Here is a 113,923-nt window from a genome sequence, read left to right on the forward strand (position 1 = left end):
CGGTGCCGGTGCTGCTCGAACTGCAGGCGAAGCTGCCGGCGCTGCGCTTCTACAACTGCTACGGCCAGAGCGAGATCGGCCCGCTCGCCACGGTGCTCGGTCCCGACGAGCATGCGGAGCGCCCGGCCTCTGCGGGACGGCCCGTGCTCAATGTGGAAACCCGCATCGTCGACGAGAAGATGAACGACGTCGCGCCCGGCACGCTTGGTGAAATCGTGCACCGCTCGCCTCAGTTGTTGACCGAATACTGGGACAAGCCGGAACAGACCGCCGAGGCATTCGCCGGTGGCTGGTTCCATTCCGGCGACCTCGGCTACATGGATGTCGCGGGCTACCTGTATGTGGTGGACCGCATCAAGGACGTGATCAACTCGGGCGGCGTGCTGGTGTCGAGCCGCGAAGTCGAGGAGTGCCTGTACACCCATCCCGCTGTGGCCGAGGTGGCGGTGTTCGCGCTGTCGCACCCGAAGTGGGTGGAAGCCGTGACCGCTTGCGTGGTGCTCAAGCGCGATACTGCAGCCACCGAAGAAACACTGGTCGCGCATGCACGCGATGCGCTGGCACCGTTCAAGGTGCCCAAGCGCGTGGTGTTCGTGGCCGACCTGCCGCGCAATACGGCAGGCAAGCTGCTCAAGCGGAAGCTGCGTGAAGACTATGCGGCGCTGTTCAGCGACGAGACAGGCGGAACGGGACGATAGCGGGACAGTCTGCGGGCAAGGTGTGTCTGGCGGGGCCACTCGCCAGATACGGCGCCCGCCGCATTGACGAGCGCCTGTCTCGGCCTCAATACGGCACGGCTACGCCATTCTCCACCCGCACCCGGTCGCCATTCCGCAGTTGGTACGGATTGGCCTGCGTCACGGTCAGATAGGCATTGTCATTGGTCCGAACGCGCACGCGATAGGCGGGCGGCACCGCGCTGCCGCGCTTCTCCACTTCGTTGCCGGCCAGCGCGCCAGCCACCGCGCCACCGATGGTCGCCACGGTGTTGCCGCGTCCGCCACCGACCTGGTGGCCGAGCAGGCCGCCAACGATGCCGCCGACCACGGCACCGGCACCACTGGTCGAAGCCGCTTGCCCCGACACGACTTCGATGGACTCGACCCATCCATAGCGGACACCATACTGATCGGCGCCGGTGCTGCCGTAGCCGCTGTCGGCGGGATACCCCTGCTGGTAGCCGCCCTGCTGGGGATAGCCTTGCTGCGGGTAGCCTTGTTGCGGGTAGCTTGCCTGCGGATATCCCTGCTGGGGATAGGCCGCCTGCGGATAAGACGACTGCGGATACCCCGTCTGCGTTACCGCACCGGAACCATAGGCTCCGGAGTACCCACCCGAATAACCGCCCGCGTATCCGCCATAAGGCGCAGTCACGCAACCGGCGAGCGCGCCGGCACCGAGCACCGCAAGCACAACGGAACGAAAGGGGATGGACATGGAAACGGCTCCTGCGGATTTTGCGAGTTGGGAATGCGCGCGAGTCTAGAGCCGGCGGAGCGCGGCGGGTGTCACTACAAATTGTGATTGGTAACCGCCTGTAACGGCCCGGCCCCAGCCGTGGCGTGGCGGCCTCAGCCGCGTTCGGCTTCGTCGTCGTTGAACGCCGTGATGCGCGCCACGCGGAAAGTACCGCGCAGCGACTCCAGTTCCGTCCGGTGCAGCATGGCCAGCCGGTTCAGGCAGCGCTCGCCCTTTGCAAGCAGGTGCACCTGGACCACGCGGCGGTCATCAGGGTTGAGCTTGCGCTTGACCAGGCCAGCAGCCTCGCAGCGGTTCACCAGCGCCACCACGCCGTGCTGCTGGGCCTGCAGCCGCTCGGCCAGTTCGCCGATCGATGCCCATTCCTTGCCCGGGCAGCCCCGGATATGGAGCATCAGCAAATACTGCTGCACGGTCACGCCTTCGTTGCGCGCGGCGTCTTCGGAAAAACGCAGGAAGCGGCGCAACTGGTAGCGGAAATCTGAAAGTGCCTCGAAGTCCGGCTTGCTGAGCGGCGACTGTTTCGCGGAGGCGGACTTGCTTGGCATAGGCAGGGAAGGCAGACGGTAAAAGCGCGATCGCGCAAGGCTTGGCGGGCGTCCGGATTCGGACCGTCGCAATTATAGGGGCAGACCTGCCGCATCGCGGAATGCGAAGCGGCGCCGTCATGGCATCCGGCTATGGCAGAATCTGTGCGGTTGCAGACACCTTTCCCACCGCCACGGAACCCTGACCGATGTTTACGGAAATCGCCCTATTCCTGCTCGATACAGTCTTTACCCTGTTCGGCATGGCCCTGTTGCTGCGCGTGTGGATGCAGATCACGCGCCTGCCCACGCGCAATCCGGTGTCCCAAGGTGTATTCCAGGTTACCGATTGGCTTGTACGGCCGTTGCGCCGGGTCATTCCTGGCTTCGGCGGCATCGACTGGGCCACGGTGGTCGGCGCCTGGCTGACCGCGGTGGCGTTCCTGCTGCTGGTGACAGCGCTCACCGGCGGTGCCTTGCTCGATTTCCTGCCCATGGTGCTGCTGGGCGGCGTGCTCTACGTGCTCAAGTGGGGCATCAGTCTCGTGATGTGGGTAACGCTGCTGATGGCGATCCTGTCGTGGGTGAATCCGCACTCGCCCGTCACGCCGGCCATCAACTACCTCACGGCGCCGCTGCTGCGCCCGATCCAGCGCGTGGTGCCGCGCCTGGGCGGCTTCGATATCTCGCCGCTCGTGCTGTTCGTGATCGCCCAGATCCTGCTGATGATCATCGCCCGCCTGAGCGTGGGCGTGTTCGGCATGCACTACTGAGCAAAGCGGGGCGAAACGGAGAGCGCATCGACATTGTCCAGCTTATTGGACAGTGTGTCGGAGATTGACGCTTTTTCCGGGGTCTTCGAAGTCCTACATTACAGGCATCGTGGTTGACGCCACAAACCCTGACAAGAAGGACATGATCATGAAGACCCTTGCACAACGCCGCAACCTTGCCACTTCCGTGCTCTGCGCACTCGGCCTGACGCTGGCCGCCGCTTCCGGCGCACACGCTGCCTCGCCCGTTTCGGACCTGGCCCGCCTCGACGGCAGCATCGGCCGCGTCGGCAATGTCGACCCCTACCTTGACGGTGCCAAGCTGGGCAAGGTGGACCCGTACACCGACGGCGCCAAGCTCGGCAAGGTGGATCCGTTCACCGACGGCGCCAACCTCGGCAAGCGCGACCCGTACACCGATGGCGCCCGCACCGTGCAGGAATCCCGCGACGCCTTCACCGACGGCGCCTGATCCTTTGCCGCAGCCCTGAACGCCCCCGCATCGCAGCCCGGTCAGAAAGCCGGGCTCGCTCCTTCCTCGGAGTCCTGTTCCAGTTCGGGCTCCAGCATCGACTCGATTGCCTCCATGAACGCGCGCACCTTGCGCGGCTGCAGCCGCCGGTCCGGCAGCAACGCGAACGCGCGCAGCGGCGGCAACGGATAGTCGGGCAACACGCGCACCAGCCGGCCCTGCGCAATTTCCGCCTCGCAATAGTTCACCGACAGCTTGGCAATGCCCAGTCCCGCGAGCGCGCCCTGCAACCGCAGTTCCGCGTTGTAGGTCTGCATGCGCGGCCGGATCGGCACCGTGATGCTTTCCCCGTCGCGCTGGAATTCCCATACCGTGTCGCCCGGCGTGGTGAGCGTGGGCATATTGACGAGGTCTTCGGGGCGCACCAGCGGCGGCAGGCTGGCGGCCAGCGCCGGCGCGACAAAGAGACCGCGCTCCACGTGGTAGATGCGGCGTGCCACTGTACCGGAGTCGGGCAGGTCGGCGTCGACGATCACGAAAGCAACGTCAAACCCGTCGCGGATCGGATCGACAAGGCCTTGCGTGATTTCCACCGACACATCGAGCGCCGGATGCGCGGCCAGCGTGCGGCAGATGATGCCGCCAAGCTGCTGCGCGCCGAATTCGTAGGGGGTGGCGATGCGCAGCACGCCCTGCACGCCTTCCTCGCGCGCGAGCGTTTCCTGGCGGATTTCGCGCAGGCGCGCGAACAATGGCGCGACATCGCGGTAGACGGCGCTGCCGGCATCGGTGAGCCGCATGCGGCGCGTGGTGCGCTCCAGCAGCTTCGCGCCGATCGCGGTTTCGAGCCGCGCCACGGCAGCCGACACGCGCGATTTCGGGCAGTCGAGCTGCTCCGCCGCTGCCGTAAATGTGCCCTGCTCGACCACGCAGCAGAACGCCTCCCAATCATTCCACTGGATTGTTTCGTTCACCGGACAATGTTTCCCTGACAAGCTGTAGTTCCAGACAGCAGGCGACATTATGCTGTAGCGATGCAACAAACGTCTGTCCCCGCTGTTTCCAGCGTCCCGGTCGCGCACAGCGCCACCACTTCCCCAAGCCAGGCCACCATGGCTACCGCAGCCCCCGCCCGCCCTCGCATGCAGATCGCTAGCCATCCGGAGATGGGCCACTGGCGGCTGTCGCTGTTCGGGCTGACGCTGGGCCTCGTGACCGGCATCGACTTCTCCTCCACGCTGATGATGGGCGTAGCCAGCCAGCACATCCAGGGCGGCGTGGGCGCCGCGCCCGAAGATTACCTGTATGCGGTCTCGGCCTACGCGGCCACCGCGGTGCTGATGAACATGGTGCTCGACCAGATCGCGCGCCGTACAACGTACAAGCGCTTCACCATCGCGTCGCTGCTGATCTTCATCGTCGGCTCGCTGCTGTGCGCCGAAGCCGCCAGCCCGGCCGGACTGATCGGCGGCAAGGCTGTACAGGGGTTGGGCGCCGGCGGATTGTTCGCGGCCTCGCGGATCCTGGTGCAGCTGGTATCGACGCCGGCCGAGCGCGCGCCGCTGATGCTGCGCTTTGGCGGCGGTGCGTTCGCCATGCTGGCCATCACGCCATGGCTCACCAGCATCTTCCTTGACGACATCGGCTGGCGCGCGGTGTTCCTGTTCCAGGCCGGGATCTCGCTGCCGGTGCTGCTGTCGGTGATCGCCACCTATCCCACGCGCGCGCCGCGCGATCCGCATCCGCCTGTCTCAACGCTGGACTGGCCGGCTGCGATCGCCGCGGCACTCGGTGCGCTGGTCTTCCTGCATACGCTGCAGGAAATGCGCTACACGCGTTTTTTCAGCTCGCCGCAGATGCCGCTGGCCGCGTTGCTCGGCGTGGGCCTGTTTGCGTTCAGCGGCTGGCGCCTGTACCGGCACCCGGACCCATGGATCGACTTCTCGCGGCTGGCCGGCCGCCAGTACCTGTACGGGCTGGGCTTCTATACGCTGTACTACCTGCTGTCGTCGGCGTGGGCATTCCTGTTGCCCACGCTCACGCAGAGCGGCCTGGGGCTGACCTTCCGTACCACGTGCATGCTGCTCACGACCAGCGGCACGGTTTCCGCCATCGGCGCGGTGCTGATCACGCTGGGTATGGCGCTGGTCTTCCGCAAGCGCCGCGTGATCGCGGTCGGCTTTCTCATCTATGCAGGCGCGGCCATGCTGTTGTCGTACCAGTTGATGCCCGGAGCGCCCGACTACGCACTCGTGCCGGTGGTGCTGCTGGAAGGCCTGACGCCGGTCCTGCTGATGGTGCAGGTCGCTTCGATGACCTACCTGGACCTGCCGGTCGAGGACTTCTCCCACGCGTACCAGTTCAAGAACGTCTGCAAGCAGATCGCCTCGGCCTCCGGTACCGGTCTGGCGAGCGTCTTCATGCAGGACGGCCTGGCGGCGCACCGCACGCACCTGGTCGAGCACGTCACGCGCTTCACGCCGTCGCTGCAGATGCCCGATGCACTGTCCGCGTCGAACCTGGCAAAGATCTCGCTGGAAATCGACCGACAGGCCACCCTGCTGGCCGGCATGGACATGCTGCACGGCTTTGCCGCGCTGTGCGTGGTCATGGCCATTTTCGTGCTGCTGCAGAAGAGCTTCCGTTGATCCGCGTAACCCGATAACGGTGCAGGAGACAGCATGGCGGCGGCGCCCCGAACGGCGGCGCCGCCAGCACGTGCGTCGCTGCGCACTGGCGAAACCGGCGTATTTCCTCTACGCTTTCGGCCTTTGCGAGCCAATCCGGCGACCCGCGCCGGTGCCCGACAGATGGCCAGTCCCGCCGATCCCTCACAAGCCGCGGAAACCGCCGCCACCTCCGCCGCCACGCCCGAAAAGCCCAGCGACAGCTATGTGCAGTCTTTTGCACGCGGCCTGGCCGTGATTCGCGCGTTCAACGCCGAGCACCCGGCCCAGACCCTGACGGAAATCGCCCAGGCCAGCGGCCTCACGCGCGCCGGCGCGCGCCGCATCCTGCTGACGCTGGTGGGCCTTGGCTATGTGCAGGCCGAAGGCAGGCTGTTCCGCCTGACCCCGAAGATCCTCGATCTTGGCTTTGCCTACCTGACCTCGATGCCGTTCTGGAACCTGGCCGAGCCGATCATGGAGGCGCTCTCGCAACAGGTCCACGAAAGCTGCTCGATCTCAGTGCTCGACGGCACCGAGATCGTCTACGTGCTGCGCGTGCCCGCCCGCAAGATCATGACCATCAACCTGTCGATCGGCAGCCGCTTGCCGGCCTATTGCTCCTCGATGGGGCGCGTGCTGCTGGCCGGCCTGCCCCCCGATGAACTGGACCGCGTGCTGCGCAACACCGAACTGCGCGCGCGCACCAGCCGCACCGTGACCGATATCGATGCGCTGAAGACCGTCATCGCCGATATCCGTACGCGCGGCTGGGCGCTGAATGACCAGGAACTGGAAGAAGGGTTGGTTTCGCTGGCCGCGCCGATCCGCAACCGCGCGGGCCATACGATTGCCGCCCTCAACATCAGCGGCCAGGCCAACCGCACCAGCGCCGCGGAAATGCGCGAGCGCTTTCTGCCTTCGCTGCTGGAAGCGGCCGACAAGATCTCCGGGCTGGTCGGCCTGCGCACCTGAGCGCCACAGGCCCCGCCCCGGGCACGCTTAAAGCTCGACGCTGCCGAATTCGGCCGAACGCGTGCCGTCCACGGGACGATTGCTGGCGCCGAAGTAGGCGAACGCCACCGACAGCTTGACTGCATTCGAGCTGTTGCGGCCGGCGGCATGGAACAGCCGGCTGTCGAAGAACAGCACGTCGCCACGGTGCAACGCCAGCGACGCCGCGCCCTCGAGCAACGGCTGACTTGCCGGGTGGGCCTCGATCAGGAACTCGGCCGGATCGAGCTGGCCCGGTTCCAGCACGGCCTTGTGCGAGCCGGGAATGACGCGCAGGACGCCGTTACTCTCGTCCTCGTCGCCAAGCGCCAGCCACACCGTCACGAGTTCCGGGCTGACGAACGACCAGTAGCGCGTATCGCGATGCCAGCCGGTCTGGCTGCCGTAGTGCGGATGCTTGGTCATCACGCAGTTATGGTGGGCCAGCGTGATGCGCGGGGCTTCGCCCAACAGCGCCTGCACGATAGCTGTCAGGCGCGGGTTCGCCGCCCAGTCGCGAAAGACCTGATCGCGTCCATAAGCCTGCCGCAATCGCCTGACGGTGCCGCCGCCGGCGGCATCGCGCGTGGCGGGTGCGCCGGGATAGCCGAGGTCGGCCTCGAACTCGACCGGTGGAACGGCCGTGGCCAGGTGGCTGCGCGTCACCGCTTCCAGCGCAGCACAGGTCTGCTCCGGCGCGAAGCCGCGCAGCACGATGAAGCCATCCTTGTGGAACGCCTCGGCGAGGTGCTTCAGCGCGGCGGAATCAGGCTCGGTGGAGGTGGCAGACGGGAAGGGGGATGCGTCCAGCGGGGCAGTCATTGCGGCAGAGGGAGATCCAGGCCAACATGTGGCCGATACGACGATGATGCCAGAAGCCGGCGCCGCTCGCGCGTCAAGGCCCGAAGAGGCAGGAAAAGCCCGACCCGCGCATGGTTGTCTTCGTGCGGAAACAGACTGTGCCGAGCAAGGCGCACGCCGCTACAATGCGCGGATTCCCCGTCTCCCAGCCGAGGCCAATGTGACTGCTCGCCCGAGGATCGTCGCTACGCTCGCCGAAGCCCAGAACCAGCTCGGCCGCATCGTGCTGGGCAAGCCGCGCCAGATCCGGCTGGCCCTGGCCTGCATGCTGGCCCGCGGCCACCTGTTGCTGGAAGACCTGCCCGGTGTCGGCAAGACCACGCTGGCGCATGCACTGGCCCGTACGCTTGGCCTGCAATACCAGCGCGTGCAGTTCACGAGCGACCTGCTGCCCGCCGACCTGATCGGCGTATCGGTCTTCATCCGCGACACGAGCGAGTTCCGCTTTCATCGCGGGCCCGTTTTTGCGCAAGTGGTGCTGGCCGACGAGATCAACCGCGCCCCGCCCAAAACCCAGAGCGCGCTGCTCGAAGCGATGGCCGAAGGCCAGGTCACGCACGACGGCGCCACGCATGCGCTGCCCTCGCCATTCTTTGTGATTGCGACGCAGAACCCGCTCGAGCAACTCGGCACCCACGCTCTGCCCGAGTCGCAGCTCGACCGCTTCACCATGCGGCTGTCGCTGGGCTATCCCGATCCGGCGTTCGAACGAGTGCTGTATCTGGGCGGCGGCACGCCACCCCAGGACGAACCCGTCATGGATGCCGCACAGGTCCTGGCGCTCCAGGAAGCCGCGGCACAGGTCTACGTCAGCCCGGCACTGGTGGACTACGTGCTGGCATTGGTGCATGCGACACGCACCAGCAGCGCGTTTGCCGCCGGACTGTCGCCGCGCGCGGGGCTCGCATTGCTGGCGTGTGCGCGGGCATGGGCACTACTCGATCAACGCGAATTGGTGCTGCCCGAAGACGTACAGGCGGTCTTTACCGCCGTGGCGGCGCACCGCCTGGAGCCCTCCGGAACACGCGCCGGCGCCGATAGCCTGTCCACGCTGCTGGCTGGCGTACCGATTCCCTGACCGCCATGCCGCGCGATCCGTCCGCGGCAACCCGCCACGCCGCGCTGCCGCTGGCCGGTGCCTCGCCATACCGGCGGCGCTGGTTCCGGGCTCCGCAAGTCCAGGCGCAGAGCGACGTGCGGCTGGATCGCCGGCGTCTCTACATCCTCCCCACCCGCAGCGGCGTCGGCTTTGCCGTGCTGCTGCTGGCCATGCTGCTGACATCGCTGAACTACAACATCAGCCTCGGCTTCGGGCTCACGTTTCTGCTGGCGGGCATCGGCATGGCGTGTATGTGGCTCGCGTATCGGAACCTGCTGGATGTGTCGGTGACCGCGGACCCGGGCGCTCCCGCGCAGGAAGCGTTCGCCGGGCTGAATGCGGGATTTGCGCTGCGGCTGTCCAATGCCGACGAGCAGGCGCGCATCGGCATCGAGGCGCGCGTCGCGGCCATGCCAGAGGTCGAGACCGCGAGCGTCACGCTCGATGCCGCAAGCAGTGGCACGCTGACGTTGTATGTACCAGCCGCGCGGCGCGGCTGGCTGCGGCTGCCGCGCGTCACGCTGTCGAGCCGGTTTCCGTTCGGCCTGTTCCGGGTCTGGGGCTATGCGGACCTGGGCCTGTCGGTGCTGGTTTTCCCTGCGCCGGAAACCGCCGCGCCGCCACTGCCACCACTGGCTGCCGTGGACAATGGCGACGATGGCACCGCCGGTGGACCGGCCACCGACGGAGGCATCGACCAGCTTCGCAAGTACCGCAGCGGCGACCCGCTGCACCGCATTGCGTGGAAGCACAGCGCGCGCACCGGCCGCTGGATGAGCCGGGCGGGCGAGCCGCCGGCACGGCCGACGCGCTGGCTGGACTGGCATACGCTGCCAGCCAGCATGCCGACCGAAGCGCGCCTGTCCCGGCTATGCGCATGGCTGCTGGCCCTCAGTGACACCACCGAAGTCGGCCTGCGGCTGCCAGGTGTGGAAATCCGGCCCGGACACGGCGCCGGCCACCGCCGCGCCTGCCTGGAAGCGCTGGCACTGTGGCGTGCGCCCGGCCGAGGAGCCCCGACATGAGCACGGCGGCGCGACCCCTTGCGCACCAGGATCACGGCGTCCTGCTCGGACAGCTCGCGCTGGTACTGGCGCCGCAGGCGCGTACGCTGCCGATGGCGGTCAGCCTGCTGCTGCTCGCGCTGTTGTGCTGGCGCTGGCTGCTTTGGCGCAAGCGTGCGCCGCTGCCATCGCGATGGGTAGTTGGCGTGGCCGCCCTGCTGGTGCTGGGAATCGCCGCGGCGCTGATCTGGCAAGACGGCGGCGGCGCCATGCGCGACCTGGCCGTTGCGTTGCTGGGCGCCTTTGTCGTGCTCAAACTCCTCGAATGCCATAGCCTCGCCGATGCCACACTGGTCACGCAGCTCTCGTTCTACCTGTTGCTGACGCTGTACCTGTCCGACCAGCCGTTCTGGCTGGCGTTGTACAGCATGGTGATCGGCGCATGGGTTCTGCGCAACTGGCTGCTGCTCCACCACCCCGAAGCGCGCGGCCGGCTGGCCATCTGGCCGCTGCTGGGGCGCATGGCGCTGATTGGCCTGCCGTGGGCGCTGGCGCTGTTCATCCTGTTCCCACGCCTGGAACATCCGCTGTGGCGCCTGCCGCAATCGACGCCGACGTCGCGAACGGGCCTCAGCGACGTGATGCGCCCGGGCAGCGTCGGGCAGCTCGTACGCTCGCCGGAAGTTGCGCTGCGCGCGGAGGTCGAGGGCGATCCGTTGCCGACCGGTGCGCTCTACTGGCGTGCGCTGGTGCTGTGGCAATTCGACGGATCCGCCTGGCTGCCCGCGCGGCAACGCCAGCAATTCACGATGCCGGCCGCGCCCACGCCGCCCGCTGGTACACCGCGGGCCGGCGGCGTTGACTACACCGTCACGCTGGAACCAAGCCAGCAACAGTGGCTGTTCACGCTGGACCGTGGCGTGGCGATGTCATCGGATGCGAATACCCGTGTCACCGCGGATGGCGAGTATTTCGCGTCGGTGCCAGTCGACCAGCGTATGCGCTACCGGGCCCGCTCCACGCTGGGTCCATCGCCCGAACCACTGTCGGCACGCACGCAGGCACTCGCGCTGAGCCTTCCGCCTGGCAATCCGCGCGCACGCGAGCTGGCTGCGGGCTGGGCGGCCAGCTATGCCGACCCTGCACTGCGCGTGCAAGCCGCGCTGCGACTGTTTGCCTCGGCGCCGTTCGGCTACACGCTGCGGCCGCCCCCACTGGGCACGCAGCAGGTCGACAGCTTCCTGTTCGAGACACATCGCGGCTTCTGCGAACACTATGCAAGCAGCTTCGTCTTCCTGATGCGCGCGGCGGGCGTGCCCGCGCGCGTGGTAACCGGCTACCTGGGCGGCGAGTACAACCCGCTCGGCCGCCACTACATCGTGCGCCAGTCCGACGCCCACGCATGGGCCGAGGTCTGGCTGGAAGGACGCGGCTGGATGCGTGTCGACCCGACCAGTGCGGTAGCGCCGAGCCGGGTCGAACAAGGGCTCGACGCCGCACTGGATAGTCAGGAATCCGGCGTCTGGTCACCGGGCCGGGACGCAGGCTGGCTGCGCAACGTGCGCTGGGCCTATGACGGGCTGACCTACACGTGGCAGCGGTGGATCCTGCAATACGACCGCGGCCAGCAGGAACGGCTGTTCGGCAAGCACCTGCCCGGCATCAGCCTGGCGCAACTGCTCGCGTTTGGGCTCGCCGCACTGAGTCTGCTGGCACTGCTGCCGCTGTGGCTGCGCCGCCGGCGTGTCGATCCGGTGGAAGCTTCTTATGCGCAGGTGTGCCGCATGCTGGCACGCCGTGGCTGCGAGCGCGGCGCGGCCGAAGGCCCCCAGGCATTCGCAGCGCGCGCGGCAGCCCGGTTGCCGCATGCCGCTGCGGCGATCCATGCCTTTATCGCCACCTACATCGGCCTGCGGTATGGCGCCATGCCGGAGGCGCGGCGGCCGCAGGAACTTGCAAGGCTGCGCGCAGGCGCGCGCCGCGTGTCGGCGAGTCTTCGCATAAGGCACGCCGCCAACGTCCGGGCTGGCGAAATTCGTCCCGGCTGATATAATTTCGTCTGAAACTATCTCAGATGAAATCATCTGTGCCACTATCCTGCGGCGCGGATGCCTCCCTCGCCATGTCCTTCGAACAACGTATGGATCGCTACTGCGCGGCGCATCCGGATGCCCCGCGCGACCTGATCCTGGCATCCCGGCTGCTACTGCGCACCGCACGCCTGCTGCGTGACCACATCAACCGGAGCCTCGCGCAGTTCGACCTCGACCTGAATCAGTACCTCGTCCTCAGCATGCTTGCCGTCGATGAGGGACAGCCGAGCATGCCTTCCGAACTGAGTGCCACGATCGACGCCACGCGTACGCAGATGACCCGCCTGGTTGACGGCTTGGAGGCTCGCAGCCTGGTGCGCCGGCAGGCTTCTGAACAGGACCGCCGCAGTCTGGAATTGACGCTCACGCCGGCTGGCCGGAGGCTGCTCGAGCGAGCGCTGCCGCTTGTGCATGCGGCCTATGCCGAAGTGTGGGCGCCTGTCGGGGAAAACGCGCTGGCGTCCAGCACGCGCGTGCTGAACCGCCTGCACCAGAGCCTGCTGGCGTTACAGCCATGAGCGTCGGCTCTCGCTGGCAACCGCTCTGGCAGCTGCGCCTGAGCGTGCGCTGGCTGCGGTGGCTCAGCCACCGGCAGCGGCAGACGCTGCTGATGATGCTGCTGGCCCTGGCCACCGGCGTGGAATTCCTCGAGAACATCATGTTCGTGTTCGCGTCGAGCCACATCATGGGCGGTCTCGACGCGGATCCCCGCAGCTTCGCGCTCGCGCAGGCCGCGTACGCCGTGGGCAGCATGCTCATGATCCTGAAGCAGCAATGGCTGTCACGCCGCTTCGGCTACCGCTATTACCTGACCGGTGCGCTGCTGATCTTCATGGCGGGCACGCTGGGCGCCGCGACCAGCCACTCGCTCGCCCAACTGGTCGGAGCCCGCTTCGTGCAGGGTTTTGGCGGCGGCGCGCTATTCACGAGCTGCCGCATCCTGGTCGCGGTGCTGTTCGGACCCGCCGACCGGCCGCGCGCAAGCCGCATCTTCATGACCGGCATTTTCGTGGCAAGCGCGCTGGGGCCTGCATTCGCAGCCGAACTGGTGGACCACGGCGTCTGGCAGGACGTGTTCTACGGTGCCCTTCCTTTCGCCGCGCTGGCCGCGCTTGGCGCGTGGGTGCTGCTGCCCGATGCGGAGCCGCGCCGCCCGGCACCGAGCCCCGGGCTCGGGCCGCTGCTGCTGTTCGGCGCTGCGGTAGTCACGCTTCAGGCGGCACTGACCGAAGCGCGCTTCGACATTTTTTCGCATCCGCTGCGGCTGGCGCTGATCGCGGCCGCAGGCCTCGGTCTGCTTGCCGTGTTCCTCTGGCACCAGTGGCACCACGAGACCCCGGTGCTGCATCTGCGCGCGCTGCGCAATCCGATCTACCTGGCCGGGATCGGCATGTACTTCGTGTACTACATGATCAACAACCTCAGCGCCTACGTGTTTCCGATCTACGCGGAGCAGGCACTGCGGATTCCGCTGGCCACCACGGGCTGGCTCAACACCTTTGCCGCGATCGTCAGCCTTGTCGGGGTCATCATCTACCTGCGCTACGGCTCGAGGCTGACCCGCAAGAAGCCGCTGATGGTGACCGGCCTGATGATGATGGCCGCCACGGCCTGGTGGTTTTCGCGCATGCCGCCGGACTCAGGGCCGCCCGCGCTTGCTTGGGGTCTGGTCGGCAAGGGCCTGTTTGGCGTGATGGTGATCATCCCGATCGCCGGGCTGACGTTCCGCTCACTGAGCGGCGAGGAATTCGCGCATGGCTACCGCAGCAAGAACCTGATGCGCCAGATCGCCAGCTCGTTTGCTTCGGCCATCGGGGCAGTGCTGCTGCAGAACCGGCAGTTTGCCGTGCATGACAGTCTCGTGCACGCGCTCGGGCAACGGGTCGCGGAAACCCAGCTCTGGATGCAGTCGGTGCAGGCGGCGTTGGCCGCTCGTGGCTTTGATGAAGCGCAGGCTCGCCATGGCGCGATGGCGCAGCTTGCCGGGCTGGTCGAACAACAGGCCCGTCTGATTGCTTGCGAGGATATCTACCGTCTGATTGCGGTGCTGGCGCTGACCGCTGCGGTGTACATGCTGCTGCAGCGCCGCCTGGACTAAGGCGCTACGTGTGTGGGTGCCATCGATCGGGGCACCGGGCGGGAAATCAGAACAGCGTCAGAACGTCATCAAAACAGCGAAAGCTGGCGCATGCCAAAGCCGACCGTCTCTTCCACGCGCGCGCGCGCATGGACCAGCGATCCTTCCGCGCCGGAGTAGTTGCCCGCGGCCCAGTGGTACACCACCGGCACGTCGCCACGGTCGGACAGGCGGACTTCTCCCAGCTTCTCGCCGCGCTCGTTGCGGTAGAAGTGCGAACGGTAGCCGCGCTCCCAGTGCGGAGGCGCTTCCTTTTTGCGCCGCCGGGGGCTCGGCGCAGACTGAGCGGTGGGCGCAACGCGCCGCGCTCTCTCAGGACCCGGAGTAATGGCTCGGGTGAAATCCAACTGCATAGACTTCCTTGTTCTATCGATTCAGCAAGAACCAGGGTCGGCGGGCCGTGCCGCCGCATGCTTCATGCATCGCAGTCGAGATCATACCTGCTGGCGCGGTTTCTGTAAGCCCTTCCTTGCGCGGAAACCCGCTTGCCGCAAGGCTTCGCGGGCCGTATACCGGCTTCGTATACGGCCCGTATACGCTTCGTATACGCCGCCGTTTACCCCCCTGCATACGACCCGCGAACGCCCCCAAAGCCTTATCGGTAAACGCTTGCAGCGATCAGCCGAGGTCGAGCGGAATGAAGATGCGCGCCTCATCGCGCTGCACCAGGAGTGCCACCTGCTTGCCGGATTTGGCAACCAGAGCGCGCAGTTGGTCGGCCGACGTAATCGGCGTGCCGTTGAGCGACAGGATCACGTCGCCCGGCTGGATGCCCACGCGCGCAGCCGGGCCGGCGACATCCTCCACCACGAGTCCGCCATCGATCCCGCTTTCGCGCCGTTCCGAAGGCGTCAGCGAGCGGACGGCCAGGCCCAGCCGTCCGCCGGCCTGACTGTCGTTACCCTTCTGCGCGACCGATTCCTCCTTGGCGGCGCCCACCTTCACCGCGAGCGTCATCGGCTGGCCCTTGCGGATGATCTTCAGCGTGGTCTGCGTGCCCGGCTTGATATCGGCAACGTGCTCAGGCAAGTCTCCGGAGTGGTCGATCACGTCGTCGTCGAGTTGCACGATGACATCGCCAGGCTTTACGCCCGCCTTGGCAGCGGGGCTGTCAGCCTCGACCGAATTCACGAGCGCACCCGACGGCTTGGGCAGGCCGAACGACTGCGCGAGCGCTTGGTTGACTTCCTGCACCGAGATGCCTAGACGGCCGCGCGTGACCTTGCCGTGCGCCACGAGCTGCTGTTCGACCTTGGTCGCGACGTTGATCGGAATTGCGAACGACAACCCCTGGTAGCCGCCGGTCTGGCTGTAGATCTGCGAATTGATGCCGATCACCTCGCCGCGCTGGTTGAACAAGGGGCCTCCGGAATTGCCAGGGTTCACGGCCACGTCGGTCTGGATGAACGGCACATAGGTGTCGTCAGGCAGTGAGCGCGACTTGGCGCTGACGATACCGGCGGTCACCGTGTTCTCGAATCCGTAAGGCGAGCCGATGGCCAGTACGGGCTCACCAACCTTCACGCGTGCCGGGTCGCCGAGCCGGACCGTGGGCAGGTCTTTGGCATCGATGCGGATCACGGCCACGTCGGTCTGCGGGTCCGTGCCCAGCACCTTGGCCTTGAACTCGCGCCGGTCGGTCAGCTTCACAGTGACCTCCTGCGCGCCATCCACGACGTGCGCGTTGGTCAGGATCAGACCATCCGGGCTCACGATAAAGCCGGAACCCAGGCCCTTGACCAGTTGCTGACCGCTCTGCGGCCCCTGGAACTGGGGCCCAAAACGCTTGAAGAACTGGAACAGCGGATCGTCGGGGTCCATGCCGGACGGTGCCTGCATAGCGGTGCGCTGCGCACGCGCGGTCACGCTGATATTGACCACGGCTGGGCCATACTGGTCGACGATGCCGGAGAAATCCATCGGCGTCGCCACCGCAGCGGCTTGCGCGGGTGCGGCCGAGACCGCCGGCGCGGATGCGGCGTACCCCGGCGTTATGACTTCCTTCTGCAGGTAGGCATAGCCTCCACCAATGGCGGCGAGTGCAGCAATGCCAATGGCGGTACGTGCAATGGTCTGGCGAATCATGGAATCTCCTTTCCCCGATCTGTTCCTGCGCCGTTGCCGATAGCGGCGTGGCGCGACACGGTAGATGCTAAACAGCAAGACTTAAGACAGCCTTAAAGGGCGAAGTTACGTATTCGCTACTTCGAAAAAAGACTTCAAATTTATCTTGCACACAATTTAATTGTGTCTAATATATGTGCATGGACGACACGAACACGCAAGCCAAGCAGAACCTGCTGTTGCTGGACCGGCAGCTGTGCTTTGCCCTGTACTCGACTTCGCTGGCGATGACCAAGGTCTACAAGCCGATGCTGGATGAGCTTGGACTCACTTATCCGCAATATCTGGTCATGCTGGTGCTGTGGGAGCACGAAGGACTGACGGTATCCGAACTGGGCAACCGCCTGGCGCTGGATTCGGGGACGCTGACGCCATTGCTGAAGCGGCTCGAAGGCGCCGGACTGGTCAGTCGCAGGCGCGACGCCGGAGATGAACGCCGTGTGCTGGTCGCCCTGACCGATGCCGGCCGCAAGTTGCGGCAGTCAGCGGTCGGCATTCCGGAAAGATTGCTGTGCGCGACGCAGTGCCCGCTCGACGAGATACAGGCACTGACGGAGCGCCTGCATGCATTGCGGTCGACGCTCGAACAAGCGCGAACGATTTCTGGGCTACCGCATGAGGATGAAGCGGTCGCTCACATGCCCTGATGATGGGCTACATTACCTCTGGAGCTTTCATGAAACTCGAAAAAGTCCTCTACACCGCCCATGCCACTGCCACCGGTGGCCGCGATGGCCGCGCTGTGACGTCCGACGGGCAACTCGACGCCAAGCTGGCGCTGCCGAAAGAGATGGGGGGTAAAGGTGACGGCCTGAATCCCGAGCAACTGTTCGCCGCGGGCTACTCGGCCTGCTTCATTGGCGCCATGCGGCATGTCGCGGCCCAACAGAAAATCGTGCTGCCGGCGGATACGTCGATTGAAGGATCGGTTGGCATTGGTCCGATTCCGCAAGGTTTTGGCATTCAGGCCGAACTGAAGATCTCGGTTCCGGGCTTTGAGCGCGAGGCAGTGGAAAAGCTGGTTGAGCAGGCACACCAGGTTTGCCCGTACTCGAATGCGACGCGCGGCAATATCGAAGTGACCTTGACGGTCGTCTGATAGACCGGCATCGAAACGGAAAGGCGCACGCTGCGGCGTGCGCCTTTTTCATTTCATGTTTCGGGCTGCTCAAGTTTCGCGCAAAATGCGATCTTCTGCGCCGAACTCATACGCTTCGTCGCCAATTCGGCTTTCAGCGCTTCGGACTTCGAGGGAAAGGCGACCTGGCCGAGCACACGCAAGGGCTTGCGCGACCGGGTGTACTTCGCACCTTTTCCGGCTTGGTGCTGCGCGAAGCGTCGCGCCACATCGGTAGTAATGCCGGTGTAGATTGAACCGCCCGTGCATTCGAGCAGATAGAGATACCACTGGCGCTCAACGGACATGCAATCCTGACACTTGAAAACGATCAGGCGATGTTAAAGCGTGAGTGCCGGCCGCGAAAGTGGGTGTCGCGGGATTATTGGAATGTCCGCGCGCAGCCACAAAAGACAAAACCCCTCGCAGCACACGCTGTCGAGGGGTTTTGGGTATAAGAGCCTGGCGATGACCTACTTTCACACGGGTATCCGCACTATCATCGGCGCGGAGCTGTTTCACGGACCTGTTCGGGATGGGAAGGGGTGGTTCCAGCTCGCTATGGTCACCAGGCATGAGGGGTTGTGAGGCTGACGCGGTCAACCTCACCAATTCGGGATGTAGTTTTGTAGCGTTGGGTTGTGCTGTATCGGCACAAGGCGATTGACTCACCAGGCTAAAACACACTGGTTATAGGATCAAGCCTTACGGGCAATTAGTACTGGTTAGCTTAACGCATTACTGCGCTTCCACACCCAGCCTATCAACGTCCTGGTCTCGAACGACCCTTCAAGGAGGTCAAGCCTCCAGGGAATCCTCATCTTCAGGCGAGTTTCCCGCTTAGATGCTTTCAGCGGTTATCTCTTCCGTACATAGCTACCCTGCGATGCCTCTGGCGAGACAACAGGTACACCAGCGGTACGTCCACTCCGGTCCTCTCGTACTAGGAGCAGCCCCCGTCAAGATTCCAACGCCCACGGCAGATAGGGACCAAACTGTCTCACGACGTTTTAAACCCAGCTCACGTACCTCTTTAAATGGCGAACAGCCATACCCTTGGGACCGGCTACAGCCCCAGGATGAGATGAGCCGACATCGAGGTGCCAAACACCGCCGTCGATATGAACTCTTGGGCGGTATCAGCCTGTTATCCCCAGAGTACCTTTTATCCGTTGAGCGATGGCCCTTCCATTCAGAACCACCGGATCACTATGTCCTGCTTTCGCACCTGCTCGACTTGTCGGTCTCGCAGTTAAGCACGCTTTTGCCATTGCACTTTAGGTACGATGTCCGACCGTACCAAGCGTACCTTCGAACTCCTCCGTTACACTTTGGGAGGAGACCGCCCCAGTCAAACTGCCTACCATGCACTGTCCCCGACCCGGATTCACGGACCAAGGTTAGAACCTCAAACAAACCAGGGTGGTATTTCAAGGACGGCTCCACGTGAACTAGCGTCCACGCTTCAAAGCCTCCCACCTATCCTACACAGATCGGTTCAAAGTCCAATGCAAAGCTACAGTAAAGGTTCATGGGGTCTTTCCGTCTAGCCGCGGGGAGATTGCATCATCACAAACACTTCAACTTCGCTGAGTCTCGGGAGGAGACAGTGTGGCCATCGTTACGCCATTCGTGCAGGTCGGAACTTACCCGACAAGGAATTTCGCTACCTTAGGACCGTTATAGTTACGGCCGCCGTTTACCGGGACTTCAATCAAGAGCTTGCACCCCATCATTTAATCTTCCGGCACCGGGCAGGCGTCACACCCTATACGTCCACTTTCGTGTTTGCAGAGTGCTGTGTTTTTATTAAACAGTCGCAGCCACCATTTTATTGCAACCCCTTCACCCTTCTGGCGCAGGCCAGTCAAGCTACCAGGGCGTACCTTATCCCGAAGTTACGGTACCAATTTGCCGAGTTCCTTCTCCCGAGTTCTCTCAAGCGCCTTAGAATACTCATCTCGCCCACCTGTGTCGGTTTGCGGTACGGTCTCGTATGACTGAAGCTTAGAGGCTTTTCTTGGAACCACTTCCAATTGCTTCGCGAGCCTAGCTCACTCGCCCCACAGCCTTGAATTGCGCGCCCGGATTTGCCTAAGCGCCTTCTCCACTGCAGGGACCGGGACTTCCAACACCCGGACAACCTTCCGCGATCCGTCCCCCCATCGCATCATACGACGGTGCAGGAATATTAACCTGCTTCCCATCAGCTACGCATCTCTGCCTCGCCTTAGGGGCCGACTCACCCTACGCCGATGAACGTTGCGTAGGAAACCTTGGGCTTACGGCGAGGGGGCCTTTCACCCCCTTTATCGCTACTCATGTCAGCATTCGCACTTCCGATACCTCCAGCATCCTTTACAAGACACCTTCACAGGCTTACGGAACGCTCTCCTACCACGCACATTACTGTGCGTCCGCAGCTTCGGTATATGGCTTAGCCCCGTTACATCTTCCGCGCAGGACGACTCGATCAGTGAGCTATTACGCTTTCTTTAAAGGGTGGCTGCTTCTAAGCCAACCTCCTGACTGTTTTAGCCTTCCCACTTCGTTTCCCACTTAGCCATATTTGGGGACCTTAGCTGGCGGTCTGGGTTGTTTCCCTCTTGACACCGGACGTTAGCACCCGATGTCTGTCTCCCGTGATTGCACTCTTCGGTATTCGGAGTTTGCTATGGCGGGGTAATCAGCAATAGACCCCCCAACCATGACAGTGCTCTACCCCCGAAGGTGACACACGAGGCACTACCTAAATAGTTTTCGGAGAGAACCAGCTATTTCCAGATTTGTTTAGCCTTTCACCCCTATCCACAGCTCATCCCCTAACTTTTCAACGTTAGTGGGTTCGGTCCTCCAGTACGTGTTACCGCACCTTCAACCTGGCCATGGATAGATCATCTGGTTTCGGGTCTACACCCAGCGACTAATCGCCCTGTTCGGACTCGCTTTCGCTACGCCTGCCCTAATCGGTTAAGCTCGCCACTGAATGTAAGTCGCTGACCCATTATACAAAAGGTACGCCGTCACCCCTTACGAGGCTCCGACTGTTTGTATGCATGCGGTTTCAGGATCTATTTCACTCCCCTCCCGGGGTTCTTTTCGCCTTTCCCTCACGGTACTGGTTCACTATCGGTCGATCACGAGTATTTAGCCTTGGAGGATGGTCCCCCCATCTTCAGACAGGATTTCACGTGTCCCGCCCTACTTGTCGTACACCTAGTTCCACAACGCTGTTTTCGCATACAGGGCTATCACCTGCTACGGCCGGGCTTTCCATCCCGTTCTGCTAACAACACTGCTAAAGAGTACAAGGCTCTTCCCATTTCGTTCGCCACTACTTTGGGAATCTCGGTTGATTTCTGTTCCTGCAGCTACTTAGATGTTTCAGTTCGCCGCGTTCGCTTCCCTGACCTATGTATTCAGTCAGGGATGACCCATTCGGGCCGGGTTTCCCCATTCGGACATCTCCGGATCAAAGCTCGTTTGCCAGCTCCCCGAAGCTTTTCGCAGGCTACCGCGTCCTTCATCGCCTGTGATCGCCAAGGCATCCACCACATGCACTTGTTCGCTTGACCCTATAACAAGTGTGTCTCAAGGACACCGTCTCGCTACAGGTTGAGTTCTCGCATTTGTGCCGTATTCCAAGTCATCTTTCGATCACTTAAATACTTTGGTTGATACAATCACAACCCGGTATCGCGTTATACAACTGAGCGTCTCATCAACGCTCGCGCGACACCTTTACTACATCCCATATTGTTAAAGAACAGCCGATCTTGCGATCGCTTGGCAAATGCCAAAGGCAAGCGCTCAATGCTAAGCGCTTGCCTTTGGCCAACCATTCTGGCTGCAACAACAAACAAACCGATAAGTGTGAACGCTTGACTTGGGATGCACACTCTGGAAAGGAGGTGATCCAGCCGCACCTTCCGATACGGCTACCTTGTTACGACTTCACCCCAGTCATGAACCCTGCCGTGGTAATCGCCCTCCTTGCGGTTAGGCTAACTACTTCTGGCAAAACCCACTCCCATGGTGTGACGGGCGGTGTGTACAAGACCCGGGAACGTATTCACCGCGGCATGCTGATCCGCGATTACTAGCGATTCCAGCTTCACGTAGTCGAGTTGCAGACTACGATCCGGACTACGATGCGTTTTCTGGGATTGGCTCCCCCTCGCGGGTTGGCAACCCTCTGTACGCACCATTGTATGACGTGTGAAGCCCTACCCATAAGGGCCATGAGGACTTGACGTCATCCCCACCTTCCTCCGGTTTGTCACCGGCAGTCTCTCTAGAGTGCCCTTTCGTAGCAACTAGAGACAAGGGTTGCGCTCGTTGCGGGACTTAACCCAACATCTCACGACACGAGCTGACGACAGCCATGCAGCACCTGTGTCCACTTTCCCTTTCGGGCACCTAATGCATCTCTGCTTCGTTAGTGGCATGTCAAGGGTAGGTAAGGTTTTTCGCGTTGCATCGAATTAATCCACATCATCCACCGCTTGTGCGGGTCCCCGTCAATTCCTTTGAGTTTTAATCTTGCGACCGTACTCCCCAGGCGGTCAACTTCACGCGTTAGCTACGTTACTGAAGAAATGAATCCCCAACAACTAGTTGACATCGTTTAGGGCGTGGACTACCAGGGTATCTAATCCTGTTTGCTCCCCACGCTTTCGTGCATGAGCGTCAGTCATGTCCCAGGGGGCTGCCTTCGCCATCGGTATTCCTCCACATCTCTACGCATTTCACTGCTACACGTGGAATTCTACCCCCCTCTGACACACTCTAGCCTTGCAGTCACAAGCGCCATTCCCAGGTTAAGCCCGGGGATTTCACGCCTGTCTTACAAAACCGCCTGCGCACGCTTTACGCCCAGTAATTCCGATTAACGCTCGCACCCTACGTATTACCGCGGCTGCTGGCACGTAGTTAGCCGGTGCTTATTCTTCCGGTACCGTCATCCCCCCACCGTATTAGGGCAAGGGTTTTCTTTCCGGACAAAAGTGCTTTACAACCCGAAGGCCTTCTTCACACACGCGGCATTGCTGGATCAGGGTTGCCCCCATTGTCCAAAATTCCCCACTGCTGCCTCCCGTAGGAGTCTGGGCCGTGTCTCAGTCCCAGTGTGGCTGATCGTCCTCTCAGACCAGCTACTGATCGTCGCCTTGGTGGGCTCTTACCCCACCAACTAGCTAATCAGACATCGGCCGCTCCTATCGCGCGAGGCCGTTACCGGTCCCCCGCTTTCACCCTCAGGTCGTATGCGGTATTAGCTAATCTTTCGACTAGTTATCCCCCACGACAGGGCACGTTCCGATGTATTACTCACCCGTTCGCCACTCGCCACCAGGCCGAAGCCCGTGCTGCCGTTCGACTTGCATGTGTAAGGCATGCCGCCAGCGTTCAATCTGAGCCAGGATCAAACTCTTCAGTTCAATCTCTGTGTGGACCCGAAGGTCCTCGCTCTTTCGAGCGGTCGCTCACTCTCAGAAAACTGACTGACCAGATCCGTAGACCCAGTCACGTTTTGCTGTGCGAGCACTGATAACTTTTGAGCTAAAAGATCGAAGTCTTTCGCATCCAGTATCAAGCGCCCACACTTATCGGTTGTTTGATTGTTAAAGAAGCCACCCTTTCGGGTTACGCTCACCGGCTTTGCCGTTTGCGTTGCTGCGTCAGCAGCAGAGAAACAAGACTTTAAAGTATTTTCGACGATTAATCAAGCATTTTCGCGAAATTTCTTTTTTCCTGAACTGCTCCGCTCTTTTGAGTGATTAATCCCGGAAAGTCTTTTTCCTACCCCGTTTCGCAGTACTCTTGCGAACGAGGGAGCGAATACTAATGCCTCGATGGCAGGAATGCAAGTCTTTATTGGAAAAAGGACCGGGGATGGCTTTTTGAGCACCCCTCCCTCGACGCAGCCTACGGCTTCATGAACAGCGGGATCAGCGGGATCAGCGGGATCAGCGGGATCAGCGGGATCAGCGGGATCAGCGGCCCAATCCTCTCCTCAATCCGTTGAGCACGTAAAGTTCGCAGCGATTCGGCGCCGGCATGCTCTGACTTCCCCGAGCAGATCACTGAGCCTGGTATCGCCTGCGGCGTCGGCCGCCGACACAAGCGGCGTATCGGAAATAAATGCCATGATGTCCTGCAAGGTGATGAGAAGTTATCGGCGCGAAGCGCGATCCCAGGGCAGGCGCAGTAAGTTCCTCGTTCGGGCGCAGCGATACCTGCGGCAAGGGCTGGACTTCGCTTTATGCGCTGTCTACGCTAAGCATCAAAATCCCGTCGCCCATGGCATCCGGGATGTCTCCACAATTGCGGGAGAGCGTAGATGCAGAATACGTCAGGCTTGGCGCCGCGCGACGCTGGCGCGGACACGGACCATCCCGAACTCACCCCGGATCGCCTGCTGCAGCTTGGCATGGGATTCTGGGCATCCAAGACCATGCTGTCCGCCGTCGAACTAGGCGTGTTCACTCGCCTGGCGGCGGGCCCTCTCGGCGCCGCGGAACTCATTTCGGCGCTTGGACTGCATCGCCGATCGGCGCTTGATTTTCTCGACGCGCTGGTCGCACTGAAGCTGCTGGAACGCGAACAGGGGAAATATCGCAACACACCCGACACCGCTCTATTTCTGGATGCGGCGAAACCCAGCTACGTGGGCGACTTGCTGGAAATGGCCAACACCCGGTTGTATCCGTTCTGGGGCTCATTGACCGAAGCGCTTCGGACCGGGCAACCTCAGAATGAGGCCAAGCGCGGCGGCAACCTGTTCGAAGCCGTTTACCACGATGAACATGCGTTGCGGCGCTTCTTGCGGGCGATGACCGGTGTCAGCCTGGGCGCGGCCAAGGCAATGGCGCAGAAATTCCCTTGGCAGAACTACAGCACATTCATCGACATCGGCACAGCGCAGGGAGCATTGCCCGTGCAGATAGCACTGGCGCATCCCCACTTGCGCGGCGGCGGCTTCGATTTGCCTGCCGTGGGTCCAGTGTTTGAAGAATACGTGGTCTCGCACGGCTTGCAGGAACGGTTGCGCTTCCAGCCTGGCGATTTCTTCAAAGACCCATGCCCGACGGCGGATGTGCTCGTGATGGGACACATCCTCCACGACTGGGACCTCGGGCAGAAGCTCGAACTTTTGAAGAAATGCCACGCGGCGTTGCCTGACGAGGGCTGTCTGATCGTCTACGACGCGGTAATCGACGACGAGCGCAGGCAGAACGCATTCGGGCTTCTGATGAGCCTGAATATGCTGATCGAAACGCCCGGCGGCTTCGACTACACCGGGGCGCAATGCTGCGCCTGGATGAAGGAGGCGGGCTTCACGCAGGTACGCGTCGAGCCGCTGGCCGGGCCGGATTCAATGGTGATTGGCATCAGGTAGGCGCCCTGATTCAAAGCGCTTCCGTACTCGCCTTGGTTTTCGACGCTCCAAAAGCAAAAACCCCTCAGCTCGAATGAGCTGAGGGGTTCTGCATTATAAGAGCCTGGCGATGACCTACTTTCACACGGGTATCCGCACTATCATCGGCGCGGAGCTGTTTCACGGACCTGTTCGGGATGGGAAGGGGTGGTTCCAGCTCGCTATGGTCACCAGGCATGAGGGGTTGTGAGGCTGACGCGGTCAACCTCACCAATTCGGGATGTAGTTTTGTAGCGTTGGGTTGTGCTGTATCGGCACAAGGCGATTGACTCACCAGGCTAAAACACACTGGTTATAGGATCAAGCCTTACGGGCAATTAGTACTGGTTAGCTTAACGCATTACTGCGCTTCCACACCCAGCCTATCAACGTCCTGGTCTCGAACGACCCTTCAAGGAGGTCAAGCCTCCAGGGAATCCTCATCTTCAGGCGAGTTTCCCGCTTAGATGCTTTCAGCGGTTATCTCTTCCGTACATAGCTACCCTGCGATGCCTCTGGCGAGACAACAGGTACACCAGCGGTACGTCCACTCCGGTCCTCTCGTACTAGGAGCAGCCCCCGTCAAGATTCCAACGCCCACGGCAGATAGGGACCAAACTGTCTCACGACGTTTTAAACCCAGCTCACGTACCTCTTTAAATGGCGAACAGCCATACCCTTGGGACCGGCTACAGCCCCAGGATGAGATGAGCCGACATCGAGGTGCCAAACACCGCCGTCGATATGAACTCTTGGGCGGTATCAGCCTGTTATCCCCAGAGTACCTTTTATCCGTTGAGCGATGGCCCTTCCATTCAGAACCACCGGATCACTATGTCCTGCTTTCGCACCTGCTCGACTTGTCGGTCTCGCAGTTAAGCACGCTTTTGCCATTGCACTTTAGGTACGATGTCCGACCGTACCAAGCGTACCTTCGAACTCCTCCGTTACACTTTGGGAGGAGACCGCCCCAGTCAAACTGCCTACCATGCACTGTCCCCGACCCGGATTCACGGGCCAAGGTTAGAACCTCAAACAAACCAGGGTGGTATTTCAAGGACGGCTCCACGTGAACTAGCGTCCACGCTTCAAAGCCTCCCACCTATCCTACACAGATCGGTTCAAAGTCCAATGCAAAGCTACAGTAAAGGTTCATGGGGTCTTTCCGTCTAGCCGCGGGGAGATTGCATCATCACAAACACTTCAACTTCGCTGAGTCTCGGGAGGAGACAGTGTGGCCATCGTTACGCCATTCGTGCAGGTCGGAACTTACCCGACAAGGAATTTCGCTACCTTAGGACCGTTATAGTTACGGCCGCCGTTTACCGGGACTTCAATCAAGAGCTTGCACCCCATCATTTAATCTTCCGGCACCGGGCAGGCGTCACACCCTATACGTCCACTTTCGTGTTTGCAGAGTGCTGTGTTTTTATTAAACAGTCGCAGCCACCATTTTATTGCAACCCCTTCACCCTTCTGGCGCAGGCCAGTCAAGCTACCAGGGCGTACCTTATCCCGAAGTTACGGTACCAATTTGCCGAGTTCCTTCTCCCGAGTTCTCTCAAGCGCCTTAGAATACTCATCTCGCCCACCTGTGTCGGTTTGCGGTACGGTCTCGTATGACTGAAGCTTAGAGGCTTTTCTTGGAACCACTTCCAATTGCTTCGCGAGCCTAGCTCACTCGCCCCACAGCCTTGAATTGCGCGCCCGGATTTGCCTAAGCGCCTTCTCCACTGCAGGGACCGGGACTTCCAACACCCGGACAACCTTCCGCGATCCGTCCCCCCATCGCATCATACGACGGTGCAGGAATATTAACCTGCTTCCCATCAGCTACGCATCTCTGCCTCGCCTTAGGGGCCGACTCACCCTACGCCGATGAACGTTGCGTAGGAAACCTTGGGCTTACGGCGAGGGGGCCTTTCACCCCCTTTATCGCTACTCATGTCAGCATTCGCACTTCCGATACCTCCAGCATCCTTTACAAGACACCTTCACAGGCTTACGGAACGCTCTCCTACCACGCACATTGCTGTGCGTCCGCAGCTTCGGTATATGGCTTAGCCCCGTTACATCTTCCGCGCAGGACGACTCGATCAGTGAGCTATTACGCTTTCTTTAAAGGGTGGCTGCTTCTAAGCCAACCTCCTGACTGTTTTAGCCTTCCCACTTCGTTTCCCACTTAGCCATATTTGGGGACCTTAGCTGGCGGTCTGGGTTGTTTCCCTCTTGACACCGGACGTTAGCACCCGATGTCTGTCTCCCGTGATTGCACTCTTCGGTATTCGGAGTTTGCTATGGCGGGGTAATCAGCAATAGACCCCCCAACCATGACAGTGCTCTACCCCCGAAGGTGACACACGAGGCACTACCTAAATAGTTTTCGGAGAGAACCAGCTATTTCCAGATTTGTTTAGCCTTTCACCCCTATCCACAGCTCATCCCCTAACTTTTCAACGTTAGTGGGTTCGGTCCTCCAGTACGTGTTACCGCACCTTCAACCTGGCCATGGATAGATCATCTGGTTTCGGGTCTACACCCAGCGACTAATCGCCCTGTTCGGACTCGCTTTCGCTACGCCTGCCCTAATCGGTTAAGCTCGCCACTGAATGTAAGTCGCTGACCCATTATACAAAAGGTACGCCGTCACCCCTTACGAGGCTCCGACTGTTTGTATGCATGCGGTTTCAGGATCTATTTCACTCCCCTCCCGGGGTTCTTTTCGCCTTTCCCTCACGGTACTGGTTCACTATCGGTCGATCACGAGTATTTAGCCTTGGAGGATGGTCCCCCCATCTTCAGACAGGATTTCACGTGTCCCGCCCTACTTGTCGTACACCTAGTTCCACAACGCTGTTTTCGCATACAGGGCTATCACCTGCTACGGCCGGGCTTTCCATCCCGTTCTGCTAACAACACTGCTAAAGAGTACAAGGCTCTTCCCATTTCGTTCGCCACTACTTTGGGAATCTCGGTTGATTTCTGTTCCTGCAGCTACTTAGATGTTTCAGTTCGCCGCGTTCGCTTCCCACACCTATGAATTCAGTGTGGGATGACCCATTCGGGCCGGGTTTCCCCATTCGGACATCTCCGGATCAAAGCTCGTTTGCCAGCTCCCCGAAGCTTTTCGCAGGCTACCGCGTCCTTCATCGCCTGTGATCGCCAAGGCATCCACCACATGCACTTGTTCGCTTGACCCTATAACAAGTGTGTCTCAAGGACACCGTCTCGCTACAGGTTGAGTTCTCGCATTTGTGCCGTATTCCAAGTCATCTTTCGATCACTTAAATACTTTGGTTGATACAATCACAACCCGGTATCGCGTTATACAACTGAGCGTCTCATCAACGCTCGCGCGACACCTTTACTACATCCCATATTGTTAAAGAACAGCCGATCTTGCGATCGCTTGGCAATGCCAAATGCAAACACTCTTCTGCAGAGCGCTTGCATTTGGCCAACCAAACCAAGGTACTTCCGTCCCGCTCGTAAGCGGTGGTGGAGGATGACGGGATCGAACCGACGACCCCCTGCTTGCAAAGCAGGTGCTCTCCCAGCTGAGCTAATCCCCCCTCGGATAACTTGGTGGGTCTGGTAGGACTTGAACCTACGACCCCCGCCTTATCAAGACGGTGCTCTAACCACCTGAGCTACAGACCCTTGGCTGTAACAGCAAACAAACCGATAAGTGTGGACACTGAGCACGCAGAACGCGCGCCTCTGGAAAGGAGGTGATCCAGCCGCACCTTCCGATACGGCTACCTTGTTACGACTTCACCCCAGTCATGAACCCTGCCGTGGTAATCGCCCTCCTTGCGGTTAGGCTAACTACTTCTGGCAAAACCCACTCCCATGGTGTGACGGGCGGTGTGTACAAGACCCGGGAACGTATTCACCGCGGCATGCTGATCCGCGATTACTAGCGATTCCAGCTTCACGTAGTCGAGTTGCAGACTACGATCCGGACTACGATGCGTTTTCTGGGATTGGCTCCCCCTCGCGGGTTGGCAACCCTCTGTACGCACCATTGTATGACGTGTGAAGCCCTACCCATAAGGGCCATGAGGACTTGACGTCATCCCCACCTTCCTCCGGTTTGTCACCGGCAGTCTCTCTAGAGTGCCCTTTCGTAGCAACTAGAGACAAGGGTTGCGCTCGTTGCGGGACTTAACCCAACATCTCACGACACGAGCTGACGACAGCCATGCAGCACCTGTGTCCACTTTCCCTTTCGGGCACCTAATGCATCTCTGCTTCGTTAGTGGCATGTCAAGGGTAGGTAAGGTTTTTCGCGTTGCATCGAATTAATCCACATCATCCACCGCTTGTGCGGGTCCCCGTCAATTCCTTTGAGTTTTAATCTTGCGACCGTACTCCCCAGGCGGTCAACTTCACGCGTTAGCTACGTTACTGAAGAAATGAATCCCCAACAACTAGTTGACATCGTTTAGGGCGTGGACTACCAGGGTATCTAATCCTGTTTGCTCCCCACGCTTTCGTGCATGAGCGTCAGTCATGTCCCAGGGGGCTGCCTTCGCCATCGGTATTCCTCCACATCTCTACGCATTTCACTGCTACACGTGGAATTCTACCCCCCTCTGACACACTCTAGCCTTGCAGTCACAAGCGCCATTCCCAGGTTAAGCCCGGGGATTTCACGCCTGTCTTACAAAACCGCCTGCGCACGCTTTACGCCCAGTAATTCCGATTAACGCTCGCACCCTACGTATTACCGCGGCTGCTGGCACGTAGTTAGCCGGTGCTTATTCTTCCGGTACCGTCATCCCCCCACCGTATTAGGGCAAGGGTTTTCTTTCCGGACAAAAGTGCTTTACAACCCGAAGGCCTTCTTCACACACGCGGCATTGCTGGATCAGGGTTGCCCCCATTGTCCAAAATTCCCCACTGCTGCCTCCCGTAGGAGTCTGGGCCGTGTCTCAGTCCCAGTGTGGCTGATCGTCCTCTCAGACCAGCTACTGATCGTCGCCTTGGTGGGCTCTTACCCCACCAACTAGCTAATCAGACATCGGCCGCTCCTATCGCGCGAGGCCGTTACCGGTCCCCCGCTTTCACCCTCAGGTCGTATGCGGTATTAGCTAATCTTTCGACTAGTTATCCCCCACGACAGGGCACGTTCCGATGTATTACTCACCCGTTCGCCACTCGCCACCAGGCCGAAGCCCGTGCTGCCGTTCGACTTGCATGTGTAAGGCATGCCGCCAGCGTTCAATCTGAGCCAGGATCAAACTCTTCAGTTCAATCTCTGTGTGGACCCGAAGGTCCTCGCTCTTTCGAGCGGTCGCTCACTCTCAGAAAACTGACTGACCAGATCCGTAGACCCAGTCACGTTTTGCTGTGCGAGCACTTTGTAACTTTTGAAGCTCCGAAGTCCGAAGACTTCGTGCGTCCGCTACCCAGCGCCCACACTTATCGGTTGTTTGGTTGTTAAAGAACCCGCCCTTTCGGGCCACGCACCGGCTTTGCCGTTTGCGTCGCTGCGTCAGCAGCAGAGAAACGAGATTATGCAGAACTTTCTTCGTTTCGTCAACCGGGTCAGCACTTTTTTTTGCTTCGGTTCGTCGCGCTAACTCTCTCGCTCCGAACCACCCAGTTGCCCCGCAGCCCTTGTCAGCCCTGCCTTGCAGCGCCGCGTTGTGTTGCGAGGGGGCGAATAGTACGGCAGCAAATCACCCTTGGCAAGCGGTTTGGTGAAATAAATCGCCAATATCGAAAGGCGCCGCATTAATCACTGAAAATGTCGCAGTTCGTACATCTGTATAGAATCGTTACTCCCGGGCCGCGCTCCGGCCCACTCCCGTACGAGGACGTTCGATGACTATCCAAGCGACATGGCAGCCGAGCCAGGACAATACGCTTTGCAACCTGACCAATGGGCAAGCGCGCTGGCAAGCGGATCTGGATGACACGGCGGGCGGCGACCCGCAGTATCCCAGCCCGCATGACTTGCTCGATTCGGCGCTTGCGGCATGCACGGTGCTCACCCTCCAGCTTTATGCCAAGCGCAAGGGCTACGCCGTGGATGGAATCCATGCTTCCGTCAGCCACGAGGAAACCTCCGGCCACTACGCGATGAAGCGCGAAGTCCGCGTCACTGGCAATCTGGAACCCAAAGTGCTTGAGGATCTGCTGCGCGTGGCGAACAAGTGCCCCGTGCACAAATCGTTGTCGGCCGAGATTGCTATCGACACCACGATCTCCGGCTGAACCGGCCCGTCATCCTCCTGACCCACACCTTGAGGTACGGTAGCAAAGAGTCAGTCGCCCGGCGCGTGACCATGCCGGCGGCTGACAGCGGGAGGCACCGCATTCGTTCGCTGTCCCACCAAGCTCATGGCATCGAGAGCCTGATACGACTCTTTTGATTTTGTCGGTGTCCGGGGCTGCGGCTTACCATGAAGAAAAAAAGAAGCTGGCAGCACCTTTATCGCAGTGGAGCGGGGACACCTTGACGAACTACATCGAAGAATATTGCGCCCAGATCCGGCGCATGGGATCCGCTGGGCTAATCGCCAAGCCGATACTGGTCGATCAGGACGGCACTTACACGATGACGTATGTGCCGCACGAGCACTTCAACCTGGGCGCACGCCTGGTACTAGTCAGCGCGACGCCAGGGCATGCTCACGTGCGGCTTGCCGCAGCGGTGACCGAGGAGTTGCTGCAGGCGCGTACGCCGGGCCGCGTGATCCAGCGCGAGAACAAGCGCCGCGTGGAACTTGGCGGGCAGCTGATACGGCCCAATCTGATCCGCATGCTCGATCATTTCCGCGCACCGGAGCTTGTGGGGCTGCCCCACGCGGCGGCGCTATGGAACGAGGGTTTCGAGCAGTTCCAGCCATTGGCCTTGTTACCGTGCGCCACCACGCGCCGCGGCCTCGCTTTCAATGGCACGCTGGAAGACCTGCTTGCGGCGCCGATGCTGCGCGCCGCATTCGAAGCCCACTTTCTCGGCGCACTTCGCCAGATGCGTCCCGACGCGTTCTACATTGCGCTAGGCCGTACCGCATGGTCCGGACTGCGCCATGCAGCAAGCCGGCGGCTCCTGGCCAAACACCAGCTTCTGGGGATGATGCCGGTTCCGGCACGGGCTGGAAACATGGTGCGCTATTTCCTGCGCGAGATTTCAGCAAACGATCTGTCGCCGAACGATCCTGTCCGGCACCGCGTCGACTGGCTGGACGCAGCACATACCGAACTGATGGCGAACGTGCAGAAAGTGCGCGCTGCCAATATGCCCCCCGAAGGCCCAAACTACCTGATCGCTTAATCGGACGATGCGAGGCAGCCCCTCCCAAAGAGGGGTCTCGATGCGAGACGCTGCGCCGATAACGCCTCTTGAGGAAACTGACCTCCTCGCATTCCCGATTAGCGGCCCCTGTGCGGGCCGCGATTTTTTTGGGGGCGTGTAACACGCGACCCCTTGCGCCCCGAAGCTGCCACTACCTGCTGAAGTATCTCTCGGTGCCAGACGGAAAATGTCCCGCCTCACTACAATGCTCCCATGCCCAGTCACCGGAGCGTTTGCGTCATGCCACCCCTCTCACCGCGGCACGCACACAGGCAGACGCAAGCGCTATGGCGCGGCTTGCTGTGCGCGGCCGTCCTGCTTGCAACCCCGGCGCAGTCCGCGCAGGGCGATCAACCCGGCATCGCATTTTCCGCATTGCGTCCCGGCGCTCAGTTGCCGGCCGATTGGAAGAACCTGCCTGTCGTGCATGGCAAGGCGATGACCCGCTATACGCTCGTGGCGGATGGCAACACCACCGTGCTGCAAGCCGATGCGAACAGGTCCGCTTCCGCGCTGATGCACGAGGGCAATATCGACCTGGACCGCACGCCGTTTGTCGCGTGGCGCTGGAAGGCGCAAGCGCCAGTCGAAGGCGCCGACAACAGCGAGGGCGCCAAGGAAGATGCCCCGGCCCGACTGGTGTTCTTCTTTGACGGCGACAAGGACAAGCTGTCGTTTGGCGATCGCGCGGGCATCCAGCTTGCGAAGAAGCTCGGCGGCGAAGACCTGCCCTATGCCACGCTGATGTATATCTGGTCGACGACAGCCGCGCCTGGCAGCGTTATCGCCAACCCGCACACCAACCGCGTGCAGATGATCGTGGTTGCCGGCAAGCCCGGCGATGCGGGCCAGTGGCAGACGCTGCGCCGCAATATTGCCCAGGACTACGAGCAGGCGTTCCACGAACCTCCCGGCAAGATTACGGCCTACGGCCTGCTCACCGATACCGACAACACAGGCGCCACCACGCGCGCGTGGTACGGCGACATGCGGTTCCTGCCCGCGCGATAGCAGACTATGCGCGCGGCGGCACCGAAGCGGCCACGCTTGCCCGCAACGCTTCGAGTACCCGCTGCGCCAATGCTGCCTGATCGTCGTTGGCTGCGTTCATGGCCTGCTGTACGCTGACCACCTTGTCGGCATCGTAGTGCCGGCCCGTATCGGCCTCGGCCTCGAAATCATTGGCGCGCTGCGTGATCGACACCGGATCCGCGCTGACGAGCAGCACCGCATGCGCGAGTACCACATGGCGCTGGCCATCCGGCGCCTGCGCGGCTGCCGGTGCCCGGCGCCAGTACTGGGCCGTGCCAGCAATCTTGCGCGCCTGGCCCGGCGGCCCCCAGGCCAGATTGAATCGCCCGTCGCAGAACGATCCCTCGACGGCCTGCCAGTGACTGTCGACATCAAGGTTGCACAATGCCCCGCCGACGACCTCGCACAGGTGCAGGTACACCGCCTCGCTCAACGCGCCCGGTGGCCCATCCACACGATAGGCGAGACTCAGGTTCATGATGCCGGGCCCCTGCGGCACCAGTCCGCCGCCCGACATGCGCAACCAGACAGGGCAGCCACGCCGGGCAAAGCTGTCACGCGCGGCCTCGAACTTCGGATAGCGCAGGTAGCTGCGGGGCACCACCAGCGACACCGGGGCCTCCCACAACTGGGCGACTTCGCTGCCGTGAGCGGCAGCGTCCAGCAATGCGAGTTCGTCCTGCAGCGGATCTTCGCGCGCAGCGTGGGGTTCGACAAATACGAATGGCATGGAATTCGTCCTGGCGGTGACCTGCCACACGATAGCAGGCCGGCGCGGACGGCGTGGCCGCCGTCCGCGATCCGGCATCAACCGGCCAGGTGTGTGCGCAACAGCGCATTGAAGTCGCCGGCCTTTTCCATCTGGCTCATGTGTCCGGCGTCGTCGAACACCTTCACCGTGGCGCCGGCCGGCGCGTTCTGCGCGTGGGTACTCGGGATGATCTGGTCCTTTGCGCCCCACACCACGAGCGTGCGCTTGCCCGTATCAGCCAGCCGCTGCGCCGGCTGCTCGCGCTGCCTGCCTCGCGCGAACAAGCTGTAGCCGATCGCCGACAATGCTTCCTGCACGCCGTCGAGCCGCTTGTAGCGCAGCAGGTCATCGAGCATCTGCCGGCTGACGAGGTCCGGGTTGGCGAACAGCAGCTCGATCACGGGCTTCAGGTCCCGGCGCGACTGCGCGTTGACGAAGCCTTCGGTATAGCCGCTGTTGATCTCCTCGCCCATGCCGACCGGCGAGACCAGCGCCACCGAGAGCACGCGCTGCGGCGCATCGACGGCAAGCTGCGCGGCAATGCCCCCGCCCATCGAATGCCCGACCACATGCGCCGCGTCGATGCCCGTCACATCCAGGAAGCGTGCTACAAAGCCGGCCATCTCCGCCAGCGTCGTACCCGCGAGCCGCGGCGACGTCTGTCCGTGAGCGGGGAGGTCCAGCGCGACCACCGTGTACGCATCGGCAAGGGCGTCAAGGTTGAACAGCCAGTTATCCAGGTCACCGCCAAATCCGTGGACGAAGAGCACCGCCGGCCCCGCGTCGCCCCTCCGGGCGTAGCGGACGCGGATGCCGTCGACGTCGGCGTATTGGTACGCGGGTCCGGCTTCCTCTTCGTCGCCGTCGTCCGCCGGCGTTTCGTAAGCCGCAATATAGGCATCGATTTCCGCATCGCTCACCTCCGCAGGCGCCAGCACACCGAGCAGGGCCTTGACCGGCAGCACGTCCCCCACGCTGGCTACCTTGCGGCGCAAGGTGCCGGCATCGGGCGCCTCGACGGCGTTGGCGATCTTGTCGGTTTCCACATCAAGGATCGGCATGCCCACCGATATTTGGGCGCCCTCGTCGACGAGCCACTCGTTGATAGTGCCTTCCTTCATCGACAGGCCCCACTTGGGCATCACGATCGGGGTAATTGCTGCGGCCATCAGTGCTTGCCTCCCTTCATGGTCTTGCGCACCGCTTCCACGACGTGCGCGGTGCTGGGGATATACAGGTCTTCGAGCGTCGGCGAGAACGGAACCGGCGTGTGCGGCGGGCACACCATCTCGATACCGGCCTTCAGCGCACCGAATGCCTGCTGCGCAACCTGCGCCGAGATATCAGTCGCGATATTGCAGCGCGGGCTAGCTTCGTCCACGACGACAAGCCGTCCGGTGTTCTCGACCGACTCGAGCACCGTATCCATGTCGAGCGGCGACAGCGTGCGCAGGTCAATCACTTCCGCTTCGATGCCTTCCTTCGCCAGCGTCGCCGCCGCGTCCAGCGCGCGATGCACCATCAGCCCGTAAGCGACGATGGTCACGTCCTTGCCGTCGCGTGCGATATTGGCCTCGCCGAACGGAATCGTGTAAGCGCCCTCCGGCACGTCGCCTTCAAGCCCGTACAGGTTCTTGTGCTCGCAGAAGATCACCGGATCGTTGTCGCGGATGGCCTGGATCAGCAGGCCCTTGGTGTCGTACGGCGTCGAGGGGCACACCACCTTGAGGCCGGGAATGTGCGTGAACAGCGGCGTCAGCATCTGGCTGTGCTGCGCGGCCGCGCGAAAGCCCGCGCCTACCATTGCGCGGATCACCACCGGCGTTTCGGCTTTGCCACCGAACATGTAGCGGAACTTGGCCGCCTGATTGAAGATCTGGTCGAAGCACACGCCCATGAAGTCGATGAACATCAGTTCGGCGATCGGTCGCATGCCGCAGGCCGCGGCGCCGATGGCCGCCCCCACGTAGGCCGACTCCGACAGTGGCGTATCGAGCAAGCGGTCGCCATGCTTGGCGTACAACCCCTTGGTCACGCCAAGCACACCGCCCCATGCGTCCTTTTCACCGTCCGCGCCGGCGCCGCCGACAATGTCTTCCCCCAGCATGATCACGCTGGGGTCCCGCGTCATTTCCTGGTCGATCGCCTCGTTGATCGCCAGCTTGATGCTCAGTTTGCGAGCCATGGTCTGTCTCCTGAAATGTGGATAGCAGTGTCGGGTTGGCGATTCAGTAGCTCACGTAGACATCAGTCAGCAGGTCCTCCGGACCAGGCAATGGCGCGGCCTTGGCCTCCTGCACGGCGTGCTCGATCAGCGTCGCGACTTCGCGGTCGATCGACTCGAGTTCCTCGCGCGAGACCACGCCCGCTTGCGTCACCGCGCGCGAGAACAGCTTCAGGCAGTCCTTGTTGGCGCGGATGTCGTCGAGTTCTCCCGCGGCGCGATAGGTTTGCGCGTCGCCTTCGAAGTGCCCGTAGAAGCGGACCATCTTGCATTCGAGCAGCGACGGCCCACCGCCTTCACGCGCGCGGCGGATGACTTCGCCGGCTGCTTCATGCACCGCGAAGAAATCGGTACCGTCCACCGTCACGCCGGGAATGCCGAAGCCGGCCGCGCGATCCACGTAGCTGTCCACCGCGGTGCCGTAATCGCGCGAGGTCGATTCCGCATAGCCGTTGTTCTCGATCACGAAGATCACCGGCAGGTTCCACACGGCGGCGAGGTTCAGGCTTTCGAGGAACGTGCCCTGGTTCGATGCGCCGTCGCCGCTGAACGTAATGCCGACCTCGCCCTTGCCGCGGAACTTCGCGGCCAGCGCGGCGCCGCAGATCAGCGGTGCGCCGGCGCCCAGAATGCCGTTTGCGCCCATCATGCCCTTGGACAGGTCGGCGATATGCATCGACCCGCCCTTGCCATTGCAAGAGCCGCCCTTCTTGCCGTAGATCTCCTTCATCATCGCCACCGGGTCGACGCCCTTGGCAATGCAGTGGCCGTGACCGCGGTGCGTACTGGCGATGCGGTCGCCATCGTGCAGGTGGTGCAGGATGCCGACGCCCGCGGCCTCCTCGCCCGCGTACAGATGCACGAAACCGGGAATGTCGCCGCGGCCGAAGTCCACGTGCAGGCGTTCTTCGAACTCGCGGATGGTGCGCATCTTCCGATACACCGTCAGCAGGGTCTCCTTGTCGAGTGGCAGCCCGCTTGGGCCGGCTTGCATGGCACTGGCGCTCATGGTTGTCTCCTTGGTTGGGGTGGTACGGCTTGCTCAGTGATTAGCGAGAATGGCGGCTGGACTGCTGCGCATCAGCCGCTCGCGCGCGGCATGGCGCATGCACGCCGCCACGTCGATGCTGCGGAAAGCGTGTTCGTGCAGGGTGACGGTGACTTCGTCATGCGGCCCGAAGGCCAGTTCGCGCTCGCCATCGAGCGCGACGATGCCTGCACGCTGTCGCACGCGGTGCGGCCGGGCATGCTCCAGGCGCTGCCAGCCAGCGATGGAGACCTGGCTCAGCAGGCCGGGCGCGATGGGCGCGCGCAGCTCGAACTCGCCCTGTCCCGGGGCGGCCAGCTCGATCGCAAGGCCGCCCGCTTCGCGCCGTCCGAGTGGTTCCAGCAGCCCGGCGATGGCGGACAGCCCGATCGCCTGCGGATCGGCGAATGCCACGTACACGGCAGCGAGCGTGTCGGACTTCCACAGCGCGCGCGCGCCGATGAAATGCTCATGCGCGATCACTGCGTCGACAAGCGCGATGTCGCGCCGGAAACCGCCGTCAGCATCGCGAATGACGATATCGAGTCGCTTGTTCGATGCGAGCGCGTGCGATGCCGGCACCTTGCCCGTCGCATACAGTCCCGACGCGAGCCCGGTAATGGTGGCCTCGCGCATTTCCGGGAACGCATTGTTGGTGCCGGTGGACAGCCCGGCGATCGGCACGCCGCCGCATTCGCGCACCACGGCGCGATGCGTGCCATCGCCGCCGAGCACGATGATCACTTCCACGCCGGCGTCGGCCATATGGCGCGCCGCGTTCAGCGTGTCATCGACGCGCGCGGTGACCGGCATGTCGATGTACTCCACTGCAGGCAGTCCCGCGTCCGGACCCTGGTGCCGGCTCAGGTGCCGACCGAGCATGACGCGCAGCCCTTCGCGGTCCGGCATCATCATCACACGGTCGATGCCGCAGGCCGACAGCGCGGCCAGCAGGCGCAGCACGATATTGACGCGGTCGGCCAGTTGCAGGCTGTTGGCGTTCGCAATCACGCGGCGGATGTCGCGCGCTGATACCGGGTTGGCGATGATGCCGACCAGCGGCGCGCCGGCGAACCGTGCCTGCCCCATGGCCTGTCTCCTTTGTCTTTGTGGTGACAGGCTCATTGCAATGGCTGTGCCAATGCGCGCGACATGCGGAAAGACCGCCGGGAACGCGGAAAATTGCGGGATTACCCGCAGGAAGCGCGGGTCAGAGGGCCACCAAAAGGGGCCTGGCGGTGCTCACGGTGTGACAGGTGTCACAGCGCAGGTGTACAGCACTGGACAACCGTATCGGGGCGAGCGCTACTGCAGCGGCCCTTCGCCATCGCGGCGGTTCGGAGACTGGATGCCGTAGCGCTCCATGCGGCGGTACAGCGTCATGCGGCTGATGCCGATCTGGCGCGCTACCGCGCTCAGGTTCCAGCCCGACGCGCGCAGGTACTGCATCAGCAGCATGGCTTCCGGCGGCATCGCCTTAGTGTCGCCCTCTTGCTCTTGCGCGGGTAGCGCCTGCACGGCTGTCATTGCCGCCGGAGCGCCAAGGGCATCGGGAAGGTCGTGCAGATCGATGTAGCCGTCCGAGCAGACCGCACGCGCGTACTCGAGCACGTTACGCAATTCACGCAAGTTGCCGGGCCAGCGATGGCGGCAAAGCTGTTCGCGCGCCTGCGGCGACAGCGCGATGCCGCGCTGGCCGCCAGCGTCGAGCATCTTCTGCACTAGCCAGTCAAGGTCCGTGCGCTCGCGCAGCGGTGGCAGCGCGAAGCGCGCGCCGTTGAGCCGGTAGAACAGGTCTTCGCGGAAGCGTCCTTGCGCGACCAGATCCTCCAGCCGATGATGCGTGGCGGAAATCACGCGCAGCCTGACCGGTATCGGGCGTGCCGCACCGATCGGCAAGACCTCGCCCTCGGCCAGCACGCGCAGCAGACGCGACTGCAGCTCGCGCGGCATGTCGCCAATCTCGTCGAGGAACAGCGTGCCGCCGTCGGCTTCCTGGATTAACCCGCGCTTGCCGCGCGGACCGGCCCCCGAGAAGCTGTTGGGCAGGTGGCCGAACAGCTCGCTTTCGATCAGCGTTTCAGGAATCGCAGCGCAGTTCACTGCAACGAACGGCTGGCCGCGCCGGGCGCTCGCCTGATGCAGCGCCTTGGCGAAGTACTCCTTGCCGCTGCCGGTCTCGCCATTGATCAGCAGGTTGATCGGCGAATCGACCAGGCGCGCCGCGCGCTGCAATTGCTGCTGCAGCGCGGCATCGCCGCCACACAATGCCGCGAGCGGCTCTGGCAACGGCGCGAGGCGTTCTTCGCGGGCGCCGGCCTGCCAGCGCAGCGCGGGCGGCATCACGCTCAGATAGAGTAGCCCCCCACTGCGGTTCAGCGCGACGAGCCGCTGCTCGCTCGGGCGCGAGTAGACATAGCGGCTCAGGTCTTCCAGCCGCGCGTTGAACAGCGTCTCGAACGACTGGCCGAGCACCGTGCCAGTGGATAGCTCCCCTTCCAGCATGCGCCGCGCGCGGTGGTTGTGCCCGACGATGCGGCCGCAGTCGTCGAGCGCGAGCAGGTATTCCGGATTCACGTCGACAAACTCAGGCGCCACGTTGAGCTTGAGGATCCAGTCGCGATGATGCACGCGCAGGAAGTTCGCATTCTCGATATGCGCCGCATAGATGCGCACCATCTGAAGCGCCAGGCCCTGGCTCTCCTTGGCATGCGGCGAAGTCAGCGCGGAAATGTCGAGGATCGCACTGAGATTTCCGCGCGAGTCGAACAGCGGCGCCGCCGTGCAAGTGAGCGGAATATGCGTGGCGTCGAAATGGTCGGCCTGATGCACGGTCAGTGCTTCGCCAGTGACCAGCGCCGTGCCGACCGCGCAGGTGCCGGCTCCGCTCTCGCTCCATTCCGCGCCCAGGTACAGGCCGGCGTGGCGCAGATCGGTATCGGTACGCGCGTCGCCGATGTAGTCAACGGTCACGCCCTGCGCGTCGGTCAGCAGCACCACGTAGCCCAGCCCTGCCACCTGCGCATACAGGCTTTCCAGCCCATGACGCGCAATGCGCGCGAAATCGTCGATGCGTTGCTGGTGCTCGCGCAGGCGTGTCTGCGGCAGGATGCGCGCTTCCTGCATGCGCGAAGGATCCAGTCCGTACTGGTGCACGCAGCGCCGCCATGAATTCTGGATCACGGCGTCGTGCGTGGGCCGGTCCGCGGGCAAGGCAGGCGGGGGCAGGTAGCTGGTGGCCTGGACTACCGTCTCGATGTGATCGCGTTGCCGCAGGTCCATCGCTGTCTCCTGGTTGTCTTCGCTGCGGTCTGCGCCATGCGCCGCGGGCGGCACTTTGGCGAACTGGCGAACCGGACACGTCGTCGCGCGCCTCTGTGCTGGCTACTGTATCCGACACGGTCGGAGCGGTGCAATCCGGCGTCATCGTTGCGGCAAATTTGTGCATTGAACGGCATTTCGCAACCGGACAATAGGACATTCTCAAGACAGCGCGGAGCCCGCCGTTAGGGGTGCCAGTGTCACGCCGGCGGCCATGGCACCCGTCGCCTTGCCGGCTCTACCTCGTGAATCGGCGTGACCGGCCGAATTCAGACGGCGTGTGCACCACTCCCTTTTTCCTACCGCCGAAGACGATGAATCGCATTACGCTCAACACCAAACTCTGGGCGGCACTGGCCGTGATCTGGCTGGCGCTGCTCGGGCTCGGAACCTGGAACGCGTTCCATACCCGCAGCGTCATGATGGACGAGCGCCGCGACAGCGTGAAAGCGCTCGTGCAGGCGACCGAGGCCATCGTCTCTGCTTACGCGGAACGTGCCGCCAAGGGCAGCATGACGACCGAAGCCGCGCAGCAGGCGGCCAAGGACGCCGTACAGGCCATCCGCTTTGGCTCCAGTGGCTACCTGCTGCTGGTCAACTCGAAGCCGCAGATCGTGCTCAATCCCGGCCGCCCGGAAATGAACGGCAAGGACGTCGGCGACTTCAAGGACCCGGACGGCGCGCCGATCTACCAGCGCATCGTGCAGGCGGGCAAGTCCGGCGCCAGCGGCGGCGATGGCTTCACGACCTATCGAGGCCGCCTGCCCGGCACCGAGACGGCCGAACTCAAGCTGACCTACGTGCGCCACGTGCCCGCGTGGGACTGGCACGTAGCCACCGGCGTCTACATCAAGGATGTCAATGACGCGTTCCGCGACAGTCTGATCCAGGCCGTCCTCGGCACGCTGCTGATCGGCGCCATCGTATCGGCCGTGATGCTCGCGATCATGCGCTTGGTGAACCGCAGCCTCGGCGGTGAACCCGCGTACGCCGTCGAAGCGGTAGCGCGCATTGCGTCCGGCGACTTCACCCTGCCCGTGCGCGCGCGCGACGGTGATGAAACCAGCGTGCTGGCCGCCATGCGCCAGATGCAAGAGCGTCTCTCCGCCACATTGCACGGCATCCGCGATGCAGCGGATTCGATCGGCTCGGCGACGAGCCAGATCTCGGCGGGCAACGCGGACCTGTCTCAGCGCACCGAAGAACAGGCTTCCGCACTTGAGCAGACCGCCGCGAGCATGGAAGAGCTGACTGGCATCGTGCGCCAGAACGCGGACAATGCGCGTCAGGCGAGCATGCTGGCGGTCAATGCCTCCGAAACCGCGAATCGCGGCGGAGAAGTCGTCGGCCAGGTGGTGTCGACCATGGGCGCCATCAGCAAAGCTTCACGCCAGATTGTCGACATCATCGGCGTGATCGAAGGCATTGCGTTCCAGACGAATATCCTCGCGCTGAACGCCGCGGTGGAAGCGGCGCGTGCGGGCGAACAGGGCCGCGGCTTCGCCGTCGTCGCCGGCGAGGTGCGCACGCTGGCCCAACGCTCGGCCACGGCCGCCAGGGAGATCAAGTCGCTGATCGACAACTCCGCGGCACAGGTCGAAGCCGGCACCGCGCTGGTTTCCCGCGCGGGCCGGACCATGGGTGAAGTCGTCGACGCGGTGCGCCGCGTGACGGACATCATGGGCGAGATCAGCGCCGCGTCCGCCGAGCAGAGCACGGGCATCGAGCAGGTCGGCCATGCCGTGACGCAGATGGATTCGGTCACGCAGCAGAACGCCGCGCTTGTGGAAGAATCGGCCGCCGCCGCGCATGCGCTGGCTGAACAGGGCCAGCGCATGATGCAGGCAGTCGCGGCGTTCCGGCTCGCGGGCGCCTGATACTCAGTCAGACTGCCGGCGCGAGCGTGCGCGCCGCGTCGGCGGCGATTTCAAACGAGCGCAGGCGCGCCGCGTGGTCGTAGATCTGGCCCGTCAGCATCAGTTCGTCCGGATGCAAGTCATCGACGAAGCTCTGCATGCCGGCGCGCACGGCTTCCGGATCGCCCACCGCCGAGCAGGCCAGCGAACGGCGGATATGGTCCGCCTCGTTCTCGTTCCACAGTGACTCGATATCGTCCACGGGCGGACGCAGCTGGCCCGGCGTGCCGCGCACCAGAGCCAGGAACTGCTGCTGCAACGAGCTGAACAGGCGCCGCGCTTCGTCACTGGTCTCTGCCGCGAACACATTGAGGCCGAGCATCACATAGGGCCTGTCGAGCTGCGCGGAAGGCCGGAACGTGCGCCGGTACAGGTCCACCGCCTGCCGCATGAAGCCCGGTGCGAAATGCGAGGCGAACGCAAACGGCAAACCCATTGCCGCCGAAAGCTGCGCACTGAACAGGCTCGAGCCGAGCAGCCACAGTGGCACCTTCAGGCCCGCACCGGGCACGGCGCGCAGGCGCTGGCCGGGACGCACGTCATCGAAATAGGCCTGCAGCTCCTCGACATCCTGCGGGAACGTGTCGGCCGTGTCGTGCGACAGTTGACGGCGCAGAGCACGTGCCGTTGTCTGGTCCGTTCCGGGTGCGCGGCCCAGGCCCAGGTCGATGCGGCCCGGATACAGCGAAGCCAGCGTCCCGAACTGCTCGGCCACGACAAGCGGCGAATGGTTGGGAAGCATCACGCCGCCGGAGCCCACGCGAATCGTGCTGGTGCCATTGGCCACATAGCCGATCAACACCGCAGTCGCGGCGCTGGCAATGCCGGGCATATTGTGGTGCTCGGCCAGCCAGAAGCGGCGGTAGCCAAGACGCTCGGCGTGCTGCGCAAGGTCCAGCGAGTTGCGCATGGCCTGGCCGGCATCGCTGCCTTGCGCGATGGGCGCGAGATCGAGAACGGAATACGGGATCGGGGTCGTCATGTAAGCTGCCTTGGCGCGGCTGGGCAGGCGTTTGCCAGCCGCCGCGCGGGAAAATCGAAACGTCCGCTATCTTAGTGAGACCCCGGCAATCGTGCTGGCGACCGCCACGCGGCCATGCCGTCGGCGTGGTTATCGCCGTGACGCCGGATCCACCGAAGGATTGAGCACAGCGCCGCTTGTCCCGTACCATGCTGCCCCATGCGAAGCAGGAAATCGGTATGACACTCAAGACACTGGACGGCGCGCTGGCCTTGCTGACCCACTTCACCGTGCGGCAGCCGACCTGGGGCGTGCGCGAACTCGCCAAGCACAGCGGCGTGCACTATGCCGTGGTGCACCGCGTGCTGGCGACCTTTGCCGCCAACGGCTTCCTCGTGCAGGACGCGGCCACCGGCAAATACTCGCTGGGCTTGCGCCTGTTCGAGCTGGGCCAGGTCGTGCGCAAGAGCTTCTCGCCCGACGAGATCGTGCGGCCCGTGCTGGAAAAGCTGGCGGCGCAAAGCGGTGAGACGGTCTTCCTGTCATGGCTCGATGGCCATGAGGGGCTATGCGTTGGCCTGGTGCAAAGCCAGCACCAGTTGCGCTTTTCGATCGAACTCGGCGAGCGCTTTCCGCTGTATGCGGGCGCGCATGCCAAGGCCATGCTCGCCTTCCAGGACGACGCGTTCCGCGACGAGGTCTATCGACAGGGCATGGAAAAGATGGGACCGCACACCACGCTCGACCGCGATACGATCGAAGCGCAGCTCGCCGAGGTACGCGAGCAGGGCTGGGCCCACACGCGCGAGGAAGCCGCCGCGACCGTGGCTGGGCTGGCGCTGCCGCTGCGGTCGCGCGACCACAGCACGGTGATTGGCTCTGTGGCCATTGCCGGCCCGCAGCAGCGGCTTGGCGAAGACGCGGTGCCGCGCCTGCTCGAAGCCCTGCGCGATGCGAGCGGCCGGCTCGAGGATGTGATCGGGTTCGTGCGCTGATACCGTATCAACCGGCCAGCAACGCCTGCCCCACAGCACCGCTGAACACGCGCTGGCCGATGACGTGGCCCAGCGCGCGGTAGCTTTCCCACTGCGCCTCATCGAAGAACTGGTCCGACGTCGCTTCCTGCGGAAAGGCCGGATGGCCGGCGCCGTACTGTCGCACGTCGGCCGGCGCCCATGCCGCCAGGCACGGCTTGAGCAGCACGATGCGGCAGACCGGTTCGCGTTGGTCCGCACCTGGTCCCGCGCGGTACACGTTGAGCAGCACCGCGCATTTGCCCGATGCCGCGCCAGTGGCGCCCGTACCAAAATCTTCCGGCGTACCAAACACCTGGCTCAGCACCGGATGCGTGGTCGCGGCGTCAGTATCGACCTCGATCTCCAGCGCGTGGTCGATCCGTGCGAGCCGGATCAGGTTGGCGAGGTCGCCGAAGCGGTAGTCGATGTCTGCACCGGCATCGCACAGCACGATCAGCGATACGTCGCGGCCCGGGCGCAGCAGTTCGTACACGCCGGTGTTGTCGAAATGCCCGCCGTCCGACAGGTATTGCCAGCCGCGCCGCATGCCGTGAAAGCGCGCGGCCAGTTCGCAGCCGAGGCAATACTGCGTGCGGAACAGCGCGCTGAAGCGCGCCAGCAGCGGGTGCGTGGCGCGTTCGGGCTGGCGCTTCGTAGCGGGCACGGCGCCCGCGTGGCGCGGGCCGTCGTGCAGGTAGGACGGCCACCATGTGCCAAGCCGAAGATTGGCCAATCCCATCAGCAGCGAAGTCCCCAGCGTCGTTGCGCGCCCGAGCCCGGTCGACAGCGTCGCGCCGGAGATCGCGATCCAGTCGCCCACCGTGCGCGATTCCGCGACGCGCGCGGTTCCCGGACGCGACAGGTCTGGGCAGCACGGCCGCCCGTCGACCAGAAAGCGTGCATAGGCGTCAGCGGGCAGCGTCTGCGTCGAGCCGGGCTGCACCACGCTGGGCCCTGGGCCGAGGCACAGCGGCTTGCCCTTGCGGTCCCGCTGCACGAGTTGTTCGGCCGGATCGACGGTCTGATTCAGCGTGATGTTGATCAGGTGCAGCGGTGCCAGCACGCGCGGATCATAGTAGGTGTTCAGGCTGAGCTGGTCCCCAGGCACGGGTTCGGCCACGCTGAAGCGATCGCGCGCATGGCGGCCCGGTGCAGGCGTGGCGAAGCGCTCGCCGTTGGATGCGCCGAGGTACGCGCGCGTGAGCCGCGCGGCATAGAACGGCTGCAGCGTCGACAGGTTCAGAAAGCCCGTGAAGCGCCCTGCCACGACCGCCAGCGCCAGCGACACCAGCACCAGCACGGCGAGCACCGGTCCGGTATAGGCATTGCCGTACACGAGCCAGTCGACCGGCTCGCGGCCGTTCCAGCGCACGTAGAGGACTAGCCACGACCACAGCACGTACACGAGCAGCGCCAGCAGCGCGGCCAATGCGCCCGCCAGCAGTGACACCGGCAGGTGCGCGAGCAGCGCGCGCCATGGCGTATCGGCGCTGTCGTGCCTGCCTTCGTCGCGCAGGCCGGCAACGTAGCGCACCATCCAGACCAGCGCGGCCAGTGTGCCGATGGGTGCGCCGGTGCTCCAGAGCGAAGCCATCATGAACGCGTAGAGGAATGTGGTGCGCGCCACGGTATCGGCAAGGCCGAGCGCCAGCAGCCACAGCGTCAGCGTCATCGCGCTGCGCAGCGCGCGCGTTGCGCGCACGCGGTAGTCCGACACCGTACGCGGCGCAGATGCCAGCATGAGCAGGCAGCACAGCACGGCCAGCAGCATGAGTCCCCCAACCGAGGCAAGCAGACAGGCCAGTACCAGTCCTGGGCCCAGCCACACGACCCACCGTGCCGCCAGCAGCAGCAATACGGCGATCAGTGTGGCGACGATCGGCCCCGGGCTGAAAAAGCGGGCCGCTGCCTGCGGGTCGCTGGCGCGCGGGTAGACCAGCCAGTAGGCCAGTCCTGGCGGTGCGGCCAGCAGCAGCAACGAGCCCAATGGCAACCACAGCAGCGCGCTCCACCAGATCGCCCACTGTTCCTGATTGAATGCCTGGCGTGCGTCGTGCAGCAAATCCATCTCGTATCGGCCAAGGCCGTACGACATACCCACGGCCACATACTGGCCCAGCGCCAGCACAGCCAGCAGCACGAGCAGAGCGCTGCCGATCACGTAATGCATGGCCACCCAGTTGCGCAGGACCATCACGGCCGCATAGAGGTTGTCGCCTGCGCCGGTCGGCGACAGATAGCGACCGTTCTCGCGCAGCCATGCCACGGCGCCGCGTCCCGGGTCGGCGGCATAGGACACCGAGGTCCGGATGCGCCCGGGTGGTTCGCATTGCAGTGTGTGGTACGCGTCGGCCGCGGCCTGCACAGCGTTGGAGCCGCGCCGCAGCCGGCCTGGTACGAAGAGGCTGGTGAAGAAGGCGCCGAGGTAGCCGCCGCCGCTGACCGTGGAAAGGTAGTCGAACTGCGCCAGCAGCGACGACATCGGCGCCGGTGCATCGGGCGGCTCGCGCTCCGGTTCGGGTTTCGGTCCCGGTGCAGCGTCGGACTTCGGCCGAGGCGTGCGGGCCAGCGCCTGAAGCACCCCAAGGCAAAACGTAGCGCTGCGGATACCGCCGCCGGACAGCGCCAGGGCCCAGTTCCGCGCATCGCCACCGGGCCGTGCTGGGATGCTGAGTTGGCGCCGCCTTTGTGCGATACGAGCCGCTTCATCGCCGAATCCGTGGTCATCTGCCGGCATGCACGCCTCCGTTGCGGATGGTCAGTGCCAAGTATAGGTCGCTCGCCAACCTGTGCCGGATCCGCCGCCCAACGTCGCCTACGCGCCGGCACTCCCACCTTATCCGCGTTAACCCTGATTGTTCGGTAGGCCTACCGACGCCTAGCATTTCTCTGTATCAGAGACGTTGTCTCTATATAAGAGACACAAGGCAGTCGAAATGCTCAAGACCCTCGATGGCGCACTGGCGCTGTTGACCCATTTCAATGCGCGCCAGCCTAGCTGGGGCGTGCGCGAACTCGCGCGTGAAAGCGGCGTGCACCACGCGGTGGTCCACCGCGTGCTGGCGACGTTCGCCGCCAACGGCTTCCTGGTGCAGGACGCCGCCGGCCGCTATGGCCTTGGGCTGCGCTGGTTCGAACTCGGTCAGGTCATGCGCAAGACCTTCACGCCGGCCGAAGTCGTGCAGCCCGCGCTGGAAGCGCTGGCGAGGCAGAGCGGGGAAACCGTGTTCCTGTCGTGGCTCGATGGCGAGGAGGGCCTGTGCACGGACATCGCCCATAGCCAGCATCAGTTGCGCTTTTCGAATGAGGTCGGCCAGCGCTTCGCGCTGGATGCCGGCGCGCATGCCAAGGCGATCCTGGCTTTCCAGCCGGAATCCCTGCGCGAGCGCGTGGCGCACCGCGCGGGCCTGTCCGTGCAGGAGCTGGAAGCACGCCTCGCGCGGGTCCGCAGCGATGGCTGGTCCTATACCTGCGAGGAATCCACGGCCACCGTGGCGGGCCTGGCAGTACCGCTGTACAGCCGAGATACGCGAAACGTAATCGGTTCGCTGGCGATTGCAGGTCCGCTGCAGCGCCTGGACGAACAAGCCCTGCCGCGCCTGCTCGATGCGCTGCGGGCCGCACGCGACACCATCGGGCCGGTGACGGGATTCCTGCGCTGACAACACACGGCGCGCCACCGGCCGGGCTGGCAGGGCGCGCGAAACGAGACAACACTAGGGAGGAAAGGTAGACATGACGCCTATGCAAACAGAACTGAACGCGCCGGGGGTGGCGCAACCAGCGGCAAGATCGCGCTTCATGGAGCCGTTCCTGCTGCTGGTTTCCGTGGGGCTGTCCGTGTTCGGCGCGATGATCGGCATGCAGTTGATCGTGTCGCTGGGCATCTCCGCCAATACGTCGATCATCGGCGCGCTGATCGCCATCGTGTTCTCGCGCATTCCGCTCGAGGTGACGCGGCGCTTCCGCGTGCTGGAGCGGCAGAACCTGGTGCAGACCGCGATCTCGTCGGCCACGTTCGGCGCGGCCAATTCGCTGATGATCCCGATCGGCGTGCCTTACGCCATGGGCATGCCCGAGCTGGCGACGCCGATGCTGATCGGCGCGGTGATCGCCATGTTCGTCGACGGCGCGATGCTGTACTTCCTGTTCGGCAGCAAGATCTTCCCCGCAACCGGTACCTGGCCCGCGGGCATCGCTACCGCTGAGGCGATCTGGGCCGGCGACCGCGGCGGCCGCAAGGCGGCGTTCCTTGGCCTCGGCATCGCCGTGGGCGTCGGCGGTGCGTGGTTCGGCGTGCCGATGTCCGCGTTCGGCGCGGCCTTCCTTGGCAATCTCGCGGCGCTGACCATGTTCGGCATTGGCCTGCTGGTGCGCGGCTACTCGGTGACGCTGACCGGTATCGACATCGCCAAGGCCTACATCCCCCACGGCCTGATGATCGGTGCCGGCATCGTCGCGCTGTTCCAGGTGGCCGACGAAATCCGCCGCGCACGCAACGCGCCGGCCGCCGATGCCCGCACGATCGAAGTGCCCGCCTCGCGCGCCAGCCGCATCCTGTCGGGCGGCTTCCTGATCTACCTGGCGATCGCGCTGCTGATCTCCGTGCTCGCGGGCCACGTGTCCGACATGTCGCTCGGCATGCTGGTCGTGTTCGTACTGTATGCCGCGTTCGCCGCCTATGTGCACGAGCTGATTGTCGGCATCGCCGCGATGCACTCGGGCTGGTTCCCGGCCTTCGCGGTGGCCCTGATCACGCTGACCATCGGCATCCTGATCGGCTTCCCGCCGACGGCGCTGGCGGTGCTGGTGGGCTTCTCCGCCGCCACCGGTCCGGCCTTCGCCGACATGGGCTATGACCTGAAGACCGGCTACCTGCTGCGCGGCGAAGGCCGTGACATGGAAGCCGAACTCTCCGGCCGCAAGCAGCAGTTCCTGGCCGCCATGATCGGCTTCGCCGTGGCGGCGGTCGTGGTGCTCGTGTTCCACGGCACCTTCTTCTCGCAGAACCTGATCCCGCCTGTCGACCGCGTCTACGCCGCGTCGATCAAGGCCGGCTCATCCGCCGAAATCGCGCGCAACCTCATGATCTGGGCGGTTCCCGGCGCGCTGCTGCAACTGCTCGGCGGCTCCAAGCGCCAGCTTGGCATCCTGCTGTCGACCGGCATGCTGATTGCCTCGCCGCTGGCCGGCTGGGCCGTGCTGGCGGGCCTGCTGATCCGCTTCGTGGTGCAGCGCCTGCGTGGCGACCAGTACATCGCCGAGATGAGCGCCTTTGCCGGCGGCGTGATCGCGGGCGACGCGCTGTTCAGTTTCTTCGGCTCTGTCACCAAGCTGCGCAAGTAACACGAGTCACGCAAGCCACACACCTTCCCTGCATTACCAGAGACGTTCCATGGATATCCAAGCGATCCGTGCCGGCACTCCGCTGACGGCCTCCACCATCTACCTCGACACGGCCGCGGCCTCGCTGCCGCCCGACGTCGTGCTCGACACCGTGCGCAGCTACCTGCTCGACACCGGCCATGTGGGCATCTACCTGCCGGCGTTCCGCAAGGAAACCTATGCACGGGTGGACGTCGTGCGCGGCAAGCTGGCCGCGCTGCTGAATGCCGCAGCCGACGAGATCGCCTTTACCAAGAACGCGACCGAAAGCATCTCTCTGGTCGCACGCGGCATCGCCTGGCAAGCCGGCGATGAAGTGCTGGTGGCCGACACCGAAATGCTCAGCAACCTGCTGCCGTGGCGCAGGCTCGAGCAAACCCACGGCATCGTGGTGAAGATGGTCGCCGCCAATGCCGAAGGCCTGCTGTCGCCCGACGCCTTCGCCGCCGCCATCACGCCGCGCACGCGCTTGCTGACGTTCTCGCATCTGCCGAACTCGACGGGTGCGGTGCAGCCCGCGGCGCAGATCTGCGCCGTGGCGCGTCGGCATGGCGTGCTGTCGCTCGTCAATGCCGCGCAGAGCGTCGGCATGCTGCGCTCGGACGTGGCCGAACTCGATTGCGATTTCCTCGCCGGCTGCGGCCGCAAGGCGCTGCGCGCGACCGAGGGCTCGGGCTTCCTGTATGTGCGCCGCGCGCTGATCGAGCAGATCGAACCGTCCCTGGTCGGCTGGTGGAACGGCGCCTATGACCGCGCGACCGGCGCGCTGTCGCTCGTCGCCGGCGCGCGCCGCTTCGAGGCGGGCTGCCCGATCGTGCCGGCCATTCTCGGCATGGGTACGGCAATCGACTACGCAATGCAGATCGGCATCGCCGCGATCGAAGCACGCGTGCGCGACCTGACCGAGTACGCAGTGGCGAAGTTCTCGTCAGTCCCGGGCTTCGAGCTGTACGGCCCGGCCGACGTGTCGAACCGCATCGGCATCGTGCCGTTCAACGTGCGCGGCGTGGACCCGGCCAGCATCGTCGCGGCGCTCGAAACGCAGCAATGCATCATCGAAGCCGGTAATTTCATGGCAGACGCGATCCTGGCGCGCTATGGCGTGTCCACCATGGCGCGCGTGTCGCTGCACTACTTCAATACCCACGAGGAAATCGACCGCGTGGCCGCGCTGATCCGCGCCGCCATTGCCTGATCTCCGCGCCGAATCCCTGAAGGAAACCCAGACATGACCCAACGCATCCTCCTGATGAGCAGCTCGCGCAAGGACAACCTTGGCTACCTCGAGCACGCCAGCGAGCAGATCCACACGCTGCTCAAGCGCGAGCCGCGCAAGGTGCTGTTCGTGCCGTTCGCGGGCGTGACGTTCAGCTTCGATACCTATGAAGGCATGGTCAAGCCCGTGTTCGAGAAGCTGGGCTACGCGCTCGAATCGATCCACCACAGCGACGATCCGCTGCGCGCGGTGAACGAAGCCGAAGCCATCGCCGTGGGCGGGGGTAACACGTTCGCGCTGCTCAAACGCATGTATGACGCAGGCATCGTCGACGCGATCCGCGCCAAAATTCGTGCCGGGACGCCGTACGTCGGCTGGAGCGCTGGCAGCAACGTAGCATGCCCGACCATCCGCACCACCAACGACATGCCGATCCTGCAGCCGCCGTCGCTGCGCGCGCTTGGCCTGGTGCCGTTCCAGATCAACCCGCATTTCATCAGCGGCAAGCCCGCTGGCCATAACGGCGAAAGCCGTGAAGAGCGCCTGGCCGAGTTCCTGCACATCAATGCGCCGGAACAGGTGTTCGCGCTGCCGGAAGGCTCGGCGCTGTACAGCGACGGCACCCATGGCACGGTGCTCGGCGAGCGTCGTGCGCTGTGGTTCCCGGCGGAAGGCAAGGTCGAGACCATTCGCGAAGGCGAGACCTTTCCGCTGTCTCGCATCACCGGCCCGGCCGGGATGCAGGACTGGCCGGGCTTCGCTATCTAAGCGCCCGCCCCGCTGACCCCGCCGGGTCGTCAAGGCCCGGCCAATACGTAGAAACAAATACCGACGCAGGCCGCGGTCATCCGCCACCTGCGCGGCCCCCCTTTTACCCTCTGGAGGAGAAACCACAATGAGCCAACCGTTCCGCCGCGCCGCCCGCGTGGCCCTGCCGCTGCTGATGAGCCTGCCCGCCGCCGCCATGGCGCAGTCCGGCCTCACGCTGTACGGCGTCGTCGACAGCGCGCTGACGTACCAGACGCATTCCAATCCGGCTGGCGACGCGGTGCTCGGCCTGCAGCAGGGCGGCGAAGGCTTCCTGTCAGGCAGCCGTTTCGGCCTGCGCGGCAGCGAAGATCTTGGCGGCGGCCTCACGGCCGGCTTCGTGCTCGAGAACGGCTTCCTGACCGATACCGGCAAGCTGGACCAGCAAGGCCAGCTCTTCGGCCGGCAGGCTTACGTGAAGATCGGCAACCGGTGGGGCGAGCTGGCCATGGGGCGGCAGTACACCACGGCCAACACCATGCTGTACTACGTCGATCCGCTCGGCGTCGGCGCGGCACCGTCGAATTCGTGGATGGTGTACCTCACCGGCCAGCGCTACGACAACGCGGTCAGCTATACCGGCAACTTCGGCCCGGTATCGGTCATCGCCGAATACGCGCTCGGCGAGACGGCAGGCAAGGGATCGGCGAGTTCGTCGGTGTCGCTCGGCCTGAAGTACGCGGCCGGCCCGATTACCGCGATCGGCGACTTCCAGCAGACCCGCGATATCCAGAGTCGCGCGGCGCGCATCTACATGGCTGGCCTGAATGCCGCCGTGGGCCGCGGCAACCTGTTCGCCAACTACATCTACAGCGACCGCGACGGCGGCTTCGATTCGTCGCGCGGCGGCACCGACACGGCCACCATCACGAGCATGTCGACCGCGCCCACGCCGACCAACCGCGCCGCCATCAACGCGGTCTTCAACGGCAGCCGCCGCGACGACTTCTTCACCGTCGGCGCGAGCTACCCCGTCACCGGCAACGTGACGCTGATCGGCAGCGTGATGCACAACCGCACGCGCGCCGACAACTTCAGCGGCAATCGCACCACGGCCTACGGCGTGGCCGACTACGCGTTCAGCAAGCGCACCGACGCCTACCTGGCCGTCGCCTACGACTGGGTGCGCGGCGACTGGTCCGGCCTGTTTGGCAACAACACCACGAACTGGACCGGCGACAGCGGCCGACGCCTTGACGGCCGCGACAACCAGACCACGGTCATGGTCGGCCTGCGCCACAAGTTCTGACCGCATTTCCCGCCGCGCACCACCGCGTGCGCGGCACTACGCAATTTCATTTGGAGAAAGCCATGGCCCTGCAGCAAACGCTGGTCATTCATGAAGCCCTGGACAGCCCGAACGCCAATGGCGCGGTCGTCCAGGAACTGTTCGCCCCCTACGCCGAAGCCGGCGTAACGGTCGAAGTGACCACGGTGCACAACGCGCCGCCCGAAAACACCGCCAACACCAGCGACTTCATCACCATCGTGGTGCCGGGCGCCGCGGGTAAGCGTGCAGGCGGAAAGGCGCCGACACTGGGCGTAATCGGCCGCAACGGCGCCATCGGCGCGCGGCCCGAGCTGGTCGGCCTGGTCTCCGACGCGGACGGCCCGATCGGCTGCCTGGCCGTGGCGCTGAAGCTCGCCCAGATGAAGGCACGTGGCGACCACCTGGCCGGCGACGTCATTGTGACGACGCACCTGTCGACCAATGTGTCGATGCAGCCACATGACCCGGTGCCGTTCATGGGCATGCCAGTGTCGTCGGACACCATGAACGACTACCAGGTGCTGCCGGAAATGGACGCGATCCTGTCGATCGATGCGTCCAAGGGCAACAGCATCATCAAGCATCGCGGCTTCGCGATCTCGCCGACGGCCATGCAGGGCTACATCCTGCGCGTGAGCCCGGACCTGGTCGCGACGATGGAATCGACCACCGGCTGCCCGGCCGTCACGTTCCCGATCTCGCAGCAGGACATCACGCCGTACCACAACGGCCTGTACCACTTCAACAGCATCATGCAGCCGCACGTGGCCACGCAGGCGCCGGTGGTGGGCGTGGCGGTCACGGCACAATCGGTCGTCTCGGGCAGTGCCACGTCGGCCAACCATGAGATCGACATCGCCGAGGCCGTGCGCTTCTGCGTGGAAGTGGGCAAGCGCTTTGGGGCCGGCAAGTGCCAGTTCTTCAACGTTGCCGAGTGGGAGAAGATCCGAGCGGTCTATCCGGACCTGTCGGTGTTCCAGACCGCCGGCAAGCGCTGACAGCTGCCGCCCCCAAGGGCGGCTCAGCTGGCTGCCGCGTCATTGGCGGCATGGGCCGCGTGCAGCGCGGCGTCATCGCCATGCAGGCGCTTCCATTCGTCGAAGCCGCCTGCCAGGGCCCAGGTCTTGCCGTAGCCGGCGACTCGCAGCCGTTCCGCCAGGATGGCCGCCGATATCTCATTCGGGCAGGCGCAGTAGACGACGATATCGCGCGATTCGAGCTGCCCGCCCAGCGCATCGAGCGGCCCATGCATGTCGACGACCACGGCGCCCGGAATGCGCTCGATCGGCACCGGCCCATGCGCGCGCACGTCCAGCACCAGCGGCAGCGTACCGGCGCGGCGGCGTGCTTCGAGTTCATCGACAGTCATGCGCGGTATCCGCCGCGTGCGGCGCAGCATGTGGAAACGCCACCACACGCGCCAGGCCAGGAACAGCGCGAATGCGCCCAGCAACGCCATCACCGCCAGATGCCCGTAGGCGCTGAATGCCGCAAGAATGACATCGACAAAATCGCTGAATACCACGCCGATGAGCAGCGCCGCACCTGCCCATACCAGCGCGCCGAGGGCGTCATAGAACAGGAACACCGGCAGCGGCGTAGCGGTCATGCCAGCCATGGCGGTGGACAACGCACCGGCGCCGGGCAGCAGTTTGGCGAATACCAGCGAACGCGGCCCCACACGAAGATAGAGCGACTGGGTCTGGCGAATGCATGTATCCGGCGACATCGACACCTTGCAGATCGTGCGCAGCATCGGCTGGCCCAGCCGGCGGCCTGCGAAATACCAGGCGGTATCTGCGATCAGGCAGGCCGCAATGACGGCTGCCAGGACCGCCCCAATCGACGGGCCGGTTTCTTGGACGCCCAGCGCACCGGCCACGAACAGCATCGGATACGCCGGAATCGGCAGCCCTGCCTGTTCCGCCAGTACGTTCAGGAATACCAGCATCAGCCCATGGTGTTCCAGCATGGTCTGCAACTCGCCCACAGCCGTCTCCCTGTCCAGTCTCGAGCATTGATCAGACCGACAGTGTGCCAGCGCCGGTGTCGCCTTGCACGCGCGCCGTCTGCACGGGATATTCAAATTCCCTGAGCCTGCGCCACCGGCAACGACTGCTACTGGACCAACCGGCAGCGGCGGGCGAAATCCACCAGTTCCACGAGCGAGCTGACCTGCAGCTTGGTCATGATGCGGGCCTTGTAGCTACTGACGGTCTTGTTGCTGATAAACAGTTCGCCGCTGATGGTCTTGTACGAGAGGCCACGCGCCAGCATCTTGAGCACGACCAGCTCCTTGTCGGACAGGCGGCGCAGGTTCTCGTCGTCGCCGCACAGCACGGGGCCGGGCGAGCCGCGCCGCGCCAGCGCCGGGAATACCGTGTAGCCGGCCAGTACCGATTCCACCGAGCGCAGGATTTCCCGGATGTCCTGCGTCTTGCTGACGAAACCCTGCACGCCAGCCTGCCACGAGCGCGACACGAACACCGCCGGATCGAGCGCCGTCACGACCAGGATGCGTACCGGAGGGTGAATGTCGCGCACCCTTGTCGCCACATCGAGCCCGCCGATGCGCGGAATGTCGAGGTCGAGCATCACCAGTTCCGGCTTGTGCTGGCGGACGGCCTCGATCGCGCACTGGCCGTTGTCGGCTTCAAGAATATGCTCCACGCCGAGCAATTGCGAAAGCTGCGATTTCATCACCAGCCGCAACGCGGGGTGATCATCGACGATCAGGACGGTAGCCATGCTTGCCTGTCTGTTCCTCTGTATCGGTATCGGTCAGGAATGCGTCGGGCGCCGGGCGACCGGCAACCGCGGGATAGGAAACGTGCATTCGGAAACGCGCATTGGGAAACGCAGATCGGGAACGCGAAACACAAGCGGGAAAGTATAGGCAGGCACCGCCGTCGCGGCTTGGAGAGAACTCTGCTTCAGGGCGAAGCAATTTCCTTGCGTTCTTTGGGCAGATTCGTCTTCAGATTCGCGGAATTGCTACCTAAAGTCGGTCGGCCGCGCGCCGGTTCGACGGCCTGCCCCTTCCGATTGCAGGGGAAAACGCGCTTGTGCGACAGGTGCTACTCTATTTCATTGGTGTCATCCAGGAGAGACCACCGTGTCCCGCAAAACCCCCATCGAGCGCTACCGCAACATCGGCATCAGTGCCCATATCGACGCCGGCAAGACGACGACGACGGAGCGTATCCTGTTCTACACCGGCGTCAACCACAAGCTGGGGGAAGTGCACGATGGCGCTGCGACCATGGACTGGATGGAGCAGGAGCAGGAGCGCGGCATCACCATCACGTCGGCGGCGACCACGGCGTTCTGGAAGGGCATGGCCGGCAACTACCCCGAGCACCGCATCAACATTATCGACACGCCGGGGCACGTCGACTTCACCATCGAAGTCGAGCGTTCCATGCGCGTGCTGGACGGCGCGTGCATGGTCTATGACGCCGTGGGCGGCGTGCAGCCGCAATCCGAGACGGTCTGGCGCCAGGCCAACAAGTACAACGTGCCGCGCATCGCGTTCGTCAACAAGATGGACCGCGTCGGCGCGGACTTTTTCCGCGTGCAGACCCAGATCGCCGACCGCCTCAAGGGCCGTGCCGTGCCGATCCAGATCCCGGTCGGGGCGGAAGACCATTTCCAGGGCGTGGTCGACCTCGTCAAGATGAAGGCCGTGGTCTGGGACGATGCCAGCCAGGGTGTGCGTTTCGAGTACGTGGACATCCCGGCCGAGCTGCTGCCGGTCGCGCAGGAATGGCGCGACAAGATGATCGAAGCCGCTGCCGAAGCCGACGAGGCGCTGCTCGAGCAATACCTGGCCGGCGAACCGCTCACCGAGACGCAGATCAAGCAAGGCCTGCGCAAGCGCACGATCGCCAACGAGATCGTGCCGATGCTGTGCGGCAGCGCGTTCAAAAACAAGGGCGTGCAGAGCATGCTCGACGCCGTGATCGATTACCTGCCCTCGCCCGCCGATGTGCCGGCCATCCTCGGCCACACCGAGGACGACCGCGAGGCCGAGCGCCACCCGAGCGACGACGAGCCGTTCTCCGCGCTCGCGTTCAAGATCATGACGGACCCGTTCGTTGGCCAGCTCATTTTCTTCCGCGTGTATTCGGGCGTGGTGAATTCGGGCGACACGGTCTACAACCCGGTCAAGGGCAAGCGCGAGCGGCTCGGGCGCATCCTGCAGATGCATGCCAACGTGCGCCAGGAAATCAAGGAAGTGCGCGCCGGCGACATTGCCGCGGCGGTCGGGCTCAAGGAAGCGACCACCGGCGATACGCTGTGCGATCCGGGCAAGGTCATCATCCTCGAACGCATGAGCTTCCCCGAACCGGTGATCTCGCAGGCGGTGGAGCCGAAGACCAAGGCCGACCAGGAAAAGATGGGCATCGCGCTGAACCGCCTGGCGCAGGAAGACCCGTCGTTCCGCGTGACCACCGACGAGGAATCCGGCCAGACCATCATCTCCGGCATGGGCGAGCTGCACCTGGAAATCCTGGTCGATCGCATGCGGCGCGAGTTCGGCGTGGAAGCTTCGGTCGGCAAGCCACAGGTGGCTTATCGCGAAACCATCCGGCAGGGCGTGAAGGACGTCGAAGGCAAGTTCATCAAGCAGTCCGGTGGCCGCGGGCAGTACGGTCACGTGGTGCTCAATCTCGAGCCGATGCCGCATGGCGGCGGCTACGAGTTCGTCGATGCCATCAAGGGTGGCGTAGTGCCGCGCGAGTTCATCCCGGCGGTGGACAAGGGCATTCGCGAAACGCTGACCGCCGGCGTCCTGGCCGGCTATCCGGTGGTCGACGTCAAGGCCACGCTGGTGTTCGGTTCGTACCACGACGTGGACTCGAACGAGAACGCGTTCCGCATGGCCGGCTCGATGGCGTTCAAGGAAGGCATGAAGCGCGCCAGGCCGATCCTGCTCGAGCCGATGATGTCGGTGGAAGTGGAAACGCCGGAGGAATTCACCGGCAACGTGATGGGCGACCTGTCGTCACGGCGCGGCATGGTGCACGGCATGGAAGAGATCGCGGGGGGCGGCGGCAAGGTCGTGCGCGCCGAGGTGCCGCTGGCGACGATGTTCGGCTACTCGACTTCTCTGCGCTCGCTGACGCAAGGACGCGCGACGTTCACGATGGAGTTCAAGCATTACGCCGAGGCGCCGGCCAATGTGGCTGAGGCAGTGATTAATGCGAAGAAGGCGTAGCGAACTGCCATGGCTCTGACAAAGGCCGCGAATACATCGCGGCCTTTTTTTCTTGCCGTCAGACAGCCGCCGTCATCTTGAAAATCCCCTGCGCATTGCCAGCATCAAACCCGAGGTCAACACGCGGGCTGGCTGCAGGCGCATCGGCAAAGCGGTCACGCGTGATGAACTCGTAGAACGAACCCGGCACATCGCGCTCTACCGTCTCGCCTTGCGCGCCAATGAACTGGCGCCGCACCGTATCAGCACGGAACGCGGTCTGCTTCACGCGGCCACTGCCCGAGACCTCCACCTTGTCCTTCATCGGCCGGCCCAGCGCTTTTTGCTGTTCAGACAGCGCGAACACGTCGTCCACGCGATCGGTGGCGTGGTTGAAGGCGTTGCCTTCGGTGGCAATCCACGCCATCTCGGCCGATTCCCGCAGCAGCGTTTCGTAGTCCGCCAGTCTCGGGACACCATGCTGGCGCTCGAAGCAAGGCACGAGCAGGCCGATCAGTTCGGCGCCGTCAGCTACCGCCAGCACGCCATCCCGATCCAGTTGCCACAGCAGCGTCTGGGCACGCGGCGTCAGCGGATCGGCGGAGTTGCCGGTCACGCGGCCAACCGCCTCGCGGAAGGCGTCGCTGAAGCGTTCCGGGTGGAACTCGCTCACAAAGAACTGCGCGATCCCTTCGGGCGCGTCGGCATGGGCATAGGAGCGTCCCGTCATGCTGATGCGATCCAGCGGATAGTTGCCGTTCAGCCGATAGCCGAGCGGACGCAGGATGCGCGTGAACGCGGCCTCGCCCTCGGGCAGCGCGCCATTGTCGCGCCACTTCACCGTGCGCAGCGCGCCGTGATCGAACACCACCTTGCCGCCGGTCGCGGCGACGTCATCGGTATAGGCACATCCGGTCGGCACGCGGTCCAGGATGCCGGCGAACAGCACCATGTTCAACGCCTGCGCAATCTCGGCACGCGTGGCGCGGCCTTCGGCATCGGACGGCAGGCCGTCGGGCACGCTGACGAGCGACAGCAGGTGGCGGGTTCGGGATTCACCGAGGTTAGCGGACAGCAGCGTGGCGATATTCGGGTGCATGGTGATTGGGGGAGGGCAGGAATTTGCCGGGGCAGCATAGGACCGGCACGGTGACGCGACAAGCGCGGAATCCGCACAACATTGTGCGTGCCGCGCACGAAGTGCCGCCCCGGCAGCAGGCGCTATACTGAGCGCCCCCGCGCCGTCCGCAGTCATTCCCATGAGAAACGACATCCCCAACCTTGGCGCGCTGCAGGCCTTCGAGGCTTCGGCGCGGCTCGGCAGCTTCACGCGTGCGGCCGACGAACTGGCGCTTACGCAAAGCGCCGTGGGCCGGCAGGTGGCGATGCTGGAGCAACGGCTGGGCGTGGCGCTGTTCTCGCGCGTGCGCCGGCGCCTGGTGCTGACCGACACGGGCCGCGAGTATGCGGCCCGCATCCGCCGCCATCTGGATCATCTTCAGCGCGATACGCTCGAAATCACCGCTGGCCGCGTCATGGGTTTCACGCTGGAACTCGCAGTCGTGCCCACCTTTGCCACGCAATGGCTGATTCCACGCCTGCCCGACTTTGCGCGGCGGCACCCTAACATCACCGTCAACCTGAGCGCCCGCTCGCAGCCGTTCTCGTTCCAGGAGTGCGCTTACGACGCCGCGATCTACTTCGGCGACCAGTTCTGGCCCGGCACGCGCGGCGGCATGATTTTCCGCGAAGGCGGCGTGGTGCCGGTCTGCAGCCCGGCGTTCCTTGAGAAGAACCCGGTCGCTGATGCCGCCACGTTCTCGCGTTGCCGCCACCTGCACCTCAGCACGCGCGCGCAGGCATGGCGCGACTGGTATGCCGTGCAGGGCTGGGACTACAGCATCGCCGCATCGCGCGGGCCGCGCTATGAGCTGTTCACGATGATGACCGCCGCCGCCGCGGCCGGCCTCGGCATCGGCCTGGCGCCGCGGCTGCTGGTCGAGCGCGAACTGCGCAGCGGCGAACTCGTCGTGCCGGTCGAGCGCGTGCTGGATGAACAGCAGGGCTACTACTTTGCCTATCCCGAGGGCCGGCCGCCGTCGGAAGCACTCGAGGCGTTCCGCGAATGGGTCCTGGAGCTGCCGCGCGAAACGACTTCGGCGACGTAAGCGCCCTCAGCCGAGCTGCGCCGTGCGCTGCTCCAACGCGCGGATCACGGCCGCCATGTCATCCTGGCCGAGTCCCAGCGCTTCGGTCTCGCCGTACAGCGCATGGCAGACATCAAGCAGCGGCGATGCCATTCCCGCTGCCCTCGCGGCCTCGGTAACGAGCCGGCTGTTCTTCAGCACATCGGTAATGGCGGCCTGCACCGAGAAGTCGCGCGCGGCCAGCTTTGCCACCTTGATGCGCGACACATCGCTTGCCATCGGACTCGCATTGGCCACGGCCATGAAATGCGCCGGATCGAGCCCGTGGCGTTCAGCAAAATGCATGGCCTCCGCCAACCCGGTGACCATCGTGATCAGGAACACGTTGACCGCAAGCTTCATCGTCAGCGCGTTCGGCACAGCGCCGCAGGAAATCGCCTCACGGCACATCGGCGCCAGCAGCGGCCGCACCTGCTCCATGGCTGCCGGGTCGCCCGCGAGCATGGCGACGAGCTGGCCGGCCTCCGCCGGCTTGCGCGAGCCCGACACGGGTGCTTCGACATACTGGCCGCCCGCCAGACGGATGTCAGCCTCCAGCCCATGCGAGTACGCAGTCGAAGTGGTCCCCATATGCACGATCGTTCGTTCGCGAACCCGTGCGGCAAAGTCTGGCGTGCCGCGGCCCAGTGCCTCGTCGATGGCCCGGTCGTTCGCCAGCATCAGGATCACCACGCCGGCGCGAGTGAACACATCCGCCGGGCTGTCCGCCACCGCGGCGCCCGCCTCGACCAGAGGCTCGTATTTCCCGCCCGAGCGGTTCCACACCACCAGCGGCGTGCCGGCTCGCGCCAGGTTGAGCGCCATGGGCTGCCCCATGACACCGAGTCCGATGAATCCCACCGCCATGTGCGTCTCCGGTTAGCGTTAGCATTGGTGCAAGCGTACAAAGCCATGCGGAGACTGTCTTGAACGATTGTGCAGGCGACAGCGGTGCGCCCCTGCGAAACCGCATGCGGTTCGGGCCCGGTGCAGCGGGCATCGAGCGTGCCGAGGCGCAGTTCCATGATCACGCGTTCGCCCCGCACCGCCACGCCACCTACGCCATTGGCATCACGCTGAGCGGCGTGCAGACATTCCGCTATCGCGGCGAAACCCGCCACTGCCTGCCCGGGGAATGCCATATCCTGCATCCTGACGAACTGCACGATGGCCGAGCCGGTACGCCCGAGGGCTTCGGCTACCGGATCGTCTATGTCGATCCGGCGCTGGTGCAGCAGGCGCTGGGCGGACGCGCGCTGCCTTTCGTGCCGGATCCGGTGGTCGGGACGGCGCGGATCGCGGAGTGCCTCGCCACCGGCGTATGGAACCTTGACGATGCCGTCGACGCGCTGAGCGGCGTGGATATCGTGGCGTCGGTCACGCAATTGCTGCTCGACGCCGCCGGGCACCCATCCGATGAACGCTCCCGCGCGCTGGCGCTCCCGGCGCTGATGCACGTGCGCGAGCTGATCATCGGCGACAGCCAGCGCGAACTCGACATGGAAGCGCTGGAACGGTCCGCGGGCCTCGATCGCTGGACTATCGCGCGACAGTTCCGCGTGCTGTTCGGCACGAACCCGGGGCGCTTCCGTACGCAATGCCAGCTCGCCCGGGTGCGGGGTCTGCTGATGGAAGGCGCCTCGCTGAGCGCCGCCGCGATCGAGGCGGGATTCGCCGATCAGAGCCATATGACGCGGCAGTTCAAAGGCGCTTTCGGGGTGACGCCGGGAAGATGGGTGGAAGCGCTGTCTGGCAGGGCCGGCTGACCCAACACATGAGGATCCCCGTCCTCGCGAAAAAACCCAAAACTCACTTGTAATGAGATCGATTCCCATTTACTATGTCATCACTGTCTGACGCAGCAACAACGCGATACAGACAATCCGGCTAACCTGGCACCGTCGCGGCACACGGCGTGAGCAGCGTGCCTGCCGGAAAGTATTTCGGATCGTCGCCAGCAGGCGACATCCCGTTACCGACTTTTGTGGGGACCGCTCCGTAACGCGGAGCGTTTGGCAGTAGCCAGTCGCCGGATGGTCGGGAAAGCAACCAGACCCCGCTTTCCCGACCGCGTCATCCATCGACAAGCCAAGCCGCCTTTTTATTCCGCGCGCCGCCCAGCCGTTCCGGCACGGCGCCACGTCCGGGACGCACCGCAAGGGCGTTCCGGACGTCTTCCAGCCTGATTTCCACCGATTTTCGCGACGCCATTCCTGGATGGCGCCTGTAGCCACATGCCATGCCAACTGTGATGTCCGATCCTGCCCACCTGAAGCGCGCTGGTCTCAAGGCGACGTCGCCGCGCATGCGCATCCTGGAGGTGTTCCGCACCAGCGACCGGCGCCATCTGAGCGCCGAAGACGTTTATCGCATCCTGCTCACGCAGGACGACGACGCCGGGCTGTCGACCGTGTACCGCGTGCTCAACCAGCTCGTGCAGGCCGAGATCGTGCTGCGCCACAGCTTCGAGTCGGATCATGCCGTGTTCGAGCTCAACGAGGGCGGCCATCACGACCATCTGATCTGCGTGAACTGCGGGCGCGTCGAGGAATTCCGGGACGAACGCATTGAGCAGCGCCAGCGCCAGGTGGCTGCCGACAACGATTTCGCGCTGCGTGAGCACATGCTGGTGCTGTATGGCATCTGCCCGGCATGCCGGGCCGAACAACCGGCCGGCTGACATGCACGGCGCGCCTTAGCAGGAGCCGATCATGGACCGACTGACCAAGCCTCTGTCCGAACTGAAGCGTTTGCTCAACCTGTGCCTGCGCCAGGAGCCGGGCTGCCAGGACTGCCAGCTACGTGCGCTGTGCGTGCACCAGCCGGACCACACCGGCTGCAACTGGAGCGCCGAAGTCGATTTCCCCGAGCGCTCCGAGGCCGATGCCGTGCGCAACCTACGCCAGGCGCGCCGCGTGGTAACGCTGGTACGTGAGCGCTACAACGTAGTGACCGGTGCCTGAAGGTCAGCCACGCGCGGGTTCGGGCTGTGCCAGCGGCCTGGACGGCCGCAACACCAGCCACACTGCGGCACCGATCAGCGCGCCACCCGCCAGGTGCGCCCACGACAGCGATTCGTGCAGGAACAGCGCGCCCCAGACCATGCCGAACGGCGGGATCAGGAACGTGACCGTCAGCGAACGCACCGGGCCGAGGTCGGCAATCAGCCTGTAATAGAGGATGTAAGCCAGCGCGGTGCATACCACGCCGAGGCCCAGCATGGCCGCCCAGACCCCGGCGCCCGCATCGGGCAGCGTGTTGTGCTGTGCCAGCGCGCCGACGCTGAACGGCAGCAGGAACAGCGTTGCCCCGATCAGGCTGCCGGCAGCGACGAGGCGGCTGTCCAGCCCGCCCCGCTCGGTGATCCACCGGCGCGTCAGGAACCCAGCCAGCCCATAGCATGCTGTGGCCACCAGGCAGGCCAGCGCCCCAAGCATCACATGCACGGAAAACGCCACCGGACCGGTGCGCGTGAGTACCGCCACACCGGCAATGCCCAGCAACACACCCGCTGCCTTGGCCCGGGTCAGCCGCTCGGCAAAGAACAGCGCGCCGATCAGCACGCCCATCAGCGGCGTCATGGCATTGAACACTGCGGAATATCCGGCCGGCAGCCAGAGCGCCGCGACGGCATACATCACGAACGGAATCCCGGAGTTCACCACGCCGAGCATCAGGACGGCCGGCCATTTGCCGCGCATTTCCCAACGCAGGCCCAGCACTGGCAGGCAGGCGGCCAGCGTAACCGCACCGATCAGGACGCGCACGAAGGCGGTCGGGAATGGCCCGAGGATAGGGGCCCCGATACGGAGAAACAGGAAACTGGCGCCCCAGAGGGCGGCCAGCGATAACAGGCGGACGAGATCGGCAGGTTTCATGATTTGGTGACTTGCCATCGGCATGGGCGGATTAGACGCCAGCACGAGGCCAAGCCGCAAGCTGTTTTCGGACGTCTCCATGGCCGCAGCAGGCTTTGATCTGCGCCTTCGAAATTGCGAATAAATCATCACAAAAATACGATTTTCTTGCGATTTAAGGCACCAATCCCACAATCAGGACGGTTGCACGCAATACGACCTTCCGAAAGCCTTACAGCGACACCCCTCGGTAGAGGGGGAAATACGTCAAGCACGTGACAACGCCACTTCGATCAAACTAAAATCTGGTCTGCGCCAGAGTTAATTGACCCCTCCGACGCATTCCCGACAAGCCGCCAGACTCTGGCGGCTTCTTTTTTGCCGAAACGAGGCGCAAGCTATCAGTTCCGGCATGCCATGCCAGTTGTTGTGACCTCCGTGTCAGGCGCATGCATCACATTGCGCAACTTGCGTCAACCAGCTTTCCCCGTTCTGCGTTGCCTGCCACATGAAACGACAGTTCCTGGGCTTGCTCGCCCGCGTTTACGTCCTGCAGTTCGCCATGGAAGTCCCCGCGACCGTGGCCATGCTTGCAGAAATGTTGATGGAATACGGCTTCCAGGTCGATATCGGCACGGTGCGGCCTCTGCTGCGCGCTTTGCAGATGGAGGGGTATCTGCAGTCCGTGCTCCGGGATGGGATCGGGCGGGTCTACCTGCTCACGGAGCAGGGACGCGAAGAATTGCGGGCCAGCCGGGAGCGGATTGATGATCTGTATCGGCGCTTGCACGCGCCCGATGCCGTAGGTAGTGAGTCTGTGACCGGGCCGGTCTGAGACCAGCTTGCGCCTGGTCTTCCACGATTTTCTTCTTGCTTCCGCCGGCACCCGGCGCGTACCTGTTTCTGCGAGCTACGGAGCCGACAGACCGGACATGGAAGAACGATCCGGTCCCTGAAGTGCCACTCGAAAGGCACGGCGCGCGTGTACGACGACATTGCAGGGACACGCGAGCGTCGCCTATGCTGTCCATGCGGCAGGCACAAAGTGCTCACGACGCGATGTGACAAAAAAAGAAGAAGAAACACTCCCGCAACGGAGTACCGCGCACCCGCGCATAGAGACGCGGCGCGCTCAATGGGCGTTAGTGCAGTCAAGGGGTAGTGACTATCGCACACGGGCGATCCATGCTCGTGGGCAGGATAATCCGGTGACCCATGGCAGATACTTTCCTGTTCAGCAAGCCGTTCACATTTCTTGCCTGTCCGGGCATGTCGGAAATCCGGGCGGGTGTCGAGGCGCTGGAAGCCCTTCCGGGGCATTTGTTCTGGCTCGAGAACGAAGATTTCATCCGCCGGATTCACGTGGCCGATTTCCGCGAGCAGAGCCGCGCGGCGCTGGACGCGGCCATGCCCGGTGGCGTAGCGCTGATCGATGCGCTGGCGGACGAGATCCGCGGCAACGTCAATTTGCTCCCGGCCCTTCAAGACCTCGATACCGAAGTCGCCGCCCTTGCTCACTCCTATTGCTATTGGCACTACTCTGCCGATGTGCTCGGGCGCTCCCAAGGCATTCCACGCAGTTCGATAGAAAGACAATTCGAGCGCGCAGTCGCGCCGCGTGATGGTGCGCACAAGCTGCAGTGGATGTGCCCGTGTTGCGATGGACGGGCGCACTACCAGGTCGACGGCTTGCTCGCGACCCAGAGGCCGGCGCGACAGGGCGGCTTTGCCATCGAATGTCCCCACTGCGGACATCAGGAACGGCTCTATGCGGGATTCCTGCATGCGGGGCGGCTGGAATGCAACTGCGCGGTTTGCAAAAGCGTCGTACAGACGCTGGCTCTGCAGCTTGCCAGGCCCGCACGCAAGTTGTCGGAGAACCTCGAAGCCTATGCGTGGCGGCATGCCGCAGAAACCGCCGCGGAAATCAGCGAACTCAAGGAAGTCGCCACCCAAAGGCTGGCGCGCGGTGACAAGCCGTCAGAGAACGCGATGGCTTTTGCTTTGGCCGTCCTGTCGAATGAGCATCGCCCGATGCCGGAACTGCTGGCTCAGGTAGATCCCACCCTCGAAGGCAGGCTTGCCAAGAATCCGAGAGCCTGGGCCCTGTTATGCGAGCTGCTGCAGCAGGGTGCGATCGACTGCGAATGCCAGATCTATGATCAGGACGGATGCCAGCGCGCCGCGCTGGAGATTTCCGTGCTCGACGATGATCGTGCGGCGGGGACCGCTATCGCGCAGGATGCGCTCGCATGCTTGCTAAAGGGTTATCAGCCCTCCGATCGCGACAGCTTCGTCAACTGGATCAAGGCACTGAAGCGCTTGCGGCTTTGCACCACAAGGTCCAGCACTGCCGTGGACATCAGCTGGAAGCCCAACCTGGGTCATTGCCGTATTCTCTCCGCCCGGCAGCCTTCAGCTGACGATGTTCCGTATGTGTATGCAAGCGGATCGCAGCTGCTGGTCGGGCAGCATGCTCTGGGGCGGGAACGTCCCGTGTACCTCGATGCCGAACTGGAGGCGCTCAGGCTGCTGAAATCGCTTGGTTATATTGTGCTGAGTCCAGAAGATATCCGGTGGCAGCATAATCGGTTGGAAGATCTGCTCTGATCGGACTTGGCGGGGATTTCCGGCGCGTTTTTTGGGTCTTGCCGAATTGCAGGGGTGATCGCTCCTGGCCGCCTTGTTTCGCTGGCCAGGAGCGATCACCCCCGGCCAGCCCCATCCTCAACACCCCTTACTTTTTTTCCGCCTTCCCTTCATACCGCTTGCTCCATTCCGTCAGGATGCGGTCACGATTCGCACTCGCCCACACAAAATCATTCTTGATCAAGCGCTTCTCATAATCCGCCGGCAGCAAGGCATCCGGCTTGGCAACCCCAGGTACCGCCAGCACCGCGAAGTTCTTCTCATACAAGCCCATGGCCTCACGAGAGGCCGAGAAGTCAGCCAGCTTGCGCGCAGCCTCGAGATTCTTCGTGCCCTTGATAATCGCCGTGGCCTCGATATCCCAGCCCAGGCCTTCGGTCGGCAGCACGATATCGATCGGCGCGCCTTCCTTCTTCGACTTCATCGCACGATATTCAAACGCGATGCCGATCGGGAACTCACCCTGAGCGGCCATCTTGCACGGCTTGGAGCCGGAATGCGTGTACAGGCCGATGTTCTTGTGCAAGGCGTCCATGTAGTCCCAGCCCTTCTTGTCGCCCATCATCTGCAGCCACGCGCTGACATCCAGGAAGCCGGTGCCCGACGACGCCGGATGCGGCATCACGATCTTGCCCGCGTACACCGGCTTGGTCAGGTCCGCCCACGAGGTCGGCTTGGGCAGGCCCTGCTTCTGCGCTTCGACGGTGTTGAAGCAGATCGCCGCACCCCACACGTCCATGCCGACCCATGCCGGCGGATTGGCCGCGCTGCGGTACTGCGCGTCGATCGCGGCGAGGTTCTTCGGCGCGTACGGCTGCAGCATGCCTTCCTTGTCGAGGATGGCGAGGCTCGAGCCAGCGAGACCCCACACGGCGTCGGCGCGCGGCGCGGCCTTTTCGGCCAGCAGCTTGGCGGTGACGATGCCAGTGGAGTCACGTACCCACTTGATCTCGATATCGGGGTTCACCTTCTCGAACGCGGCCTTGTAGGCGGCGATCTGGTCGGCTTCGAGCGCCGTATAGACCGTCAGCACGGTGTTGGCGTGAGCCTGGGCGGTGGCCAGCAGCGCGAACGCTGCCAGTGCGGTGGCGGTGCGGGTGATGCGGGACATGGTTTCTCCTTTGGGTAAGCCTTGGGTACGCGATTGGTTCAAGCCGGCCGGCGCCAGGCCTGTGTGCGGCGCAGCCAGCCGGCGGAGGCGGCGTGCAGCAGCAGCGCCGCGGCGATGGCGGTCAGCAGGATCAGCGTCGACATGGCAGCGGCGGGCGCGGTGTCGCCGGCGTCGTCCATGTTCAGCACGGAGATTGCGGCCAGCACGGTGTCGGAGCTGTACAGGAAGATCACCGCCGAGACCGTGGTCATCGACGACACGAACAGGTAGCGGAAGATGTCGAGGATGGCCGGCAGGCAGATCGGCACGGTCACGCGCCAGCACGTCACCAGCGGCGCCACGCCGAGTGACAGCGCTGCGGCTTCGAATTCCGTGTCGAGCTGGCGCAGCGCGGCCGCCGCGGTCAGGTGGCCGGTCGTGTAGAAGTGCGTCACATTGCAGAGCACCAGCAAGGCCATGGTGCCGTACAGCCCATGCAGCGGATTGTCCGGGGCATTGAAGAAGAACACGTAGCCGAGGCCGAGCACGAGGCCGGGCACCGCCATCGGCAGCAGGAAGCCGCCTCGCAGCACCGCGTGCAGCCACGCCGGGCCGCGCGTGCGCTCGGTCAGCCACGCGCCGAGGAAGATGATCGCGGCACCAGCGATGGCGGTCATCAGCGACAGCTTCAGGCTGTTGCGATAAGCCAGCCAGCCGCCGCCATCCATATTGTCGAAGTCATAGTGGCCGAGCGTGAGCTGCAGGTTGTACGGCCACAGCTTCACCAGCGACGCGCCCACTGCCGTCGCCAGCACGGTCAGCAGCGCCGCGCTGACGGCGGCTACCATGAGCAGGCAAATGGCATCGCGCACGCGGTCGGGCCTGGGCATATAGACCTGCGCGCGGCTGCTCATCTGCGCGCGCTGGCGGCGCTGCATGGCCATGTCGACGCCAAAGGTCAGCAGCGCCGGTAGCAGCAGCAACATGCCGATCAGCGCGCCCGTGTCGAACTTCTGCTGGCCGACCACGGCCTTGTAGGCCTCGAGCGCCAGGACCGGGTAGCCGCCGCCGACGACCTTGGGCACGCCGAAATCCGTGATCACCAGCGTCACCACCAGGCAAGCCGCCGCGAACAAACCCTGGCGCGCGCCGGGCAGCGTCACGGTGCAGAAGGTGCGCCACGGGCTCGCGCCCATGGCACGCGCGGCCTCGTAAAGGCGCGCATCGGCCAGCGACAGCGTGGCGACCAGCACCATCAACGCATGCGGAAAGGTGTAGAAGGCCTCGCCGAGCAAGATGCCCCAGAAGCCATAGATGCCGCCTGCGCCGAAGACCTGCCTGAAGATGCCCTGGTTGCCGAACAGATAGACCAGCGCGATGGCCGGCAACAGCGACGGCGCAAACAGCGGCAGCAGCGCAATGCCGCGCCACAGCGGACGCACGGCGATGCGCGAACGCTGCAGCGCATAGGCGAAACCGAAGGCGAGCGGCACCACCACCGCCACAGTCGCCAGCGACACCGCCACGCTGCGGCCCAGCAGCGGCAGGAAATTGGGATTGGCGAACAGTTCCGCCAGCCGGGTGCCAAGCGCCCACTGCCCGGCACCGTCGAACCATGCCTGGCGGAACAGCGCCACCAGCGGCAACAGCAGCGCAATGGCCCCGCCCAGCAGCCACAGCCATTTCATGGCGGCAGGCGCGCGATGGGCGAGCCCCGCTCCGGTGGCGCGCTGCGGCACGGAGGCGTGATCAGCCACGGGCGCGGCAGCGAGGCCGGTAGTCTCTTGAGCGACCCGGTTCATGCGAACACCCGCAGGGCCGCCGCCGGCAGCGAAATCCAGAACTTCTGCGCGCCCGCGTCGGGCAGGAGGTGGCGTTGCGCGCGCGGCACGTCGGCAAACAGGATCGTGCCCGGCAGGCGTTCGGCTTCCAGCGCCACGCGGTAGCGGCTGCCCAGGAACGTATGGTCGACCACGCGGGCCAGCAGCCGGTTCGCTTCGCCGTCGGCGGCGTGCAGGCGCACGGCCTCGGGGCGGCAGCACAGGCGTCCGGATTCGGGCATGCCATTGGGCAATGCCACTTCGAGGTCCACGGCAAGGCTGCCGCCCCCGACCACGAAGCGCCCCGGGGCGCCGCGCCGGCCGTGCAGCCAGTTGGCCTGTCCGACAAAATTGGCGACAAACGCCGAGGCCGGCTGCTCGTAGATCTGCACGGGGGTGCCTGACTGGACGATGCGCCCGCCGTCCATCACGGCGATGTGGTCGGCCATGGCCATCGCCTCTTCCTGGTCATGGGTGACCATCACCGTGGTGATGTTCAGGCGGCGCTGGAGCTGGCGCAGTTCGGTGCGCAGGTGTTCGCGCACGCGCGCGTCGAGTGCGGACATCGGCTCGTCAAGCAGCAGCAACGACGGTGCCGGCGCCAGCGCGCGGGCCAATGCGACGCGCTGCTGCTGGCCACCGGAAAGCTGGCCGGGGAACTTGTGCTCGCTGCCGGGCAGGCCGATCAGGTCGAGCATTTCGGCGACCCGGGCATCACGGCGGGCGCGGCCCATGCCGCGGCCGTGCAGGCCGTACGCCACATTGGCGGCGACGGTCAGGCTCGGAAACAGCGCGTATGACTGGAACAGGATGCCGTAGTCACGCGCCTGCGGCGGCAACCGGGTCAGGTCGCGGCCACCCGCGTGAATACGGCCCGCGTCCTGGCGCTCAAGCCCGGCAATGATGCGCAGCAGCGTGCTCTTGCCGCAGCCCGAAGGCCCCAGCAGGCACAGCAACTCCCCTTGTCCGACCGACAGCGAAACGCCGTCCAGCGCCGCAAATGCGCCAAAGCGCTTGCTGACCTCATCCACCGCCAGGAACACCCGGCCCTCCCCGGGCTTGCCTGCCTGCATCACGCCATCTCCGCCAATCCATTGAAACGGACGCCAGCTTAGGCAGGTGATATGCCAGGCGTGTGGCAGAACGGCAAACTTATCCGATGGGGCTATCGGCCGTTTTTTGGCTTCGGAGGAGGATGCGGCTCAGGCGGGGTCGCGGTCAGTACCGGTTTCGGCGCTCGCACCGGTCTCGGACCAGGCGTCGGCGGGCAGCATGCGCTCGAAGCCGCTGTCGAGCACCTCGCGCAGCGTGTCGGGGCCGACCGCGCGGCAGAACAGGTAGCCCTGCAGCGCATCGCAGCCCTGGGCGCGCAGGAACTCGAACTGCGCCATGGTTTCCACGCCTTCGGCCACGACCTTGAGGTGGAGCTGGTGGCCCAGCGCGATGATCGCCGCCGCGACCACCTGGTCGTGTCCGGGCCTGGCCACGTCATCAACGAAGGACTTGTCGATCTTCAACCGGCTGATCGGCAGGCGCGTGAGATAGTGCAGGCCCGAATAGCCTGTGCCGAAGTCGTCGATCGACAGCTGCACGCCCAATTCGCGCAGCCGCAGGAAGGTGTCGATCGTGGTCTCGCCCCCTTCGACAAGGATGCCTTCCGTCACTTCGATGGTCAGGCTGCCCGGCGGCAGGCCTGCCTGCTGCAAGGTGCGTGCAACGAGGTCGGGGAATCCCGGCTGGCGCAGCTGCAGCGGGGAAATGTTCACGGCCACCTCGATGTCGCGGCCGAGCGCCGTGCGCAAGGCCTGGATGTCGCTGCAGGCCGTGGCCAGCGCCCATTCGCCGAGCGCGCCGATCAGGCCGCATTGCTCGGCAATGGGAATGAACTCGGACGGCTGCATCATGCCGCGTTCAGGCGTATGCCAGGCCATGAGCGCCTCGACGCCGGTCACGGCCAGCGTGCTCGTATCGACGATGGGCTGGTAGCGCAGCGTGAATTCCTGTTCGTCGACCGCGCGGCGCAGCAGCCCTTCAATCGTCAGGCGCGCGAGCGAGGCTTCGGCCATCTCGCTGGCAAAGCGGCGCAGCTGCGCGCGGCCGCCCTGCTTGGCGGCATACAGCGCGGCATCGGCCGACTTGAGCAGGTCGGTCAGCGATTCGCCGTCGGCCGGGAACATCGCAATGCCCAGCGATGGCGTCACGCGCAGGCGCTGCCCGCCGATCTCCAGCGCTTCGGACACCCGCGCGAGAATTTTTGAGGCCGCCAGCTCCGCCTCGGTGTCATGGCGCAGGCCGCCCAGCACGACCGCGAACTCGTCGCCGCCCATGCGCGCGACCAGGTCGCCCTGGCGCACCGCGGCCTTGAGCCGGTCGGCAATGGTGCGCAGCACGTCATCGCCAACCGGGTGGCCGAGCGAATCGTTGATGTGCTTGAAATGATCAAGGTCGAGCAGCAGCAGGGCCACGCGCTCGCCGTGGCGCCGCGCGTGCAGCAGCACGGCTTCGCAGCGCTCGGTCAGCTCGGCGCGATTGGGCAGGCCGGTCAGCGCATCGTGCAGCGCCAGGTGGCGGATGTATTCATCCACGCGGTGGCGCTCGGTCAGGTCGCACGCAATGGCCTGGTACTGGCGCGGCTGGCCGTCTTCGGCAGGCAGTTCGCGCAGCGTGACCTGCACCGGCACGCGCGAGCCCCCCTTGCGCACCCACGTCCATTCACGTTCGTCGACCAGCCCGAGGCGGGCCTTGGCCACCAGCGCGGGCAGCCCCGGCGCGATGGTCTCGCCAAGCTCGCGCGTCAGGTCGCGCGCACGCTCGGCCAGTTCGTCGGCCACGTGCAAATCGGCATAGCGTATGCCTGCGCCCTGCGCCGGGCCGGGATACCAGAGCATGTGCTGGCCGGTGCGATTGATATCGGTGATGCGGCCGTCTTCATCGAAGGTGATCACGCACATCGGCGCGTGGTCGGCCAGGCTCGCATAGCGCCCGGCCTGTACGGCGGCCTGCTGGCGCGCGTGCCACAGTTCGTCGAGGTCGGTCAGGATCCAGAGCGAGCGGGCAGGCTCGCCGGCGTTGGCGCCGGGCAGGCGCGCCATGCCGGCCCGCAACGGGAAACGGCTGCCGTCCACACGCACGCCCTGGAGTTCGCGCTGTGCCGATGCCTGGGCAGACGGCGCGACGGACGCCATGGCGATGCCGGCCACGCCTGGAACCAGGTCGGCCAGAGCCCTGCCCTGCAGGCCGTCGATGCCGGCGCCGAAGAGCTGCATTGCGCGCGGGCTCGCGCTGAGCACCTTGCCGTCGGCATCGGTCACGAGAAAGCCGTCAGGGGCCAGCGCCATGCAAGCCTGCAGCATCGCATGGTCGGCGTCCCGCCGGCTGTCGGCCGCCGCCGCGTCCCGCCGCGCCGCCTGGCCCCGGCGTGCGAGCGCAAAGGTCAGCAGCACCATCAGGAACGTGGCCAGCGCCCCGGCGGCGGCGGCCATGCGGGCGCGATCGCCGCCGTGGGCCGCTTCGAACGCCGGCCGGGTCGACGCATGCAGGGTCCAACCGCGTCCGCCATAGTCGAAATGGCGCTCGCCGGCCAGCATCGGCGTAGCGCCGTCGTCGCGCCGCTCGCCATCGGTGAGGTCGCCCGACACCTTGCTGCCGCGTACGCTGCCGGAGCCCTCGTGAAGCGACAGCACCAGCTCGCCGGCGCCGCGTCCCGCCACGCTGCGCATCAGGTCGCCCAGGCGCAGCGACGCATAGACGTAGCCGACAACCGCCGCGCGCCGCTGCTCGACGCTGCTCAGCGCCTCACCGCTGCCGTAAATGGGCACGAACACCAGCGCGCCAAGCTGGTGCGTCGATGACTCGGCTTCACGCAGCAGTTCCAGCGCGCTCGTGGCACGCGGCTCGCCGCTGTCGCGCGCGGCCTCCAGGGCGGCGCGGCGCGCCGGGTCCGACAGCATGTCGAAGCCCAGCACACGGGCGTTGCGCCCAGCCAACGGCTCGATATAGAAGACCGGGGCATAGAGATCGCGCGCGCCCGTGGGATGGATCGCGTAGTCGGACAGGCCGTCGCGGCGCGCTGCGACAGCCAGGCGGGCAACCCCGTCGCGCCGCACCACGGGGGCATAGCCGACGGACTGCGTGCCGGGCGGCAGTTCGTCGAGTTGGGCCGCATACAGGTAGTTGCGCCACTGGGTTCGCGATGTCGCCGGATTGGCCGTCATGAGGCCCGCCACGCCGCGCAGGAGCTGGTCGTTCTCCTGCAGCCGCGCGCGCAGCGCGACTGTGGCGTCGGTCAGCAGCGCGTCGAAGCGCTGCTCCGCCAGGCGCTGCTCGGGTTGCGCCACCTGCCGCCATGCAGCAACCGTCAATAGCGTACCGCCCGCGGCAACGAGCAGCGCGAGCAAGGCGGGCACGGCGGACGTCGGCAAACGCAGTTTCATGGCGGAGGGCATTCGTGGGATCGCCGCACGGCGCGCACCCGCGCCTGGCAGGCAACGGGCACTATACCTTGGCGCGCCGCAAAGCACAGCCCCGCATTGGAGCGTTTCCACACAGCGAGGGCACAGGCTGTCGGGGAAATTCCCCTCGCACCGCATTGTCAACCCCCACACATTGCCCACCTGCGGGGATCGTGCCGCGTATGGTAGGGTAGTGCCGCAGGCGTTCCGCCGTGCGCATCGCCTGCCCGGACCCTGGCCCCCGCGCGGCAAGCCGAATTCCGAACATCGCCCCCGCATGCCTGTCTTCTTGCCTTCGCTGAAAGCGCGTATCGCGTTGATCACCACGGTCCTGGCCGCGGTGTTCGGCACCGGCATCGTGCTGACGTCGCTGTTCGCCGCGCACCGCGACCTGCAAGACGTGCTGCAGGACGAGCAGGACTCCATCGTCAAGCTGTCCGCGGACCAGCTCGACACCGCCATGGAAGACCGCATCATGCTGCTGAGGCAGCAGGCCGCGCAGCTTGGCGGCCTGTTTGGCACGGCGCGCGGCGCGCAGGCCCCCGCGGCAATGGCGCAGGCGCTGGCGCAGGTACGACGCGCCATTCCGGTCCCCGGTGCGTTCAATTCACTGATGGTCGTTGACGCGCGCGGCACGGCGCTCGGCGACAGCGGGATGGTCACCGAGGTGGGCGACCGCACCTATTTCCGCGAAGCCGCACGCACGCTCGCCCCCGTGATCAGCCCGCCGATCCGCGCGCGCACCAACGACCGCCTCGGCGTGATCGTCGCCGTGCCGGTCCTGTCCGCGCAGGGACGCTTTGCCGGCCTGGTCGGCGGCTGGCTCGACCTGGCTCGTTCGAACTTCCTGGTCGAGGTGCTGCACAACCGGTTGGGCACCACGGGCTTCTACTGCCTGGTCTCCGCGGGCAGCCGCCCCGTCTACATACAGCATCCCGACCCGACCCAGGCGCGCCAGCCAGCCCGCGCGATCGGCGACACCTGTGGCCAGGACGATCGCGCCGCCACGTTGGAATTCCTGACACCCACGCGCCCCGTAGTCTCGCGCTACCTGATGTCCACGACGGGCTGGGAACTGGTGGCGCTGCTGCCCGCGCACGAGGCCTACGCGCCGCTGCACCGCATGCAGCAACGCTTCCTGATCCTGGCGGGGCTGGCGCTGCTGCTGGTGGCCGCGTCCATCTGGCTGGCCGTGCGCCTTCTGCTGGCGCCGCTGACGCGGCTGCATGAAGTGGTCAGGGACAGCGCGTCCGACCTGTCCGCGTTCGAGCGGCTGCCCGAGCGGCAGCACCGCGACGAGATCGGCGACCTTGCGCGCGCCTTCACCCGCCTGATGCGCGACGTGCGCGAACGCCGCCAGGAACTGGACCGCAGCGAGCGGCGCCTGCGCGCGGTGACCGACACGCTGCCGTCGCTGCTGGCCTTCATCGACACGGACGAGCGCTATGTGTTCAACAACATTGCGTACGAGCACACCTTCGGCCTGACGCTGGAGGAATTGCGCGGCAAGACCGTGCGCGAGGTATTGGGCGAAACGCGCTATGCCAGGGCCCAGCCTTTCCTGCAGCGCGCACTGGCCGGCGCCGTGGTGACCTTCGAGTCCGAGGAAAACGAACCCGAGTACCACTGCATGGAAACCAGCTACCGGCCCGAATGGAGCGCGGATGGCAGCGAGGTGGTCGGCGTGCATATCCACGTGCAGGACATTACGCCACGCAAGCTCGAAACCATGCGGCTATCGCATATTTCCAGCACGGACCACCTGACGCAGCTACTGAACCGCAGCGCGTTCGAAAGCCGCCTGCAGGATGCCATGGCGCGATGCCGCGAAAGCGGCGGCATGATGGCGCTGCTGTACCTGGACATGGACCGCTTCAAGGCGGTCAACGACATCCATGGCCATGCGGCCGGCGACCTGCTGCTGCAAGCCTTCGCCAAGCGCGTGCTAGGCTGCGTGCGCAAGCAGGATGCGGTGGCGCGGCTCGGCGGCGACGAATTCGCGGTGATCCTCGAGAGCGTTGGCCATGCGGCCGCGGCGCGCAGCGTGGCTACCGACATCCTGTGCGCGGTGGGCCAGCGCTTTCACTTCGAAGGCATGTTCGCCGATATCGACGTGAGCATCGGCGTGGCGCTGTACGATGGCGGCCCGATGCAGGAGCGCGAACTGATGCGCCTGGCCGATGTGCTGCTCTACCGCGCCAAGGGCGCGGGACGGGGCCGCTACGAGATCGGCCCCCCGGAACTGATTACCGCAGACAGCGCTCAGTGAACCGTGCCGCGCGGTGTGCCGCCCGAGCCACCCGCGTCGCCAGCATCCTCACCGGCGTCACTGCCGGGCTCATACGGCACATGGCGTCCGTCGCTGGACTGGTAGCCGAGTTGCGCGTCGGCGCCCAGCATCTTCTGCCACGCAATCATCGCCTCGGCCACCGAGTTCGGTTCGCCCTTGAAGACGACCACGTCGTTGCCGCATGCCGGACACTGCCCGCCAAAGACGGCGTCGATGCCGGGCAAGCCGGGCACGTCGAGCTCATCGAATTCCTGGAAGGCCGTCTTGCAGTGGCCGCAGACCAGTTGCGCCGGGCGCAGGGCCTCTTTCTTCGCGCGTGCCGCTTCGGCCCGCTCCTGGGGCGTACCCCTTCGTTTTGCCTCGCCCATGATGTCCTTCCTTTCCTGCCTTGGTGTGGAATGCCGCCTTTCCGATTAGAGCATGGCGGGGGGCGGCAAGTGCCGCTGCCCTGCGGGCTCCCGCGACATGTTCGGAGGCACAGGTCGCATTGTAGATCACTGCTGTGCAGCATACCCGTCCCGGCAGGACCCGTTTGCGCCTGCTATTGTGGATAACGGTTGCCTGCGGCATCCGCTCCGGTCACCGCGCGCGCCGTCTCTGTGTTGTCTCTTACCGCATGCCGTCACCGATCCCCCAAGGAGGACGCTCCCATGATCCGACCCACCGTGCAGGAAAACGCCGCCCGCTACGCCGACTGCATTGCCGCCTGCAATGCCTGCGCCGCCGCCGCGCTCAAGTGCGCCGCGGCATGCCTGGAAGAGCCCGACGTGCGCAAGATGGCGCGCTGCATCGCGCTGGACATGGACGTCGCCGGCATTGCGCAGCTCGCCGCGTCCTACATGCTGCGCAACAGCGAGTTTGCCCCGTTGGTCTGCGAAGACTGCGCCGAAGTCTGCAAGTGGTGCAAGGAAGAGTGCGAACGGCACGACGCCGAGCATTGCCAGGAATGCGCCCGTGCTTGCGCGGCCTGCATGGAAGCCTGCCTGAAGATGACGGCCTGACCGAGCCAATAGTGCGCGTGGCGGGTGCCGCTTTCCTCACACCTGCTGCGCGCTAATCCTCGGTTCTCTTCCCGGCTGGCTCCGCAAGCGAGACAAACGCATCGATGAGCCGGGCCTGCCGACGTTCGCGCAGGCAGTACATGTACTCGTGCAATTGCGGCGATCCGCCCGTGAAGTGCAGCACGCGCAGGTCCGCGTGGCTCGGCACTTCATGCAGCGCGATCACCGACACGCCGAGATTGCGCACCACGGCCTCGCGAATCGACTCGCGGCTGCCGATTTCCATCTGGGAACCAGGCACGACATTGGCCTCGGCCAGCATCTGCTCGGTCGCGATGCGCGTGGTGGATCCCGCTTCCCGCATCAGCAGCCGGCACCCAGCGAGTGCGGCGGGGGTGATTTCGGTTCGCCCGGCCAAAGGATGGGTGCGATGCACGACCAGCACGAGCGGATCCACGCCCAGCAGCAGCCGCGACAGGCGCGGGTCATCCACGAAATTGGACGACATGGCCACGTCCACGCGGTACTCCTGCAGGGCATTGAGCATTTCCTGCGAGTTGCCCATCTCGACCGTGACGTCGATGGCCGGATAGCGTGCGCTGAAGCGGCGGATGAGGTCCAGCACATAGTACGGCGCGGTGGCGCCGATGCGCAGGCTGCCCGTGCGCAGGTCGCCCGAATGGCGCAGGAAGAAATCGATTTCCGTTTCCTGCTGGACCAGCGTCTCGACCTTGGGCAGCAGCGTCAGCCCCGCATCGGACAGCGCCAGACGCCTGCCGCCGCGGTGGAACAGCTCGACGCCATAGGCCTCTTCGAGCGCGCGGATCTGCGCGGTGATGGTCGGCTGCGACAAGCCCAGCCGCTTGGCGGCCTGCGTCACGCTGCCGATGCGAGCCACCATGAAGAACGACTTGAGCTGGGCGATAAGCATGCTGGTGGCAGGGGAATGGCGTAAGAATGGCGTGAGTGCCGGTCACAATGAAGCACTATTCTAGAGGACGGCCACGTGACGGGCCGCCAGATGGCCATGCACCGCGTCCGTCTCTCTCCCTCGTAGCCAGGAGCTTGTCAATGTCCGCACCGTCTTCCTCCGCCACCCGCATCGAAAAAGACAGTCTCGGCGATGTGCCAGTCCCCGCCGACCACTTGTGGGGGGCGCAGACCGAACGCTCGCGCCAGAATTTCCGCATCGGCAATGAAAAGATGCCGCCGGCGCTGATTGAAGCGTTTGCCATCCTCAAGCTGTGTGCCGCGCGCGCCAACCGCGAGCTTGACGTGCTGCCACAGGAACTGGCAGGCGCCATCGAGCAAGCAGCAAGCGAAGTGATCGAAGGCCGCTGGCCCGATGAATTCCCGCTTTCGGTGTGGCAGACCGGCTCTGGCACGCAGACCAACATGAACCTCAACGAGGTCATCGCCAACCGCGCCATCCAGCTGCTTGGCGGCCAGGTCGGCAGCAAGAAGCCCGTGCACCCGAACGACCACGTCAACGCGAGCCAGTCGTCCAACGACAGCTTCCCGACGGCCATGCACATCGCCGCCACGCGCGCGATCCAGCAGAAGCTGCTGCCCGCGCTCGAGACGCTGCAGCAGACGTTCGCGCGCAAGGTCGATGCGTTCGCCGACATCGTCAAGGTCGGCCGCACGCACCTGCAGGATGCCGTGCCGCTGACGCTCGGCCAGGAGTTCTCTGGCTATATGACGCAGGTCGCCGATGCCCAATCGCGGTTGCAGCAGGCCATGCTTCGCGCGATGCCTGTCGCGCAGGGCGGCACGGCGGTGGGCACCGGCCTGAACGCGCCGCCGGGATTCGCCGCCGCATTCGCGCGCGCGCTGGCCGACTACACCGGCCTGCCATTCGAGCCCGCACCGAACCGCTATGCGCTGCAGGCCGCCCACGATGCGCTGGCCGACCTGTCCGGCGCCCTCAATACGACGGCCTCATCGTTCCTGAAGATCGCGCGCGATTTCATGCTGCTGGGCTCGGGCCCGCGCGCCGGCTTTGCCGAACTGCAGCTTCCGGCCAACGAACCGGGTTCGTCGATCATGCCGGGCAAGGTCAATCCGACGCAGGCGGAAGCGCTCGCCATGGTCTGCTGCCGCGTGATCGGCAACCACACCACGGTCACGCTGGCGAATGCGCTCGGCACGCTCGAACTCAATGCGTACAAGCCGGTGATCGTCTACAGCCTGCTGCAGTCGGTGACACTGCTTGCGGATGCCGCATCGAGCTTCGCCGAACACATGGTCGAAGGCGTGGAAGCCGACCGCGAGCGCATTGCCGAACTGCTCGAACGCTCGCTGATGCCGGTAACCGCGCTCAATCCGCATATCGGCTACGACAAGGCTGCGGAAATCGCCAAGCTGGCCGTCAAGCGCAACCTGTCGCTGCGCGAGGCGGCGATTGCTTCGGGTCATGTAACCGAGGAGCAGTTTGCGCAGTGGATCGATCTGAAGGGGATGACCAAAGAGGTGTAAGGCCTGAGAACGCCGGGGCGCAACTGTCGCTCCGGCAATACCTAACGATCTTGCCTACCGGGAACATCGAATTGTCTACCGACCTCGCCCAATCCTGGCTGACCTTCAGCGCACCGGTTGCCGCAGCGCGTGCCGCGGGTCGGCCGCTCGTCGCACTCGAATCGACGATCATCGCGCACGGCATGCCCTACCCAGAAAACGTGCGGACGGCGCACGAGGTAGAGGCACTGATTCGTGAGCTGGGCGCGGAGCCCGCGACGATCGCGCTGATCGACGGGCGCATCCGCGTCGGCCTGTCGGACGATGAACTCGAACGGCTCGGCCGCTCGGGCAAGGCCCACAAGGTCAGCCGCCGCGACCTGCCCGCGGTGCTGACCAGCGGCGAGCTTGGTGCGACTACCGTGGCGGGCACGATGATCTGCGCGGCGCTGGCCGGCATCGAGGTCTTCGTGACCGGCGGCATTGGCGGCGTGCACCGCGGCGCGCAGGAGACTTTCGATATCTCCGCCGACCTGCAGGAACTTGCGCGAACGTCAGTAGCGGTGGTGTGCGCGGGCGCCAAGTCCATTCTCGACATCGGCCTGACGCTGGAATACCTGGAAACGCAGGGCGTCCCCGTGCTCACTTGCGGGCAAGAAAACTTCGCGGCGTTCTACAAGCGCGACAGCGGTTTTCGCGCGGACTACCGGCTCGACGATCCGGCGGAACAGGCACGCTTTGTCCGCACGAAATGGGATCTCGGACTTGCCGGTGGCGTGTTGCTGAGCACGCCGGTGCCAGAGGCGGCGGCCATGGCGTCGGAGGAAATCGATGCGCTGACGCAGCGGGCACTTGACGAAGCGCAGGCGCAAGGCATCACCGGCAAGGCCGTGACACCGTTCCTGCTCGCGCGCATCAAGGCGCTCACTGGTGGCCGCAGCCTGGCCACCAATATCGCGCTGGTGAAGCACAACGCCGAAGTCGGCGCACGGCTCGCACTGGCGCTGGCACAGGCGGCACGCGGCGCAGTGGCCTAGACGCCGCCTCGGGCTGAAATGGCTTCAGTCACCGCTCTTTTCGGGCGGGACTGCCTTGCCCAGCAGCTTGCCGAGCAACCCGGTCTTCGCAGCAGCCTGCCGATCCTTCGTCTTCGGCACGTTGCCGGCGCGGTTGGCACCTGCCTGCTTCATGTTGTTGTTGATCTTCAGGCCCTTGTTTTTTTCGAGGTCGGTTTTCTTCACGGAGGTCATCCCAGGAGTCGATGGGCTGCATTGTACGCAGTAGGGAGACCCCGGCGGCGTATTCGGACAGTGTCCGCCAGCCGGGACGGCCGGGCCTCAATCACTCGCCGTGAACCCCGACGCCTCCACCACGGGCTTCCACTGCGCACGCTGCGCTTGAATCATCTTGCGCAGTGCCGCGCCGGACTGCCCGTTCATCTCCATGCCCAGTGCGGCCATTTTGTCGCGCACGTCTGGCGTCCGGATCGCCTCGAGCATCGCCTTTTCAATTCGCCCCACCGTTTCCGCAGGCGTGCCTGCAGCAACGAAGGCCGAGTACCAGCCCGATGCCGATTCAAAGCCCGGCGCACCGGATTCCGCGAGCGTCGGCACGTCGGGAAGCAGCGACGTACGCTTTGTGCCCGTAACGCCGAGGAAGCGGATCTTGCCCGCGCGATACAGCTCCATCTGCCCGGCGACGGCGTCGATGCCGAGCGGCAGCGTGCCGCCGATCTCATCGGTCAGCATCATCACCGCGCCGCGGTAAGCCGTCGGCAACAGCGGCACGCCGATTTCCTTGCCCAGCGTCAGCACGCCGAAATGGATCGTGCCGCCTAGCGTGACCAGCCCGACGCCGCCCTTGGCCGGTTGGCGCTTCACCCACGCGAGGTACTCCTGCATGGTGCGATAGGGCTGGTTCACGCTGGTCGACGCCACCAGCGGTACGTCGGCCAGATAGGCAACGGGGACAAGGTCCTTGTCGGGATCGTACGGAAGCTGCTTGTAGGTCAGCGGAAAGATCGTAAACGGCGGCGCAGGCGAGATCAGGATCGTCTTGCCATCGGCAGCCGAGCGCCTGACGGTATCCAGCGCAAGCCTTGCCGATGCGCCGGGACGATTCTCGACCACCACCGGCGTGTTCAGCGACACGCGCAGCTTCTCCGCCAGCGTGCGCGCGAAGATGTCGAGCGCGCCACCGGCGGCGAAGCCGACCACGATGCGCGTGGGCGTGTCACTGGCAGCCGCAACGGCGGCGTGGGGAACGGCACTGGCGCCGAGGGCCAGGCCCAGTATGGCCGCCAGGCGCTTCAGAACAATTCGGAACGGCATTTCGGCAACCTTGGGCAATGCGCAGTCGCTCAGGCGGCCTGCAGCGTGGTGTCGGTTTCGAGCGGATAGATCGGGCGCCGCAGGTTGCGGAATGGGAACAGGCTGTAATCCGAGCTGCAGACACCCGGGCCGGCAACGAGCACGATGTCCTTGGCGATCGGCTCGAACCCTGCGCGGAAATGCTGGCGCGACTTGATCAGCACGTACTTGCGGCGCGACAGGTCGATGCCGGCATGCGTGAATACGCCCGTATCGAACGGCTCCTGCGGCTTCTCGCAGATGACCACGAGCGTGCCTTCCACGTCGAGCACGACGGTGCGGCCGAGGCTCAGCTTCATGCCGGTGAACATCGGCCCGGTCACCTGGTAGTTGCCATCGGTGATGCACTGGACGCGTCCTGTCAGCGTCAATGGGCGGCCCTTCAGGCCCAGCGCCGGCATATCTGTCTTGCCGCCGACGCCGAGCGTCACGGTGCTGCCGACGCCAGCGTCGATCAGCCTCGCCACGGCGGCCGGGTCCCAGAATGGTCCCGCCACCACGCCCTCCAGCCCTTGCCGGAGCACTTCGCCGAGCACCGTCATCTCGTCGGTCGGACCGCCCGCGCCGCAGTTGTCGCCGTGGTCGACCAGGATCACCGGCCCGGTTTCAGCCGTGCGCGCTCGCGCGATCGAGTCCTCCATCGGCTCGATCGGGAACACGAAATCGGCGCGGCGTTCCCAGGCCATGTGGCACAGGTCATCGAGCAATCGGCGCGCGGCATCGGTATGCCCCGCATCGGCGACGATTACGACAGTCAGCCCGGTATGCGGGATGTCAGCCAGCGGGAAGCCGCCGAACACCGACGCGTTCAGCACCTCGCCGTCGCGCTCGGCGGCCATGGCGCGGTCCATGATGTCCTTCATCGGCTGCTCGCGCGGCGTCTGGCGCAGCATGTGCGTGAGCATCGGCAGCGTGCGCCAGAGCATGACGGGCTTGCTCTCGCCGCGCAGCGCCGCCATCAGCGTGCGTGCCGCGCGCGCGCCGGTCTCGTAGACGTCCACGTGCGGATAGGTGCAATAGCCCGCGATGACCGTGGCGTTGTCGATCAGCGCAGCACTGAAGTTCGCGTGGAAATCGAGCGAGACGGCGATAGGCACGTCCGGCGCGACGGCCCGGATGCGTGCTAGCAGCTCGCCTTCGGCATCGGGAAAGCCTTCGGCGACCATCGCGCCGTGCAGGTCGAGCATGACCCCATCGCAACCGTCACGCACGGCGTCGACGATGATGGCCGCCATCGACTCGAATGCGTCGGCTGTGACCACGCCGCTCGGCACGGCGTTGGCCATCAGCGGCATCACGAACTCGTCGCCCTGCTTCTCGACCAGGTCCATGAAAGCCGCCGCCGCGCTATTGGTGCCGCGGCATGCCCGCACCGCGTCTTCGCCGCGCAGCGGACCGTCAGTGGTGCTGCCGCGGTTGAATGCGCGCAGCGGCGTGGGGATCGGCGAAAAGGTATTGGTTTCATGCCGCATCAGGGCAATGACAAAACGCATAACAAAAACTCCGGTACGGGCGAGGCGTCAGTTGGATTCGAGATCGACAGTGCGGGCGATGGCGCCATAGCGCAGCGTCTCGCCCTGCAAGAAGCGCTTGCTCTCGGCGGGCGGCGTCAGCACGGACTCGTAGGCAAGCGTCTGCAGCCGTGCCTGGAAATCCGGCTCCTGGACACTGGCCTTCACTTCCTTGTAGAGGCGGTCGATCGTGTCCGCGGGCGTGCCGGCCTTGACCACGAGTGCCAGGTTGGCGCGGATCTGCAGCGCATCCTTGTCGTCCGGCTTCTGCAATTCCAGGTTCGGGAACTGCGCTACGGGCTTGCCCTGCAGCGCGGCCAGCGGCCGGGCCTTGCCCTCGGTCACATAGCTGATGGAGGAGCCGATTACGTCGACGTGCGCGTAGGTCTGGCCGCCGATCAGGTCCGACATCGCCGGCGGCGAACCGCGATACGGCACGATGGTGAAGTCGAGCCCGTTGCGGCGCTTCCAGTCCGCCAGCCCAAGGTGCGCGGCGCCGGCCACGGTATTGATGCTGATGGATACCTTGCCGGGGTTCTTCCGGATATAGGCCGTCAGTTCGGACAGGTTCATCTCTTTGCGGTCCGCCCGCGCAATGATCCAGTGCGGCACGGTGCTGACGATCGTGACGGGCGTGAAATCGGTGTCGGGGCGGTAACGCAGGCCCTTGATCGTATGCGGGTTGATGTTGAGCGTGCCGTCGCTCGCGAGCAGCAGCGTGTTGCCGTCCGCCTTCTCTTTCAGCACGGACATCGCCCCCGGCACCGTGGCGCCGCCGGCAATGTTCTCCACCACCACGGGCTGGCCAAGGCGCTGCTCGAGCTTGCGCGCCAGCGTGCGCCCGACGATGTCGTACGACCCGCCGGCCGGGAACGGCACCACGAGGCGGAGCGGCCGGTCGGGCCACGTGGCGGCGGTAGCGCACGTCGCGGCCATCATCGCTGCACCAGCAAAAGCCGCCTGAAGGATGGCGGAAAGCCTGCTCGTTCGAATCATCGGTCTCCTTCCGAGGTCTCGGTGCCTCGTCTGCATGTTGCGGATGCGGCCGACTATAGGGGATCCTGTCCTGCACCAAAAGCGAATTAAAATCTCGTCATATTGAGCAAATGGTTAACTTACCGAACGGGCCCATGCCATGGCATTCACCCCCACCGCTGACACGCTGGAATCCGCCAGCTTTCCACTGAGCCGCCTCAAGCTGCGGCACCTGCGCATCATCGTCGCGCTCGGCGAGATGCAGACCGCAGCGTCGGTGGCGGCGCGCTTTCATGTGAGTCCGGCGGCCGTGTCGAAAACCCTCGCCGAAATCGAGGACATCGTCGGCATGCCGCTGTTCGTGCGCGGACGCCGCGGGTTGGAGCTAACCGAAGCAGGGCGCGAACTCGCGACGCACGGTCAGGTGTTGCTCACGCAGCTGGGCCGGCTCGCGGACTCCATGCAGGCGGTACGCGCCGGGAACCAGGGCGAACTGCGGGTCGCGTTCCGGACCATGTCGGTGCAGCCGTTCCTGGCGCAGGCGATGAGCGATTTCTACCGCGACAACCCACGCGTCGAGATAAGCGTGATCGAAGGCGGTATTGGCGAACTGACCGAGCAGTTGCTGCAAGGCTCGCTGGACCTGCTGTTCGCTTATGACGATCCACGGCTGTCGCGGCCCGCGCTGCGCAGCACGCCCGTAGTGCCGGCGCAGAAGGTCGTGATCGTCGCCAGCCCGGACCACCCCTTGCTGGCGCGCCGCAAGTTCACGGCGCAGGCGTTGTCCGAACAGCAGTGGTGCATTCCGGCTGCAGGTTCGCGCATGCTGCATCTGCTGCATACGGCCTTCCATGCGCTCGGTGCGCCGGCGCCATCGCAAGGCATCCGCACGAGCGACGTCGCCGCGACCGCCAGCCTGATGCAGACCGGGCACTACCTGTCGGTGTTCCCGGAGCGCATTGCCGCGCAGCTCGCCTCGGCCAAGGTGGCGCGCGTGCTGCGCTTCGAACTCGACAGCCGTGTCGAACCGGTGGTCGCGGTATGGAACGGCCAGATCACGCCACGTACCGCCGCACACCGCTTTCGCGATTTCGTGCTGCAGCGAGCCACGCAGGACGTCTTGGGCGACGCGGAGCCACTGCTCGCGGCCCGCGCGGTGGCAGCGGCTGGCCTGGCACCGCGCCGCACCCACGGCTAAGCGGGCTGCCCGCCGCGAACGTCGCGACGATCAGAAGATATGCTTGATGCCCAGCATTGCGCCCGCCTGCGAAGCACCGGGCGGCGGAGTTGCCGCGCCATCGACCGCCACGGCCGACTGGCCGCTGTTGTCGACGTAGCCGACGGTGCCATACACCGATGTGCGCTTCGAGAAGGCATAGGTACCACGTAATGCGTACAGCATGGCCTTGTTGGCGCTGTGGTGGAAGCGCAGAGAATAGACCTGCCCGGCGACGTTAAAGGCCGGCGTGATGTCGTAGGAACCCCCGACGTACCACAGATCGCTGCGCGGCGTGGCGCTGCCTTCATTGTCGCGACGGATGACACCGGCGCCGACCTTGGCGCGGTTGGCAAGAATGGCATAGCCCGTGACCGTCGCGCGCCGGTCGGTCAGGCCGCTGTTTGTCAGCCCGCCGAACGCACCCGGGCCGCCGCGGTTTTCATCGTACGCTGCGGCCACGCCCCACCAGTCGGTCTGGTACTGCAGCAAGGCCGACCACTCACGGCATGCGCGCTTGTCAGCAGCGTTCTCGCCCGCGCAATTGGTCCCGGCGGGGCTGGGTCCAGCGCTGACGGTGTCGCGGCCAAAGCTGTACGTCGCACCGACGGTCAGGCCACCGAACGTGCCCTTGTACGAGACCGCATTGTCAGCGCGGCCGAACGTCATGTAGTTGTCCAGGCTTGCGGAGCCGAAGATGTTCGGGCCCAGGATGTCGGAATCGAGATAGGACCAGAACAGCATGGTGTTCTGGCGCCCGAACGCGATCTGGCCCCAGCGGCCTGACAGGCCGACGAAGGCCTGTCGGCCAAACAGGCGGCCGCCCATCGACGATGTTCCGCTGTCGGGAAAGAAGCCGGATTCCAGTACGAATACGCTCTTCAGGCCGCCGCCGAGGTCTTCGGTGCCGCGCAGGCCCCAGCGGGAGGGGACCATGCCTGTATTGCCCATCACGCGGAGGACATTGTCCTTGGCTGCGCCGATGTTGTTGACGTATTCGACGCCGGTGTCGACGACGCCGTACATGGTTACGGATTGTGCTGTTGCCAGCCCCGGCAGCAAAGCTGCGGCTGCGGCGATGCGCTTGATCGGTTTCATCGGGGTTTTGGCTCCTCCTGTCCTGCTCTTCATGTTTGCTCTTTCCCTGGTTGTTGCGGACGTTGCATGTCTTCTTTTATTGAATGACGTGCGATTTGTCTTTATCGCGTCCGTTTTGGGAATTTCGTTCAAACTGATAGCATTTATCAAGCGATTAAAATTAATTGATTTATGAGGATATTTGATTCAATTCTTTCGCCTGAATAAAAAACCGCAGTCAACTGAAATTTCAATTGACCGCGGAAACGGCATGAAGGTTTTTTGTTTGGATTTTGGCTTTGGCGCTTGGCAGACGCCAAGAACCACAACCCTCACTTAGCCAAGCACGTCCCCTTAACACACCTATCCCCTATCACCGCCACCGCCTGCACCTCAACCTGCATCCCCGGCACCGCCAGGTTAGAAACCGTAATCTGCGCGCTAGCCGGATAGTTCCCATCCGGGAACATCTCCTTGCGAACCTTCGAGAACGTAGCGCCATTGCGAGCATCCGTGAGATACGCCGTCATGCTGACCACGTCCTTGAGGCTGCCACCGGCGCGCCTAAGCGTCTGGTCAATCAACGCAAACACCGTCCGCGCCTGCGCCTCGAAGTCACCCTTGATGTCCTTGCCGTTGAGATCGGTGGTCGTCGTTTCCCCAGCCAGCCAGACGATGCGTCCCCCTTCGGTAACGACCGCAGGCGAGTAGGAACGGCCCTTGATGCGCTCGCTCTGCTCCATGTATTCGGCCGCCTGCGCGGTGCCAGCCAGTGCGCAGCACGCCAGCAGCGCTGCAGTGAACTTCGAAACCTTCATTGCTTGTCTCCCCTGTTTATATCTGAAGAAATGGATGCGCTCAGGCTGCACGCGCAAACCGACGCCGCAGCCCATGAATCGATGCCGCCGCATCGCTGACGATGGCGGATACATCGACATGCGTATGGCAGCCATTGCGCACAAGCACCCTGCCATCCACCAGCACCGTATCGACATTGGACGGCTGCGCCGAATACACCAGCGCATGCACAGGATCAATCACGGGCGCCACGTTGGCATCGGTCGTGCGCACCAGGATGATGTCGGCACGCTTGCCCGGCACCAGCGATCCGATACGCGCACCCAGACCCAGATCACGCGCACCATCGATCGTCGCGAGTTCGAGCAGGCGGCGCGGCGGCAGTGGCACCGTGCTGCCGAAGCGCTGCTTGTGCGACCACAGCAGCGCGCGCATGCAGCTGAAGTAGTCGGCATTCGCCGACGCGGCGGAACTGTCGACGGACAGGCTCTGCTGCACGCGGTGATCCATCAGCTCCTGGAACTGGATCTCGCCACGCGTGGCCTGAGCGTAGTGCATCTCGATCACTGGCGAGCACGAGAACGTCGTGCCGGAAGCGGCGAGCAATCTCGCCTCATCCGGCGATACACCCTGCGGATGAACCAGTTGGAGATCGCGTCCAAGCAGTCCCTCGTCGGCGAGCACCGAGACCACGCCGGGTCGCGCGTGCATGGTGATGGGTAGCCCGAGTGCGCGGATGGCGGCCATCTCCGCCTTGACCACGTCGATCGGCACAGCGCCGCGCGGATTCGAGACCGGCGTGCGCACGGCCGCGCCAAGCGTGAGCAGCGTGGAATCCGGCATGCCTTCACGCTGTACACGCGCCAGGTCTTCCAGGTCCATCATCTGATCCAGCGGCAACTCCTGCCCCCAGCCGTACGAGAAGCGGCCGCGTACACCCATCTCGTGCATCGCGCGCAGTTCCGCGTCCGCATGCTGCGGGCTCCGGGTGTTGTGCGACCAGTTGTTGACCGTGGTGATCCCCGAAGCAAGGCCTTCGGCCAATCCCAGCCGGATGGAGTGGTAGGAGTCCTCCGGCGAGAAGAACGGGCCGATCCGCAGCGTGGTCGGAAAGTATCCGTGCTCGGGATCATCGCCACGAACCAGCGCGCGCAGCGAGCTGTTCCACAGATGCCAGTGCGTATCGACCAGCCCCGGCATGACGATCATGCCGCGCGCGTCGATCTCCGCCATGCCGGGCTTGCCTAGCCCGACTCCGACCTCGACGATTTCCCCGTCGACGACATGCACGTCGGCCTCCGGCAGGTCGCCAAGCGTCGCGTCCATCGTGAGCACATGGCCCCCGCGTATCACGAATTCCGCTTCGCCTGGCGACGGCTGCTTGGTCGCGTTCGCACTGCTCGCATTCTTGAACATCGGCATCTCCCACTCTCTTTTTCTGGGTTGTTCTTGTTTGAGACTTTCCAGGCCTTTATTCGGCCTTGGCCCCGGTGAGCCGGATCAGTTTTTCCTTCTGGCTACGGTCAGCCTGGATGAACTTCGCAAATGCGTCCGGTGTGGAGAACACCGGATCAAACCCACGCGACCGCACGTAGCGCTCGATGAATGCCGGGTCCGCCGCCACAGCGGCGACGTCACGCGCAATTTTCTGCACGACAGGTGTCGGCGTACCACCCGTCACGAACAGGCCGAACCACGACTCATGCGGATCGATGTCTGCAAAGCCCGCTTCGGCCAGCGTCGGCACCTGGGGCATGCCCGGCAGCCGCTCGCGGCGCGCGATGGCCAGTGCCTTGAGCTTGCCTGCACGCAGATAGCCTTCCGCCGCCGGCACACCGGCCAGCGTGAGCTGGACTTCGCCGGTTAGCACGGCGGTAACCGCCGGCGTAATGCCCTTGTATGGAATCTGCGTCATCTTCACGCCACGGCGCGCGTTGATGCCCTCGAACAGCAGGTGTGGCAGGCTGCCCGAACCATAGGTGGCATAGCTGAGCGAATCGGGCCGCGCCTTCGCCAGCGCCACAAGTTCCTTCATGTCGGAGGCCGGCACCGATGGATTGGCGACAACCATCTGCGGCAAGCTCACCAGCTCCGAGATCGGTACCAGTTCGCGCGCCGGATCGTAGGGCAGCTTGTCGAACAGGTAAGGGTTGCTGGTGACGGTAGCTTCGCTTGTCAGTAACAGCGTATGGCCATCCGGCAGCGCCTTCGTCACCGCGACCGTGCCGATGATCGTCGACGCGCCCGGCTTGTTCTCGACGATGACGGGCTTGCCCCATTTCTGCTGCAGGCGCTCGGCCAGCACACGGGCCATGCCGTCGATGCCGCCGCCGGGCGCGTACGGCACGACGATGCGCACGTTCTGCATCGGGAACGACTGTGCCGCCGCAACCAGCGGCAATACCCACAACGCGGCCGCTACCCACTTGATGCTCTTGAATTGCATTGCTGGCTCTCCGCCCTTCTCTTTCAGTTCGTACGCGCGGCCGCAGCCAGTTGTTCGCGCAATTGCGGCATCACCCGGAAGGCGTTGTCGCGATAGACCGCCTGCAGGACCTGCGGCGACAGCCCTGATGCTTCCAGGCCCGTGGCGATCTTGGCCGGCTCGACCCATGGATAGTCGGAGCCGAACACGATCTGGCTCGGCGGCACGACCATCTTCAGGATGCCCATATGGATCGCGTCCGCCGCCGCAGCTGTGTCGTAGTAGAAGCGCCGGAACTGGTACAGGCGCGAGTCGGCCGGCGCTTCGCGCGCCAGCGATGCCGCGGTTTCGCCGACCAGGAAACGCTGCGCCCAGATGCTGCCGCCGCCGTGCGACCAGATGTATTTGATATCCGGCGTCGCCTTCGCCGTGCCACCCTGAACCAGGCTCACCATGGCGCGGGCGAGGTCGGATCCCAACTCCACGAAGGTCGGCAGGATGCCCGGCTGGAATTCCCACGCGCAGCAGCCCGGCGCCGTGGCGTGGATATAGACCACGGCCTTGCGGCGGTTCAGTTCTTCCCAGACCGGCCAGAACGACTTGTCGCCGAGCCACTTGTCGCCATAGCTCGACAGCAGGCCCACGCCATCCGCCTTGAGCGTGTCGAACGCGTATTCGATCTCCTTCAGCGTGGCATCGATATCCGGCAGCGGCAGCACGGCAAACTGGCCATAGCGGCCCTTGTGGTCCGACTTCATCGTCGCCGCGAAGTCGTTCATGTCACGCGCCGCACGCCGCGATTCTTCGACGTTGCCAAACCAGACGCCCGGTTGCGTGACCGACAGGAAGGCCTTCTCGACATTGCCGCGATCCATTGCTTCCAGGTCCCTGGCGATCGTCCAGCTCTTGAACTGGTCGAAGCCGAGTACGGGCTGGACCTTGTGCTTGGACTCCACCAGCCTGACCCACGCCGGCGAAAAGTAGTGGTGGTGGAAATCGATACGCCCGCCGCCGGGGCCGATGGCGTGAGCCCTGGCCAGACCGGTCGGCATCAGCGCAGCGCCTGCCAGCGCTCCCAGTGAGCCCAGAAAATGGCGCCGCGACTGGCAGCCGTCGTGATCACAGTGTGTATGCAAGATGCGGGTCTCCGTTGCGAGATGCGAGGCTTACTTCTCGCCGAACAGCGCGTAAGACGGATCGGCCTTGCCCAGGCGCGGCGCGACTTCATAGCGCTTTTTCACGTCGTCGGCGGACACATAGCTGATGCGGCGGTAGTCCGAGACTGTCTGGCGGCTGTCGAGCGCCCATTTGCCGTTGCGGCGCGACCACGTGTCGAGGTAGCGCGAATGCATCCAGCGTTCCTCGTACTGGTCGTCATGGCCCTCGCGCTTCACGAGCAGCGTGGCCGTGCCGGTCGATTCGCTCACGGCTTTGTCACCCTTCACCTCGACCAGGATGTTGCTGATGCGGTGGTTGTTGCCAAGCATCTCGGTGTGCGCCTTGATCAGCCAGTCCACATAGGCCGACCACGACGGGAATGTGCGCTTGCCGAACTGCATGCGCGCTTCCGGATGCGCGATCGACAGCAGCATGTCGCGGTCCAGCCGGTCGAGTGCGCGCGGGTACTTGTAGAGGAGTTCCGTAATCGCCTGTTTGCTGAGCAGTTCGTCGAGTTGCGCTGCCTGTGTCGCTTGCGCCGTCTGCGCATGCACGACAGTGCTCACTCCGCATGCCGCGAAACACGCCGCCGAGGCGAGCACGACGCCGAGCAGCTTGCGGCTAAGGGTACGTTGCATCTTGACAGTCTCCATGGGTTTCAGGGTCCGGCGCATCGCAGCGCGTGCCGGGCTCCGTGTTGTTGTGGCGTGTATTTCAGCGAATTCGAGTCCATTCAGCAAGCGATTAAATTTAATGGTTTAATAAGAAATACTTGTTCAAGATCGTCAGACCAGGTTTCAAGCGGGACCGCGGCACGGCGCATGTATGCAGGGCCTTTCACGCGATGTTGCGAACCGGTGACACGCCGGCCGCAAGCTGCGGCACATCCGCTATGCTCCGGAACCAGTCAATCCGGCAGATTCATAAGAACCGCATATGAACGTGACCCTGCGGCAGTTGCGCGCCTTTGTCGAAGTCGCTCGCAGTGGCGGCTTTACCGCGGCCGCGCCCAAGCTTCACCTGACCCAGTCGGCCACGAGCCTGCAGATACGCGAACTGGAATCCCAGCTCGGGCTGCAGCTGATCGACCGCTCTACGCGGCGGTTCGCCCTGACCGATGCCGGCAGCGAATTCCTGATCAGTGCCATGCGCATCGTCGGGGATGTCGAGCAGTCGGTGGCCGATACGCGCGAGCTCGTCCACAAGCGGCGCGGGCGCATCACCGTGGCCACTACGCCGCTGCTGGCGTCGACGCTGCTGCCGGAGAGCATTGCGCACTTCCTCGACGCCTATCCGGCGATCACTGTGCGCATCGCCGACCTGCCGGCCGAGCAGATCGGCCGGCGCGTGCTGAGCGGCGATGTGGATTTCGGCTTTGGCGTGTTTCCGGAAGAGGACCCGCAGTTCGACCGCATTCCGCTGCTGCGGCATCCGCTCGGCGTGATGGTGCCGAGCAGCTGGCCGCTGGCTACGCGCAAGCGCGATCTGGTGTGGTCGGACCTGGAAGGCCAACCGCTGATTGCCATGTCGCACGCGACCGGTATGCGCACCCTGATCGACCAGCAACTGCACCAGGCCGGCGTGCAGGTCAATCCGCGTTTCGAAGTCGCGTATCTTGGAACGGCCGTAGGCCTGGCCGAGGCAGGCCTTGGCGTGACGGTAGTGCCCGCCTATGTCGGCAAGCTGATGGGATCGGACCGCGTGCGCTTCCGGCCGCTGCACAAGCCCGTGGTGCACCGGCAGATCGAACTGATCGTGCGCGCGGGGCGCTCGCTGTCACCGAGCGCCGCGGCGTTCCGCGATTGTTTGGCGGCGCGCTGCAAGATGCTGAACGGCTGATGCCGGCTTGTTGACCGACCGGCCGAGGTCAGACAGCGTTGCTCTCCGCGTCGAGCCTGAAGAACCGGCTCGCGTTGTCCGCGAGAATCTTCCGCTTCTGCGCCCCGTCCAGGAACGACACACCGCGCACGAGCCCGCCGACTTCCTGCTCGCCGAGCGGAAACGGATAGTCGGAGCCGAGCATCACGCGCTCGACGCCCATCACGTCGACGAGCAGCCGCAGCGCGCCTTCGTCGAAGACGATGCTGTCCACATGCAAGCGGTGCGCGTATTCGGATGGCAGGCGGGGGCAATCCTTGCGCACGATGTCGCGATGCTTCCACGCGTTGTCGGCGCGGCCCAACAGGAAGGCGAAACTGCCGCCGCCATGCGCAAAGCAGATGCGCAGCGACTCCGGGATGCGTTCAAGTGCGCCTGACAGGATCAGCGACATCATGCCGAGCTGCGTCTCCGCCGCCATGCTGACCAGCCACGGCAGCATCCATTGCTTCATGCGCTTGCCGCCACCCATCATGTCCCACGGATGCACCAGCACGGGAATGTCGTTCTCCGCACAGTACGTCAGGAAGTCGACAAGGTCTGGATGATCGAGGTCCTTGTCCCCGACATGGTTGCCGATCTGCACACCAACACAACCGTTGGCCACGGCGCGCGAAGCCTCGGCGCACGCAAGGCGCGTGTCCTGCAGCGGCACTTGCGCAAGCGCCTTGAGCCGGTCAGGGTGCCCCGCGCAGAACGCGAGCGCCTTGTCGTTCATCTGCGCGGCCCAGTCGGCGGCCTTCGCTGCGTCCCAGCCATAGCCGAACATCACCGGCGTTGCGCAGACGAGCTGCGTGGCAATGCCCTGTGTGTCGAGTTCGGCGATGCGGAAATCGGCATCCCACAGCGCGCGGTACACGGGCCGGAACGGCTGGTCGGCCAGCATGATCTGCCCGGTTTCGCCGGACGGATCCACGGCGAGCCATGGTGCGCGCTCCGCATCGACGGCCTGTGCTTCCTGGCGGCTGATGAGCGGGAGAAAGTGCGAATGGATGTCGATCATGAAGAGTGCCTGGCGAGCGTGCGGTGCCAAGCCTGGAAATCGCGGCCGGGGTGGATTTCGCCGCAGCCCGGGCAACGGCGGGCATCCTCGGAGCTGGCGTAGAACTTCTCGTACAGCGGCGGCAGGTCGGCCACGATGCTCTGCAGCGTCACTTCATGGCGCTGCACGATAGTGCCGCAGCTGGCACAGCTCCACTGGAACGCATCGTTCTGGCCCTGCGGCCGTTTGCGTTCGACCACCAGGCAGCGGCTGTCCGCCTCGGGGCGCTGCGGCGAATGCAGCGTGTGCGGCGGCAGCAGGAGCATGTCGCCCTCGCGCAGGTCGACACGCTCGTAGCGGCCGTCTTCCCACAGCAGCAGGTAGGCGTTGCCCTTGAACTGGTAGAACAGCTCTTCGATCGGGTCGTCGTGGAAGTCGCTGCGTTCGTTGGGGCCGCCGACCACGGTGACCATCATGTCGCTGTCCTGCCAGATCTGCTGGTTGCCAACCGGCGGCTTCAGCTTGTCGGCGTGGTCGTCGAGCCAGCGCTTGAAGTTCAGCGGCCGGCCGTATTTCAGGTCGAACATATCATGCCTCCTTTCTGGCCAGCGGCTTGTACGCCGTGCCCTTGATCTCGATAAGCAGGTGCGGATGCGGAAGCTGGTGCACCGCTACTGTCGTCCGTGTAGGCCCGCCGTAGTCGAAATACTCGGCCCAAACTTCATTGAAGCCGCCGAAGTCATTCATGTTGACGAGGAACACCTGCGTCTCGACCAGATCGGCCAGGGTCGCGCCGGCGTTCACCAGGATGTCGCGGATATTCTCGATCACCGCGCGCGTCTGCACGCGGATGTCGAGTTGGGTCACGCCCATCTCGTCGGCTTGCGCGCCGGCAAAGCTGTTGTCCGGCAGGCGCGAGCTTGTGCCCGAGATGAACAGGAAATCGCCCGCGCGCTTGCAGTGCGGGAAACGGCCCCGTGGCTTTGCCTTGCCCTGCACCAGATGCGCCTCTGTCGGCATGGTTGGTCTCCTGGTAGCTGTTGAATGCGTTGTCGATGCGGATACGGCAGTCAGTCTGGCATGCCCGCACGCGTAGTGAACGACACGCTGCCCAGCGTGTTGACGCCGCTGCCGATATGGCAACTCACATGCAGCCCCGCGCGCAACGCCTCGGCCGCGGTGGCCGCGCCGGCCATGATCAGCGAGCCCGCCGGCAGGCTGACCTGCGCCGCGTGCAGCAGGCGTGATGCCTGCACGACGGTGCGCAGCGGATGGCCGAGAATCGCGCCTGTCGAGCCGACCTGCACATCACGGCCATCGAACTGCATGCGTACGCCTAGGTTCGCAAGCCCCGCAAAGTCGCGCGACCACGCACCCACCACGAGTCCGGCCGACGAACAATTGTCGGCCACGACATCTTCCAGGCTGAAGCGGAAATCGCGGTAGCGCGAATCGATGATCTCCATCGCCGGCGCGACCGCTTCGAGATAGTCCGCCGCTTCCAGCGCCGTCAGCGGCGCGTCGATGGTCCGGCGCGTCACGAAGCAGACTTCGGGCTCCACGCGCGGATGGATATAGCGCCCAAGGTGCACCGTACCGCCATCTTCCTCGAGCATCGCGTCGGTAAGGAAGCCCCAGATCAGGCTGTCGACGCCCATCTGCACCATCTTCGCGCGGCTGGTGAAACCAAGCTTGATGCCCTTGACCTGTTCGCCGCGTGTGACGCGGTGCTGGATCGACGCGCGCTGGATGGCATACGCCGTCGGCAAATCGAAATGGCCGGCTTCGAACTGCGGCATCGGCTGCGCCTGCATGGCGGCGTTGTCGAGCGCGAGCGCCGCGTCGACGATCGTCTGGCTCATGTCGGTCATCTCAGGCATCTCCTTGCTGGCTATCGGCGCGGAACGCGGCGGTCACGGCACCGAGGCCTTCCATACGTGCGGTGAAAACATTGCCCGGCTGCACAGTCGCCATCGGGCCGAGTGCCCCCGTCAGGATCACGTCGCCGGCCTTGAGCGGCGCACCGACGCGGCTCATGGTGTTGGCAAGCCACACTGCCGCATTGAGCGGATTGCCCAGGCAAGCGGCGCCGGCGCCGACCGACACCGGATCCCCATTGAGCTCCATGCTCATGCCGCAGTTGGCCAGGTCCAGCGCGCCGAGCAATACCGGCCGCGTGCCCAGCACGAACAGGCCCGACGATGCGTTGTCGGCAATGGTGTCGGTCAGACGGATATCCCACCCGGCCACGCGGCTGCCGACGATTTCGATGGCCGGCAGCGCAAAGGCCGTGGCTCGGATCACGTCCGCTACGGTATTCACCTCATCTTGCAGATCGCGTTCGAGCACCAGCGCGACTTCGGCCTCGACCTTTGGCTGCAGGACATCGGCGCAGTCGATGTCTTCGCCGTCCTGTCGCGCCATATCGGCGAACAGCATGCCGAAGTCCGGCTGGTCCACGCCAAGCTGGCGCTGCACCGACTTCGCGGTCAGCCCGATCTTTCGGCCGACCAGACGGCGGCCGGCGCGCAGCGCGCGCTCGGTGTTGTACTGCTGGATCGCATAGGCCTGCGCGATCGGGTCCGCGCCACCGGCGCTGGCGTGTGCAATGGCATCGCGCACGGGCAGGCACGGCTGGCGGCGTTCCGCAGCGAACCAGAGTTGGTCCGCGGCCTCGATAAGTTCAGGGTTCAGCATGCGGGCTCACGGGTTGACGCAGATGGTGGTGGTGGACGAATAGAAGTCCAGCGAATGGCGCCCGCCTTCGCGCCCGATGCCCGACAGACGGGTACCGCCGAAAGGCGTGCGCAGGTCGCGCAGGAACCACGTGTTGACCCAGACGATGCCCACGTCGAACTGGCGCGTCACGCGATGCGCGCGGCCCAGGTCGCGCGTCCAGACCGAAGCGGCCAGGCCATAGCGCGAATCGTTGACGCGGGCCACCACCTCGTCGTCGCTATCGAACGGCGCGATATGGCAGACCGGGCCGAATACTTCTTCCTGCACGCAGCGTGCCGAATCGGGCAAACCCGTCCAGATTGTCGGCTGGACATAGGCACCGTTGTCGCGCGCGTCGCCGAACTGCGGCACGCCGCCGCCGGCGACAACCGTCGCGCCTTCCTCGCGTGCCAGCGCGAAATAGGACAGCACCTTGTCGCGATGGCCGTGCGAGATCAGCGAACCCATCTCCACGCCGTCTTCATCGGGATAGCCGATCCGCATGGCCTCGGCGCGAGCCTTCATCGCCGCGACGAAGCGCTCGAAAATCGGGCGCTCGACATACACGCGCTCCGAGCACAGGCAGACCTGCCCGGTGTTGGTGAAGCTCGAACGCGTGACGCCGGCCACGGCCTGGTCGAAATCGCAGTCGGCGAATACCACGGCGGCGTTTTTGCCACCGAGCTCGAACGACACTTCCTTCACGCCGTCGGCCACGGCCTTCATGATGGTGCTGCCCGTGCGCGACTCGCCTGGGAAGGTGATCGCGTCGATATCCGGATGGCGCGACAGGAATTCGCCCGCCGAGCCTCCGCCAAAGCCATGCACGAGATTGAAGACGCCCGGCGGCACGCCCGCTTCGTGCATGACTTCCGCGAGCAGTGTCGCGCTGCCCGGCGTTTCTTCGGACGGCTTGATCACCACCGCGTTGCCGCAGGCCAGCGCTGGCGCAACCTTCCAGGTCATCAGCAGCATCGGCAGGTTCCACGGCGAGATGATCGCGACCACGCCGTGCGGCTTGCGTACCGTATAGCTGAAGACGTCGCCGTCAGCGGCGCGCATTTCGAAGCACTCGCCACCCGCCTGGCCAGCCAGTTCGGCGAAGGTGCGGAAATTCTGCACGCCGCGGCGGATATCGAGCGTGCGTGCCTGGTGTTCGGGGCGGCCGGTGTCGGCCACTTCTGCCGCCACGAATGCGTCGAAGCGCTTTTCGATGCCGTCGGCGACCGCCTGCAACACCCTGGCGCGCTCGGCCGGGGTCGTCCTGCCCCACGGGCCGGCCAGGGCGGCGCGCGCGGCGCGCACGGCACGGTCGACGAGGTCGGCGTCGGCCTCGCACACGGTGCCGATCACAGCGCCGTTGACCGGCGAGATATTGGGAAAGCCTTTGGCGGACTCGACGAAGCGCCCGTCAACGTAGTTCCGATACAGGGTCGGGGATGGCGACAAGACTGTCTCCTCGCAAATATTTGCAGGCAGTGTATCGACGCCATCTATTCCTGAAAAATGAAACTTTCGGCTCCTGATATTCCAGTCTAGAATACCGGCCACGCCCGCATTGCGCCGAACCCAGCAGCGCGCCTCGCCCTTGCCCATGTCCCTGAATCCCACCTCGCTTGGCCGGAAATTGCGCTTCGCGCAGATCCTCGTGTTCGAACAGGTGCTGCGCAGCGGCTCGATCCTGCGCGCAGCGCAGGCGCTCAACATGACGCAGCCGGCGGTCACGAAGGTGATCCACGAACTGGAAAGCCACCTCGGCGCGCCACTGCTGATCCGCGGCAACCGCGGCGTGACCACGACCGAGTTCGGCGAGCTCGTCGCGCGGCGCGCCAAGACCCTGCTGGCCGAGCTGCGCCACCTGACTGACGAGATCAGCGCGTTCCGCGAAGGCACGTCGGGCCAGGTGCTGATCGGCACGCTGATCTCGGCGTCGGCGGTGCTGCTGCCACGCGCCATCCAATTGCTGAAGGAACAGGCACCGGCGGTGTCGGTGACCTTGCGCGTCGGCCAGATGGACCAGCTGCTGCCCGCGCTGGCGGTCGGCGACCTCGACGTGGTTGTCGGGCGCATTCCGGAAGATGTGTCGTGGCGGGCCACCGCACCCGGGCTTGAAGCCGAAATCCTGCACCGGGAGCCGCTGTGCGTGGTCGGCGGCGTGCATCATCCGATGGCATCGCGCGCGTCGACCACCCTGCAGGCGCTGAGCGACTATCCGTGGATCCTGCCCACGCGCGACTCGTCGCTGCGGCAGACGGCCGAACGCCTGTTCTACGACACGGGCCTGGCGCTGCCCGCGAACGTCGTGGAGTCGCTGTCGGTCATGACCAACGTCGCGCTGATGTTCGACCAGAAGACCCTTGGGCTGATGCCGCGCTCGGCCGCGCGGCAATTCGTCGATACCGGCAGCCTGGCGATGATCCCGCTGGAGCATGCGCCGTCATTCGGCGATGTCGGCTTCTTCGCGGTACCGGGCACGCTGGCCGTGCGTGCGGTCGAACTGTTCAAGGATTGCCTGCGGGCGGCCGCACGCGAAGTCGGCTAGCACCCCGTCATTCGCACCGCTCGCGCGCCAGCGACTCCCGCGTAAAGCCATGCCGCACGCGCAGCTGGTGCTCGACCGCGTCGGCCTGGTCGAGGCAGGCGAACATCAGGTCGTCCTTCACACGCTGCGGCACGCCCTTTAGCCTCGGCGCCTCATACGAAATCCGCCGCGCTCGGCAGCGCAGGAACAGCAGGGTTTCGGTGGTGGCGGCGGCGAGCTGTTCCTGGTCGATGCGCTTGCATTCGACCAGATCCTGCGCCCGAGACGGCTCGGCTGCGACGAGCAGCAACAGACACATCCAGTAGCGCAGAGGACGGGACATCGGTATGTGAGTGGGGGACGCTTCGGGACTCATCATTGTCCACCGGCACGCGCGTTGCAAGCCGGCCGGCGCCTCTGCTCACAGGCGTCCCACAAGACAGTGTGTCCACAGCGCGGAACAATCCGCCGCCAGCCCAGTCGCCACGTAACAAATGTTGCATCGCAACAGGAAGCGCCACGCGGCCGGGGTGTGCAGGCAGCCCCGGTTCGCGGTAGGCTGTAAAACACCGACGCGCCGCAGCGTGCGCGGATTCACGCCAGTCAGTACGGGCAACATGCCCGCCCTTCTCCAGCCGCCCCGCCCCATCCCGGAACCCGGCGGCGTTCCAACCGGCGCGAGCCGCCCTGCGGCCAAGCTGACGCTGGCCAGCCGCCGGGCATCGCCCCTGACTGCAACACACAACAATGACCGATCTCACAGCCAACTCCAACCAGGCCACCGCGCCATCGGCTGAAGAGGTGCGCAAGCGCGTCTTCGCCATCGTTGCCGCCTCTTCCGGCAATCTCGTCGAATGGTTCGACTTCTATGTCTACGCGTTCTGCGCCATCTACTTCGCGCCGTCGTTCTTTCCCAAGGCCGATCCGACAGCCCAGCTGCTGAACACAGCCGGCGTGTTCGCCGCAGGCTTCCTGATGCGGCCGATCGGCGGCTGGCTGTTCGGCACCATCGCCGACCGCCACGGCCGCAAGAACTCGATGCTGATCTCCGTGCTGATGATGTGCTTCGGCTCGCTGCTGATCGCCAGCCTGCCGACGTACAGCAGCATCGGCAACTGGGCGCCGGCACTGCTGCTGCTGGCACGTCTGATCCAGGGCCTGTCGGTCGGAGGCGAATACGGCACCACCGCCACCTACATGAGCGAAGTGGCGCTGCGCGGTCGACGCGGCTTCTTCTCGTCGTTCCAGTACGTCACGCTGATCGGCGGCCAGTTGCTGGCTGTGCTGGTCGTGGTGATCCTGCAGCAGCTGCTTGATGAAGCCGAGCTCAAGGCCTGGGGCTGGCGCATTCCGTTCGTGGTCGGCGCCATTACCGCCGTCGTGGCGCTCTTCCTGCGCCGCACACTGCACGAGACCTCGTCCGCGGCAACGCGCGGCAGCAAGGAAGCCGGCAGCGTCGCGGAGATCTTCCGCAACCACAAGGCCGCGTTCTTCACCGTGCTCGGCTATACCGCCGGCGGCTCGCTGATTTTCTACACCTTCACCACGTACATGCAGAAGTACCTGGTCAACACCGCGGGCATGTCGATCAAGACCGCCAGCTATGTGATGACGGGATGCCTGTTCCTGTACATGTGCATACAGCCCGTGTTCGGCGCGTTGTCGGACCGCATCGGCCGGCGCAACAACATGCTGCTGTTCGGCGCGCTGGGCGCACTCGCCACGGTGCCGATCCTGACCGCGCTGCGCACGGTAAGCAGCCCCGAACTGGCGTTCGTGCTGATTGCCGTGGCGCTCGCCATCGTCAGCTTCTATACGTCGATCAGCGGCATCGTGAAGGCGGAGATGTTCCCGGCCGAAGTGCGCGCGCTCGGCGTCGGGCTGGCGTATGCCATCGCCAACGCGGCGTTCGGCGGCACGGCCGAATACGTGGCGCTCGGGCTCAAGACCATGGGCCACGAATCCGCGTTCTACTGGTATGTCACCGTGATGATGGTGATCGCGTTCCTGGTCAGCCTGCGCCTGCCGCGCCAGGCGAAGTACCTGCGTCACGAGCACTGAGCCGGCTTTGCGCGCCATGCCGGCGGCCCGGCGAGGGGGTGCTGGCGGCGGCGCGTGGCAATATACGGGGGCGGACGCTGCCGGCGGCAGCCCGCGCCCTGAACCGCCTGCCCCTTTTGCTCACCCATGGATCTCAACGCCCTGCGCCTGTTCGTCGACATCGTCGATGCCGGCAACCTCAGCGCCGCCGCGCGCAAGCTCAAGATGACGCGGGCCAACGTCAGCTATCACCTGAAGGCGCTCGAGGAAGAACTTGGCGTGCAACTGCTGCGCCGGACCACGCGCCACGTGGAGCCCACGCCCGTGGGTGCCGGGCTGTATGAACACGGGCGCAACATCCTCGGCGAGGTGGCAGCGGCCAACGCGCTGATCAGCAATATGGGCAAGAGCCTGCAGGGCCATGTGCGGCTGTCCGTGCCGACAGGCCTCGGCCACACCATGCTGTCGCCGCTGCTGGTGCAGTTCAAGCAGCGCTATCCCGACATCCTGCTCGACGTGGTGTTCGACAACCGCGTGCACAACCTCGTGTCCGAAGACGTCGACGTCGCGCTGCGCATCATCTCTACGCCGCCCGACTCGGTGGTCGCCACCGAGATCGGCGAAGTCGACTGGGTTGTGTGCGCCGCACCGGCCTATCTTGCGGCACACCCGGCGCCCACCGTACTCGCGGAACTGGACGGGCATGCCGTAGTGTGCGCATCTCCGGTGGGCCAGAAGCTCAAGGTGTCGGGCTTGCCGCCGCATGGCGTCGGCGCACGCGAACAGATCGTGCTGGAACCCACGCTTAGCTCCGACAATTTCGGGTTCTTGAAGGAGGCCGTGCTCGCGGGGCTGGGCATCGGCATCTTCCCGATCTACGCGATCGGCACGGAACTCGCCAACGGCACGCTGGCATCGCTGCTGGATGGCTACCACGTCAGCGTGTTCGGCAGCCGGCTCTATATGCTGACCATGCCCAACCGTTACCAGACGCTCGCCACGCGCTGCCTGCTGACCTTCCTGAAGACCGAACTGCAGGCCGTGTGGCCGCGGCTGCACGGCACGCCGGCCCAGCGCCAGTCCTGACACCACCGTCTATAGTAGGAACACAAGGAAAACCCTTGATCCCGGCCGGTGCCCGGGGGGTGCCGGCCCCTGCATCCAGAGGAGCAACCATGGCCCTGGCAAGCACGCTGGCAACCTGCCTGAACAGCAAGAATACGCAGTACGACATCATCCATCACCCGTACACCCTCAGCAGCATGGCCACTGCCGAGGCTGCGCACATTCCTGGAGACCGCCTGGCCAAGACCCTGTTGCTCGAAGACGAGATGGGCTACGTTGCCGCCGTGATCCCGTCGAACCATCACCTGCACATGGCCGCGTTGTGCGAACAGACCGGCCGCAAGCTCGTGCTCGCGCATGAGGATGAAATCCGCGAGGTCTTCAAGGACTGCGACCTCGGCGCGATTCCGCCGGTGGCCATGGCCTATGGCATGCAGACCTATGTTGACGACAGCCTGATGAAGCACCCCGATGTCTATTTTGAAGCGGGCGATCACCAGGAACTGGTGCACATGAGCATGGACCAGTTTTCGAGCCTGATGTCGGATGCCGAGCAGGGGCATTTCTCGCGGCGCATGATGTAGCCGCCATTACCATCGCAACGCGCAACGGCCGGCCTTGAGCCGGCCGTGGTCATTTGGCGCTGCAGTCCAGCGTGTACTGGCCGACTACGGCATTGCCCTCCCGCAACGTCAGCCCGACCTCGCACTTGCCACCTCGGACCGGCGTTACCGTCATGGTTGACACCTGGCTCGGCTGGTTTTGCCCGACGTGCACCATGCCACTCTGCGCGACCGCCGACGAGCTGCCCTGCCCGCTATTGCGCAGCCGGATGTCGTACTGCAGGTCTGTCTCCCGGGCCGCGCTGACATAGGCGACGATCGTCGTCATGCCATTGCCGGCGTGGGATTCGAGCCAGGCCTGCAGGTTGATGTCGGCTTGCATGGTGGTCTCCGCGTCATGTCTCGATGGCGTTGCCTGGTCCGGCTGCCTCGTCCGGCAGGACATGCGCACTGTCGTCCTTGAGTGCGACGCCCGAACAACCCAGTGCCGCAGCGCCACGCAACAGGAAGACGAGCCGGTTGGCCGCCCGCTCGTACGCCAGCCCTTCGGGCCGGATGTTGGAAATGCAGTTGCGCTCGGCATCGGTGCGGCCGATGCGCGGCGCATAGGTCAGGTAGAGGCCGAGGCTGTCCGGCGAACTGAGTCCCGGCCGTTCGCCGATCAGCATCACGACTTGCCGCGCGCCGAGCAACTCGCCAGCTTCATCGCCAAGCGCGACGCGAGATTGTTCCGCGATCACCACTGGCGCCACGGTCCAGTCATGCGGCAGCCGGTCGCGCACGGCGCGCAGCACGGGCACGCCGTGGCGCTGTGCGGCCAGCGCGGACAGGCCATCCGCGATCACGAACACCACATCAGGTGGCGAGTCCGCCCGCGCTGCGGACAGCCGGTCGCGGCTGGCGTCATCGAGCCTTCGGCCCAGGTCCGGACGTCGCAGGTAGTGCGCACGGTCGGGTGCGGCGCTGCGCACGGACAACGTGGCGAACCCCGCGTTGCTCAACGCGGATTCGACGGCAGCGCGATCCAATGGCAAGTGGACGGCATCGCGCGCCTGCGCATGGGCCAGTCCGAAGGCGAGTACGGTGTCGGTCGTCTGGCTGTGTCCTGCACGGCCCAATGCAATGCGTGCGCGCGTGAACTGGCGCAACTGTTGCCAGGGATTCTGCTGCGTGACGGTCGCTGGTGGCTTGGTCATGGCGGGGCTTACAGCGTGTGCGCCAGTTCGAGCAGCGGCTGCCGCTCAGCCGGTTCCAGCAAGCGGCCGCTGCCATCGGCGATGCCCATGCGCTGCAGCCACGCCTCGAATTCGGGTGCCGGGCGCAGCCCCAGCACTTCGCGCAGGTACAGCGCGTCATGGAACGACGTGCTCTGGTAGTTCAGCATGATATCGTCGGCGCCGGGCACGCCCATAATGAAGTTGATGCCCGCCACGCCGAACAGCGTCAGCAGCGTGTCCATGTCGTCCTGGTCGGCCTCGGCGTGGTTGGTGTAGCAGACATCGCAACCCATCGGCACGCCAAGCAGCTTGCCGCAGAAATGGTCTTCGAGCCCGGCGCGGATGATCTGCTTGCCGTCATACAGGTACTCGGGGCCGATGAAGCCGACCACGGTATTGACGAGCAGCGGCGAGAATCGCCGCGCCACCGCATACGCGCGTGCCTCCATGGTCTGCTGGTCCACGCCGTGGTGCGCGTTGGCCGACAGCGCGCTGCCCTGCCCGGTCTCGAAATACATCACGTTATCGCCAACGGTGCCGCGCGCGAGCGCCTGCGCGGCGTCGTGCGCTTCGGCCAGCAGCGACAGGCTGATGCCGAACGCCGCATTGGCGCGCTCGCTGCCCGCCACCGACTGGAACACGAGATCCACGGGCGCGCCCTGCTCCATCGCGCGCAGCGTGTGAGTGACGTGCGTGAGCACGCACGACTGCGTGGGAATGTCGTAGCGGCAGCGCAGGTCGTCGATCATGCGCAGCAGCGACACGATCGCACCGAGGTTGTCCGACGCCGGATTGACACCGATGGTCGCATCGCCGCAGCCATACATCAGTCCGTCGATGATCGACGCGGCGATGCCCTTTGGATCATCCGTGGGATGGTTCGGCTGCAGCCGCACCGAGAGACGGCCCGGCAGGCCCACGGTGCTGCGAAAGCGCGTGACCACGTGGCATTTGCGCGCGACGGCGATGAGGTCCTGGTTGCGCATGAGCTTGCTGACTGCGGCAGCCATCTCGGGCGTGATGCCGCGCGCTACAGTTGCAAGCGTGGTGCTGTCGGTCTCGTGCAGCAGCAACCAGTTGCGGAAATCCCCAACTGTCAGCGATGCGATCTCGGCAAACGCGACAGCATCGTGACTATCCACGATCAGGCGGGTGACCTCATCGTCCTCATAGGGCACGAGCGCTTCAGACAGGAACTGCGTCAGCGGCACCGCGGCGAGCGCCATGCGCGCCGCCATGCGCTCTTCCTCGCTGGCGGCGGCGATACCGGCAAGATAGTCGCCCGAACGTGCGGGGCTGGCCTTGGCCAGCAGCGTGCGCAGGTCGGCAAAGACATGACGGTGCTGTCCGACGGTGTGGGTGAATGCCATGAGTGGGGGCTCCGGGGCAAACCACGCGATGGCATGCCGCATGCGCCATCGGGACCGGGCGATATTGCGCCGGTATCGTAACTATAGACCTTCAGGTTACAAGGCTTGCGCAACGACGCCATCCCGCGCAGTTCCCCCGCTCGAGTAATTCTCCCTGTGAAGTCTTTGGAGACCCGCCGTGTTGCGGAAGGCATCACGAAAACCGGCCATGTCCGGAATGACCCGATACCGCACACCGCTGCTCGCTGCTCGCTGCCCATGTACTACGCAAACGCGCTCATCCGCGCCGCGCCGCCGTCCGGCGTCATCTTTCTCCTATAGCGATGTCGGCAATGCACCGACAGCGACCGCGTTTCCCGGCACCTAGTATCCAGATGCCACCGCTTGCGGGACCACAACAAGGAGAAGCACCATGGACCGTCGCCAGTTCCTCAAGTGGGGGAGTTTCATGACTGTCTCGGTGGCAACCGGCGGGCTCGCCGGATGCGGTGGAGGTGGAGATTCCGATGGGGGGCCTACCGATACCGGCAACCCCGAGAACTTCAATTTCCTGCATGGCGTCGCCTCGGGCGATCCGAAGCCCGACAGCGTCATCGTATGGACGCGCGTCGAGGGCAGCAACGGGCAACGCCCCGTGGAAGTGCGGCTGCAGGTATCGACCCAACAGGACTTCGGCACGCTGCTGGTCAACCAGCGCCTGTCCGCATTGCCCGACTGGGACTACACGCTGCGCAACAAGGTGACGGGCCTTGCCGCAGCGACGCAGTACTACTACCGCTTCCTGCTCGGCGATCGGCCCAGCATGACCGGCCGGACACGCACCGCCGCCGCGGCCGGTACGCCGCTGTCGCAACTGCGCTTTGCCTTTGTCTCGTGCCAGAACTGGAACGTCAACCACTGGGCCGGCATGGAAGAGCTTGCCAACCAGGACCTGGAGTTCATTGTCCATGTCGGCGACTACATCTATGAAGCTGTACCGGGCGGCTCGCGCAATGGCAACGTGGAAGACCGGCACGGGGTACTGCAGCTTCCCAATGGCACTGGACTGCCGGACGGTTCCGTCTACGCGACCACGCTGGCCGATTACCGCTACCTGTACCGGAGCTACCGCAGCGACACGCGCCTGCAGGCGCTGCATGCCGCCTTCCCGATGATCGCGATCTGGGACGACCACGAGTTTTCCGACAACTGCTGGCAAGACCGCCAGACCTACAGCCCCAACGACGACATGACACCGCGCACGGCGCGGCGGCGCAGCGCCAATCAGGCGTGGTTCGAATTCCTCCCGGCTGATGTCACGATCGACCTCAACAATCCGTCGTTCCAGAACATACAGATCTACCGCTCCTTCACGTTCGGCAACCTCGCCACGCTGCTGATGACCGACGAGCGGCTGTACCGGGCCGACCACATCATTCCGGAGTCGTCGACTGGCGGCAACGTGGGCAGCAGACAGTTCGTTCCGGCCGGCAGACTTGCCTCAGCCGAAGCCGACAAGATGGCAGCCGCTGGCAATGCACTGACGCCGGTGTCCATGCTCGGTGACACGCAGCGCGCGTGGTGGCAGGACCGCGTGGGCGGCGCCAATACCACGTGGAAGCTGTGGGGCAACGAGCTTGCGATGCTGCGCATGCAAATCGACATGCCACAGGCGCTGGCCGACCTCATCTCCAGAGCGCTTGCGCAGGTCAACGGCGTACTCGCCCCGATCGTCGCCGACATGACGACCGCTCTCGCGAGCGACCTGCGCGGCGCGAGCGCGGCGGGGACTTACGTGGGACTCACCTACACCGCACTGCGCAACGTGGTGTCACGCGTCGGGATCAGCAGCGCGACCTTCGACGCGAATATCAAGCCGTTCATCGACAGCCGCCTGCCCCCGATCTGGCTGCTCGACCGCATCATCCTCAACGCGGACCAGTGGGACGGCTACAATGCCGAGCGCAAGAACCTGATGGCGTTCCTGAAGACCCACGGCATCAAGAACGTGGTGACACTGAGCGGCGATATCCATGCCTTCTTTGCGGGCCAGGTCATGGATGACTACGACGCCGCCACGCCGGCTCCTGTGATGGTGGACCTCGTGACGGCCGGGCTGTCGAGCAATTCGCTCCTTAGCGGACTGCGCCAAAGAATCGAGAACGACCAGACGTTCACCGCGGTGCGCGATCTCATCTTCAGCAACGTCGGCGGCACGCTGGTGAACACGCTGGATACCACGCTGCGCACGTTCAATCCCTGGCTGCGCCATGCCGAAACCAACGTCGAAGGCTATGCCCTGGTGACGCTGACACCCGACAAGCTCAGTTGCGCGTTCCACGTGATGAAGGAACTCCAGGGCACCACGGCACCGGCGCAGCCAGCCACGGCGAGCGTGAAGGTCTTTGAAGTGTCGTCAGGCGCCGTCGACGTTACCGCCGTGTAGAGCAGCTTCGGCGCGACCGCATTCATTCAGGCGTCAGTGCTGCCGCCGCGCCCGGCTGCCGGCGCTTCCAGGCTGCGCTCCAGCAGCGTCAGATCATCCCGTAGCATCTGCAGGATCGCAGCGGGCCCCGGCTTCTCCAAGGCGCGGCTGGCCGGCAGCTCCACCGAGCGCAGCGCCATGTCCGCGATCTGGCCCGCTACCTCGTCCATCGATACCTGTCCGGCAGGGTTGAACCACCACGCGGTCCAGTTGCACATGCCGATGATCGAGAATGCGGCGACCTTGGCGTCCACCACGCGAAAGGTGCCATGGTCGATGCCGAATTCGATTGCCTGCCGGAACTGTTCCAGCACCGCGCGGCGTGACTGCTCGGCCATCTTGCGCTGCTTGAGCGGCAGGTTGTTCTCGTTGCGCTCGACCACGCGGAACTGCAGCGGGTGCGACAGGATCAGCGTGGCGTGGCGCAGCACCAGGTGGCGCAGGATGCCGTCCGGCGTGCGCATGGCCTCGGGGATGGCCTCGGTGGCCAGCTGTGCCGCAGTGCGCGTGACCGCCGTGGTCAGCTCTTCGAGGATCGCTTCCTTGCTCTTGAAGTAGTAGTACAGCGCCGGACGGCTCAGTCCTACCGCGTCCGCGATGTCGTTGAGCCCGGTGCCATCGAAGCCGCGCTCGATAAAGAGGCGCGTTGCGACCTCCAGGATCGAGTCCCGCAGCGCGTCGCTCTTGGTCTGTGTCTTTGCCATGGACTGCCATTCAGTTTTTCGACGCAGGCGTCGACAAGCCACCACGATAAACAAAATGGCGGTAACACGCCACCCCGCGAGCCTGCCCGCCAGTCTCGGTGCACCTGTCTAGTGAATCAAGCGCCGCCCAGCAGGCCATTTCGACGCCTTCGCGAAAAAATTTACGCCCACGTCGAAAAATGGACTATTCTGTAAAAAACGGAGTGAGATGATGACAAGCCCCCAGACGCCCCCCAACGCTTCTCCCGCCGCACGCGGGCCGATTGCAGGTTTTCTGAACACCGACTGGAACCCCCGCGACGTGCCAGCCGGCACGGTCACGCGCAACGTCGTGCTGCGCACCGAGGACGGCGCGGCCACCGGTGGTTCGCTGTATGCCGCAGGCCAGCCCGACACGGTGGTCTGCATCATGCATCCGCGCGAGTTCATGGCTTGCCACTACCTGATTCCCGACATCGTGGAAGCCGGTTATGCAGCCTGGTCGCAATCGCCGCGCAGTGTCGGCAACGACCAGCGCCTGGAGCACGAGTTCGCGCTCTATGACGTGGCGGCCGGCGTGCGATTCCTGCGTGAAGCGGGCTTCCGCAATATCGTGCTGCTCGGCAACTCGGGCGGCAGCGGCCTGTATGCGCTGTACGTCCAGCAGTCGAACATTGCACCCGAGGCACGCATTGCGCGGACGCCGGGCGGCCGCGCGACGAACCTTGCATCGGCATTGCTGCCGGCCGTGGATGGCGTGGTCTTCGTCGCACCGCATCCGGGACAAGGCATGCTGCTGCAGTCCTGCATCGACCCGTCCGTGACCGATGAGCGCGACCCGCTTTCCGTCGATGCTGCGCTCGATGCGTTCTCGGCGGCCAATGGATATGCGCCGGCTCCGCAGTCGTCCGCGTATCACGCCGACTTCGTCGCGAAGTACCGTGCCGCGCAAGAAGGACGCGTACAGCGTCTCGACCATCTTGCCAAAGCGATGATTGCCGAGCGCATGGACGCCCGTGCCGAAGTGAAGCGCAACCCGGGCACAGTCAGCGATGCCGTGCGCCGGCGCGCCGCCCACACGCAACTCTTCACCGTGTGGCGCACCGACGCCGACCTGCGCTGCTTCGATCTGTCGCTCGATTCGTCGGACCGCAAATACGGCTCGCTCTGGGGCTCTGATCCGTTTGCGTCCAACTATGGATCGGTTGGATTCGCACGCGTGTGCTCGCCCGAAAGCTGGTTGTCGACGTGGTCCGGCCAGTCGTCGAACGCCGCGCTGTCGCGCACGGCGCCTGCCATCCACCAGCCGACGCTGCTGATCGAGTACACGGCCGACCAGGCCTGCTTCCCCAGCGTCATCGCGGACATCTTCGAAAGCCTCGGCAGCGCCGGCAAACAGCATCACCGCGTGCGTGGCGACCACCACGGCCGCGCGCTTGCCAGCGGTGAGGAGCCCGGCCGCTACGCAGCGGGACGCTTGCTGCAGACATGGCTGCGCGAAACCTTCCCGCAGTAACGCCCCCAACACATACCGCCCCCCGATCCGGAGACACAACGATGTATGCAAGGACCGCCCCACCCGACGCCGCCGCGCCGCTGCGCCTGCACGGTGTCGACCACACTGCCCGGCCCACCTGGCGCCTGAAGGAGACCGTCACGTTCTATCGCGACATTCTTGGGCTGCCGCTGATCCACACGATCTCGGCACGCGGCTGGGGGCCTTCGACGCACCCCGATTTCCTGCACTTTTTCTTCGACAGCGGCAAGGGCAGCACCATCGCATTCTTCTACTACCTTGGCAGTGACGCGCCCGAAGCGCTCGCGGGCCGCGACACCCGCCCGCCGCTGCCGGACGATCACGTGTTCGACGCGACCCACACGGCATGGCTGGTTGACACGCAGGAAGAGCTGCTGGCGTGGAAAACGCGCCTGGAAGCACGTGGCGTGGTGGTGTCCGCGGAAACCGCACACGAGGTGATCGAGTCGATCTACTTCCGCGACCCGAACGGCTACTTCATCGAGATCACGCGCAAGCTGCGGCCGCTGGCCGCGCTTGATGCGCGCGACGCCGATGCGACGCTAGCCGCCGCGATCGAACTGGAAGACGAAGCCCGTGCTGCGCAAAAGCGCGTGACGTCGATCGACGATATCTGGATGCGCAAGGCGGAGATTATTGGCCGTCGCCTCAACGTGGAGCAGGAGTGTCACGCATGAGCCAGTCCGCCCTGCGCATTTTTGTGCTGAACGTGCCCGAGTTCGCATCGCTGACGGAGGCCGCGCGCCGCCTGCCGGCATGCCGCCTCAGCGACGTTGGCGACTACACCGTGATCGCGTCCGATGAGCCGGTCGAGTTCGGGCGCCGCGCACTGGGCCTTAAGCCTGCTGTCTGGTATGGCCTCTTTACCGGCGGCCTCGACGGCAGGATCGAGCGATTCGACCGCGATATCGTGCGCATCGTGCCGCGCGATGCCGCGGCGCAATGAGTTCCGGAGGCCATCATGACCGGCATTCATTTCCCGATTGAAGGCGTGGCGTACTGCCCGCCGGCAGACGCTGAACGGTACTTCAGAAGCGGTGCATGGATCGACGACACGCTCGGCGGCGCACTGCGCAAGACCGCACGGCGCGCGCCGGACCAGGCCGCGTTCATCAGCGACGAGCGGACGATCACGTTTGCGGAACTCGATGCGCTCAGCGAGCGCCTCGGCGCCGCGCTGCACCAGCTCGGCCTGCTTCCGGGCGACCGTGCCATCTTCCAGATGGGCACCACGATCGACTCGGTCATCGCGCTGATGGGCTGCTACAAGGCAGGCGTCGTTCCCGTGTGCGCGGTGCCGCAATACCGTGAAGTCGAGATCGGCCAGCTTTCCGCGCAGTCGGAACCCCGCGCCTACTTCGTGCAAGCCGATTTCAGTGCATTCGACCTGACCGGCTTTGCCCGCGGCATGGCGCAGCGCCACCCGTCGATCGAACACCTGTTCGTCGCGCGGGGCGGCAGTCCTGCGGCACAGGGCCAGGTTGCCGAACATGGCATGGATGCGCTCATCGAGTCGATCCCTTACGAACAGGCTGTCGAAGTGCTGGCCGGCGTTCCGATCGGCAGCGAGGACGTGCTCAGCTTCCAGCTTTCCGGCGGCACGACCGGCGTACCGAAGATCATTCCGCGCTTTCATGCCGAATATATCGGCCATGCGCTGGCCTGCATGCGCCAGCTCGGCCAGACCGCGCAAAGCCGGCTGATCTGGTCGCTGCCGCTGCTGCACAACGCGGGACAGGTCTACGTGCTGGTGCCAGCGGTGGCGGGTGGCATGACGTCGGTGCTGATGCCGCGCGTCGATATCGCGCGGATGCTGGAACTGATCGAACAGCATCGCGTCACGCATGGCATGTCGATTGGCCCGGTCGCGCCGCAGATGATCGCGTACCAGGACATCGCGCGGCACGACCTGTCGTCGCTGGAGCTGTTCGGCACGATGACGCGCGCCGATGCGCTCGAAGCGCATCTCGGCGTGCCCTGCTTCAACCTGTTCGGCACCACCGAAGGATTGCTGCTCGGTGGCGGCGCGCGCTTCCCCTCCGCGATGCGACATCGCACCCAGGGCTTCTCTGGTTGCCCCGATGACGATCTCCGCCTGCTGGTGCCCGGCACGGACGAAGCTGCTGCACCGGGAACGCCGGGCGAACTCTGCTTCCGTGGCCCGTCGAGCCTGCGCGGCTACTACAAGGCGCCGGAGGCCACCGCGCAGTCCCTGACCGCGGACGGGTTCGTTCGCTCCGGCGACCTCATGACCGAGCACGTGATCGACGGCTACCGTTGCTTCGCATTTGAAGGCCGCCTGCGCGACAACGTGAACCGGGGCGGCGAAAAGATCGGCTCTGAAGAAGTGGAGGCGTATGTCAGCCGGCATCCGGCAGTCGCGGATGCCAAGCTCGTCGCGATGCCAGATCCGCTGTACGGCGAAAAGGGTTGCATCTACGTGATCCTGCGCGCGGGCCACGTAGCGCCCGATGTGACCGAACTCGCAGCATTCCTCGTAGAACAGGGACTCGCGAAATTCAAATGTCCCGAGCGAATTGAAGTTGTCGCCGAGTTTCCGGTGACGCGGGTCGGCAAGGTCGACAAGGCCGCCTTGCGCGCCATGGTCGCGCGCCAGCTTGAAAACGAAGCCACGGAATTGGGAAGGAAGTCAGCATGAAGAGCCGTACTTACCGAATCGGGCAGATCGTGCCCAGCTCCAACACCACGATGGAGACCGAGATTCCCGCCATGCTGCGCGCCCGGGAACAGATCCTGCCGGAGCGCTTCACGTTCCATTCGAGCCGCATGCGCATGCACCGCGTGGTGCGCGAAGAACTGGAGGCGATGAACCGCGAGGGCCTGCGCTGTGCCGCCGAACTGGCCGACGCACGCGTGGACGTGATGAGCACCGCGTGCCTGGTCGCCATCATGGCGATGGGTCCCGGCTATCACCGCCAGGTTGAACGGGACCTGCTGCGCGTGGCGCGAGAAAACCACTGCGAGGCACCGGTCATGACATCGGCCGGCGCGCTGGTGGCAGGATTGAAGGCGATGGGCGCGCGCCGCATTGCGCTGATGGCACCGTACATGAAGCCGCTGACGCAGGCCGTCGTGCAGTACATCGAGCATGAAGGCATCGAGGTGCTGGATGCGTTGTCGTTCGAAATCCCCGACAACCTCGAAGTCGGCCGCCGCGATCCCATGCAGTTGCTGGATGACGTCAAGCGGCTGAACACGGCCAATGCCGACGTCGTGGTGTTGTCCGCCTGCGTGCAGATGCCATCGCTGCCGGCCATCCAGGCCGCGCAGGATGCCATCGGACTTCCGGTCACGTCCACCGCGGTCTGCACGGTGCGCCAGATGCTCGAGCACCTGG

Annotated in this window: 94 protein-coding genes, 2 tRNA genes and 6 rRNA genes (2 of these 102 cut by a window edge); 47 read left to right on the forward strand and 55 right to left on the reverse strand. The window is 64.6% G+C overall.

The window, feature by feature from the left end:
* On the forward strand, positions 1-698 hold the 3' portion of the coding sequence (locus tag K2O51_RS05725) for an acyl-CoA synthetase (RefSeq protein WP_220630605.1). Its footprint begins 862 nt before the window's first position; the window shows 698 of its 1,560 coding nt (coding positions 863-1,560); its start codon lies off the left edge, out of view; it ends in the stop codon at positions 696-698.
* Positions 699-783: 85 nt separating this feature from the next.
* On the opposite strand, the gene K2O51_RS05730 is transcribed toward K2O51_RS05725, so the two are convergent.
* Both K2O51_RS05730 and K2O51_RS05735 read right to left on the reverse strand, forming a co-directional pair.
* Entirely contained in the window at positions 784-1,437 is a 654-nt protein-coding gene (locus tag K2O51_RS05730; RefSeq protein WP_220630606.1) for a glycine zipper 2TM domain-containing protein, read from the reverse strand.
* Positions 1,438-1,571: 134 nt separating this feature from the next.
* Positions 1,572-2,027, reverse strand: coding sequence for a MarR family winged helix-turn-helix transcriptional regulator (locus tag K2O51_RS05735; protein WP_211956490.1), 456 nt, complete (start codon positions 2,025-2,027; stop codon positions 1,572-1,574).
* A gap of 188 nt (positions 2,028-2,215) precedes the next feature.
* On the opposite strand from K2O51_RS05735, the gene K2O51_RS05740 reads away from it, so the two are divergent.
* Positions 2,216-2,779 carry a YggT family protein gene (locus K2O51_RS05740; RefSeq protein ID WP_011301681.1) on the forward strand — a complete coding sequence of 188 codons (564 nt, stop codon included), beginning with the start codon at positions 2,216-2,218 and terminating at the stop codon, positions 2,777-2,779.
* Positions 2,780-2,921: 142 nt separating this feature from the next.
* Entirely contained in the window at positions 2,922-3,251 is a 330-nt protein-coding gene (locus K2O51_RS05745; protein ID WP_011301680.1) for a hypothetical protein, read from the forward strand.
* 41 nt (positions 3,252-3,292) lie between these two features.
* Here the strand turns inward: K2O51_RS05745 and K2O51_RS05750 are convergent, their stop codons facing one another.
* Positions 3,293-4,225, reverse strand: coding sequence for a LysR family transcriptional regulator (locus K2O51_RS05750; RefSeq protein ID WP_220630607.1), 933 nt, complete (start codon positions 4,223-4,225; stop codon positions 3,293-3,295).
* 60 nt (positions 4,226-4,285) lie between these two features.
* Between K2O51_RS05750 and K2O51_RS05755 the strand changes: the two genes are divergently transcribed.
* A complete protein-coding gene (locus tag K2O51_RS05755) occupies positions 4,286-5,899 on the forward strand; it encodes an MFS transporter (protein WP_049796521.1) in 1,614 nt (537 codons plus the stop codon).
* Positions 5,900-6,061: 162 nt separating this feature from the next.
* Positions 6,062-6,892, forward strand: a complete 831-nt coding sequence (locus K2O51_RS05760; protein ID WP_041680341.1) for an IclR family transcriptional regulator — start codon at positions 6,062-6,064, stop codon at positions 6,890-6,892.
* 27 nt (positions 6,893-6,919) lie between these two features.
* Here the strand turns inward: K2O51_RS05760 and K2O51_RS05765 are convergent, their stop codons facing one another.
* Positions 6,920-7,732 carry a phytanoyl-CoA dioxygenase family protein gene (locus K2O51_RS05765; protein WP_011301676.1) on the reverse strand — a complete coding sequence of 271 codons (813 nt, stop codon included), beginning with the start codon at positions 7,730-7,732 and terminating at the stop codon, positions 6,920-6,922.
* 199 nt (positions 7,733-7,931) lie between these two features.
* Here K2O51_RS05765 and K2O51_RS05770 point away from each other — a divergent pair, with 199 nt between their 5' ends.
* From K2O51_RS05770 to K2O51_RS05790, 5 genes are all read left to right on the forward strand, one after another.
* Entirely contained in the window at positions 7,932-8,849 is a 918-nt protein-coding gene (locus K2O51_RS05770) for an AAA family ATPase (protein WP_220630608.1), read from the forward strand.
* Between the two features lie 5 nt (positions 8,850-8,854).
* Positions 8,855-9,895: a DUF58 domain-containing protein gene (locus K2O51_RS05775; RefSeq protein ID WP_011301674.1), complete on the forward strand. Its 1,041-nt coding sequence runs from the start codon at positions 8,855-8,857 to the stop codon at positions 9,893-9,895.
* Complete coding sequence (locus tag K2O51_RS05780) at positions 9,892-11,922, forward strand: transglutaminase TgpA family protein (protein ID WP_011301673.1); 2,031 nt, start codon at positions 9,892-9,894, stop codon at positions 11,920-11,922. Before K2O51_RS05775 ends, K2O51_RS05780 begins: the two co-directional genes overlap by 4 nt.
* Before the next feature lie 74 nt (positions 11,923-11,996).
* A complete protein-coding gene (locus tag K2O51_RS05785; RefSeq protein WP_041680340.1) occupies positions 11,997-12,485 on the forward strand; it encodes a MarR family winged helix-turn-helix transcriptional regulator in 489 nt (162 codons plus the stop codon).
* Complete coding sequence (locus K2O51_RS05790) at positions 12,482-14,065, forward strand: MFS transporter (RefSeq protein WP_220630609.1); 1,584 nt, start codon at positions 12,482-12,484, stop codon at positions 14,063-14,065. Before K2O51_RS05785 ends, K2O51_RS05790 begins: the two co-directional genes overlap by 4 nt.
* 68 nt (positions 14,066-14,133) lie before the next feature.
* Here the strand turns inward: K2O51_RS05790 and K2O51_RS05795 are convergent, their stop codons facing one another.
* Together K2O51_RS05795 and K2O51_RS05800 are read right to left on the reverse strand one after the other, a co-directional pair.
* Positions 14,134-14,457 carry a hypothetical protein gene (locus K2O51_RS05795; protein WP_011301670.1) on the reverse strand — a complete coding sequence of 108 codons (324 nt, stop codon included), beginning with the start codon at positions 14,455-14,457 and terminating at the stop codon, positions 14,134-14,136.
* A gap of 265 nt (positions 14,458-14,722) precedes the next feature.
* A complete protein-coding gene (locus K2O51_RS05800; RefSeq protein ID WP_011301669.1) occupies positions 14,723-16,189 on the reverse strand; it encodes a DegQ family serine endoprotease in 1,467 nt (488 codons plus the stop codon).
* A gap of 173 nt (positions 16,190-16,362) precedes the next feature.
* On the opposite strand from K2O51_RS05800, the gene K2O51_RS05805 reads away from it, so the two are divergent.
* Complete coding sequence (locus tag K2O51_RS05805) at positions 16,363-16,875, forward strand: MarR family winged helix-turn-helix transcriptional regulator (RefSeq protein ID WP_140950115.1); 513 nt, start codon at positions 16,363-16,365, stop codon at positions 16,873-16,875.
* 29 nt (positions 16,876-16,904) lie between these two features.
* Positions 16,905-17,327: an organic hydroperoxide resistance protein gene (locus tag K2O51_RS05810; RefSeq protein ID WP_011301667.1), complete on the forward strand. Its 423-nt coding sequence runs from the start codon at positions 16,905-16,907 to the stop codon at positions 17,325-17,327.
* 53 nt (positions 17,328-17,380) lie between these two features.
* Here K2O51_RS05810 and K2O51_RS05815 read toward each other — a convergent pair whose 3' ends face one another.
* The 4 genes from K2O51_RS05815 to K2O51_RS05830 form a co-directional block, all read right to left on the reverse strand.
* Entirely contained in the window at positions 17,381-17,653 is a 273-nt protein-coding gene (locus K2O51_RS05815; protein WP_011301666.1) for a GIY-YIG nuclease family protein, read from the reverse strand.
* Positions 17,654-17,805: 152 nt separating this feature from the next.
* Positions 17,806-17,918, reverse strand: a 5S ribosomal RNA gene (gene rrf, locus K2O51_RS05820).
* A gap of 121 nt (positions 17,919-18,039) precedes the next feature.
* Positions 18,040-20,920: ribosomal RNA gene (locus K2O51_RS05825) — 23S ribosomal RNA — on the reverse strand.
* Between the two features lie 329 nt (positions 20,921-21,249).
* Positions 21,250-22,783: ribosomal RNA gene (locus K2O51_RS05830) — 16S ribosomal RNA — on the reverse strand.
* Together the 16S, 23S and 5S rRNA genes form the textbook arrangement of a ribosomal RNA operon.
* A gap of 902 nt (positions 22,784-23,685) precedes the next feature.
* On the opposite strand from K2O51_RS05830, the gene K2O51_RS05835 reads away from it, so the two are divergent.
* Entirely contained in the window at positions 23,686-24,744 is a 1,059-nt protein-coding gene (locus tag K2O51_RS05835) for a methyltransferase (RefSeq protein WP_011301665.1), read from the forward strand.
* 101 nt (positions 24,745-24,845) lie between these two features.
* Here the strand turns inward: K2O51_RS05835 and rrf (K2O51_RS05840) are convergent.
* The 5 genes from rrf (K2O51_RS05840) to K2O51_RS05860 all read right to left on the reverse strand — a co-directional run bounded on the left by rrf (K2O51_RS05840) (position 24,846) and on the right by K2O51_RS05860 (position 30,020).
* Positions 24,846-24,958 (reverse strand): 5S ribosomal RNA (gene rrf / locus K2O51_RS05840).
* A 121-nt stretch (positions 24,959-25,079) separates the two neighbouring features.
* Positions 25,080-27,960 (reverse strand): 23S ribosomal RNA (locus K2O51_RS05845).
* Between the two features lie 298 nt (positions 27,961-28,258).
* A tRNA-Ala gene (locus tag K2O51_RS05850) sits at positions 28,259-28,334 on the reverse strand.
* Positions 28,335-28,345: 11 nt separating this feature from the next.
* Positions 28,346-28,422, reverse strand: a tRNA-Ile gene (locus tag K2O51_RS05855).
* Between the two features lie 64 nt (positions 28,423-28,486).
* A 16S ribosomal RNA gene (locus tag K2O51_RS05860) occupies positions 28,487-30,020 on the reverse strand.
* Between the two features lie 574 nt (positions 30,021-30,594).
* Between K2O51_RS05860 and K2O51_RS05865 the strand changes: the two genes are divergently transcribed.
* The 3 genes from K2O51_RS05865 (at position 30,595) to K2O51_RS05875 (ending at position 33,082) form a co-directional block, all read left to right on the forward strand.
* Complete coding sequence (locus tag K2O51_RS05865) at positions 30,595-30,987, forward strand: OsmC family protein (protein ID WP_140949464.1); 393 nt, start codon at positions 30,595-30,597, stop codon at positions 30,985-30,987.
* 241 nt (positions 30,988-31,228) lie between these two features.
* Positions 31,229-32,050: a hypothetical protein gene (locus tag K2O51_RS05870; RefSeq protein WP_220630610.1), complete on the forward strand. Its 822-nt coding sequence runs from the start codon at positions 31,229-31,231 to the stop codon at positions 32,048-32,050.
* A 261-nt stretch (positions 32,051-32,311) separates the two neighbouring features.
* Positions 32,312-33,082 (forward strand): DUF3047 domain-containing protein, encoded by a 771-nt coding sequence (locus K2O51_RS05875; protein WP_011301662.1) that lies wholly within the window; start codon positions 32,312-32,314, stop codon positions 33,080-33,082.
* Between the two features lie 4 nt (positions 33,083-33,086).
* Here the strand turns inward: K2O51_RS05875 and K2O51_RS05880 are convergent, their stop codons facing one another.
* The 6 genes from K2O51_RS05880 to K2O51_RS05905 form a co-directional block, all read right to left on the reverse strand.
* Positions 33,087-33,833 (reverse strand): lipoyl protein ligase domain-containing protein, encoded by a 747-nt coding sequence (locus K2O51_RS05880; RefSeq protein ID WP_011301661.1) that lies wholly within the window; start codon positions 33,831-33,833, stop codon positions 33,087-33,089.
* Positions 33,834-33,910: 77 nt separating this feature from the next.
* Entirely contained in the window at positions 33,911-35,023 is a 1,113-nt protein-coding gene (locus K2O51_RS05885) for an acetoin dehydrogenase dihydrolipoyllysine-residue acetyltransferase subunit (protein ID WP_011301660.1), read from the reverse strand.
* Positions 35,023-36,039, reverse strand: coding sequence for an alpha-ketoacid dehydrogenase subunit beta (locus K2O51_RS05890; protein WP_220630611.1), 1,017 nt, complete (start codon positions 36,037-36,039; stop codon positions 35,023-35,025). Before K2O51_RS05890 ends, K2O51_RS05885 begins: the two co-directional genes overlap by 1 nt.
* 43 nt (positions 36,040-36,082) lie before the next feature.
* Complete coding sequence (locus tag K2O51_RS05895) at positions 36,083-37,087, reverse strand: thiamine pyrophosphate-dependent dehydrogenase E1 component subunit alpha (RefSeq protein WP_011301658.1); 1,005 nt, start codon at positions 37,085-37,087, stop codon at positions 36,083-36,085.
* A 33-nt stretch (positions 37,088-37,120) separates the two neighbouring features.
* Positions 37,121-38,194 carry an ATP-NAD kinase family protein gene (locus K2O51_RS05900; RefSeq protein WP_011301657.1) on the reverse strand — a complete coding sequence of 358 codons (1,074 nt, stop codon included), beginning with the start codon at positions 38,192-38,194 and terminating at the stop codon, positions 37,121-37,123.
* A gap of 216 nt (positions 38,195-38,410) precedes the next feature.
* Positions 38,411-40,387 carry a sigma-54-dependent Fis family transcriptional regulator gene (locus tag K2O51_RS05905; protein WP_011301656.1) on the reverse strand — a complete coding sequence of 659 codons (1,977 nt, stop codon included), beginning with the start codon at positions 40,385-40,387 and terminating at the stop codon, positions 38,411-38,413.
* A gap of 353 nt (positions 40,388-40,740) precedes the next feature.
* Between K2O51_RS05905 and K2O51_RS05910 the strand changes: the two genes are divergently transcribed.
* Positions 40,741-42,303, forward strand: a complete 1,563-nt coding sequence (locus K2O51_RS05910; protein ID WP_220630612.1) for a methyl-accepting chemotaxis protein — start codon at positions 40,741-40,743, stop codon at positions 42,301-42,303.
* Positions 42,304-42,310: 7 nt separating this feature from the next.
* Here K2O51_RS05910 and K2O51_RS05915 read toward each other — a convergent pair whose 3' ends face one another.
* Complete coding sequence (locus tag K2O51_RS05915; RefSeq protein WP_220630613.1) at positions 42,311-43,324, reverse strand: LLM class flavin-dependent oxidoreductase; 1,014 nt, start codon at positions 43,322-43,324, stop codon at positions 42,311-42,313.
* Positions 43,325-43,542: 218 nt separating this feature from the next.
* On the opposite strand from K2O51_RS05915, the gene K2O51_RS05920 reads away from it, so the two are divergent.
* A complete protein-coding gene (locus K2O51_RS05920; RefSeq protein WP_011301653.1) occupies positions 43,543-44,298 on the forward strand; it encodes an IclR family transcriptional regulator in 756 nt (251 codons plus the stop codon).
* Between the two features lie 7 nt (positions 44,299-44,305).
* On the opposite strand, the gene K2O51_RS05925 is transcribed toward K2O51_RS05920, so the two are convergent.
* Entirely contained in the window at positions 44,306-47,056 is a 2,751-nt protein-coding gene (locus tag K2O51_RS05925) for a patatin-like phospholipase domain-containing protein (RefSeq protein ID WP_011301652.1), read from the reverse strand.
* A 199-nt stretch (positions 47,057-47,255) separates the two neighbouring features.
* Between K2O51_RS05925 and K2O51_RS05930 the strand changes: the two genes are divergently transcribed.
* The 6 genes from K2O51_RS05930 (at position 47,256) to K2O51_RS05955 (ending at position 53,995) form a co-directional block, all read left to right on the forward strand.
* Complete coding sequence (locus K2O51_RS05930; protein ID WP_220630614.1) at positions 47,256-47,981, forward strand: IclR family transcriptional regulator; 726 nt, start codon at positions 47,256-47,258, stop codon at positions 47,979-47,981.
* Positions 47,982-48,054: 73 nt separating this feature from the next.
* A complete protein-coding gene (locus K2O51_RS05935) occupies positions 48,055-49,665 on the forward strand; it encodes an OPT/YSL family transporter (RefSeq protein ID WP_220630615.1) in 1,611 nt (536 codons plus the stop codon).
* A gap of 49 nt (positions 49,666-49,714) precedes the next feature.
* Positions 49,715-50,899 (forward strand): aminotransferase class V-fold PLP-dependent enzyme, encoded by a 1,185-nt coding sequence (locus tag K2O51_RS05940; protein WP_220630616.1) that lies wholly within the window; start codon positions 49,715-49,717, stop codon positions 50,897-50,899.
* Positions 50,900-50,932: 33 nt separating this feature from the next.
* Entirely contained in the window at positions 50,933-51,688 is a 756-nt protein-coding gene (gene pepE, locus K2O51_RS05945) for a dipeptidase PepE (RefSeq protein ID WP_220630617.1), read from the forward strand.
* A gap of 127 nt (positions 51,689-51,815) precedes the next feature.
* A complete protein-coding gene (locus tag K2O51_RS05950) occupies positions 51,816-52,976 on the forward strand; it encodes a porin (RefSeq protein ID WP_011301647.1) in 1,161 nt (386 codons plus the stop codon).
* Positions 52,977-53,038: 62 nt separating this feature from the next.
* Positions 53,039-53,995, forward strand: coding sequence for a DUF1177 domain-containing protein (locus tag K2O51_RS05955; protein WP_220630618.1), 957 nt, complete (start codon positions 53,039-53,041; stop codon positions 53,993-53,995).
* Between the two features lie 23 nt (positions 53,996-54,018).
* On the opposite strand, the gene K2O51_RS05960 is transcribed toward K2O51_RS05955, so the two are convergent.
* Complete coding sequence (locus K2O51_RS05960) at positions 54,019-54,987, reverse strand: DedA family protein/thiosulfate sulfurtransferase GlpE (RefSeq protein ID WP_220630619.1); 969 nt, start codon at positions 54,985-54,987, stop codon at positions 54,019-54,021.
* 128 nt (positions 54,988-55,115) lie between these two features.
* Positions 55,116-55,745, reverse strand: a complete 630-nt coding sequence (locus K2O51_RS05965; protein WP_011301644.1) for a response regulator transcription factor — start codon at positions 55,743-55,745, stop codon at positions 55,116-55,118.
* A 367-nt stretch (positions 55,746-56,112) separates the two neighbouring features.
* Between K2O51_RS05965 and fusA the strand changes: the two genes are divergently transcribed.
* Entirely contained in the window at positions 56,113-58,218 is a 2,106-nt protein-coding gene (gene fusA, locus K2O51_RS05970; RefSeq protein ID WP_011301643.1) for an elongation factor G, read from the forward strand.
* Positions 58,219-58,276: 58 nt separating this feature from the next.
* On the opposite strand, the gene K2O51_RS05975 is transcribed toward fusA, so the two are convergent.
* Positions 58,277-59,296 carry a DUF1338 domain-containing protein gene (locus tag K2O51_RS05975; protein WP_140949474.1) on the reverse strand — a complete coding sequence of 340 codons (1,020 nt, stop codon included), beginning with the start codon at positions 59,294-59,296 and terminating at the stop codon, positions 58,277-58,279.
* Between the two features lie 160 nt (positions 59,297-59,456).
* Between K2O51_RS05975 and K2O51_RS05980 the strand changes: the two genes are divergently transcribed.
* Positions 59,457-60,365, forward strand: a complete 909-nt coding sequence (locus K2O51_RS05980; RefSeq protein ID WP_011301641.1) for a LysR family transcriptional regulator — start codon at positions 59,457-59,459, stop codon at positions 60,363-60,365.
* 6 nt (positions 60,366-60,371) lie between these two features.
* On the opposite strand, the gene K2O51_RS05985 is transcribed toward K2O51_RS05980, so the two are convergent.
* Positions 60,372-61,250 (reverse strand): NAD(P)-dependent oxidoreductase, encoded by an 879-nt coding sequence (locus K2O51_RS05985; RefSeq protein ID WP_220630620.1) that lies wholly within the window; start codon positions 61,248-61,250, stop codon positions 60,372-60,374.
* A gap of 59 nt (positions 61,251-61,309) precedes the next feature.
* On the opposite strand from K2O51_RS05985, the gene K2O51_RS05990 reads away from it, so the two are divergent.
* The 3 genes from K2O51_RS05990 (at position 61,310) to K2O51_RS06000 (ending at position 63,346) form a co-directional block, all read left to right on the forward strand.
* Complete coding sequence (locus K2O51_RS05990; protein WP_220630621.1) at positions 61,310-62,149, forward strand: AraC family transcriptional regulator; 840 nt, start codon at positions 61,310-61,312, stop codon at positions 62,147-62,149.
* A 485-nt stretch (positions 62,150-62,634) separates the two neighbouring features.
* Positions 62,635-63,063: a ferric iron uptake transcriptional regulator gene (gene fur / locus K2O51_RS05995; protein ID WP_425332979.1), complete on the forward strand. Its 429-nt coding sequence runs from the start codon at positions 62,635-62,637 to the stop codon at positions 63,061-63,063.
* Positions 63,064-63,094: 31 nt separating this feature from the next.
* A complete protein-coding gene (locus K2O51_RS06000) occupies positions 63,095-63,346 on the forward strand; it encodes a hypothetical protein (RefSeq protein ID WP_011301637.1) in 252 nt (83 codons plus the stop codon).
* Positions 63,347-63,349: 3 nt separating this feature from the next.
* Here K2O51_RS06000 and K2O51_RS06005 read toward each other — a convergent pair whose 3' ends face one another.
* Positions 63,350-64,261 carry a DMT family transporter gene (locus K2O51_RS06005; protein WP_220630623.1) on the reverse strand — a complete coding sequence of 304 codons (912 nt, stop codon included), beginning with the start codon at positions 64,259-64,261 and terminating at the stop codon, positions 63,350-63,352.
* A gap of 487 nt (positions 64,262-64,748) precedes the next feature.
* Here K2O51_RS06005 and K2O51_RS06010 point away from each other — a divergent pair, with 487 nt between their 5' ends.
* Entirely contained in the window at positions 64,749-65,075 is a 327-nt protein-coding gene (locus tag K2O51_RS06010) for a PadR family transcriptional regulator (protein ID WP_011301635.1), read from the forward strand.
* A gap of 380 nt (positions 65,076-65,455) precedes the next feature.
* Complete coding sequence (locus K2O51_RS06015) at positions 65,456-66,850, forward strand: hypothetical protein (protein ID WP_011301634.1); 1,395 nt, start codon at positions 65,456-65,458, stop codon at positions 66,848-66,850.
* Between the two features lie 127 nt (positions 66,851-66,977).
* On the opposite strand, the gene K2O51_RS06020 is transcribed toward K2O51_RS06015, so the two are convergent.
* From K2O51_RS06020 to K2O51_RS06035, 4 genes are all read right to left on the reverse strand, one after another.
* Entirely contained in the window at positions 66,978-68,000 is a 1,023-nt protein-coding gene (locus K2O51_RS06020; RefSeq protein WP_220630624.1) for a putative 2-aminoethylphosphonate ABC transporter substrate-binding protein, read from the reverse strand.
* A gap of 38 nt (positions 68,001-68,038) precedes the next feature.
* Positions 68,039-69,781, reverse strand: coding sequence for a putative 2-aminoethylphosphonate ABC transporter permease subunit (locus K2O51_RS06025; RefSeq protein ID WP_220630625.1), 1,743 nt, complete (start codon positions 69,779-69,781; stop codon positions 68,039-68,041).
* Entirely contained in the window at positions 69,778-70,872 is a 1,095-nt protein-coding gene (locus K2O51_RS06030; protein WP_140950417.1) for a putative 2-aminoethylphosphonate ABC transporter ATP-binding protein, read from the reverse strand. Before K2O51_RS06030 ends, K2O51_RS06025 begins: the two co-directional genes overlap by 4 nt.
* 129 nt (positions 70,873-71,001) lie before the next feature.
* Entirely contained in the window at positions 71,002-74,232 is a 3,231-nt protein-coding gene (locus K2O51_RS06035) for a bifunctional diguanylate cyclase/phosphodiesterase (protein ID WP_220630626.1), read from the reverse strand.
* Positions 74,233-74,527: 295 nt separating this feature from the next.
* Between K2O51_RS06035 and K2O51_RS06040 the strand changes: the two genes are divergently transcribed.
* Positions 74,528-76,519, forward strand: coding sequence for a sensor domain-containing diguanylate cyclase (locus K2O51_RS06040; protein ID WP_011301629.1), 1,992 nt, complete (start codon positions 74,528-74,530; stop codon positions 76,517-76,519).
* Here the strand turns inward: K2O51_RS06040 and K2O51_RS06045 are convergent.
* On the reverse strand, positions 76,513-76,908 hold the full coding sequence (locus K2O51_RS06045; RefSeq protein ID WP_011301628.1) for a hypothetical protein: 396 nt from the start codon (positions 76,906-76,908) through the stop codon (positions 76,513-76,515). The two genes, K2O51_RS06040 and K2O51_RS06045, sit on opposite strands and share 7 nt — an antisense overlap.
* 282 nt (positions 76,909-77,190) lie before the next feature.
* Between K2O51_RS06045 and K2O51_RS06050 the strand changes: the two genes are divergently transcribed.
* Complete coding sequence (locus K2O51_RS06050) at positions 77,191-77,541, forward strand: four-helix bundle copper-binding protein (protein WP_011301627.1); 351 nt, start codon at positions 77,191-77,193, stop codon at positions 77,539-77,541.
* Positions 77,542-77,593: 52 nt separating this feature from the next.
* Here the strand turns inward: K2O51_RS06050 and K2O51_RS06055 are convergent, their stop codons facing one another.
* Positions 77,594-78,472 carry a LysR family transcriptional regulator gene (locus tag K2O51_RS06055; RefSeq protein WP_011301626.1) on the reverse strand — a complete coding sequence of 293 codons (879 nt, stop codon included), beginning with the start codon at positions 78,470-78,472 and terminating at the stop codon, positions 77,594-77,596.
* Between the two features lie 140 nt (positions 78,473-78,612).
* On the opposite strand from K2O51_RS06055, the gene fumC reads away from it, so the two are divergent.
* Together fumC and K2O51_RS06065 are read left to right on the forward strand one after the other, a co-directional pair.
* Entirely contained in the window at positions 78,613-80,019 is a 1,407-nt protein-coding gene (gene fumC / locus K2O51_RS06060; protein WP_011301625.1) for a class II fumarate hydratase, read from the forward strand.
* Positions 80,020-80,090: 71 nt separating this feature from the next.
* Positions 80,091-81,035 (forward strand): pseudouridine-5'-phosphate glycosidase, encoded by a 945-nt coding sequence (locus K2O51_RS06065; RefSeq protein WP_220630627.1) that lies wholly within the window; start codon positions 80,091-80,093, stop codon positions 81,033-81,035.
* A gap of 24 nt (positions 81,036-81,059) precedes the next feature.
* Here the strand turns inward: K2O51_RS06065 and K2O51_RS06070 are convergent, their stop codons facing one another.
* From K2O51_RS06070 to K2O51_RS06085, 4 genes are all read right to left on the reverse strand, one after another.
* Complete coding sequence (locus K2O51_RS06070; protein ID WP_011301623.1) at positions 81,060-81,248, reverse strand: hypothetical protein; 189 nt, start codon at positions 81,246-81,248, stop codon at positions 81,060-81,062.
* An 87-nt stretch (positions 81,249-81,335) separates the two neighbouring features.
* On the reverse strand, positions 81,336-82,328 hold the full coding sequence (locus K2O51_RS06075) for a tripartite tricarboxylate transporter substrate-binding protein (RefSeq protein ID WP_220630628.1): 993 nt from the start codon (positions 82,326-82,328) through the stop codon (positions 81,336-81,338).
* 29 nt (positions 82,329-82,357) lie between these two features.
* Positions 82,358-83,860, reverse strand: coding sequence for a M81 family metallopeptidase (locus K2O51_RS06080; RefSeq protein ID WP_220630629.1), 1,503 nt, complete (start codon positions 83,858-83,860; stop codon positions 82,358-82,360).
* A 27-nt stretch (positions 83,861-83,887) separates the two neighbouring features.
* Positions 83,888-84,874, reverse strand: a complete 987-nt coding sequence (locus K2O51_RS06085; protein WP_220630630.1) for a Bug family tripartite tricarboxylate transporter substrate binding protein — start codon at positions 84,872-84,874, stop codon at positions 83,888-83,890.
* Positions 84,875-85,013: 139 nt separating this feature from the next.
* On the opposite strand from K2O51_RS06085, the gene K2O51_RS06090 reads away from it, so the two are divergent.
* The gene (locus tag K2O51_RS06090; protein ID WP_220630631.1) at positions 85,014-86,051 is read left to right on the forward strand and encodes a LysR family transcriptional regulator; all 1,038 of its coding nucleotides are present in this window, start codon (positions 85,014-85,016) and stop codon (positions 86,049-86,051) included.
* A 30-nt stretch (positions 86,052-86,081) separates the two neighbouring features.
* On the opposite strand, the gene K2O51_RS06095 is transcribed toward K2O51_RS06090, so the two are convergent.
* The 6 genes from K2O51_RS06095 to K2O51_RS06120 form a co-directional block, all read right to left on the reverse strand.
* Positions 86,082-87,167: a porin gene (locus tag K2O51_RS06095; RefSeq protein WP_220630632.1), complete on the reverse strand. Its 1,086-nt coding sequence runs from the start codon at positions 87,165-87,167 to the stop codon at positions 86,082-86,084.
* 311 nt (positions 87,168-87,478) lie between these two features.
* Complete coding sequence (locus tag K2O51_RS06100) at positions 87,479-87,964, reverse strand: RidA family protein (protein ID WP_245001848.1); 486 nt, start codon at positions 87,962-87,964, stop codon at positions 87,479-87,481.
* A gap of 40 nt (positions 87,965-88,004) precedes the next feature.
* Positions 88,005-89,360, reverse strand: coding sequence for an amidohydrolase family protein (locus K2O51_RS06105; protein WP_011301616.1), 1,356 nt, complete (start codon positions 89,358-89,360; stop codon positions 88,005-88,007).
* 55 nt (positions 89,361-89,415) lie between these two features.
* Positions 89,416-90,390, reverse strand: coding sequence for a Bug family tripartite tricarboxylate transporter substrate binding protein (locus K2O51_RS06110; protein ID WP_011301615.1), 975 nt, complete (start codon positions 90,388-90,390; stop codon positions 89,416-89,418).
* Positions 90,391-90,413: 23 nt separating this feature from the next.
* Positions 90,414-91,505 (reverse strand): amidohydrolase family protein, encoded by a 1,092-nt coding sequence (locus K2O51_RS06115; protein ID WP_011301614.1) that lies wholly within the window; start codon positions 91,503-91,505, stop codon positions 90,414-90,416.
* 30 nt (positions 91,506-91,535) lie between these two features.
* Positions 91,536-92,165 carry a nuclear transport factor 2 family protein gene (locus K2O51_RS06120; RefSeq protein WP_235679851.1) on the reverse strand — a complete coding sequence of 210 codons (630 nt, stop codon included), beginning with the start codon at positions 92,163-92,165 and terminating at the stop codon, positions 91,536-91,538.
* A gap of 298 nt (positions 92,166-92,463) precedes the next feature.
* Here K2O51_RS06120 and K2O51_RS06125 point away from each other — a divergent pair, with 298 nt between their 5' ends.
* Positions 92,464-93,366, forward strand: coding sequence for a LysR family transcriptional regulator (locus tag K2O51_RS06125; RefSeq protein WP_011301612.1), 903 nt, complete (start codon positions 92,464-92,466; stop codon positions 93,364-93,366).
* A gap of 28 nt (positions 93,367-93,394) precedes the next feature.
* Here K2O51_RS06125 and K2O51_RS06130 read toward each other — a convergent pair whose 3' ends face one another.
* From K2O51_RS06130 to K2O51_RS06155, 6 genes are read right to left on the reverse strand one after another with little or no spacing between them, the layout of a single operon-like run.
* Positions 93,395-94,408: an amidohydrolase family protein gene (locus K2O51_RS06130; protein WP_220630634.1), complete on the reverse strand. Its 1,014-nt coding sequence runs from the start codon at positions 94,406-94,408 to the stop codon at positions 93,395-93,397.
* Positions 94,405-94,974, reverse strand: a complete 570-nt coding sequence (gene nbaC / locus K2O51_RS06135) for a 3-hydroxyanthranilate 3,4-dioxygenase (RefSeq protein WP_011301610.1) — start codon at positions 94,972-94,974, stop codon at positions 94,405-94,407. Before nbaC ends, K2O51_RS06130 begins: the two co-directional genes overlap by 4 nt.
* A 1-nt stretch (position 94,975) precedes the next feature.
* The gene (locus K2O51_RS06140; RefSeq protein WP_220630635.1) at positions 94,976-95,407 is read right to left on the reverse strand and encodes a RidA family protein; all 432 of its coding nucleotides are present in this window, start codon (positions 95,405-95,407) and stop codon (positions 94,976-94,978) included.
* Between the two features lie 50 nt (positions 95,408-95,457).
* Complete coding sequence (locus K2O51_RS06145) at positions 95,458-96,258, reverse strand: 2-keto-4-pentenoate hydratase (protein WP_011301608.1); 801 nt, start codon at positions 96,256-96,258, stop codon at positions 95,458-95,460.
* A 1-nt stretch (position 96,259) separates the two neighbouring features.
* A complete protein-coding gene (locus tag K2O51_RS06150; RefSeq protein WP_220630636.1) occupies positions 96,260-97,084 on the reverse strand; it encodes a 2-keto-4-pentenoate hydratase in 825 nt (274 codons plus the stop codon).
* A 6-nt stretch (positions 97,085-97,090) separates the two neighbouring features.
* Positions 97,091-98,554, reverse strand: a complete 1,464-nt coding sequence (locus K2O51_RS06155) for a 2-hydroxymuconic semialdehyde dehydrogenase (protein WP_220630637.1) — start codon at positions 98,552-98,554, stop codon at positions 97,091-97,093.
* Positions 98,555-98,699: 145 nt separating this feature from the next.
* On the opposite strand from K2O51_RS06155, the gene K2O51_RS06160 reads away from it, so the two are divergent.
* On the forward strand, positions 98,700-99,647 hold the full coding sequence (locus K2O51_RS06160; RefSeq protein WP_011301605.1) for a LysR substrate-binding domain-containing protein: 948 nt from the start codon (positions 98,700-98,702) through the stop codon (positions 99,645-99,647).
* A 7-nt stretch (positions 99,648-99,654) separates the two neighbouring features.
* Here K2O51_RS06160 and K2O51_RS06165 read toward each other — a convergent pair whose 3' ends face one another.
* On the reverse strand, positions 99,655-99,969 hold the full coding sequence (locus K2O51_RS06165; protein WP_224006639.1) for a hypothetical protein: 315 nt from the start codon (positions 99,967-99,969) through the stop codon (positions 99,655-99,657).
* A 404-nt stretch (positions 99,970-100,373) separates the two neighbouring features.
* On the opposite strand from K2O51_RS06165, the gene K2O51_RS06170 reads away from it, so the two are divergent.
* The 3 genes from K2O51_RS06170 (at position 100,374) to K2O51_RS06180 (ending at position 103,315) form a co-directional block, all read left to right on the forward strand.
* Positions 100,374-101,687: an MFS family transporter gene (locus tag K2O51_RS06170; RefSeq protein ID WP_011301603.1), complete on the forward strand. Its 1,314-nt coding sequence runs from the start codon at positions 100,374-100,376 to the stop codon at positions 101,685-101,687.
* 126 nt (positions 101,688-101,813) lie between these two features.
* Complete coding sequence (locus tag K2O51_RS06175) at positions 101,814-102,752, forward strand: LysR family transcriptional regulator (protein WP_011301602.1); 939 nt, start codon at positions 101,814-101,816, stop codon at positions 102,750-102,752.
* An 89-nt stretch (positions 102,753-102,841) separates the two neighbouring features.
* Positions 102,842-103,315: an aminoacyl-tRNA deacylase gene (locus K2O51_RS06180; RefSeq protein ID WP_011301601.1), complete on the forward strand. Its 474-nt coding sequence runs from the start codon at positions 102,842-102,844 to the stop codon at positions 103,313-103,315.
* A gap of 49 nt (positions 103,316-103,364) precedes the next feature.
* On the opposite strand, the gene csgH is transcribed toward K2O51_RS06180, so the two are convergent.
* The 3 genes from csgH to K2O51_RS06195 are packed head-to-tail and all read right to left on the reverse strand — an operon-like array spanning position 103,365 to position 105,881.
* Positions 103,365-103,676, reverse strand: coding sequence for a curli-like amyloid fiber formation chaperone CsgH (gene csgH / locus K2O51_RS06185; protein ID WP_011301600.1), 312 nt, complete (start codon positions 103,674-103,676; stop codon positions 103,365-103,367).
* 13 nt (positions 103,677-103,689) lie between these two features.
* Positions 103,690-104,490: an ethanolamine ammonia-lyase subunit EutC gene (gene eutC / locus K2O51_RS06190; protein WP_011301599.1), complete on the reverse strand. Its 801-nt coding sequence runs from the start codon at positions 104,488-104,490 to the stop codon at positions 103,690-103,692.
* Positions 104,491-104,498: 8 nt separating this feature from the next.
* A complete protein-coding gene (locus K2O51_RS06195; RefSeq protein WP_220630638.1) occupies positions 104,499-105,881 on the reverse strand; it encodes an ethanolamine ammonia-lyase subunit EutB in 1,383 nt (460 codons plus the stop codon).
* Positions 105,882-106,293: 412 nt separating this feature from the next.
* On the opposite strand from K2O51_RS06195, the gene K2O51_RS06200 reads away from it, so the two are divergent.
* Complete coding sequence (locus K2O51_RS06200) at positions 106,294-108,306, forward strand: alkaline phosphatase D family protein (protein ID WP_220630639.1); 2,013 nt, start codon at positions 106,294-106,296, stop codon at positions 108,304-108,306.
* Positions 108,307-108,332: 26 nt separating this feature from the next.
* On the opposite strand, the gene K2O51_RS06205 is transcribed toward K2O51_RS06200, so the two are convergent.
* Entirely contained in the window at positions 108,333-109,049 is a 717-nt protein-coding gene (locus K2O51_RS06205; protein ID WP_011301596.1) for a TetR/AcrR family transcriptional regulator, read from the reverse strand.
* Positions 109,050-109,257: 208 nt separating this feature from the next.
* On the opposite strand from K2O51_RS06205, the gene K2O51_RS06210 reads away from it, so the two are divergent.
* The 5 genes in view from K2O51_RS06210 to K2O51_RS06225 are tightly spaced (at most 41 nt apart) and all read left to right on the forward strand, a layout consistent with a single transcriptional unit that may run on beyond the window.
* Positions 109,258-110,544: an alpha/beta fold hydrolase gene (locus K2O51_RS06210; RefSeq protein WP_140951101.1), complete on the forward strand. Its 1,287-nt coding sequence runs from the start codon at positions 109,258-109,260 to the stop codon at positions 110,542-110,544.
* A 41-nt stretch (positions 110,545-110,585) separates the two neighbouring features.
* Positions 110,586-111,242, forward strand: a complete 657-nt coding sequence (locus K2O51_RS06215) for a VOC family protein (RefSeq protein ID WP_011301594.1) — start codon at positions 110,586-110,588, stop codon at positions 111,240-111,242.
* Entirely contained in the window at positions 111,239-111,511 is a 273-nt protein-coding gene (locus tag K2O51_RS35120) for a hypothetical protein (protein WP_011301593.1), read from the forward strand. Before K2O51_RS06215 ends, K2O51_RS35120 begins: the two co-directional genes overlap by 4 nt.
* A 15-nt stretch (positions 111,512-111,526) precedes the next feature.
* Entirely contained in the window at positions 111,527-113,224 is a 1,698-nt protein-coding gene (locus K2O51_RS06220) for an AMP-binding protein (protein ID WP_220630640.1), read from the forward strand.
* Positions 113,221-113,923 carry the 5' portion of a maleate cis-trans isomerase family protein gene (locus K2O51_RS06225; RefSeq protein WP_280640414.1) on the forward strand. 56 nt of this gene lie beyond the right edge of the window, so 703 of the gene's 759 nt are visible here — the first part of the coding sequence; the start codon lies at positions 113,221-113,223; its stop codon lies beyond the right edge, outside the window. Before K2O51_RS06220 ends, K2O51_RS06225 begins: the two co-directional genes overlap by 4 nt.

This window comes from Cupriavidus pinatubonensis (assembly GCF_019602855.1).
Classification (GTDB): Bacteria; Pseudomonadota; Gammaproteobacteria; order Burkholderiales; family Burkholderiaceae; genus Cupriavidus; species Cupriavidus pinatubonensis.

What these genes read in the sequence shown, in the direction of transcription:
- K2O51_RS05730 (WP_220630606.1), bottom strand. Translation starts at nt 1,437, where the DNA reads ATGTCCATCCCCTTTCGTTCCGTTGTGCTTGCGGTGCTCGGTGCCGGC.
- K2O51_RS05735 (WP_211956490.1), bottom strand. Translation starts at nt 2,027, where the DNA reads ATGCCAAGCAAGTCCGCCTCCGCGAAACAGTCGCCGCTCAGCAAGCCG.
- K2O51_RS05740 (WP_011301681.1), top strand. Translation starts at nt 2,216, where the DNA reads ATGTTTACGGAAATCGCCCTATTCCTGCTCGATACAGTCTTTACCCTG.
- K2O51_RS05745 (WP_011301680.1), top strand. Translation starts at nt 2,922, where the DNA reads ATGATCATGAAGACCCTTGCACAACGCCGCAACCTTGCCACTTCCGTG.
- K2O51_RS05755 (WP_049796521.1), top strand. Translation starts at nt 4,286, where the DNA reads ATGCAACAAACGTCTGTCCCCGCTGTTTCCAGCGTCCCGGTCGCGCAC.
- K2O51_RS05760 (WP_041680341.1), top strand. Translation starts at nt 6,062, where the DNA reads ATGGCCAGTCCCGCCGATCCCTCACAAGCCGCGGAAACCGCCGCCACC.
- K2O51_RS05765 (WP_011301676.1), bottom strand. Translation starts at nt 7,732, where the DNA reads ATGACTGCCCCGCTGGACGCATCCCCCTTCCCGTCTGCCACCTCCACC.
- K2O51_RS05775 (WP_011301674.1), top strand. Translation starts at nt 8,855, where the DNA reads ATGCCGCGCGATCCGTCCGCGGCAACCCGCCACGCCGCGCTGCCGCTG.
- K2O51_RS05780 (WP_011301673.1), top strand. Translation starts at nt 9,892, where the DNA reads ATGAGCACGGCGGCGCGACCCCTTGCGCACCAGGATCACGGCGTCCTG.
- K2O51_RS05785 (WP_041680340.1), top strand. Translation starts at nt 11,997, where the DNA reads ATGTCCTTCGAACAACGTATGGATCGCTACTGCGCGGCGCATCCGGAT.
- K2O51_RS05790 (WP_220630609.1), top strand. Translation starts at nt 12,482, where the DNA reads ATGAGCGTCGGCTCTCGCTGGCAACCGCTCTGGCAGCTGCGCCTGAGC.
- K2O51_RS05795 (WP_011301670.1), bottom strand. Translation starts at nt 14,457, where the DNA reads ATGCAGTTGGATTTCACCCGAGCCATTACTCCGGGTCCTGAGAGAGCG.
- K2O51_RS05800 (WP_011301669.1), bottom strand. Translation starts at nt 16,189, where the DNA reads ATGATTCGCCAGACCATTGCACGTACCGCCATTGGCATTGCTGCACTC.
- K2O51_RS05805 (WP_140950115.1), top strand. Translation starts at nt 16,363, where the DNA reads ATGTGCATGGACGACACGAACACGCAAGCCAAGCAGAACCTGCTGTTG.
- K2O51_RS05810 (WP_011301667.1), top strand. Translation starts at nt 16,905, where the DNA reads ATGAAACTCGAAAAAGTCCTCTACACCGCCCATGCCACTGCCACCGGT.
- K2O51_RS05815 (WP_011301666.1), bottom strand. Translation starts at nt 17,653, where the DNA reads ATGTCCGTTGAGCGCCAGTGGTATCTCTATCTGCTCGAATGCACGGGC.
- K2O51_RS05835 (WP_011301665.1), top strand. Translation starts at nt 23,686, where the DNA reads ATGCAGAATACGTCAGGCTTGGCGCCGCGCGACGCTGGCGCGGACACG.
- K2O51_RS05865 (WP_140949464.1), top strand. Translation starts at nt 30,595, where the DNA reads ATGACTATCCAAGCGACATGGCAGCCGAGCCAGGACAATACGCTTTGC.
- K2O51_RS05875 (WP_011301662.1), top strand. Translation starts at nt 32,312, where the DNA reads ATGCCACCCCTCTCACCGCGGCACGCACACAGGCAGACGCAAGCGCTA.
- K2O51_RS05880 (WP_011301661.1), bottom strand. Translation starts at nt 33,833, where the DNA reads ATGCCATTCGTATTTGTCGAACCCCACGCTGCGCGCGAAGATCCGCTG.
- K2O51_RS05885 (WP_011301660.1), bottom strand. Translation starts at nt 35,023, where the DNA reads ATGGCCGCAGCAATTACCCCGATCGTGATGCCCAAGTGGGGCCTGTCG.
- K2O51_RS05890 (WP_220630611.1), bottom strand. Translation starts at nt 36,039, where the DNA reads ATGGCTCGCAAACTGAGCATCAAGCTGGCGATCAACGAGGCGATCGAC.
- K2O51_RS05895 (WP_011301658.1), bottom strand. Translation starts at nt 37,087, where the DNA reads ATGAGCGCCAGTGCCATGCAAGCCGGCCCAAGCGGGCTGCCACTCGAC.
- K2O51_RS05900 (WP_011301657.1), bottom strand. Translation starts at nt 38,194, where the DNA reads ATGGGGCAGGCACGGTTCGCCGGCGCGCCGCTGGTCGGCATCATCGCC.
- K2O51_RS05905 (WP_011301656.1), bottom strand. Translation starts at nt 40,387, where the DNA reads ATGGACCTGCGGCAACGCGATCACATCGAGACGGTAGTCCAGGCCACC.
- K2O51_RS05910 (WP_220630612.1), top strand. Translation starts at nt 40,741, where the DNA reads ATGAATCGCATTACGCTCAACACCAAACTCTGGGCGGCACTGGCCGTG.
- K2O51_RS05915 (WP_220630613.1), bottom strand. Translation starts at nt 43,324, where the DNA reads ATGACGACCCCGATCCCGTATTCCGTTCTCGATCTCGCGCCCATCGCG.
- K2O51_RS05920 (WP_011301653.1), top strand. Translation starts at nt 43,543, where the DNA reads ATGACACTCAAGACACTGGACGGCGCGCTGGCCTTGCTGACCCACTTC.
- K2O51_RS05925 (WP_011301652.1), bottom strand. Translation starts at nt 47,056, where the DNA reads ATGCCGGCAGATGACCACGGATTCGGCGATGAAGCGGCTCGTATCGCA.
- K2O51_RS05930 (WP_220630614.1), top strand. Translation starts at nt 47,256, where the DNA reads ATGCTCAAGACCCTCGATGGCGCACTGGCGCTGTTGACCCATTTCAAT.
- K2O51_RS05935 (WP_220630615.1), top strand. Translation starts at nt 48,055, where the DNA reads ATGACGCCTATGCAAACAGAACTGAACGCGCCGGGGGTGGCGCAACCA.
- K2O51_RS05940 (WP_220630616.1), top strand. Translation starts at nt 49,715, where the DNA reads ATGGATATCCAAGCGATCCGTGCCGGCACTCCGCTGACGGCCTCCACC.
- pepE (WP_220630617.1), top strand. Translation starts at nt 50,933, where the DNA reads ATGACCCAACGCATCCTCCTGATGAGCAGCTCGCGCAAGGACAACCTT.
- K2O51_RS05950 (WP_011301647.1), top strand. Translation starts at nt 51,816, where the DNA reads ATGAGCCAACCGTTCCGCCGCGCCGCCCGCGTGGCCCTGCCGCTGCTG.
- K2O51_RS05955 (WP_220630618.1), top strand. Translation starts at nt 53,039, where the DNA reads ATGGCCCTGCAGCAAACGCTGGTCATTCATGAAGCCCTGGACAGCCCG.
- K2O51_RS05965 (WP_011301644.1), bottom strand. Translation starts at nt 55,745, where the DNA reads ATGGCTACCGTCCTGATCGTCGATGATCACCCCGCGTTGCGGCTGGTG.
- K2O51_RS05975 (WP_140949474.1), bottom strand. Translation starts at nt 59,296, where the DNA reads ATGCACCCGAATATCGCCACGCTGCTGTCCGCTAACCTCGGTGAATCC.
- K2O51_RS05980 (WP_011301641.1), top strand. Translation starts at nt 59,457, where the DNA reads ATGAGAAACGACATCCCCAACCTTGGCGCGCTGCAGGCCTTCGAGGCT.
- K2O51_RS05985 (WP_220630620.1), bottom strand. Translation starts at nt 61,250, where the DNA reads ATGGCGGTGGGATTCATCGGACTCGGTGTCATGGGGCAGCCCATGGCG.
- fur (WP_425332979.1), top strand. Translation starts at nt 62,635, where the DNA reads ATGTCCGATCCTGCCCACCTGAAGCGCGCTGGTCTCAAGGCGACGTCG.
- K2O51_RS06000 (WP_011301637.1), top strand. Translation starts at nt 63,095, where the DNA reads ATGGACCGACTGACCAAGCCTCTGTCCGAACTGAAGCGTTTGCTCAAC.
- K2O51_RS06005 (WP_220630623.1), bottom strand. Translation starts at nt 64,261, where the DNA reads ATGAAACCTGCCGATCTCGTCCGCCTGTTATCGCTGGCCGCCCTCTGG.
- K2O51_RS06010 (WP_011301635.1), top strand. Translation starts at nt 64,749, where the DNA reads ATGAAACGACAGTTCCTGGGCTTGCTCGCCCGCGTTTACGTCCTGCAG.
- K2O51_RS06015 (WP_011301634.1), top strand. Translation starts at nt 65,456, where the DNA reads ATGGCAGATACTTTCCTGTTCAGCAAGCCGTTCACATTTCTTGCCTGT.
- K2O51_RS06020 (WP_220630624.1), bottom strand. Translation starts at nt 68,000, where the DNA reads ATGTCCCGCATCACCCGCACCGCCACCGCACTGGCAGCGTTCGCGCTG.
- K2O51_RS06025 (WP_220630625.1), bottom strand. Translation starts at nt 69,781, where the DNA reads ATGAACCGGGTCGCTCAAGAGACTACCGGCCTCGCTGCCGCGCCCGTG.
- K2O51_RS06030 (WP_140950417.1), bottom strand. Translation starts at nt 70,872, where the DNA reads ATGCAGGCAGGCAAGCCCGGGGAGGGCCGGGTGTTCCTGGCGGTGGAT.
- K2O51_RS06035 (WP_220630626.1), bottom strand. Translation starts at nt 74,232, where the DNA reads ATGAAACTGCGTTTGCCGACGTCCGCCGTGCCCGCCTTGCTCGCGCTG.
- K2O51_RS06040 (WP_011301629.1), top strand. Translation starts at nt 74,528, where the DNA reads ATGCCTGTCTTCTTGCCTTCGCTGAAAGCGCGTATCGCGTTGATCACC.
- K2O51_RS06045 (WP_011301628.1), bottom strand. Translation starts at nt 76,908, where the DNA reads ATGGGCGAGGCAAAACGAAGGGGTACGCCCCAGGAGCGGGCCGAAGCG.
- K2O51_RS06050 (WP_011301627.1), top strand. Translation starts at nt 77,191, where the DNA reads ATGATCCGACCCACCGTGCAGGAAAACGCCGCCCGCTACGCCGACTGC.
- K2O51_RS06055 (WP_011301626.1), bottom strand. Translation starts at nt 78,472, where the DNA reads ATGCTTATCGCCCAGCTCAAGTCGTTCTTCATGGTGGCTCGCATCGGC.
- fumC (WP_011301625.1), top strand. Translation starts at nt 78,613, where the DNA reads ATGTCCGCACCGTCTTCCTCCGCCACCCGCATCGAAAAAGACAGTCTC.
- K2O51_RS06070 (WP_011301623.1), bottom strand. Translation starts at nt 81,248, where the DNA reads ATGACCTCCGTGAAGAAAACCGACCTCGAAAAAAACAAGGGCCTGAAG.
- K2O51_RS06075 (WP_220630628.1), bottom strand. Translation starts at nt 82,328, where the DNA reads ATGCCGTTCCGAATTGTTCTGAAGCGCCTGGCGGCCATACTGGGCCTG.
- K2O51_RS06080 (WP_220630629.1), bottom strand. Translation starts at nt 83,860, where the DNA reads ATGCGTTTTGTCATTGCCCTGATGCGGCATGAAACCAATACCTTTTCG.
- K2O51_RS06085 (WP_220630630.1), bottom strand. Translation starts at nt 84,874, where the DNA reads ATGATTCGAACGAGCAGGCTTTCCGCCATCCTTCAGGCGGCTTTTGCT.
- K2O51_RS06090 (WP_220630631.1), top strand. Translation starts at nt 85,014, where the DNA reads ATGGCATTCACCCCCACCGCTGACACGCTGGAATCCGCCAGCTTTCCA.
- K2O51_RS06095 (WP_220630632.1), bottom strand. Translation starts at nt 87,167, where the DNA reads ATGAAACCGATCAAGCGCATCGCCGCAGCCGCAGCTTTGCTGCCGGGG.
- K2O51_RS06100 (WP_245001848.1), bottom strand. Translation starts at nt 87,964, where the DNA reads ATGAAGGTTTCGAAGTTCACTGCAGCGCTGCTGGCGTGCTGCGCACTG.
- K2O51_RS06105 (WP_011301616.1), bottom strand. Translation starts at nt 89,360, where the DNA reads ATGTTCAAGAATGCGAGCAGTGCGAACGCGACCAAGCAGCCGTCGCCA.
- K2O51_RS06110 (WP_011301615.1), bottom strand. Translation starts at nt 90,390, where the DNA reads ATGCAATTCAAGAGCATCAAGTGGGTAGCGGCCGCGTTGTGGGTATTG.
- K2O51_RS06120 (WP_235679851.1), bottom strand. Translation starts at nt 92,165, where the DNA reads ATGCAACGTACCCTTAGCCGCAAGCTGCTCGGCGTCGTGCTCGCCTCG.
- K2O51_RS06125 (WP_011301612.1), top strand. Translation starts at nt 92,464, where the DNA reads ATGAACGTGACCCTGCGGCAGTTGCGCGCCTTTGTCGAAGTCGCTCGC.
- K2O51_RS06130 (WP_220630634.1), bottom strand. Translation starts at nt 94,408, where the DNA reads ATGATCGACATCCATTCGCACTTTCTCCCGCTCATCAGCCGCCAGGAA.
- nbaC (WP_011301610.1), bottom strand. Translation starts at nt 94,974, where the DNA reads ATGTTCGACCTGAAATACGGCCGGCCGCTGAACTTCAAGCGCTGGCTC.
- K2O51_RS06140 (WP_220630635.1), bottom strand. Translation starts at nt 95,407, where the DNA reads ATGCCGACAGAGGCGCATCTGGTGCAGGGCAAGGCAAAGCCACGGGGC.
- K2O51_RS06145 (WP_011301608.1), bottom strand. Translation starts at nt 96,258, where the DNA reads ATGACCGACATGAGCCAGACGATCGTCGACGCGGCGCTCGCGCTCGAC.
- K2O51_RS06150 (WP_220630636.1), bottom strand. Translation starts at nt 97,084, where the DNA reads ATGCTGAACCCTGAACTTATCGAGGCCGCGGACCAACTCTGGTTCGCT.
- K2O51_RS06160 (WP_011301605.1), top strand. Translation starts at nt 98,700, where the DNA reads ATGTCCCTGAATCCCACCTCGCTTGGCCGGAAATTGCGCTTCGCGCAG.
- K2O51_RS06165 (WP_224006639.1), bottom strand. Translation starts at nt 99,969, where the DNA reads ATGTCCCGTCCTCTGCGCTACTGGATGTGTCTGTTGCTGCTCGTCGCA.
- K2O51_RS06170 (WP_011301603.1), top strand. Translation starts at nt 100,374, where the DNA reads ATGACCGATCTCACAGCCAACTCCAACCAGGCCACCGCGCCATCGGCT.
- K2O51_RS06175 (WP_011301602.1), top strand. Translation starts at nt 101,814, where the DNA reads ATGGATCTCAACGCCCTGCGCCTGTTCGTCGACATCGTCGATGCCGGC.
- K2O51_RS06180 (WP_011301601.1), top strand. Translation starts at nt 102,842, where the DNA reads ATGGCCCTGGCAAGCACGCTGGCAACCTGCCTGAACAGCAAGAATACG.
- csgH (WP_011301600.1), bottom strand. Translation starts at nt 103,676, where the DNA reads ATGCAAGCCGACATCAACCTGCAGGCCTGGCTCGAATCCCACGCCGGC.
- eutC (WP_011301599.1), bottom strand. Translation starts at nt 104,490, where the DNA reads ATGACCAAGCCACCAGCGACCGTCACGCAGCAGAATCCCTGGCAACAG.
- K2O51_RS06195 (WP_220630638.1), bottom strand. Translation starts at nt 105,881, where the DNA reads ATGGCATTCACCCACACCGTCGGACAGCACCGTCATGTCTTTGCCGAC.
- K2O51_RS06200 (WP_220630639.1), top strand. Translation starts at nt 106,294, where the DNA reads ATGGACCGTCGCCAGTTCCTCAAGTGGGGGAGTTTCATGACTGTCTCG.
- K2O51_RS06205 (WP_011301596.1), bottom strand. Translation starts at nt 109,049, where the DNA reads ATGGCAAAGACACAGACCAAGAGCGACGCGCTGCGGGACTCGATCCTG.
- K2O51_RS06210 (WP_140951101.1), top strand. Translation starts at nt 109,258, where the DNA reads ATGATGACAAGCCCCCAGACGCCCCCCAACGCTTCTCCCGCCGCACGC.
- K2O51_RS06215 (WP_011301594.1), top strand. Translation starts at nt 110,586, where the DNA reads ATGTATGCAAGGACCGCCCCACCCGACGCCGCCGCGCCGCTGCGCCTG.
- K2O51_RS35120 (WP_011301593.1), top strand. Translation starts at nt 111,239, where the DNA reads ATGAGCCAGTCCGCCCTGCGCATTTTTGTGCTGAACGTGCCCGAGTTC.
- K2O51_RS06220 (WP_220630640.1), top strand. Translation starts at nt 111,527, where the DNA reads ATGACCGGCATTCATTTCCCGATTGAAGGCGTGGCGTACTGCCCGCCG.